We start from the raw sequence: 115,343 nt of genomic DNA, 5'->3' as shown, positions 1-115,343 counted from the left end.
CGGGCAAGAACGCGAACGTCATGGTGTGGCCACTGATGAACGTGTCGCGCAGCCACACGAAGAACCTCGAGAGCACGACGTGGGCGCTGGGCTCGTCGGTGGTCGACCTCGGGCTGTCCATCGGGCAGGTCGCGTCCGGCGGCGGGTTCGGCATCCCCGCGGCGATCAAGGGCGTGAAGTCCGTCGTGGACAACGTGCACTCGCTCGGGCACTTCATCGCCGACGAGGTGTTCGTCGTGCAGGCGCAGACGGCCGAGCGCGAGTCCGCCGTGCAGCACCTCGAGGGCGGTGCCGAGCACGAGCTGCGCCGCCACCCCAAGGCCGCTGTCGACGGCATCGTCCTGCGGGCCGCCGCGGGCGACCCGACCGCCGAGGCGTTCCTCGCCAACTACCGCGTGCACGGGCGCCCTGTCGGACGTGCGCTGCTCGACCGCATCAAGCCGCGTGCGGTGGTGGCGCACGACCCGCGCCGGCAGCGCTCGTCGCCGACCGACCTGTCGGGTGCGGAGAACGAGCAGCTGACGACGGACGACGGCGCGCTCGCGCTGATCCGCGAGGCGGTGCTCGAGTCCATGGGCGTGGGCGCCGACCCGCAGACCGTGTTCGAGCGCACGCGCGCAGCGTTCGAGGACGCGATCGGCGCCGTCGGCGGCACCGCGGGTGGTCTGATGGACCGCTGGCGGCGCACCGAGGGCCTGGCCGGGGACCGCAACACCGCCCGGGCCGGGGCCGAGGCCAACGGTGGCAAGGCACGCGACGACCGCGGGCTCTTCTGGCGCGTGCGCCAGACGCTCAAGGGCGAGGAGCACGTGTCTCGCAAGGAGCGGATGACGGCGGTGCTCGGTGCCCAGGGGACGGGCGGGGCGTCCGCGACGCTCGTCGTCGGGACGCACGAGCTGCCCGTCGACGCGACGCCGCCGCAGTTCGCGGCCTTCATCGACGCGATCACGACGCAGGACATCGAGGCCGAGCTCGCCGCCCGCCCGCAGCGCAACTCCCCGGAGATGGTCGACGTGCTCCTCGAGCTCCTGCAGCGCAAGCTCACCGAGGCCGCGGGGGCGACGGCGTGAGGCCGCTGCTCGCGGCTGTCGCCGACGCGCTCGCCCCCGCCCGGCCCCTGCAGGTGGACGCGGGCGCCGGGACGCTCGACCTCGCGTCGCAGCTGCCCGGCGGTGAGCCGGTGCTGGTGCTCGTGCGCGAGGACGCCGGGACGGTCACCTGCTACGGCCGCGTGCCGGTCGACGTGCCGCCGGAGCGGGCGGCCGACGTCACGCTGCTGGCGGCGTCCCTGACGACCGACCTGTTCACGACGTCCGTCGAGGCCGGGTCCCCGGCCGGGACGGTCCTGGTGCGCGGAGCCCTCGCGCTGGGCCCGCTCGTGCCCGTGCCGGACGGCCGGCCCGTGCTGCACCCCGACGTGCTCGGGGCGCTGCTGCTGGCGGTGGTCGAGGACGTCGAGTCGACGGTCGAGCGCGTGCTCGACGCGGTCGAGGACGTCGTCGCAGGCACCCGGACGCCGTCGGAGGCCGCGCACGACGTCCGCACCGCGGACCTCGACGCGCTGGTCCTGCAGGTCGAGGCGCTCGAGGGCGACTGACCGGTGCGACGTGTCAGGCGACGGTCGTGCGGACCGGGCCCGGCACGACGACCTGCACGACACCGCCGAACGCGCACATGCACACGGCGCCCTGCGCGAGGACGGGGCGCCCGCCCACGACCGTGCGGGGCGCCGTCGGCGTCCACGTGCCCGTGGTCGCGGGCACGCACGGCATGGGCGTCAGCACCCCCAGGGCGGCGGCCGTGGCGGCCGCGACCTGCGGGTTCGCCAAGGACGTGCACATCGCGAACGTCGCGACGTTCACCAGCGGGGCCGCGTCCGTGACGGTCGCGACGGGACGTCCCTCGACGAGGACGCGCGGCGTGGGCAGCGCGACGAGGGTGGCCGGCGCGGTGCCGAACGTGCAGGCGACCGTCGCGGACGTCGTCACGGGCAGCGGCACGCCTCAGCGCTCCGAGCCGGCGACGGACGCCGTCAGCGGCTGGCCCGTCGTCGTGGCGAGGCACGTCACGGTCGTGTCGCCCTCCGACCAGCCGCGCGTGGACGGCAGCAGGTACGTGAAGAAGAGGTCGGAGTCGCGGTAGTCGACGCCGACGTAGTCCGCGAACCGCTCGGCGCACGCGCCGTCGGCGAAGGCGGCCAGCGCGTCGGCGCCCGGGTAGGTCTCGGGGCCGTCCAGGGCGTCGGGGACCAGGGCGTACACCTCCATCTGGTGGGCGGTGCCGCACGCGACGGTGGTGACGTCGGTCAGCTCGGCCTGCACCTCGTCGGGTGTGACCACGCAGTCGCCCACGGACAGCTCCAGCACCTGGGTGCTGTCCGTCCCGTCGTCGCCGAACCAGGCGCAGCCGGTCAGCAGCGTCAGCACGCCCGCCGCACCCGCCACGACCGCAGCGCCGTGCGCACCCGCCCGCCTGTCCACGCCCACCTCCGTGCTCGTCGCCGCGCACGTCGGCGGCTCCTGCAGGCTAGGCGGCGCGAGGCCTGGTGCCTTCGGTAGTTGCTGCGCAAGTGCGTCCCGGCCGCGCGGGAGCGGGTCGCGCGCGCTCAGCCGTTGCGCAGGCTGCTGCGCCGCACCACCAGCTCGGCGTCGAGCACGACGTCCTGCGCGCCGCGGCCCTCGATCATCGCGATGAGCTGCGCGATGCTCTCCGTGCCGATCGCGTCGAACGGCTGGCGCATCGTCGTCAGCGGGGGCGTGAACACCGCGGAGCCCACGAGGTCGTCGAAGCCGACGACCGCCACGTCGTCGGGCACGCGGACCCCCTGCTCGGCGAACGCCCACAGGAGCCCGAGCGCCATGTGGTCGTTGCCGACGAAGACGCCGTCGGCCTCGCCGGAGGCAACGATGCGCCGCCCTGCCTCGTACCCCGACTCGGGCGACCAGTCGCCCGGGTAGACGAGCGAGGGGACGTGCCCCGCGGCGGTGAGGGCCTCGCGCCAGCCCTGGGCGCGCCCCTCGGCGTCGAGCCAGCCGGCGGGCCCGGGAACGTGCGCGATGCGGGTGCAGCCCTGGTCGAGCAGGTGGCGCGTGGCCGTGCGTGCCGCGGCGACGGAGTCGACGCCCACGTGGATGACGGGCGAGCGCCAGGCGCGCGGCGCGGACACCATGGCGACCGGCACGGTGGCGCCGACGACATCCGCGGCGTGGGCGAGCTGGGCGGTGTTGCCCATGACGACGATGCCCTCGACGTCGTCGCGCACGAGCTGGTGCAGCGCGTCGCGCACGGCCTCCTCGCCCTCGCCGTTGACGGTCGTCACGTGCGTGGCGAAGCCGCGGCCGCGCGCGGCGCGCTCGACCGCGCTGAGCATGTGGGCCTGCCCGGGGACGGCCGAGCCCGAGTCCACGACGCCGATGGTGCTGGACTTGCGGATGGACAGCGCGCGCGCCGCGGACGACGGCCGGTAGTCGAGGGCCGCGATGGCGGCCAGGACCCGCTCGCGGGTCTCGGGCCGGACGAGGTCGGGTGTGTTGACGACGCGCGAGACGGTCTGGTGCGACACGCCCGCCAGCTTGGCGACGTCCCGCATGCGCCACTGGCGTCCCTCGGGGCGGTGCTTGAGGTCGTTGCCCGGCGGCGCGTCGTCGTCGGCGGGTGTCGAGTCGCCCGGGTCAGGCGCGACGGGCACGGCGGGCCTCCTCGATCTCGGTCGCGTCCGGGTAGGACGCCTGCGCGCCCGCCCGCCGCACGGCGAGCGTGCCGACCAGGGTGGCCAGGTCGACAGCATCGTGCAGGTCGCGCCCGTCCGCCAGGGCCGCGCACAGCGCGCCGACGAACGCGTCCCCGGCGCCGGTGGTGTCGACGGCGTCCACGCGCGGCGGCGTGACGCCCCGGACCTCCTCCGAGCCCTGCGTGGCGTGGACGGCACCCTGCGCCCCGAGGGTCATGACCACGGAGCGCGGTCCGAGCGCGAGCAGCGCGCGTGCCGCTGCGGCGGGGTCGTCGACGGTGTCGAGCCCGAGCAGCACGGCCGCCTCGGAGGCGTTGACCACCAGGGGGTCGCAGGCCGCCAGCACGGCCGTGTCGAGCGTGGCCGCGGGTGCCGCGTTGACGACGACACGCAGCCCACGGGCGGCGGCCTGCCGCACGGCGGCCGCCACGGTCGCCGGGGGCAGCTCGAGCTGCAGCGCGACCACGGCCCCGTCGGGCGCCCGGTCGACGGCGTCGGCCGCGCGCTCGGGCTGCACCGTGCCGTTGGCCCCGGGGCTGACGACGATCGCGTTCTCCCCGTCGGGGGTGACGACGATGACGGCCGTGCCCGTCGCGCCCGGTGCCACGGCGACCTCCGTGAGGTCGACGCCGGCCCGCCGCAGGCCGGTGAGCGCGACCTCGGCGTGGGCGTCGTCGCCCACCGCGCCGACGAGTGCGACCTCGGCACCCACGACGGCGGCCGCGACGGCCTGGTTGGCGCCCTTCCCGCCGGGACCGACCGACAGAGGGCCACCCCGCACGGTCTCGCCCGGTCGCGGGCGCACCTCCACCTGCACGACGAGGTCCGCGTTGACGGACCCCACCACCACGACGCGTCCCATGGACCTCTCCGTCCCCTGTCGGTGCCCGGCGGCAGTGCCGAGCGCAGCGACGGCCGCCTCCGTCTGGTCACGAATGTTACCGGTAACGCAATCTTTCGCCAACCTCCTTGACACGGCGGCGAGCCCGTGTACACCATGCATCCAGCCGGTCGATGTGACCGGTAACAATTCGGACTCGCCGGCAATGAAGCGGAGCGATCGAACGATGACGTTCACCGTGGGGAGACGTGCAGGCGCACGCTCCACCGACCCCGGGCACCCCGTCGGGTCCCGGCCCGCGCAGCGCGGAGCGCGCCGTGCCGACCTCGACAGGAGCCCCACGTGCTGCTGAACATCCACCCCCTCCTGACGGGCGACCTCCTCAAGGCGCTCGACGACATGGGCCACTCGGACCTCGTCCTGCTGGCCGACGCGAACTTCCCCGCCCACCGCATCGGCCCTCCGGTCGTCGAGGTCCCGGGGATCGACGTCGTCACCATGACCGCCGCCGTGCGCACCGTGCTGCCGCTCGACGACGCCACGCCGCCGGCACTCATGGACAGCGGCCTGACGCCGCGCCCGGCCGTGCAGGACGAGCTGCTGGCCGCGGCGGGCACGACGCAGTCCCGCCTGGTCGACCGGTGGGAGTACTACGAGCTGGCCCGCCGCGCCGCCGTGATCATCTCGACGGGCGAGCAGCGGGTGTGGGCCAACGTCCTGCTCGCCAAGGGGCTCTGCCTGCCCGGGGCCTGACCCAGCCGCCGACACGGGCCGCGTGACGCGGCCGGGCCCCGCCGGGCCCACCACGACCCACACAGAGGAGACGCACGTGAGCACGACAGCCGAGACGACGTTCGACCAGCCCGTGGTGGCGACGGCGAGCGCGGTCGACCGCGTCCTGAACAAGGACGGCGGCATCCTGCGGTTCGCCCCGGCGTGGGTGCCGCGGGCGTTCTGCACCCCCGGCCGCCGCCTGCGGCTGCACCCGGACGACTACTACCCCTTCGACAAGGGGCGCGGCGGCATCGACGAGCGGTGGATCGCCAGCTCGATCCGCGCCGACAACGGCCCGCGCACCGGCCCGTACGAGGCGCTCAGCCTCGCGGTCGACGAGGACGGCCTCGTGCCGTTCGACGAGATCATCGCCGCGGGCGGTGCCGACGTGATCGGCTCCCGGCTCTGGGACCGGTACGGCGCGTGGACCGCCTACACCAAGTTCTACGACAACCTCCTGCCCCTGCCGTTCCACGTGCACGCGTCGGACGAGAAGGCGGCGCTGGTCGGCAAGGTCGGCAAGCCCGAGGCCTACTACTACCCGCCGCAGATGAACAACTACCTCGGCGAGCAGCCGATCTCCTACTTCGGGCTGCGCCCGGACGTCACGCGCGAGCAGCTCGCCGAGCACCTGCGGGCGCACGCCCGCGGTGGCGACAACCGCATCACCGACCTCGCCTACGGCTACCGCACGCGCCTCGGCGAGGGCTGGGACATCCCCGCCGGCGTGCTCCACGCGCCCGGCAGCGTCTGCACGTACGAGCCGCAGGCGGCCTCCGACGTGCTGTCGATGTTCGAGTCCTGGAGCAACAACGCCGAGGTCGGCTCCGACCTGCTGTGGAAGGACGTGCCGGCCGACCGGCACGGCGACCACGAGTTCCTCGTCGACCTGCTCGACTGGGAGCTCAACGCCGACCCGGACTTCCGCACCAACCGCGCCCTCGTCCCCTACGAGACCGAGCACTCCGCCGCGTCCGGCGGCCGCGACTTCGTCGAGAAGTGGATCGTCTACCGCTCGACGTACTTCAGCGCCAAGGAGCTCACGGTGCTGCCCGGCCGTGCGGTGACCCTCACCGAGCAGGACGCGTACGGCCTGATCGCCGTGCAGGGCCACGGCACGATCAACGGCCTCGAGCTCGCCGCGATCTCGCTGGTGCGGATCGACGAGCTCACGCGCGACGAGTACTTCGTCACCGCGCCCGCGGCGCGCGCCGGCGTGCGGATCGAGAACCGCAGCGACAGCGAGCCCCTGGTCGTGCTCAAGAACTACGGGCCCGGGAACGTCGAGCTGGGGATCTGACGCCATGACACCGACCGAACCGGCCGGTCCCGAACCGGCCGACGCACCCGCTGCGGGAGGCGTCGCCCTGCGCCTGCGCGGCATCGGCAAGTCCTTCCCGGGCACGCGTGCGCTCGACGACGTCGACCTCGACATCACCTACGGCCGTGTCACCGCCCTCATCGGCGAGAACGGCGCGGGCAAGTCGACGCTCATGAAGGTGCTCTCCGGCGTGTACGTCGCCGACGAGGGGACGATGGAGCTCGACGGCGCGCACTACGCGCCCCGGGGTCCGCGCGACGCCGCGGCGTCGGGCGTCGTGCTCGTGCACCAGGAGCTGTCGCTGCTGCCGAACCTGTCGCTCGCGGAGAACATCGTCGTCGGCCGGCTCCCGCAGCGGTTCGGGTTCGTCGACCGGCGGCGCATGAACGCGCAGGCGGCCGAGCTGCTCGAGCGCGTCGGGCTGGGTCACCTGCGACCCGAGACGCCGACGTCGGAGTGCTCGGTGGCGGTGCAGCAGCTCGTCGAGATCGCCAAGGCGCTCTCGCAGCAGCCGCGCGTCCTGGTGTTCGACGAGCCCACGGCGACCCTCGGCACCGACGAGGTGGAGCTGCTCTTCCGCCTCGTCGAGCGGCTGTGCGCCGAGGGCGTCGCCATCGTGTGGATCACCCACCGCCTGCCGGAGATCGCGCGGGTCGCGCACGACATCGTCGTGCTGCGCGACGGCCGGCGCGTCGGCGGGTGGGACACGGCGGACGTCCCCACGTCGGCCATGGTCGAGGCGATGGTCGGCCGGACGATCTCCGACATCTACCCCGAGCCCGCGACGCCGGGCGACGAGGTGGTGCTCGAGGTCGAGGACCTGTCCTCGCCGGGGCGCTTCGAGCACGTCGGCTTCCAGCTCCACCGTGGCGAGATCCTCGGGATCGCGGGTCTCGTCGGAGCCGGCCGCAGCGAGCTCGTCAACGCCATCGCGGGGGCCGAGCCCGCCGCGTCGGGCACCATCCGGCTCGACGGCACGCCGGTGCGCATCGCGTCGTCGGCCGACGCCGTCCGGCTCGGCGTCGTGCTCGTCCCGGAGGACCGGCGCGAACGCGGCCTGGCGATGCGCCTGACCATCGCGGACAACGTGGGCCTGCCGCGCCGCGGGTTCCTGCGCGGCATCGTCCGCAACCGGGAGCTCGCGGCCGACGTCGCGCGCGTGACCGGGCAGGTCGCCCTGCGCGGGCACCCGCACCAGCTCGCGCAGACGCTGTCCGGCGGCAACCAGCAGAAGGGCGTCATCGCCAAGTGGCTGCTGCTCGAGCCGCGGGTGATCGTCTTCGACGAGCCGACGCGCGGTATCGACGTGGGCGCCAAGCGCGCGATCTACGACCTGATCCACGACCTCGCTGCGCGTGGCGCCGCGGTCGTCGTGGTGAGCAGCGAGCTGCCCGAGGTGCTGGGCATCGCCAACCGGATCCTCGTGCTGGCCCGCGGGCGGCAGACCGGCATCCTCCCGCGCGCGGAGTTCTCGGAGCGCGCCGTCATGTCCCTCGCGGTGGCCTGACCACCGCCCAGCCCCACGACCCGAGGAAATCCCATGACCCACCCCACCCCCGCGGCGAGCGCCGCCCAGGGCGCTGCCGGTGCCGCGGCGCCGTCCGGGGCCGCACGGCAGGCGCCGACGCTGCGTCGTCGGCTCCCCGCCAGCACGGGCCCGTTCGTGGCCCTCGTGCTGCTGTGCGTCGTCCTGTCCATCATGTCCCCGTCGTTCCTGTCCTGGACGAACATCTTCAACATCGGCCAGCAGGTCGCGATCCTCGCGGTCATCGCCATCGGCGGCACCGCGGTCATCGTCCTGGGCGGGATCGACCTGTCCGTCGGCGCCGTGCTCGGTCTGAGCGGCGCCGTGCTCGGCTTCCTGTTCGTCAACACGGGCCTCGACATCTGGGCGGCGTGCCTCGTCGCCCTCGCCGTCGCGGCGGCCGCGGGTGCCATCAACGGCATCATGATCGAGTACGGCCGGCTGCCCGCGTTCATCGCGACCCTGGCCATGATGTCGGTGGCGCGCGGTCTGGCGCTGGTCGTGCTCGGCGGCAAGCCGCTGTCCGGCTACCCCGACTCCTTCCGCAACCTGTCCGTCCACTACGTCGGCGGCTGGGTCCCGATGTCGCTGATCATCGCGGTGCTCCTCTTCCTCATCGCGTGGGCGTACTTCCGCTGGCGGCCGTCGGGTCGCGCGCTGTTCGCGATGGGCGCCAACTACGAGGTCGCGCGGCTCTCGGGCCTGCCCGTGCGGCGCCTGACCATCGGCGTCTACACCGTGGCCGGCCTGCTCGCCGGCGTCGGCGGCATCCTCATGACCGCCCGGCTCGGGTCCGCCCAGCCGACCGCCGGCACGGGGTACGAGCTGGACGTCATCGCCGCTGTCGTCATCGGCGGGGCCAGCCTGGCCGGCGGCTACGGCTCCATCGCGGGCACGGCCGTCGGCGTGATGATCATCGGCGTCCTGCGCAACGGCCTGAACCTGCTCAACGTCTCGAGCTTCTGGCAGCAGGTGATCATCGGCGTCGTCATCGCGACCGCCGTGCTGGTCGAGAACCTGCGGCAGAGAAGAGCCGCCCGGGCGTGACCGCCCCCCACAGCCCGCTGCCGCGGCCCCCCGCGGCGCGTCCCCCAGCAGTGTCCGTCATCGAGTTCAGCGAGGAACAACCATGAAGAGACTGTCCGTCATCACCGCCGCCGTCGTCGCGGCATCGGCGCTCGCCCTGTCCGGCTGCAGCGAGGGCCCGGCCAGCACGGAGCCCACCGCAGCGACCGGAGGCGACGACACCATCACGATCGGGTTCTCGATCTCCACGCTCCAGAACCCGTTCTTCGTCTCGATGGAGGAGGGCATCGACGAGGCCGCGGCGGCCTCGGGCATCGAGGTCACGCTGGCCGACGCCAACGACGACCCGCTCAAGCAGGCCAACGACATCCTCAACTTCATCTCCTCCGGGGTGGACGTCGCCGTGCTCAACCCGACCGACGGCGACGCGATCGTCTCGTCGGTGGAGGCGCTCAACGAGGCCGGCATCCCCGTGATCACGGTGGACCGCCGCGCCGAGGGCGGCGACGTGCTCGCCCACATCGGCACGGACAACGTGACAGCCGGTGAGGCCACCGCGAAGGCGTTCTTCGAGGCCATCGGCGGCAAGGGCAAGATCGCGATCCTCGAGGGCGTGCCCGGCGCGTCGTCGTCGATCGACCGCGGCACGGGCTTCGAGAACGTCCTCGCGGACTACCCGGAGATCGAGGTCGTGGCCACCCAGACCGCCAACTACCAGCGGTCCGAGGGTCTGACGGTCGCGCAGAACATCCTGCAGGCCACCCCCGACCTGGCGGGCTTCCTGTCGATGAACGACGAGATGGCGCTGGGTGCCATCGAGGCGATCCGCTCCGCAGGCAAGGGTGGCGCCGTCAAGGTCATCGGCATCGACGGCGGTGCCGACGCGGTCAAGGCGGTCGAGGCCGGCGAGCTCGTCGCGACGATCGCCCAGCAGTCCGCGCTCATGGGCAGCATGGGCATCGAGCAGGCGATCAAGGTCGCCAAGGGCGAGAAGATCGAGAAGGACCAGCCGGTCGACGTCATCGTCATCGACGAGTCCAACGTCGACGAGTACCTCTGATGACGCCCGTCACCCCGGTGGCCCTGCAGAACGTGGACCTGTGGCGTGAGCAGGTCGCGGAGCAGTTCCGCGACCTGCGGCGCCGGCACCCCGAGCGGTTCGAGCGGCGGCTCGCGCTGTCGTGGTCCAACTGGGGCTTCGGCATCGAGAGCCTCGAGACGTCGGCGGCGCGCCTGGCGCGTGCGGGCCTGTCGTACATCGAGCTGCACGGCAACCACTACGGCCCCGACCTCGGGTACCAGGTGGAGCCGACGCTCGAGGTGCTGCGGGACCACGGGCTGAGCGTCTCGGGTGTCTGCGGGATGTTCTCCGACGACAACGACCTGTCGAGCAACCGGCCGATCCAGCAGCAGGAGGCGCTCGCGTACATCCGTCGGGAGATCGCCTTCACGCGGGCCGTCGGCGGGGGCTACCTGCTCGTCGTGCCGGCGTCCGTGGGCCGCGCCGAGGCGTACGACGCCTCGGAGTGGCACCGCAGCGTCGAGGCGCTGCGGCTGGTCGCGGACGAGTTCACGGCGGCGGGCATCAAGGCGGCGATCGAGCCGATCAGGGCCGCCGAGACGACGCTCGTCCACACCGTGGGCGAGGCCATCGAGTACATCGAGGCCGTCGGGTCGCCCGGCGTGCAGCACATCAACGGCGACGTCTACCACATGCAGGTGGGGGAGAAGAACATCCCTCTGGCCATCCTGGAGGCGGGCGACCGCCTGCTGAACCTGCACATGGCGGACAGCAACCGCGCGGCGCTGGGACAGGGGTCCATGGACCTCGACACCATCATCCAGGCGCTCTACCTGGTCGGGCACAACGCACCGGGACGGTTCGTCACGCCGGAGCCGCTCGGCCCCGGCGGTGCGCCCTACCCCGCGCGCTACGGCCGGCCGGCTCCCGAGCTGCTCGACGCGCTCGTGGACGACACCGTCACGTACTTCCGCGAGCGCGAGGAGGCGGTCCTCGCGGCGTAGCACGTGCACGGCCCGGGCCCGGGTGCTCCTCGGCGACGAGGAGCACCCGGGCCCTCGGCGTAGGTGCGCACGGACGTCGCTGCGCGCGGGCGACGTGCGCTCCGCCTGCGGCGAACACGGGACGTGGGGGAGGTACCCCGCCGTTAGCATCGAAACACGCCGCTCTGTCGGCTCCGCGCGGACCCCTGCCGCGTGGCGCAGCCGGGGCACGCCGCTCGTGAGGAGTGCACATGTTCGAGAGATTCACGGACCGAGCCCGTCGCGTGGTCGTCCTCGCCCAGGAAGAGGCGCGGATGCTCAACCACAACTACATCGGCACCGAGCACATCCTCCTGGGTCTGATCCACGAGGGCGAGGGTGTCGCGGCCAAGGCCCTGGAGTCGCTCGGCATCTCCCTGGAGGCGGTGCGCGCCCAGGTCCAGGAGATCATCGGCGAGGGCCAGCAGGCGCCGTCGGGCCACATCCCGTTCACGCCGCGTGCCAAGAAGGTCCTCGAGCTGTCGCTGCGCGAGGCGCTGCAGCTCGGCCACAACTACATCGGTACCGAGCACATCCTGCTGGGCCTGATCCGTGAGGGCGAGGGCGTCGCCGCCCAGGTCCTCAACAAGCTCGGCGCCGACCTCAACCGCGTGCGCCAGCAGGTCATCCAGCTCGTCTCGGGCTACCAGGGCAAGGAGCCCGTGGCGTCGGGCGGTCCCGCCGAGGGCCAGCCGTCGGGGTCGGCCGTGCTCGACCAGTTCGGCCGCAACCTCACGCAGGCGGCCCGCGACGGCAAGCTCGACCCGGTCATCGGGCGCGAGAAGGAGATCGAGCGGGTCATGCAGGTGCTGTCCCGCCGCACCAAGAACAACCCGGTCCTCATCGGGGAGCCCGGCGTCGGCAAGACGGCCGTCGTCGAGGGCCTCGCGCAGGACATCGTGCGCGGCGACGTGCCGGAGACGCTCAAGGACAAGCAGCTCTACACGCTCGACCTCGGCGCCCTGGTCGCCGGCTCGCGCTACCGCGGTGACTTCGAGGAGCGCCTGAAGAAGGTCCTCAAGGAGATCCGCACCCGCGGCGACATCATCCTGTTCATCGACGAGATCCACACGCTCGTCGGGGCGGGTGCCGCCGAGGGCGCGATCGACGCGGCGTCGATCCTCAAGCCCATGCTGGCCCGTGGCGAGCTGCAGACCATCGGTGCCACCACGCTCGACGAGTACCGCAAGTACGTCGAGAAGGACCCGGCCCTGGAGCGCCGCTTCCAGCCGATCCAGGTCGCCGAGCCGAACCTGCAGCACGCGATCGAGATCCTCAAGGGTCTGCGCGACCGGTACGAGGCGCACCACCGCGTGTCCATCACGGACGCGGCGCTGGTCGCGGCCGCGACGCTGGCCGACCGGTACGTCAACGACCGCTACCTGCCGGACAAGGCGATCGACCTGGTCGACGAGGCCGGCGCACGCCTGCGCATCCGTCGCATGACGGCTCCGCCGGAGCTGCGCGAGCTCGACGAGCAGATCGCCGAGACGCGTCGCGACAAGGAGTCCGCGATCGACGAGCAGGACTTCGAGAAGGCGGCGCGCCTGCGGGACGAGGAGAAGCAGCTCGGCCTCAAGCGCATCGAGAAGGAGAAGGCCTGGAAGAACGGCGACATGGACGCCGTCGCCGAGGTCGACGAGGAGCTCATCGCCGAGGTGCTGGCGAACGCCACGGGCATCCCGGTGTTCAAGCTCACCGAGGAGGAGTCCAGCCGGCTCCTGCACATGGAGGACAACCTGCACAAGCGGGTCGTCGGCCAGAACGCGGCCATCAAGGCGCTCTCGCAGGCCATCCGCCGCACGCGTGCGGGGCTCAAGGACCCGAAGCGCCCCGGTGGGTCGTTCATCTTCGCCGGCCCGACGGGCGTCGGGAAGACCGAGCTGGCCAAGGCGCTCGCGGAGTTCCTCTTCGGTGACGAGGACGCGCTGATCCAGCTCGACATGTCGGAGTTCTCGGAGAAGCACACGGTCTCGCGGCTGTTCGGCTCGCCTCCCGGGTACGTCGGGTACGACGAGGGCGGTCAGCTCACCGAGAAGGTGCGCCGCAAGCCGTTCTCCGTCGTGCTGTTCGACGAGGTCGAGAAGGCGCACGCGGACATCTTCAACTCGCTGCTGCAGATCCTCGAGGACGGTCGTCTGACCGACTCGCAGGGCCGCGTCATCGACTTCAAGAACACCGTGATCATCATGACCACGAACCTCGGCACGCGGGACATCGCCAAGGGCGTCATGACCGGGTTCCAGGCCGGTGGCGAGCTCGCGACGGACTACGAGCGCATGAAGGCGAAGGTCAACGACGAGCTCAAGCAGCACTTCCGGCCCGAGTTCCTCAACCGCGTCGACGACGTGGTGGTCTTCCCGCAGCTGTCGCAGACCGAGATCTTCCAGATCGTCGACCTGATGATCGCGAAGCTCGACGCGCGTCTGCGCGACAAGGACATGAGCATCGAGATCACGCCGGCGGCCAAGAAGCTGCTGTCGGAGAAGGGTTACGACCCGGTGCTCGGTGCCCGGCCGCTGCGTCGTGCGATCCAGCGGGACATCGAGGACGCGCTGTCCGAGAAGATCCTGTTCGGTGAGCTCAAGGCCGGTCAGACGGTCATCGTCGACGCGCAGGGCGAGGGTCTGCTCGGGGAGTTCGTGTTCCAGGGCGTCCCGCGCACGGCCGCGTCGCGTGAGCCGGTGGCCGTGGGTGCGCCCGTCGGGACCCCCGGGTCCGGCACGGACGTCCCGCCCGCCCCGACCGCGGCCGGCCGCGGCGACGGCGGCACGGGTCTCGCGCCCGCCTCCTGATCCGGTAGCACCCGGTAACAACCGACGAAGGCCCCGGTCCCGTGAGGGACCGGGGCCTTTGTCGTACTCGGGCGCTTGGGAAAGGTTTGACGTTACATCGGGTGAATGCGAGAGTCGGTCCCGGCCGCCGATGGCAACGGTGCGTCCGGCCGGCGTCCCGATGGGGTGACGCCGAGCGTCCTGCGTGGGCGCGAGCTGCCGGGCGGACCGCACGGCGGGGGGCACCCAGGCGCCGTCTGGGGATCAGCTGGCTCGACGAAGAGGACAGATCTGATGACGACGAAGAGAACGCTGGCGGCGTCGACCGCCGTGGTCATGGGAGCGCTGGCGCTGGCGGCCTGCGGGGGCTCGGGCGACACGGGCGAGGGCGGGGGCGACGGCTCGGTCGAGATGACGTTCTGGCACAACTCGACGACCGACGACGGCAAGGCGTTCCAGCAGGAGATGGCGGACGCCTTCGAGGCCGAGAACCCGGGTGTCAAGATCACGCTCCAGGTCGTGCAGAACGAGGACATGGACGGCAAGCTCCAGACCGCCCTGAACTCCGGTGACGCCCCGGACATCTTCATGGCGCGCGGCGGTGGCAAGCTCGCCGACATCGCCGAGGCCGGCCAGGTGATGGACCTGACCGACCTGATCGACGACGCGACGAGTGACGCCCTCGGCACGACGATCGAGGCCTTCACGGTCGACGGCAAGGTCTACGGGATGCCGACCGCGGTGCTGCCCGGGGGCATCTTCTACAGCAAGGACCTGTTCGCGCAGGCGGGGATCGCGAGCCCGCCGACGACCATGGCCGAGCTCGAGGACGCGGTCGCCAAGCTCCAGGCCGCCGGCGTCGCGCCGATCGCCCTGGGTGCCAAGGACGCGTGGCCCGCGGCCCACTGGTACTACTTCTTCGCGCTGCGCGCGTGCTCGCAGGAGACGGTCGAGGCGGCGGCCACCGACCGCAGCTTCGATGACCCGTGCTGGACGCAGGCCGGGGAGGAGTACGCGGAGTTCGCGGGGCTCGAGCCCTTCAACGAGGGCTTCCTGTCGACGACAGCGCAGCAGGGCGCCGGGTCGTCGGCCGGGCTCGTCGCCAACCACCAGGCGGCGATGGAGCTCATGGGTGCGTGGAACCCGGGCGTCATCGGCGGGCTGACCCCCGACGGCGAGCCGCTGGCGGACCTCGGCTGGTTCCCGTTCCCCCAGGTGGAGGACGGCCAGGGTGACCCGACGGCCATGATGGGCGGCATCGACGGTCTGAGCTGCCACGTCGACGCTCCGGCGGAGTGCCCCGAGTTCCTCAACTTCCTCCTGGAGAAGGACAACCAGGAGGGCTTCGCCGAGGCGTTCGTGTCGATCCCCGCGAGCAAGGAGGCGTTGGGCGCCGTGACGGACCCCGCACTGCGGGAGATCCTCGCGGCGTACGAGGACGCCGCGTACGTGTCCGTGTGGCTCGACACGCTGTTCGGTCAGAACGTCGGCAACGCGCTGAACACGGCCGTCGTCGAGATGCTCGCAGGTCAGGGCGATGCCGAGAGCATCGTGGCCACCGTCAACGCCGCCGCGGCCAAGGAGTAGCGGGGGCGCGGGGCCCGCTCGGGGGCGCCCTCGGGCGTCGGGCGGTCGCGGCGGAACGACGCCGCGGCCGTCCGCACTGCACAACCGGAGCGGGGCCCCCGCGAGGGGGGTTTGGGGACGTATTCCCGGACTTGTCCGACGAGTTTCGATAACGTTATCGACAGAAGTTTGACGTTACATTCGAGCGGCTGCGACAGTCGGAAACGGGCCACCTCGCACGACGGGGGGAGTGCTGACAAGCGTCCGAAGGAGTGACGCCGTCCGTCTTGTGACGGCGGGATGCAGCGCAGTAGTCCCCGGTGGCTCCGCGGGCGTCAGTGACGCCCGGGCCCCGTGAGGCTCAACGAAGAGGACACGACCGATGAGGGTAAAGAAGACCATCGCGGCTTCGACCGCGGTGCTGATGGGTGCGCTCGCACTCGCCGCGTGCGGCGGGTCGGACAGCGACAGCGGCAGCGGCAGCGACAGCGCTGACAGCGCTGTGGAGCTGACGTTCTGGCACAACTCGACCACGGGCGACGGCAAGACGTACTGGGAGAAGACCGCCGCCGCGTTCGAGGAAGCCAACCCGAACGTCACGATCAAGATCCAGTCCGTCCAGAACGAGGACATGGACGGCAAGCTCCAGACCGCCCTGAACTCGGGCGACGCGCCCGACATCTTCATGGCGCGCGGTGGCGGCAAGCTGGCCGACATCGTCGAGGCCGGCCAGGCGATGGACCTCACCGACCTGATCTCCGACGAGGTGCGCGAGGTCGCGGGCGGCACGCTCGACGCCTTCGCCGTGGACGGCAAGATCTACGGCATGCCCACCGCCGTGCTCCCCGGTGGCATCTGGTACAGCAAGGACCTGTTCGCGCAGGCCGGCATCACCGAGACGCCCACGACGATGGCCGAGCTCGAGGACGCCGTCGCCAAGCTCAAGGCCGCGGGCATCCAGCCCATCGCCCTGGGTGCGAAGGACGCGTGGCCCGCCGCGCACTGGTACTACTTCTTCGCGCTGCGCGCCTGCTCGCAGGAGTCCATCAACGACTCGGCCGCCCAGATGAACTTCGACGACCCGTGCTGGCTCGAGGCGGGCCAGGCGTACGCCGACTTCGCCAAGGTCGAGCCGTTCAACAACGGGTTCCTCACCACGACGGCGCAGCAGGGTGCCGGCTCCTCGGCCGGTCTGCTGGCCAACCACGAGGCCGCGATGGAGCTCATGGGTGCATGGAACCCGGGTGTCATCGCCGGGCTGACGCCCGACGGCAAGCCGCTGGCCGACCTCGGCTGGTTCCCGTTCCCGGCGATCGACGGTGGCGAGGGTGACCCGACGGCGATGATGGGTGGCGTGGACGGCTACGCCTGCCACGCCGACGCCCCCAAGGAGTGCGCCGACTTCCTGAACTTCTACATGGCTCAGGAGCACCAGGAGGGCTACGCCGAGGCGTTCGTGACGATCCCCGCGTCCAAGGACGCACAGGCCGCCGTCACCGACCCCGCCCTGCAGGACGTGCTCACGTCCTACAACGAGGCCGCCTACGTGAGCGTGTGGCTCGACACGGTGCTCGGCCAGAACGTCGGCAACGCGCTCAACGGCGCAGTGGTCGAGATGCTCGCCGGCAGCGGTGACGCAGACAGCATCGTCGCCACGGTCAAGGCCGCGGCAGCCAAGGAGTAACGAGTTCCATGAGCGACTCCCAGGGCGATTACTCGCTCGCCACGACGCCGTCGCCCGCGGGACGCTCGGCGGCCGGGGACGGTGCCCTCACGGCACCGTCCCCGGCCCGCCGCCGGGCCCGTCGGACCGACTGGCGCAAGCACGCCGAGATCGCGCTCCTCGCGGGTCCGGCGATCATCGTGTTCGTCGCCTTCGTGATCTTCCCTGTGGTCATGGCGGCGTACTACGGCTTCTACAAGTGGAAGGGCTACGGGGTTCCCACCGACTTCGTCGGCCTGGAGAACTACATCACCATCCTGCAGGACACGACGTTCCACGACGCGCTGATGCACAACGGCTTCATCGTCGTGATGTCGCTGGTCCTGCAGGGCCCTGCAGCCGTCATCCTGGCACTGCTGCTCAACCGCAAGATCCGCGGACGCTCGCTCATCCGCGTGCTGATCTTCGTGCCGTACGTCGTCTCCGAGGTCATCGTCGGCACCGGCTGGAGCCTGATGCTCCAGACCACGGGTGCGGTCAACGGCTTCCTGGAGAAGATCGGGCTCGAGGGCTGGGCGGTCGACTGGCTCTCCGACCCGGACGTCGCGATCTGGTCGCTGATGCTGATCATCACGTGGAAGTACGTCGGGTTCGCCGTCATCCTCTTCCTCGCGGGCCTGCAGTCGATCCCGGAGGAGCTGCACGAGGCCGCCGCGATCGACGGTGCGTCGTACTGGCAGACCCAGCGGCGCATCACGCTGCCGCTGCTCGGCCCCACGCTGCGGATCTGGGCGTTCCTGTCGATCATCGGGTCGCTGCAGCTCTTCGACCTCGTCTACATCATCTGGGGTCAGTACGTGTCCGCCACCGCAGGCACCTCGACGATGGCCACCTACATGGTCCTCAACGGGCGCAACGCCGGGAACTACGGCTTCGGTAATGCGGTCGCCGTCGTGCTCTTCATCATCTCGCTGGTCATCGCGCTGACCTACCAGCGCTTCGTGCTTCGCCGCGACACCGAGGGCGCGCTGACGGAAGGGAAGAAGTGATGTCCGCGATCGCCGTCCAGGCAACCCCGGCACCCGCTCCGGCGCCCGCGCGCAAGCGCCGCGTCAAGAAGCTCGAGCGGGTGAACCCGCTGGTCTACGTCGTCGCGTGGCTGCTCGTCGGGGTGTGCATCGGCCCCGTGGCCTTCATCATCCTCGGTGGCCTGCGCACCAACTCGCAGATCACCATGGACCCGTCCGGGTTCCCGACGACGTGGGAGTGGGGCAACTACTCCTCGGTGCTCAACAGCTCGCTGTTCTGGCAGCAGGCCGGGAACTCGGCGATCAGCGCCATCGCGACGACCATCGGCGTGGTGATCCTCGGGGTCATGGCGAGCTTCGTGCTCGCGCGGTACGACTTCAAGGCGCAGCCCGCGATGTACTCGCTGTTCGCGGCAGGTCTGATGTTCCCGATGACGGTGGCGATCACGCCGCTGTACATCCTCATCAAGAACCTGGGCCTCATGAACTCGCTCGCGGGGATCATCCTCCCGCAGATCGCGTTCGCGCTGCCGACCACGATCATCATCCTGGTGCCGTTCCTGCGGGCGATCCCGAAGGAGCTGGAGGAAGCCGCGGCGATCGACGGTGCGAGCCGTCTCGGGTTCTTCTTCCGCATGGTCGTGCCGCTGTCGATCCCGGGCGTCGTGACGGTCGGCATCCTCGCCTTCGTGGCAGCCTGGAACAGCTACATGCTGCCGCTGTTCATCCTCAACGACGAGGCGATGTACACCCTGCCTCTGGGTGTGCAGTCGTTCGCCTCGCAGTACTCGGTCGACACGGCCCGGGTGCTGGCGTTCACGTCGCTGTCGATGATCCCGGCGCTGATCTTCTTCTCGCTGTTCGAGCGGCGCATCGTCGGTGGCCTCACCGGCGCCGTCAAGGGCTGACCGAGCCCTTCGCGCGCCCTCTCGCGCGGCCGTCCGGGCACGTCCCGGGCGGCCGCGCGGTCCGTATCACCCTCGCCATCCTCCGAAGGAGCGCCACCTCGTGTCCGACACACCCGGCACCGCCACCCAGCACGTCGTGCCGGCGGCACCTGTCCTGCCCGCTGTCCCCGTCGTCTCCGAGCGCGTGCGCGACCTGCACGCCCGGATGACCCTCGAGGAGAAGCTGGCCCAGCTCGTCGGCTACTGGCTCGACCAGAACGGCACCGTGGCGCCGATGCAGTCGGAGATGGCCTCGGGCCAGAAGGACTCCGGCCAGCTCGCCGAGATCACCCGGCACGGCCTGGGCCACTACACGCGCGTCTACGGCACGCGTCCCGTGGAGCCCGCGGAGCGTGCGGCGTGGCTGTGGGCGGAGCAGCGTCGGCTCAAGCGCGAGACGCGCCTGGGCATCCCGGCGCTCGTCCACGAGGAGTGCCTGACGGGCCTGGCGGCCTGGCAGGCGGCGAGCTACCCGACGCCCCTGGCGTGGGGTGCGGCGTTCGACCCGGAGCTCGTGCACGAGGCGGCCCGCGCCATCGGCGACTCGATGCGCGAGCTCGGCATCCACCAGGGCCTCGCGCCCGTCCTCGACGTCGTCGGCGACCCCCGCTGGGGCCGCGTCGACGAGTGCATCGGGGAGGACCCGTACCTCGTCGGGACCGTCGGGACGGCGTACGTCCGCGGCCTGCAGGAGGCGGGGGTCCACGCGACCCTCAAGCACTTCGTCGGCTACTCCGCGTCGGCGGCCGGCCGCAACCACGCGCCCGTGCACGCCGGCCCGCGCGAGCTCGCCGAGATCTACCTGCCGCCGTTCGAGATGGCGGTGCGCGACGGCGGCGTCCGCTCGGTGATGAACTCCTACGCCGACGTCGACGGTGTGCCCGTCGCGGCGGACCCGCACTACCTCACCGAGATCCTGCGCGAGCAGTGGGGCTTCGACGGGGTCGTCGTCGCCGACTACTTCGCGGTCGCGTTCCTGCAGGTCATGCACGGCGTCGCCGCGGACCGCGGGGAGGCGGCCGCGCTCGCGCTGGCCGCTGGGCTCGACATCGAGCTGCCCACGGGCGACGCGTTCCTCGAGCCGCTGGCCGCGCGCGTGCGCGCCGGGCTGACCGACGAGGCGCTCGTGGACCGCGCGGTGCTGCGCGCGCTCGTGCAGAAGGAGGAGCTCGGCCTGCTCGAGCCCGACGCCTTCGAGGACGAGCCGCCCACCGAGATCGACCTCGACTCCCCGCGGCACCGTGACCTCGCGCTGCGGCTCGCGCGCGAGTCCGTCGTGCTCCTGTCGAACGACGGCGTCCTGCCGCTGGCCCAGCCGCGCCGCGTCGCCGTCGTCGGCCCCAACGCCGCGCGCCCCGAGGCGCTCATGGGCTGCTACTCGTTCGCCAACCACGTGCTCGCGCACCACCCCGACCTGCCGCTCGGCTTCGAGATCAGCAGCGTCCACGAGGCGCTCGCGGCGGCGCTGCCCGACGTCACGTACGCCGAGGGCTGCACGGTCGAGGGTGACGACACGAGCGGCTTCGCCGCCGCCGTGGCCGCCGCGACGGACGCCGACGTGGCGGTCGTCGTCGTCGGTGACCAGGCCGGGCTGTTCGGTCGTGGCACCGTCGGCGAGGGGAACGACGTGCAGTCCCTCGAGCTGCCGGGCGTGCAGCGCCAGCTCGTCGAGGCGCTCGTCGCCACGGGGACGCCCGTCGTCATGGTCATGCTCACCGGCCGGCCCTACGCGATCGGGTGGGCGCTGGACGGCGAGGGCCCGCGCCCTGCCGCGGTCCTCCAGGCGTTCTTCCCCGGCGAGCGCGGCGGGGACGCGATCGCGGAGCTGCTGACCGGTGCCGCGAACCCGTCGGGCCGGCTCCCCGTCTCGCTGCCGCGCGCCGCCGGTGCGCAGCCGTTCCGCTACCTGCACCCGATCCTCGGCGGACGCTCCGACGTCACGTCGACGGACCCGACGCCCGTGCGTCCCTTCGGGTTCGGCCTGTCGTACACGTCGTTCGCGTACGACGACCTCCAGGTCGACCCGACCGTGGACTCCGCGGGCGAGTTCACCGCCTCCGTCACCGTGACCAACACGGGCGACGTCGCCGGCGCGGACGTCGTCCAGCTCTACGGGCGCGACCTGGTCGGCTCGGTCGTGCGGCCCGTGTCCCAGCTGCTCGGGTACGCCCGCGTCGAGCTGGCCCCGGGCCAGTCGCGCCGCGTCACGTTCCGGGTGCCCACGACGCGCCTCGCGCTCGCCGACCGCCGGCTCGTGCGCGTCGTCGAGCCCGGTGACGTCCAGGTCTGGGTCGCGTCGCACGCCGCGGTCACGGACCCCGGCGACGTGGCGGACGCCACGGGCGGGGCGATCACCAGCGCCCGCGAGGTGACTCGGCGCATGGTGCCGGGGCAGAGTACGCCGCACGCCGTCCTGCAGGTCACGGGCGCCGTGCACGAGATCACCGCCGAGGACCGGCGGATCGTCGACGTGGAGGTCAACGACGCATGAGCACCGTGAAGAACCCCATCCTGCCGGGGTGCTACCCCGACCCCTCGATCTGCCGGGTGGGCGACGACTACTACCTCGTCACCTCGACGTTCGAGTACCTCCCGGGGTTGCCGGTGCTGCACAGCCGCGACCTGGTCACGTGGGAGACGATCGGCCACGTCGTCGACCGTCCCGGCCAGCTGGACTACGCCGGGATCGAGTCGTCGGGGGGCCTGTACGCGCCGACGATCCGCCACCACGACGGCCTGTTCTGGGTCATCTGCACGCTCGTGGGCCAGCCGCAGGGCAACCCGGGCGGCAACTTCCTCATGACGGCGACGGACCCCGCGGGCCCGTGGTCCGACCCGATGTGGCTCGACGCCGACGGCATCGACCCGTCGATCTTCTTCGACGACGACGGCCGCATCTGGGTCCATGGCACGCGTCTGGCGCTGGAGCCGGAGTGGTTCCACCAGACCGAGGTCTGGATCCGCGAGCTCGACCCCGAGACCAAGAAGCTCACGGGACCGGAGCACGTGGTGTGGTCGGGTGCCGTCAAGGGCGCCGTCTGGGCGGAGGCGCCGCACCTCTACAAGGTCGACGGCACGTACTACCTGATGGCAGCCGAGGCGGGCACCGAGTTCCACCACGCCGAGAGCATCGCGCAGGCCGACGTCGTCACGGGGCCGTACACCGGCACCCGCGGCAACCCGATCCTCACGCACCGGCACCTGGGGCGGCAGCACCCGGTCGTCGGGGCCGGTCACGCGGACCTCGTCGAGGCGGCGGACGGCTCCTGGTGGGCCGTGCTGCTCGCGATGCGCACGTACGGCGGCTACCACTACCCGCTGGGCCGTGAGACGTTCCTCGTCCCCGTGGTCTGGGAGGACGGCTGGCCGGTCTTCGCGCCGGGCGTCGGCAAGGTCCCGGACGAGGTCGAGGTGCCGTTCGCCACGGGCCCCGCGAGCGGGCTCGTGCAGGGTCTCGCGTCGGGCACGGTCCCCGCGGACGACCCGCGCTGGACCGCGGTGCGGGCGCTGCCCGCGCAGGTCGCGACCGCTGCCGGCGAGGGCTGGGACCTGCCGCTGCGTCCCGCGACGCTGGCGGACGTCGACGTCCCCGCGTTCCTGGGCCTGCGGCTGCAGCACCAGGACGCGGACCTCGTGGCGCGCGTCGCCGTGGACCTCGCCGACGGCGAGGAGGTCGGCGTGGCCGTGCGGCAGTCCGAGAAGGACCACGTGCGCCTGGCCGTCACGCCGGACGGTGACGCCCTGCGGGCGCGGGTCGTGCACCGGCAGCGCGGCGAGGACCGCGTGCTGGGCGAGGCCACGCTCGCGGCGGGTGCGCCGCTGACGCTGTCCGTGCGAGCGCGCGGCGTCGACCTCGAGCTCCTCGTCGCCACGGGCGACTCCGAGCCCGTCGTCGTCGGCACGGCCCTGGCCACCGACCTCGACACCGTGGCGACCGGCGGCTTCCTGGGCCTGTGGCTCGGGGTCTACGGCACGAGCAACGGCGCGGCGACGAGCACCGTCGCCCACGTCGAGCGCGTGGACTACGTCCCGACGGTCTGACGACCAGAACTGGATTGCACTCTCACCCCTGGGGGTGGGGCACGCTGGCCCCGACCCCCAGGGGGAGGGCACGCCCGGCCCCTCCCCCCGGACCTGGACGGCACCCCCTCCCTGGTGAGAGTGCAATCCAGTGCACCCCCCTCCCTGGTGAGAGGGCAATCCAGTTCACCCAGGCCCCCGTCGGCGGCAGGTCACGCGACTGGATTGCACTCTCACGCCCTGGGGTGGGGGCAGCCCTACCCCTCGCTCGTGAGAGTGCAATCCAGTTCTCGTGTCAGCGGCGGCGGGTGGACGCGTCCGTGATCGACGGCGGGTGCCAGCCGGCGTCGGCGGGGTTGAGGGTGACGCCCGGCGGGACGATGCGGTCGATCTCGTCGAGGACGTCAGCCGAGAGGCGGACGTCGAGCGCGGTGAGGGCCGCGTCCAGGTGGGCCTGGGTGCGGGGCCCGATGATCGCGCTGGACACCGCCGGGTGCTCCAGGACGAAGCCGAGCGCGAGCTGCAGCAGGGTCAGCCCGGCCGCCTCCGCCACCTTCGACAGCTGCTGCACGGCCTCCGCCTTGGTGCGGTTCTCCGGCAGTGACGGGTCGTGGCGGCCCGGCTGACGCTGATGGCGCGGCGAGTCGCCGCGCCCCCCGTCGAGCGGACGGCCCGACAGCCAGCCCCCGGCCAGCGGGCTCCACGGCAGCACTCCCAGCCCGTACTCGAGGGCCAGCGGCAGCACCTCGCGCTCGACGCCCCGCGCCAGGATCGAGTACGGCGGCTGCTCGGTCACGGGCCGCACGAGGCGGCGGTCGGCCGCGACCCACTGCGCCTGCACGATCTGCGACGGCAGGAACGTGGAGGTCCCGACGTACAGCACCTTGCCGGCGCGCACGAGGTCGTCGAGCGCACCGAGCGTCTCGTCGATCGCGGTGCCCGGCTGCGGGCGGTGCACCTGGTAGACGTCGATGCGGTCGGTCTGCAGGCGGCGCAGCGAGTCCTCGACGGCCCGCACGATCCACCGCCGCGAGTTACCCGCGTGGTTGACCTCGTCGGACAGCCGGCCGTGGACCTTCGTCGCCAGCACGACGTCGTCCCGACGCCCGGCGAGCGCCTTGCCGACGATCGTCTCGGACTCTCCGCGCGAGTAGACGTCGGCGGTGTCGACGACGTTGATCCCGGCGTCGAGCGCGCGGTGCAGGATCGCAGCGGAGTCCTCGTGGTCGGGGTTGCCCCACGCGCCGAAGTTCATGGTCCCCAGCGTCAGCGGGGACACCTGGACCCCGGTGCGGCCGAGCGTGCGGTACGTCGTCATGCCTGTGCTCCTTCGTGGGTGGTGCTCGTGGTGGTCGGGACGGGGGTGGTCGGGTCGGCAGTGGCGGGGTGGGCGACGACCCCGACGCCCAGCCGGGACCCGTCACGGTGCCGCGGGTGCTCCGGGCGGGCCAGGCCGTAGTGCTCGCGCAGTGTCGTGCCGGTGTACTCGCTGCGGAACAGGCCGCGGTCGACGAGAACGGGGACGACCTGGTCGACGAAGTCCTCCAGGCCCGACGGCAGCACCGCGGGCATGATGTTGAACCCGTCGGCCGCGCCCGCGTCCCACCACTCCTGGATGGCGTCGGCCACCTGCTCGGCGGTGCCGGAGAACGTGCGGTGCCCGCGCCCGCCGCCGAGGCGGCCGATGAGCTGGCGCACGGTGAGCCGCTCGCGCCGCGCGAGCTCGACGATCAGCGTGTACCGCGACTTGGCACCCTCGATCTCCTCCTCGCTCGGCAGGTCCGCGGGCAGCTCGCGGTCCAGCGGCAGGTCCTCCGGGTCGACGCGCAGCGTCTTGGCGAGCTGCACGCGGGCGAACTCGGGGCGGATCAGCCGGTCGAGCTCGTCCTCCTTCGCCCGCGCCTCCGCCTGCGTCGCACCGATGACAGGCACGATGCCCGGCAGCACGAGCAGCCCCGCGGGGTCGCGCCCCCACTCGACCGCGCGTCGCTTGAGGTCGTACGAGAACGCGAGCGCGTCGTCGAGGGTCTGCTGCGCCGTGAACACCGCCTCGGCGTAGCGGGCCGCCAGGTCCTTGCCGTCCTCCGACGAACCGGCCTGCACGAGCAGCGGGTACGCCTGCGGCGACCGGGGCGTGGTCAGGGCGCCGGCCACGCGGAAGTGCTCGCCGACGTGCTCGGGCGGGTGGATGCGGCCGGAGTCGCCCCACACCCCGTCGACCTTGTCGCCGATCTCGACGTCGTCCTCCCACGAGTCCCACAGCTTCAGCGCGACGTCGATGAACTCCGCGGCGCGCTGGTACCGGGCGTGGTGGGACGGCAGGTCCTCGTACCCGAAGTTGCGGGCGGCCTCGAGGTGCGCGGTGGTGACGATGTTCCAGCCCGCGCGGCCGCCGCTGATGTGGTCGACCGACGCGAACCGGCGCGCCAGGTTGTACGGGTCGTTGTAGGTGGTCGACGCGGTCGCGATGAGACCGATGCGGCTGGTCACCGCCGCGATCGCGGCCAGCACGACCGTCGGCTCCAACGTGCCCGACGGACGCCGGCCGACGTCGCGGAACAGCGCGGGGCCGTCGGCGAAGAAGATCGAGTCCAGGTGCCCGCGCTCGGCGGTCTGCGCGAGGCGCTGCAGGTACGCGATGTTCGTGCTCTGGTACGACGGGTCGGACTCCGGCAGCCGCCACGACGCCTCGTGGTGGCCGGTGCTCATGAGGAACGCGTTGAGGTGCAGCTGCCCCTCGCGGCGGGGTCGGGTGGTCATGGGGTGCTCCTGTCGGTGGCGGAGGTGGTCGGGCGGCCGGGGACGACCGGCGGGACGCCGAGGGCGTCGAGCAGCTCGCGGCGCAGGGCCACGTACCCGGGGTCGCCCGGGTCGCGGTGGGCGACGGGTGTGTCGAGGGCGATGCGCCCTTCGTCGAGCACGACGACGCGGTCGGCCAGCACGATCGCCTCGTCGACGTCGTGCGTGACGAGCAGGACCGCGGGCAGGTGCCGTGCGCACAGGTCGCGCAGCAGCGCGTGCATGCGCGTGCGGGTCAGCGCGTCGAGCGCGCCGAACGGCTCGTCGGCCAGGAGCAGCTGCGGCTCGCGCACGAGCGACCGTGCGAGGGACACGCGCTGCTGCTCGCCCCCGGACAGCTCCGTGGGCCAGGCGCGCTCGCGGCCCGCCAGCCCCACCTCGGCCAGCCGCTCGGCACCGAGCTCGCGGGCACCCGCGCCGCGCAGCCCGAGCGTCACGTTGTCGAGGACGCGCGCCCACGGCAGCAGCCGGGAGTCCTGGAAGACCACCGACACGCGCTCGGGCACGGCGATCGTGCCCGTGCCGTGCACGTCGTGGTCGAGCCCGGCGAGCGCGCGCAGCAGCGTGCTCTTGCCGGAGCCGCTGCGGCCCAGGATCGCGACGAACTCCCCGGCCGCGATCGTCAGGTCCAGGCCGCGCAGCACGCGGCCGTCGCCCTCGCCGAGCCCGTAGGCCCGCACCAGGTCGCGGACGACGACCGACCCGTCCTGCGTGGTCACGCGCTCGTCCGCGAGGACGCCGTGGGCGGGCGCCGGGACGTCGGAGCGGGCGGGGACGCGCGCGTCCTCGGTGGGGCCCGGGGCCGTCAGCCCGCCAGCGTGCGCCGCCATGTCAGGGCCCTCCTCTGCACGAGACGCACGAGCAGGTCGGAGCCGTAGCCGAGGATCCCGTACAGGACCAGGCCGACGACGATGACGTCGGTCTGCCCGTACGTGCGGGCCAGCTCCATCATGTAGCCGATGCCGGCGGTGCCGTTGATCTGCTCGACGACCACGAGCGCGAGCCAGCAGCCGGTGACGGCGAACCGCAGGCCCAGCAGGAAGCCCGGCAGCGCACCGGGCAGCACGACCTTGGTGAGGAAGTCCCACCGCGTCAGCCCGACGGTCTCGGCCAGCTCCACGTAGCGGGCGTCGATGGTCCGCAGCCCGTTGTGCGTGTGGATGTACACGGGGATGAGGACGCCCAGCAGGATCGTGACGACCTTCATCGTCTCGCCGATGCCGAGCCACAGGATCAGCAGCGGCAGCAGTGCCAGGCTCGGGATGGCCCGCTTGAGCTGCACGGGACCGTCGACGATCGCCTCGCCCCAGCGGCTCAGTCCGGCGACGACCGCGAGCACGGTCCCGGCGACGATCCCGAGCGCGAGCCCGGACATCGCGCGCCCGGCCGACACCGCGAGGTGCTGCTGGAGGCGACCGTCGGCGATCAGGTCGGCGCCCGTCGTGACGACCGTCCACGGCGCGGACAGGGTGCGCTGGTCGATGAACCCGACAGCTGAGCCGGCGGACCACACCGCCAGCAGCACGCCGAGCCCGATGAGGGCACCACCGCGCAGCGGACGGCCGGGGCCGAGCCGCCGGACGGTCCGTGACGTGCGTCGGCCGACCACGGGCACGGCAGGCCGGGTGGCGGGCGCCCGGGTCGTGCCCCGGGGCAGTGACAGGGTCGCCATCAGCCGGCCTCCTTCTCACGGTAGTCGGCCGCGGCCTGCGCGAGGACGGGCGCGAACCGCTCGTCCCACAGGTCCGCGGCGTCGAGCACGTCGTTGCCGGTGGCCTCGGCGAGCAGCTCGACGGTCTTCTGGTGCGCGGCGATGTGCTCGGTCCAGTCCTCGGGGATGTCCGGCGTGCCGGCGCGCTCGACGAGGTAGTCGGCGTCGGCCGGGCTCAGGCCCTGGTCGGCGACGTAGTAGCCGGCCTTCCACTCCTCGGGGTGGTCGTGGACCCACAGCTTGGCCTGCGCCCACAGCCGCACGTAGGCGCGCAGCGCAGCCGCCTTGGCGGGGTCCGTGGTCACGGATGTGGGGACGTACAGGTGGCTCGGGTCGTCGCGCAGGCCGTGGCGCACGGTGTGCGCGCCGTCGGAGCCGTACTTGTCGAGGTAGCGGGCGATCTGCACGCCCCCGATGGGGGCGATGTCGACCTCACCGGCGGCGAGCGCGGTGGTGTAGACGTCGCCGTTGCTGGGCAGTTCGACGAGCGTGACGTCGTCCTGCGTCAGCCCCGCCTCCTTCAGCGCGCGCAGCACGATGACGCCCTGCGCCTGGCCCGGCGAGTACGCGACGCGGTGGCCCTTGAAGTCCTCGAGCGTCTCGACGCCGTCGACTCCGGGGGCGACGCCGAACTCGTAGATCGGGTTCTTCTGCCAGTTCTCGCGGTACACGGCGGCGACGATCTTGACGTCGAGGCCGGTCCACTCGGCGTGGATGGGCGGGATGTCGGCGACGGCACCCACGTCGAGGGCACCGGCGCGGAACGCCTCCGTGGTCTGCGGCCCGCCCGACAGGTTGGCCCACTCGATGGTGAAGCCCAGGTCGGAGTCCAGGTCGTCGCCCGCGATCTCGACGGCCTTCTGCGTCGTCGGGTCACCGACCACCAGGGTCGTGCCCGCGGGGATCTCGGTCGGCAGCTCGGCGGTGACGGCGGCAGCCGTCGTGGGGTCGTCGGCCGACGCGCCGCCGGCGCACGCCGCGAGCAGCGCGGGCAGGAGGGTCGCGGTGGCGACCACGGCGCGGCGGTGACGTGCGGCGCGGCGGTGACGCGCGGCGCGGCCGGGCGTCTCGGGAGGTGCGTACGGCATGGCGAGGCCTTCCGGGCAGGGTGGGACGCCGTCGTCGAGGACGCGGCGGTGTCGGGCGGGGCGCGGGGGTGCGTCGGACCGCCCTGTGGGCCCAGGGGTGGCGGGCGACGGGCGGGGACGTGCGGGGGGAGGGGAGGCCGGGTGCCGTGGCGGCGGTCGGCCGGGGCGACGTGGTCGCAGCGCGACGCGTCAGGGCGGCGAGGCGCTGGTCAGCGACAGCTCGTGGCCGGACACGACCGACACGCACGGGCGAGCAGCGGGGACGCTGCGGCGTGCGGGGCGGTGGTCATGGGGACGACAATGGCATACCGGAATGGTCGGGAATAACCCGGTGATCGCATCCTGAGACGACACGCGTGGTTGGCTCGCTCTCGTACCCGCCTCCCGCCCCGCCCGGCGGGCAGGATGGCGGCATGCGGACGCGCGGGCGGGTGCGGTGTGTCGTCATGCTGGGAGTGGGGGCGGCGCTGACGGGGTGCGCCGGGTCGGCGCCGCCAGCGGGGGAGTCCTCGCCGGCCGAGGTCGCGCCCGCCGCCGACTGCGCCGTGCGCGAGACGCTTGAGGCCTTCGGGACCGGCGGTCGCGCGGACCTGCCCCCCGCACCGGCCGCCGGCACGGTCCCGGCCGGGTTCGAGCCGGTCGCCGCCGTGGAGTGCCGGATGCCGGAGATCACGGTCCTGCCGGCGCCGGAGCCACGCCAGCTCCTGGAGCCCGGCGAGCTGTCGGTCCCGGGTGCCGAGGACCCCGGGGACCTGCAGCCCGGAGAGACCCTGCCGGGCGGCGCCGTGGTGGCACCGGGGGACACGGCACCCGTCCCGCCGCTCGCGGACGTCGCACCGGCTCCCGCACCCGCTCCGACGCCCGGCACGTCCGTCGACGTCGTACGGCTCGAGGGCGACCTCGACCCGCTGCTGCAGCAGCTCGCGCGTCCGGACGTCCCGGCGAGCCCCGACCAGGCCTGCATGGCGATGTTCCAGGTCGTCCCCGTGCTCTACCTGCTCGACGCCCACGACCGCGCCGTGCGCGTGCGCTGGCCGAGGGACGCGTGCGGCTTCCTGCTCGGGGGTGCCCACGAGAGCCTCGCCGGGCTGCGCGAGACCTCACGGACGACGATCACCCTGCCCTGAGGTCGCGGCCGCCGACCGGTCCGACTTGCTCGGGCCACGAGGACGAGACACCGTAGGCGTCTGCGGTCCCCGGCCCCGCCTGCCGCGCACGACGCAGGCCCGGCGGACACGCGCGAGAGGGCTGGACGCGATGGCGGAGACGGACCTGGTCGAGCTGGTCGACGAGGACGGGCGCGGCACCGGTTCCACGACCGTGGGCGAGGCGCACGCCGCGCCGGGGCGTCTGCACCGCGCCTTCTCCGTGGTCCTGACCCGGTCCGACGGGCAGATGCTCCTGCAGCGGCGCGCCGACGCCAAGCTCAGGTTCCCCGGCCTGTGGACCAACTCCTGCTGCGGCCACCCGCTGCCGGGCTCCGACGTGCGCGACCGTGCGGCGCTGCGCGTGCGCGAGGAGCTGGGGGTGGAGCTCGTGGACGCGCGCGAGGTCGGCACGTTCGTGTACCGGGCGGCCGACGCGTCGTCGGGACACGTCGAGCGCGAGCACGACCACGTCATCGTCGGACGCTGCGCGGGTGACCTGCGCCCCGACCCGGACGAGGTGTCGCAGACGGAGTGGGTCACGTCGCAGCGCGCGCACGAGCTGGTCGCGGCCGGCCTGGTGACCCCCTGGTTCGCCGACGTCCTGCGCCTGGTCGACACCGCCACCGACGCCACCGTCTGACCCCGCTCGGCGTCAGGAGGCGGCCGGGGCGGCGGCGACCGTCCACCACGTGCAGGGAGCGGGGGTCCAAGAGGTCGTCGGGCCGTCGGGCGTGCCCGCGAGGAGAGCGCCCGTCTGCGTGTGCAGCAGCCGCACGCGCGAGCCCTGACGCCACGGCCCGCCGCCGTCGACGACCACGCGCCACGTGTCGGCGGGGTCGTGCACGGTGCGCAGGCAGGGCGTCCCGCCGAGGACGGTGAGCGCGCGACCGCACGAGACGAGGTGGATCGTCGTGCCGTCGACGAGCAGGGACGCGTCCGCGGTGGGGACCCACGTCGTCGTGCCGGACGTGCGCAGCGCGGGTGCGCCGTCCGCGACGACGAGCAGGCGGCCCGTCGCGACGTGCGCGAGCGCGAGCGGTTCGCCCGCCCGCACGCGCGCGGCCGGGTGCCGCGACGCACTGGGCAGGGACGGTGGCGTGCGCGGCGCGTACGCGTGGCGGAAGAACCCCCGCCACAACCGTCCGTTGTCCGCCCGCCACCCGTCGGGCGTCTCGACGAGCGTCACCTCGCGCCGCGGGGTGTTCGGGTCGAGCAGCGTGAGCACGACCTCGCCCGTCGCGTCGTCACGCGTGAAGCCCGTCGCGACGACCTGGTGGTTGTCGCCCGAGCGCAACGGGGTCCGCGCGACGACCATCCCCAGCACCACCGGCCGACCCTGCGCGAGCGCCCGCAGGATCGCGGGCAGCTCGCGGCGCGTCCGCGTGCGGACCCCCGCGACGGGGCCCACGTCACCGTCCGGCAGCACCGACCAGGTGACGAACCGCAGCGCCGAGCGCGACCGGAACGAGTCGAGCTGGCGGCGCCGCAGGTGCTCGGCCAGGACGTGCCCGTCCGGCGGCACCCGGCCGGGGGCGAACAGCTCCGCCCCCCACGCCGGGACGTCACGGCCCGCCGTCAGGTGGTCGAGCACCGAGTACGACATGCCGCCGCACCGCCCGGCCGTCTGCACCGGTGTGCCGTCCGGCAGCGTGAGAAGCACGTTGACGAACTTGTTGGCGAACGCGTACGCCGCGTGCGTCGGGTCGATCCTGTCGGTCACGTCGTCCTCCCGTCGCACACCCTCACACATCGCGGGGCGGCGCGGCTGCTGACGCACCCCGCGCCACCGCGACGCACGTCGGGGGACGTGGGGTGACTGGATTGCACTCTCGCGCCCAAGGGCGATGGGGAGGGGCGGGAGCAGGGTGACTGGATTGCACTCTCGCGCCCAAGGGGGGGTTCCCCCTGGGCGTGAGAGGGCGATCCAGTTGCGTCAGCGGACGTAGAGCCGCGGTTGCGGGGGAGCCGTGAACGGGTCGCCCAGGAAGAACGACGGGTGCGGCGGCTGGTTGTAGGCGGTGTTCTGCCAGGCGAGCGCGACCCGGTACATCGAGTCGTGCAGCAGCGTGTGCACCCGGTGCGACGTCACGGTCGGCGTCGCGTAGATGCGCAGCGCACCCTCGTCGGACCGCGCCCAGATCACCTCCTCGCGCCAGTCTCCGAGGATGTCGCCCGACAGCACGGGCGTCGACTTGGTGCCGTTGTTCGCACGGACGTCCGACCCCGTCAGCAGGCGGGTCTCCCCGCCGGTGCCGTACTTGTCGACCTTCGTGCCGTCGAGCAGCTCGCGCACCGGGTCGCCGTCCCACCAGGCCAGGAAGTTCGCCGACGACGGCTTGCGGCCCACGGACGCGCCGTTCGCGGCGTTGCGCAGGTCCGCCTCGGCCGACGACCACGCCTCCGCACCGGGGCTGCCGGCCCACACGTCGGCCGCGACGCCGCGCCCGTTGTCCGCGCCCGTGCCACTGCGCCACAGCGTCTGGCCGGTGCGCGCGTCGGCGACCCACATGTTGGGCTGCGCCTTGTCCTCGGTGACCTTGAAGTACTCCAGACCCGGTCGCGACGGGACGAGGTCGCCCACGTGCCCGGCGTCGCCGTGCCCCGTGCCGTTGACCCACAGGCCGCGCCCGTCGTCGTCGATGGTCGCGGCGCCGTACACGACCTCGTCGCGCCCGTCGCCGTCGACGTCCGCGATCGACAGCGAGTGGTTGCCCTGACCGGCGTACGCGGCGTTGCCGGCCGTCGAGCTGTTCGAGTCGAACGTCCACCGGCGTGTCAGCTGCCCGTCGCGGTAATCCCACGCGGCCACGACGGCACGCGTGTAGTAGCCGCGCGCCATGATGATCGACGGCCGCTGCCCGTCGACGTACGCGGTGCCGGCGAGGAACCGGTCGACGCGGTTGCCGTAGGAGTCGCCCCAGCTCGACACCATCCCGCGGGGCGGCACGTAGTCGGTGGTCGCGCCGACCGCTCCGGTGTCGCCGCGGAAGACCGTGAAGTACTCGGGGCCGGACAGCACGTAGCCCTCGCCGTTGCGGTGGTCGGCGTTCGCGTTGCCGATGACCTGCCCCGTGCCCGAGCGCGTGCCGTCGGCGGTCTTGACGGCGACCTCGGCCCTGCCGTCGCCGTCGTAGTCGTACACCTGGAACTGCGTGTAGTGCGCGCCGGCACGGATGTTGCGGCCCAGGTCGATGCGCCACAGGCGTTGGCCCTGCAGCGTCACGCCGTCGAGGTAGACGTTGCCGGTGACGCCGGCCTGGCTGTTGTCCTTGGCGTTCGACGGGTCCCACTTCAGGACGACGTCGAGGTCGCCGTCGCCGTCGAGGTCCCCGACGGACCCGTCGTTGATGACGTGGTCGGACGACGGCCGCTGCACGGGGACGTCGAGGTAGCCGTTGCCGAGGGTCAGCGACGGCCCGGACGCGGCCTGCTCGGCACCGTTCTCGACGGCCCGCACGGTGTACCGGGCGGTCGCGGACGCCCCGGCGTCGAGGTGGTTGGTCGAGCCGGTGACCGGCGACGACGTGATGCGTGTGCCGTCGCGGTAGACGTGGAACCCGGTGCCGCGGTCCTCGTAGCCGAGCAGGCGCCACTGCACGAGGTTCCCGTTGCCGGACCGCACGGAGATCAGGCCGCGGTCGAGGTCCTCGAGCTGGCGCGCCCCGGGGACGGGCGTCGTCGGGACGGGGTTGGGCGTGGACGTCGGCTGCTGCGTGGGCGTGGGCGTCGGCGTGGGCGTCGGCGACGCGGTGGGCGTGGGCGACGCGGTGGGCGTCGGCTGCTGCGTGGGGGAGGCGGTCGGCGTGGTCGTCGTCGGGGCGACCGACCCCGTGCACGTCGTGCCGTTGAGCGAGAACGACGTCGGGGCGGGGTTGGTCGTGCCGTCGGACGTGCCGTTGAACCCGAACGCGATCTGCCCACCGGACCCGACGGCCCCGTTCCACGCCGCGTTGCCGACGGACACCTGCGAGCCGGACTGCGTCGCGGTGCCGTTCCACGCCTGCTGCACGCTCTGCCCGGCGGTGAACGCCCAGGTCAGCGTCCAGCCGTTGAGCGCGTCACCGAGGTTGTCGACGCGGACGTCCGCCCCGAAGCCGCCGTGCCACTGGTTCGTGACCGTGTAGGTGACCTTGCACGCCACGGCGGCCGACGCGGCCGAAGCCGTGGCGAGGACACCGAGCGTGGTGGCGGTGGCGGCGACCGCCGCGAGTGCTGCCGTGCTGCGACGTCGCATGCGCCGGACCTCTTCCTGGGTCGTCCGTCGTGGACCGCGGGGACGCCGGGTGCGCACGTGGACGCACAGCGCTTCGAGGTCGAGGCGACCGTAGGCGTGAGCGCCCTGCGCCGCAGGTCTCCGAATCATTTAGCGCCGCCACACCGGGGCGGACGCGGCCCCGGGTCGGGTCAGGGGAGGCGCACGTGCCGCTCACCGAGCCCGCTGACCTCGCTCACCCCCAGCAGCGCCATCGTGCGCCGCACCTCGCGCTCGAGGATCTGCACCGCCCGGTCCACGCCGCGCTCGCCGCCCGCCATCAGGCCGTAGAGGTACGCGCGACCGACGAGCGTGCCGCGGGCCCCGAGCGCCAGCGCGGCCACGACGTCCGACCCGTGCGTGATGCCCGTGTCGACCCAGACCTCGGTGCGGTCGCCGACCGCGTCGAGCACGTCGGGCAGCAGACGCAGTGGCACGGGCGCCTTGTCGAGCTGCCGCCCGCCGTGGTTCGAGAGCACGACCGCGTCGGCGCCCGCGTCGGTCACGCGGCGCGCGTCCTCGACGGTCTGGACGCCCTTGATGATCAGCGGACCGTCCCACGACGCGCGCAGCCACTCGAGGTCGGCGATGGTCATGGTCGGGTCGAAGAGCTGGTCGAGCAGGTCGGCCACGGTCCCGCTCCAGGAGCTGAGGGACGCGAAGGTCAGCGGGTCCGTGGTCAGCAGGTTCGCCCACCAGGCCGGGTGCGTGGCCGCGTCGAGCACGGTCCGCGCGGTCAGGGACGGCGGGATCGAGAACCCGTTGCGGACGTCGCGCAGCCTTGCGCCGGCGACCGGCACGTCGACCGTCAGCATGAGCGCCTCGTACCCGCAGGCCCGCGCGCGCGCCATGAGGTCCTCGCCCGCGGCACGGTCCTTCCACACGTACAGCTGGAACCACCGGCGCGCGTCGGGCGCCGCGGCGGCGACGTCCTCGATCGACGTCGTGCCCATGGTCGACAGCGCGTACGGGACGCCGCGGCGCTGCGCGACGCGCGCGACGGCCCGCTCACCCTCGTGGTGCATGAGCCGCGTGAAGCCGGTCGGGGCGAACGCGAACGGCAGCGCCGACGGCCGGCCCAGGTACGACGTCGTCGTGTCGACGTGCGACACGTCCTGCAGGACCGACGGGCGCAGCTCGAGGTCGCGGAACAGCCGGCGCGCGCGGCGCAGCGTGAGCTCGCCCTCGGCGGCGCCGTCGGTGTAGTCGAAGACCGCGCGCGGGGTCCGGCGTCGGGCGACGCGGCGCAGGTCGGCGATCGTCAGCGCGTCCTCGAGGCGGCGCTGCACGGGGTCGAGCCGCACCGGCCGGGGGCGCACGAGGGGTGCGAGCTCGGACCATCTCGGCAGCCGGCGGTGGGTCACCCGGGCCTCCTCTCGGCGGTGCGCGACGGCGGTCGCGGAAAACACGCGTCCGTCGGACCTGTGCCCACGATAGGTCGGACGTGCGAGGCTGGGCGGGTGAGCACGCCGCCCCTGTCGCCCGCGAACGCCCGTCCGCGGCCACCCGCCATCACGGACGTGGCGACGGTGGCCGGTGTGTCGTACCAGACGGTCTCGCGGGTCATCAACGACCACCCCAACGTCGCGACCGACACGCGCGAGCGGGTCCTCGACGCGATGCAGCGCCTCGGCTACCGGCGCAACATCGCAGCGCGCGCGCTCAAGACGCGACGCACGGGCGTGTTCGGCGTGGTCTCCTCGGGTTCGCACCTGTTCGGGCCGACGCGCACGCTCGTGTCGATCGAGCAGGCGGCGCGGGCCAAGGGCCTCTTCGTGTCCCTCGCGACCGTCGACCTGCAGCACAAGGACGAGGTCACGGCCGCGATCGAGCACCTGCTCGACCAGGGCGTCGACGGGATCGTCGTCATCGCGTCGCACGACGAGGCCGCCGCCGCGGTGCTCGAGTCGACGACGCAGGTGCCGGTCGTGGTCGCGGGTCGCACCGGTGGCGAGCACGGCCTGGCGGTCGCGATCGACCAGGAGGCGGGCGCGAAGGTCGCGACGCAGCACCTGCTGGACCTGGGTCACCGCGACGTGCTGCACCTGGCCGGTCCGGCGCCGTGGGTCGACGCGCGCGCACGGGCCGTCGGCTTCCGCGAGACGATGGCGGCCGCCGGCCTGGCGCCGCGCACGCTGTGGGCGGACGACTGGAGCGCCGAGGTCGGCTACCTCGCGGGCCAGGAGCTCGTGGCGCGGGTGCGGCGCCGGCGCTCGACCCTGCCGACGGCGATCTTCGCGGCCAACGACCTGCTGGCGCTGGGCATGATGCACGCGCTCGCGGACGCGCGCCTGAAGGTGCCGCACGACGTGTCGGTCGTGGGCTACGACGACGGCGACGGCTCGGCGCACTTCGTCCCGCCACTGACCACGGTCGCGCAGGAGCTCGAGGAGCTCGGCTACCGCTGCGTCGAGCTGCTGCTGGACGCGCGCGACGGGGTGGCGACGTCGTCGTCGGTGTCGGTGTCGCCGCGGCTCCTGGTCCGCGAGAGCACGGCGCCGCCGCGCGACCCGGCGCGGGTGCTGCTCTGAGGGGGAAAGATCCGGTTGACGGGGAGAGGAGGAGGGTCCGCGGAAGGGTGACGGGCGTCGGTGCAGGTGGGGCCGTCCGTGGCATGTGATCGCTCACACCGATGGGTGAACACCGGGTTTCTGGCCCCTGGCCTGCGGTGACGCTCGTGATCGAACCGCAACCTCAACGCGTTGACGTGCCCCCTGAGAACGTTCACACTCATCCCGTCACGCATCCCTGGATAGGTCGACGAGGACGTCGGCCAGCTGCTCGAGGAGGAGTTGCATGAAGGGCATCAACCGCGCCCGGACCGGTCTCGCCGGTGCCGTCGCGACGTTCACGATCCTGGCCCTCGCGGCCTGCGGCGGCGGCTCGGACACCGCAGCCGACGGCGGCGACACCGGCGACGGGGGCAGCGACCTCATCCGCGTCGGGTTCTCGCAGCTCGGCGCCGAGTCCGGCTGGCGCACCGCCAACACCGAGTCGGTCAAGGAGAGCCTGTCGAAGGACAACGGGTTCGACCTGAAGTTCGTCGACGCGCAGCAGAAGCAGGAGAACCAGATCAAGGCGCTGCGCGACTTCATCGCGCAGGACGTCGACGTCATCGCGTTCTCCCCGGTCATCGAGACCGGCTGGGACGAGGTCCTGCAGGAGATCAAGGACTCCGGCATCCCCGTCGTGCTCGTCGACCGCACCGTCGACACCACGGTCGACGACCCGTTCGTCACCTGGATCGGTGCCGACTTCAAGGCCGAGGGCACCACCGCTGGCGAGTGGGTGGCCGAGAACGCGCCCGACGCCAAGATCTTCGAGCTGCAGGGCACGCTCGGCTCCGGTGCGCAGGTCGACCGCGAGGAGGGCTTCGGCGAGGTCGTCGGGGAGCAGATCATCGGCAAGGCGTCCGGCAACTTCACGCGCGCCGAGGGCAAGACGGCCGTCGAGGCCGCCCTGCAGGCGTACCCCGACATGACGATGATCTTCACCCACAACGACGACATGGGCCTGGGTGCCATCGAGGCCATCGAGGCCGCCGGCAAGGTGCCCGGCAAGGACATCCAGATCGTGTCCGTCGACGGCGTGCGCGACGGGCTGCAGGCGCTCGTCGACAAGAAGTTCAACTTCGTCGTCGAGTGCAACCCGGTCTTCGGCGACCAGCTGGCCGAGCTCATCACGAAGGTCTACGACGGCGAGGACGTGCCGAAGGAGACCATCGTGATCGACAAGGCGTTCGACCAGACGATCACGCAGGCCGACGTGGACGCCCGCGCGTACTGACGTGCGAGCGACGTCCCGGGCGCACCGGCCCACGAGCCGGTGCGCCCGGGGCGCCCGTCGAGCAGGAGAGGACACCGATGTCCGCAGCACCCCCCGCCCCCGTCGTGCAGATGACGGGCATCTCGATCGCCTTCCCGGGCGTCAAGGCCCTCGACGACGTCGGCTTCCGCCTGTTCCCGGGTGAGGTGCACGCCCTCATGGGTGAGAACGGCGCCGGCAAGTCCACGCTCATCAAGGCGCTGACCGGCGTGTACTCGATCGACTCGGGCCGTATCGAGGTCGACGGTCACGACCTGCGCTTCGACGGGCCCAGCCAGGCGCAGGCTGCCGGCATCTCGACCGTCTACCAGGAGGTCAACCTCTGCGCGAACCTCACGGTGGCCGAGAACGTCATGCTCGGCCACGAGGTGCGCCGCGGCCCTTTCATCGACTGGCGCGCCACACGACGCCGCGCCGCCGAGTACCTCGCGCGCCTCAACCTCGACGTCGACCCGCGCTCGATGCTGTCGTCGCACACGATCGCCGTGCAGCAGCTCTGCGCGATCGCGCGGGCGCTCGTCGTCGACGCGAAGGTGTTGATCCTCGACGAGCCGACGTCGAGCCTCGACAACGCCGAGGTCGCCGAGCTGTTCCGCGTCGTGCGCCAGCTCAAGGCGGACGGTGTCGCCGTCCTGTTCGTCTCGCACTTCCTCGACCAGATCTACGAGATCTCCGACCGCGTCACCGTGCTGCGCAACGGCCGGTTCGTCGGTGAGCACCGCATCGAGGACCTGCCGCGCCGCCAGCTCATCGCCGCGATGATCGGGCGGTCGGGCGACGCGCTCGCCGGCATCGAGGAGAAGGCGCGCTCGACGATCACGATCCACTCGGAGCGGGAGACGCCCTTCCTCACGGCCGTCGGCCTGGGCAAGAACGGCTCCGTCCAGCCGTTCGACGTCAACCTGTACGCCGGGGAGATCCTCGGCGTCGCGGGGCTGCTCGGCTCGGGGCGGACCGAGATGGCGCGGCTGCTGTCCGGCGCCGACCGGCCCGACAACGGCGAGGTCCACGTCCAGAGCAGGCTGACGCGGCTCACGTCGCCGCTCGCGGCGCTCGCCCACGGCATCGCGTACTCCACCGAGGACCGCAAGAAGGAGGGCATCGTCGCCGACCTCACGGTCCGCGAGAACATCGCCCTGGCCCTGCAGGCCCGCCGCGGCACCTGGCGTCCCCTGCCGCGCCGGCAGCTCGACGACGTCGTCGCGAAGTACATCACCGCGCTGCAGATCAGCCCGCCCAACCCGAACGCGTTGATTCGCAACCTGTCCGGCGGCAACCAGCAGAAGGTGCTGCTGGCCCGCTGGCTGGCCACCGCACCGCGGCTGCTCATCCTCGACGAGCCCACGCGTGGCATCGACGTCGGCGCCAAGGCCGAGATCCAGAAGCTCGTGACCGAGCTGGCCCAGGACGGCATGTCCGTCGTGTTCATCTCCTCCGAGCTCGAGGAGGTCCTGCGCCTGAGCCAGCGGCTCGTCGTCATGCGGGACCGGAAGAAGGTCGACGACCTCGTCAACACCGACGACGTGACCACGTCGACCATCCTCGAGACCATCGCCGCGACCGTCCCCCCGAGCGGAGCCCACGCATGACCCCGACCACCCCCGCGCCCGCCCCAGCGGCGTCCCGCGGTGCCGCCGTCTGGCGCGAGGTCACCCACCACGGCCTGTTCTGGCCGCTCCTCGCGCTGGTCCTGCTGATCCTCGCCTGCGGTGCGGCGAGCCCCGGCTTCCTCGACGTCACGGTCCGCGACGGCCACCTGTTCGGCCAGATCGTCGACTTGCTGCGCAACAGCGCGACGCCGCTGCTGCTCGCACTCGGCATGTGCCTCGTCATCGCGACCGGCGGCATCGACCTGTCCGTGGGTGCGGTCATGGCGATCGCGCTCGCGGTGTCGCTCACGTACCTCGACAACGCGGCCGACCCGCGGGCGGTCCCCACGGTGCTCACGGCGATCGTGCTCGGCCTGGCCGTCGGGGCGCTCGGCGGGGCGTTCAACGGTGCGATGGTCGCCGGGCTGGGCATCCAGCCGTTCATCGCGACGATGATCCTCATGGTCGCCGGGCGCGGCATCGCGATGCTCATCACGAAGGGGCAGATCACCACCGTCACGAGCCCGCCGTTCAAGACCATCGGCTCCGGGTTCTTCCTGGGCGTGCCGACGCCGGTCGTCATCGCGATCGCCGCGTTCGTCATCGTGGTCGTGGTCGTGCGCCGCACCGCGCTGGGCATGTTCCTCGAGTCGATCGGCATCAACCGCGAGGCCAGCCGGCTCGCGGGCGTCCGGGCGCGCCGCACGACGTGGACCGTCTACGTCATCGCCGGCGTGCTCGCGGCGCTCGCCGGGCTCGTGTACGGGGCCCCGACGATGGCGGCGGACGCCAACAACATCGGCCTGATGAAGGAGCTCGACGCGATCATGGTCGTCGTGCTCGGCGGCACGAAGCTCGACGGCGGCCGCTTCTACCTCGGGGGGCTGCTCGTCGGCGCCATGCTGCTGAGCACCCTCGAGCGTGCCGTCATCATCTTCCAGCTCCCGTCGCAGACGACGCCCCTGTTCAAGGCCCTCGTACTCATCGCGGTCTGCGTGGCGGCGTCGCCGACGCTGCGCGCGATGCTGCGCGGACGACGACGGGCCGACCGGGAGGACACCCCGGCCGCCCCGGTCGAGACGACGAACGCCGCGGAGGTGACGGCATGAGCACCGAGGAGATGGTCCGTACGCACGGAGCGCCCCCGACGGTCGTGACGCGGGCGCGGCGGGCGCTCAGCAGCCTGGACCGCCGGTTCCTGCCCGTCCTGGGCACGCTGCTCACGCTGGCGCTGATGCTGGGCATCGGTCAGCAGCGGTACTCGACCGACCGGGTCGACTTCGTCAGCATGAAGCTGCTGTCGAACCTGCTCGTCGACAACTCCTACCTGCTGGTGCTCGCCGTCGGGATGACGTTCGTCATCCTCACCGGCGGCATCGACCTGTCGGTGGGAGCGGTCGTCGCGCTCGTCGGGCTGTCGATCGCGGAGATGTTCACCGCGGGCCTGCCGCTGCCGGTGGTGCTCGTCGTCGCCGTGCTGATCGGCACGTCGTGCGGGCTGCTCATCGGCGTGATGGTGCAGGTGTTCGACATCCAACCCTTCATCGCGTCGCTCGCGGTCATGTTCCTCGCGCGCGGCCTGGCGAACGTCATCAGCGTCAACTCGCTGAAGATCGACGACGAGGGGTTCTCGGCGCTCGCGGCGTGGGGCCTGAAGTTCGGCGAGGGCCGTCAGCTGTGGCGCATCAACGCCAGCATGCTCATCGCGATGGCCGTGCTGCTCATCGCCTTCCTCGTCCTGCACTACACCCGGTTCGGCCGGTCCGTGTACGGGCTGGGCGCCGGTGACGGGGGAGCCGCGGTCAACCTCATGGGCCTGCGACCCGCGCGCACCCGCGTCTGGGTGTACGTCATCTCCGGCACGTGCGCCGGTATCGCCGGGGTGCTGTTCGCGCTGTACACGAAGTCCGGCTTCAACCTCACGGGCGTCGGCATGGAGCTCGACGCGATCGCGGCCGTGGTCATCGGCGGCACCCTGCTGTCCGGCGGCGTCGGGTTCGTGCTCGGCACCGGCGCCGGGGTGCTCGTGTACGGGCTGATCCAGGTGCTCATCGCCCGCGAGGGCCTGGAGTCCTGGTGGACCCGCGTGTTCATCGGCGTCGTCCTGCTGGCGTTCGTCATCCTGCAGCGCGTCCTCGCCGTCCGCCGCCACTGACCCCACCCCACCCACCCCACCCACCCCACCCACCCCTCCACCCCCCAGGCGTGAGAGTGCAATCCAGCACCCCCGCGTACCAGGCGTGAGAGTGCAATCCAGCACCCCTCGCAAGCGTGAGAGTGCAATCGAGCACGCACTCACGCCTGGGGTGGGTAGTTGGATTGCACTCTCACGCCCAGGGTGGGTGGCTGGATTGCACGCTCACGCCTGGGGTGGGTGGCTGGATTGCACTCTCACGCCTGGGGTGGGTGGGGGTGGGGGTGGGGTGGGTCAGGCGTAGGCGGCGATGGTGCGGGGGCCGACGGACCGGCGGGCGCGGGCTGCTGCGCCGGTGGTCGCCAGGACGCTCGCGACCGCCCACAGGGCGAGCGCGACGACCGCGCCGAGCAGGGAGGCAGAGGACTCCTCGACGATGGAGCCGAGAGCGTCGGCCACCGGCGCCAGTGGCAGCCAGCCCACCAGCGAGCCGACCCACGTCGGGACCGTCACGGCGAGCCCCGCGACGAGGTACACGAAGGCCGCCACCAGGGCGACGATGCGCCCGGCCGTGCCGAACCACGCGCCGACGGCCTGGTGGAACGCCGCCAGGGCGACTGCGGCGACGACGCCGACCGCCGCGAGCCCGAGCGTGCGACCCAGACCCTGGTCGGTCAGACCGCCTGCGAGGGCACCGACCGCCGCACCGGCGACCGCCGACACCGCCGCCGGGAGGGCCAGGCCCCCCGCAGCCTGTGCGAACGCCGAGCGTGTCGACCCGGCGACGCGTACCGGCAGCGGCCGGAACACGAGGAACAGCACCAGCGCACCGACCCACAGCGCCACGGCGACCAGCACCGAGACCTGACCCAGCGGCGCCGAGACCGACGACGCGGGCGCCGCGACCGGTGCGGTCACGACCTGTGCGAGGTCGGCGCGCTGGTCCTCCGGGGTCGTGGGGAGCTGGTCGACCGCCTGGCCCAGGCCGGTCCCGAGCTCGGCCGTGCCGTCCGCGAGCTGCACGGCACCGTCGTTGGTCTGCCGGAGCCCGTCGGCGAGCTGCGTGCTGCCGTCGGCGAGCTGGGACGCGCCGCCGTCGAGCTGCGCGACACCCGCCGCGAGCTGCGACGACCCACCGGCGAGCTGCGACGCGCCGCCGGCGAGGGTCGAGGCACCGCCGGCGACGTCCGATGTGCCGGCCGCGAGCTGGTCGAGGCCGTCCGCGAGCGCGGTCACGCCACCGGCGAGAGTCTGCGCGCCCGTGTCGACCTCGCCGGCGAGGTAGGCGAGCTGTCCCAGGCCGTCCACGAGTCCGGGGGTCGTGGCTGTGCCGTCGACCGCGGGCTGCAGACGGCCGTTGATCTCCTGCACCTGCGCCGCCAGGACACCCGCCAGGTCGACGATCTGGTGCTCCATCGTGTCCCGCTGCGCGCTCTGTTGATTTCGCTGGGCCAAGAGTTCCGGGCAGCCCGGGGCCGTGGCGTCGGCCTCGCAACCCTCCCTGGCGATGTCATCCTCGAGCTCCGCGATCGCCTTCTCGACCTTTGTCAGGTCGGCGCGGAGCGTCGTCAGGGGTGCAGCCACGCCGTCGGACAGCGACGACATGCCGTCCGCGAGCAGCACGAGGCCAGATGCGCGGTCGGCCGTCTCCCGCAGCCCGTCGGCGAGCGGGGAGGTCGCTGCAGGCAGGGCGGATGCACCGTTCGCCAGCTCACGCGCGCCGACCGCGGACTGCCCCGCACCGCCCGCGAGCTGCTGCGCACCGCTCGCCAGCGACCGTGCGCCCTGGGCGAGCTGGCCCGTCCCCGTCGCCAGGTCGTACGACCCGCCCCGCAGCTCACGCACACCGCCGGCGAGCTGCCCGGCGCCGTCGGCGAGCCCGTCGGCACCGGTCGCGAGCTGGCCCGTGCCGTCGGCGAGCTGCCCGGCGCCGTCGGCCAGCTGCGTGGCGCCGTCGGCGGCCTCGCCGAGCTGCTCGCTGAGCGTCGTGAACCCGACGAGCACGTTCTCGACATACGTCGTGGTGAGCTGCTGGCCGAGCACCCGCGTGGCCGTCGTCGTGACGGTCGAGGCGAGGACCTGGTCGACGGCGGTGGCGCCCCGGGGTGAGGTGATGTCGATCGTGGCCTGCTCGACCTTGCCCTCGCCGGCCGCGAACGACGTCGCGGCAGCGGAGAAGTTCTCCGGGATGGTCACGACGGCGGCGTACGTGCCGTCGGTGAGCCCGGCGGTCGCGTCGGCCTCGTCCGTGACGACCCAGTCGTAGTTCGCGTCGACCTCGGCGCCCTCGACGAGGGCCCCGGCGAGCTGCCGTCCGAGCGGCGTGTACTGCCCCTCGAGCGTGACGGGCTGGTCGAGGTTGACGACGGCGGCCTTGACGCGCGCGAGCCCGTCCGCGGGGGACCACGCGGCGGCGAGCAGCAGGACGACGAGCGCCAGCGGTGCCGCCAGTGCGACGACGACGGCGGGCCACCGCCGGGGGGACGGGCGGGTCACCACGGTGCGGGTCATCGGGGTTCCTTCCTGCGCGCTCACGCGAGGACGCCGGTCTGCGGCGCGAGGGTGGTCACGGGGGTGTCGGCGGGCAGCAGGTCGTCGGCCGGGGTGGTGCCGACGACGCCGAGCAGGAGCGTGGTGCCCGACTCGACGGCGCGGGCGACCGCCGCCGCGACGTGCGCCCGCTCGTGCGGGTCGGTGACGAGGTCGGTCCGGTCGACCGCGAGGACCACCGGACGCTCGGCCACCGCCGCGTCGAGCGCGTCGACGCCCTCGGTGCGCAGGTCGACGTACCCGACCCGGCGGCGCACGGCCGCAGCGCGCACGGGCAGCAGGTACCCGTCGACCTTGAGGTCGCCCCCGGCGGGTGCGAGGCGCCCGGCGATCGTGAGCAGCAGCGCGGCGACGCGGGCCGGCTCGTCGGCGTGCGCGACGAGCGCGTCGCCGCGGCGCACGGCGAGGTTGATGACGTCGGTGCCGTCGGCGGCAGCCAGGCGCAGGTCGCGTGCGGCCACGACGACGTCGGGGTCCTCGGGCCACCGCGCCATGCTCAGCTCGCGGTGCAGCGCCTCGCCCTCGACGTCGAACGACGGCAGGACGCGGTCCAGGCTGCGCGGCATCCACCAGGCACGGTCGCCGAGGATCTGCATCACGGCGGGCACGAGCGTCATGCGCACGATGAACGCGTCGACCGCGACGCCCACGGCCAGGCCGAGGGCGATGGGCTTGATGTTGATGTCGCCCTCGGGGACGAACGCGAAGAACACCGCGACCATGATGACCGCCGCGGCGGTGACGACCTTGGCGGACCCGACGAACCCGGTGGCGACGGACTGCCGCGCCTTGCCGGAGTGGACGTAGTCCTCCCGCATGCGGGACACGAGGAACACCTCGTAGTCCATGGCGAGCCCGAAGAGCACGCCCATGAGGACGATCGGCATGAACGAGATGATCGGGCCCTGCCGCGAGACGTGGAGCAGGTCGGCGGCGACGCCATGCTCGAACACGCTGGTCACGACGCCGAACGCGGCCGCCACCGAGAGCAGGTAGCCGAGCGTCGCCTTGAGCGGGACGGCGACCGAGCGGAACACCATCGTCAGCAGGACGAGCGAGAGGCCGACGACGAACACCGCGAAGGGCAGCAGGGCCGCGCCGAGCTTGGCCGACACGTCGATGCCCACGGCGGTGAAGCCCGTGACGGACAGGTCGAAGCCGTGCTCCTCGAGGATCTGCGGGCGCAGGTCGCGGATGGCCTGCACGAGCTCGGCGGTCTCGGGGTCCGTGGGCCCGGTCGTGGGGACGACCTGCACGATGCCGGTGTCGATCGAGGCGTTCGGCGTCGACAGCGGGACGTCCTCGACGCCGGGCAGCGCCCGCAGCTCGTCTGCGACGTCCTCCATGAGCTGCAGCGGGTCCTCGCTGGTCACGATGCTGCCGGTGACGACGAGCGGGCCGTTGGCGCCGGGGCCGAAGTGCTCGGTGATCCGGTCGTACGTGATGCGCTGCGAGGAGTCGGTGGGGGAGACACCCGCGTCGGGCAGCGCGAGGCGCAGGTCGAGCGCGGGGAACGCCAGTGCGAGCAGCGCGCCGACCGTGACGACGACGGTGACCCACGGGCGCGCCGTGGCGAGCCGGACCCAGCCGGCGAAGAAGCGGTTGTGGTGCGCGGGCAGGTCCCAGTCGTCGCCCGTCGCCTGCGCGGTAGGGGCGGGCGGGGCTGCCGCGGCGTCCGGGTCGGCGGCCGAGCGACGCGCGCGGCGCGACGGCCGCGGGCGCAGCTTCTCCCCGGCGACGCCGAGCATCGCGGGCACCAGCGTGATGGAGACCAGCACCGCGACGCCGACGGCCACGGCGCCGGCCACGCCCATGACCGTGAGGAACGGGATGCCGGCGACACCGAGACCGACGAGCGCGATCATCACGGTGAGGCCGGCGAAGATGACGGCCGAGCCGGCGGTCGCGTTGGCGCGTGCGGCGGCCTCGGCCGGTGGCAGACCGGTCGCCAGCATCTCGCGGTGGCGCGACACGATGAACAGCGCGTAGTCGATGCCGACGGCCAGCCCGAGCATGAGCGAGAGCAGCGGCGTGGTGCTGGTGACGGACGTGAAGGCGGCGGCGACGAGCACCAGGAGCGTCGAGAACCCCACGCCGAGCAGGGCGTTGAGCAACGGCATGCCGGCGGCGGCGAACGAGCCGAGGGTCAGCAGGAGCACGATGAAGGCCACCACGACGCCGAGCGCCTCGGTGACGGTCAGCCCGGGGAACTCCTGGGAGTAGAGCTGGCCGCCGATGGTCGCGTCGTAGCCGTCGGGCAGGGCCGCGTCGAGGTCGTCGGCGATGTCGCGCAGGCGGTCCTTGACGTCGGCGCCGATGGACACGCCCTCGCCCTCGAGCGAGATCGTCACCAGTGCGGCCTCGCCGTCGTCGCTGACGGCGGACGCGCCGGGGGTCTCGGTGTCGAACGGGGAGACGGCGGACGTGACCCCGTCGACCTGTGTGGACGCCTCGATCGCGTCGTCGACGGCGGCGACGACCTCGGGCTCGTCGACGTGGTTGCCGTCCTGGCCGACCACCAGCACCTGGGCGGTCGTGCCGGCCGCCTCGGGGAAGGTCGCCGCGAGGTGGTCGAGCGCGGCCTGCGACTCGGTCCCGGGGATCGTCACCGAGTTGTCGAGCTTGCCGCCGAGCAGGCCGGCGAGCGCACCGACCAGGACGAGCAGCCCCAGCCAGGCCCCGATGACGGCGCGCCGCCGCGCGAAGGCGGTGCGGCCGAGGCGGTAGAGCGCAGAGGACACAGGTGCTCCCGAGGGCGGTGTGGGGGAGGACGGCGACGTCCGGCGGTCGCGCCGGGCACGACTTCGATACAGGACTGTATGCGATACACAACTGTATCGACACCGCTAGGCTCATGCCCGACGACGACGGAGGGGCGGAGGCATGAGCGAGACGATCACGACCGTGGACGGCGACGTCGACGCGACCGTCTCGCGCCGCCGCCGGCACACGCGGGAGCGGCTGCTCGACGCCGCGTTCGACCTGTTCGCCGACGAGGGCGTCGACGCGACGTCGATCGAGGCGGTCTGCGAGCGTGCCGGCTTCACACGCGGCGCCTTCTACTCCAACTTCGACAGCAAGTACGCGCTCCTGCTCGACCTGGCGGCGCGCGAGCACCGCCGGCGCCTGCAGGAGCTGCGCAGCGCGCTCGCGGTCGCCCAGGCCGACTACGCGCAGGGCCCGACGGTCGACGTCGACGCGATGGCGCGGTTCCTCGAGATCCTGCTCGAGCGCATCTCCGACGACCGTCGCTGGCGCGTCATCAGCGCCGAGCTCACCCTGCTGGCGATGCGTCAGCCCGACATCGCGCGTCACCACCACGACCTCGACCGGCAGATGACCGACGAGGTCGCCGACGAGATCGAGCGCCTCATGCCGACGCTCGGTCGCCGGCTCGTTCTGCCCGCCCGGCAGGTGCTGCGCGTCCTCGCCGCGGGTTACCGCGCGGACCTGGACGCCGCGGACCTCTCGGGGGACCCGCAGCCCGCTGCTCGCGCCCGCGCGGAGGCCGCGACCTGGCTCCCGACGGTCGCGGACCGCCTGACCCTGCCGCTCTGACCGCGGGGCGCACCGGGGTCCCGGGTGCGGTCGGGCATGCTGGACGCATGACCAACCTGCCCGGCGGTGTCTCCGTCAGTCGTCTGCGCGTCTACGACTGGCTCGCGCCCGACGGCGTCGGGCGCGCGGGCAGCGGGACCCCGCACCTGCACATCGCGTCGAGCGAGGCGTACGTCGTGCTGTCGGGCACGGGGGCCGTCCACACGCTGAGTCCCGACGGCGTCGCCGAGCACCCGCTGCGGCCCGGGGTGCTCGTCACCATCCAGCCGGGCGTCATCCACCGCGTCGTGAACGACGGCGACCTCGAGGTGCTCGTCGTCATGTCGAACGCCGGCCTGCCGGAGGTGGGTGACGCGGTCATGACGTTCCCCCCGGCGGCGCTGACGGACATCGCGACGTACCGCGACGCCGCGGCGCTGCCTGTCGGTGGTGCGCACTCCGACGTGACCGACGAGCAGGTCGCGCACGCGGCCCGTGCCCGGCGCGACCTCGCGCTGCAGGGGTACGCCCAGCTGCTCCAGGCGGTCGAGCAGAAGGGCCCGCGCGCCGCGCTGCACCCGTTCTTCGCGGCGGCCGTGCGGCTCGTACGGCCGTCCGTGCCGCGGTGGCAGGACCTGTGGGGGCGCACGGCGTTCGCCGAGACCGACGCCACGGCGGCCGTCCTCGAGGGCCTCATGCGCGGTGCTGCGCCGCACCTGCAGACCGGGCGCGCCGAGCGGCTGGAGGCCGACCCGGCGCCCCGCGGGTACGGCATGTGCGGCCGGACGCAGACGTGGACCCTGGGCTGAGGTGACGCGGGCCGGCGCCCGCGACGACGCAGGCCCGCGCCGCGGTCAGCGGCCGGCGGCTGCTGCGAGCACCCGGTGCCGGTCCGCCGTGACGGCGGCGAGCAGGTCCCGCTCCGACTCGGCGTGCCGGTGCAGGTCCGTGCGGCCCGTCACGGCGAGCTGCCGTCGGAAGGCCAGGGTGGTCGCGTCGCGCTGGAACCGGCGCATCGCCTCGGCCGCGTCCTTGCCGCCGGCGCGCGCGGCCCAGCCGACGGCCGTGCTGCGGCGCGGCAGGGACGCCAGCATCTCGATCTCGTGCGGCGCGAACCACCCGGCCCGCGCGTACTCGGTGAGCCGGTGACGGATCACGGCGGACTCCTGCCGGCGCAGCCAGAACGCCAGCGCGACGACACCGCCGAACAGGGGCACCTGCACGACGGCGAACACCAGCAGGTACGCGGACCCGGCCACCAGGCTCGTCGCGTTCCACAGCCCGTGCGCGGTCATCGCGGCCAGCAGCCCGACCGGGAACAGCCACCACGCGGCGGACCGGTGCTGCGAGCGCGCCGCCAGGCCCAGTGCAGCACCCGTGCACGCCGTGAACAGCAGGTGCGCGAACGGCGTCGCCAGGCCGCGCAGCACGAACGTCTCGGGGAGCGCCGCGCCGGCCTGACCGAAGTACAGGACGTTCTCCGTGAACGCGAACCCCGCCGCGACGACGCCCGCGTACACGATCCCGTCGACCACACCGTCGAAGTAGCGTCGCCGCGCGAGGAACAGGACGAGCACGCCGGCGCCCTTGGCGAGCTCCTCGATCACGGGGGCCGACACCACGGTGGCCGCGACCACGCCCGCGTCCAGGTCGCCCGTCGCCTGCGCGACGGTGTAGAGCGTGAGGTCGTTGACGACGAGCGAGACGAGCACCGCGACGCCTGCACCCCACAGCAGCCCGAACAGCAGCGCGCCGCGCGGCTCGGGCTCCCACCGGTCGAGCCAGCGCACGCCCAGCAGCACGACCGTCAGGGGCACCAGCGCGAGCACGATGCCGACGACGCCCATGCCCATGCCCACCTGCACGAGCACCAGCGCGACCGCGCCGAGCGTGGCGGCGGCGAGGAGCGCCACGGCCAGCACGGTCAGGACGTCCCGCGCGGTCCGCGGGCGACGCGACGGCACCCACTGCGGCGGGACGCACTGCGCGGGCTCGGCGGGGCGGGTGGGCTGGTGGCTGCTCACGCGGTCACCCTAGGTGCGTGGCGGGACGCACGTCCTCCGGGTCCTGCGGTGCGGCGACCGTAGGGTGGCCGTGGTCCCCGCCGGCGGGGTGGGGCGAGGCGAGGGGAAGCATGGACGAGCACGAGGTCCGCCGCAGGATGCGGGCGCAGGAGCTGTACGACGACGAGGGTCCGGGACTCGAGGCGCTGGTCGAGGAGCGGCAGCGCGCCAAGGAGCTGACCTGGCGCTTCAACATGACCAACCCCACGGACGTGCCGGCACGTCAGGCGCTCCTGCGGGAGCTCTTCGGCCGCATGGGCGAGCGCGTGTGGATCGAGGCGCCGCTGCAGGTCTCGTACGGCTACAACGTGACGTTCGGCGACGACGTGTTCGTCAACGTCGGCTTCACGCTGGTCGACGACATCGAGGTCACGATCGGCTCGCGGGTGATGATCGCGCCCAACGTCACGATCAGCGTCACGGGCCACCCCGTGCACCCCGAGCTGCGCGCCGGCATGTCGCAGTTCTCCGCGCCGGTCGTCGTGGAGGACGACGTGTGGCTCGGTGCGCACGTCGTGCTGCTGCCCGGTGTGACGGTCGGTGCGGGCTCGATCGTCGGTGCGGGCAGCGTCGTGACGAAGGACGTGCCGCCCGGGGTGGTCGTCGGCGGCGTGCCCGCGCGCGTGCTGCGGCCCATCACCGACGCGGACCGCGAGTTCGCGTACCGCGCGCCCGGCACGTTGGCCTGAGCCGCCGAGCCAGCACCACGTCGCTCCGGTGACCGGGGGGGTGAACACCGGAGCGACGTGGTGCGGCACGCGGTCAGGGGCGCTCCGGGGGCGGGGCGCGTCGGGCTCGCGGGACACCGGTAGCGCTTCCATGTCGCTGTCGGCGGTTCCCGTCCGTCCGGGCCCGTCAGCAGCGGTCCGACACCCCCCGCTCCGTCGCGGTGCCGCGGGGTCGGACTGGACGCGCTTCCACGTGTGGCGTCGATGCTGCGGTGCCGCCGACGGGGTGTCAAGAAGAAGCCCCTGCTCATCCCTCTGACGAGTGAACGGACCGAGCGCGCCGACGGGCCGGGAGCGCGGCATGTCCGGACGAGGCGGGTGGTAGCCTCGCGCCGATCATCACGCCGGCGGGGGGATCCATGACAGGGCGCACCGGTCGGGCCCCGACGCTCGACGAGGTGGCGCGGCGCGCGGGCGTCTCGCGGTCCGCCGCCTCGCGCGCGATCAACAACGCGATCCACGTCAGCCCGGCCACGCGACTCGCCGTCGAGCGGGCTGTCCGCGAGCTGGGGTACGTGCCCAACGTGATGGCGCAGGCACTGGCGCGCCAGAAGGTCGGTGCGGTCGTCCTGGCCGCGTCCCACGACAACGCGGAGCTGTTCGGCGACCCCTTCTTCGGGCAGGTGATCGTGGGCGTGACGTCCGCGCTCGAGAGCACCGAGCTCGACCTCAAGCTGCTGCTGTGCCACCCCGAGCGCGGGCACGACCGGGTGCGGCGCATGCTGCGCCGTCCCCGCGCCGACGGCGTGATGGTCATGGCGCTGCGCGGCGACGACCCCCTGCAGCGCATGGTGGTGGAGTCCGGCCTGCCGGCGGTGTTCGGCGGCCGCCCGCTGCGCGGTCGGCCCGACTGGTTCGTCGACGTCGACAACCGGGACGGTGGCCGCATCGCGGCCGAGCACCTCGTCCGGCTCGGACGCCGCCGCATCGCGACCATCGCGGGGCCCGCCGACTCGCACGCGGCGGTCGCGCGGCTCGACGGCGTCGGCGACGCGCTGTCCGGCGCAGACCTCGACCACACGCTCGTCGAGCACGCCGACTTCACGCGCGACGGCGGGGCCCGGGCGATGGAGCGTCTGCTGGAGCGCGACCCCAGGATCGACGCCGTCGCGGCCGCGTCGGACAACATGGCGGCCGGTGCCCTCCAGACGCTGCAGCTGCACGGCCGTCGGGTACCGCAGGACGTCGCCGTCGTCGGCTTCGACGACCTGCCGATCGCCCGGCTCGTGCAACCCGCGCTGACGACCGTCCAGCAGCCGATCCGCTCGCTCGGCTACGAGATGGCGCGGCTCCTGCTGGCCGTCGTCGACGGCGAGGCCCCCAGCTCCCTGCTCCTGCCCACGCGCCTCGTGGTCCGCGAGTCCGCTCCCGCTGCGGGCTGACGCCCGCTCAGGCCGCGTCCGCGTACGACTCGACGACCGCCAGGTCCAGCGCGAACTCGACGGGCGCCGACCCGAACAGCAGGGTCCCCGCCTCGTCCGCCGAGTCCCGCACGGCCTGCGCGACGGCGTCGGCGTCCGCGGCGGGGCAGTGGACCACCACCTCGTCGTGGAGGAAGAACACGAGGTGCGCGCGCCCGTCGCCGATGTCCCGCAGACGGCGGCGCAGGGACGCGAGCCAGCACAGCGCCCACTCGGCGGCCGTGCCCTGCACGACGAAGTTGCGGGTGAACCGGCCGCGGTCGCGTGCCCGGCGGCGCGCGTCACGCACGTCGTCGGCGTCCGCGCCCTCGGCACCCGCGGCACCGAGGCGGTCGAGGAACCCGGCGCTCGCGGGCGGTGACGTGCGGCCCAACCACGTCGAGACGGGCTCGCCGCGCTCACCCGCCCGCGCGGCCGCCTCGACGAGCGCGATCGCCTGCGGGTACGCGCGCGTCAGCCGCGGCATGAGCATGCCCGCGGCACCCGTGGTCGCACCGTAGATCGCCCCGAGCAGCGCGTACTTGGCGTCCTGGCGCGTGGGGACCGTGCCCGCGTCCGCGATGCGCTGGTACAGGTCGGAGCCGCGCGCGGCCTCGGCCATCGCACGGTCACCGGACATCGCGGCCAGCACGCGCGGCTCGAGCTGGGCGGCGTCGGCAACGACGAGCCGCCAGCCCTCGTCGGCCCGGGCGGCGCCGCGCAGCGAGGCCGGCAGCTGCAGGGCCCCGCCGCCGTCCGTGGCCCAGCGGCCGGTGACCACGCCCCCGACGACGTACGTGGGCCGGAACCGACCGTCGTGCACCCACGCGTCCAGCCACGCCCAGCCGTTGGCGCTCAGCAGCCGTGACAGCCGCTTGTACTCGAGCAGCGGCTCGACGACCGGGTGGTCGAGGTCGCGGATCTCCCACTTGCTGGTGGAGGCCACGGAGAAGCCCTGCCGGCGCAGCGCTGCGAGCAGGTGCGGCTGGGAGTCGGGGTTGAGGCGTGGGTCGTCGAGCAGCTCGCGGACGCGGGCGACGAGGTCCTCCAGCCGCTGCGGGCGGCCACCTGCGACGGGGCGGGGCCCGATCAGGGCCGTCAGCAGCTCGTCGTGCCGCACCGGGTCCCACGGCAGCCCGTCGTGCTGCATCTCCGCGGCCAGCAGGGCCCCGGTGGACTCGGCGGCGAGCAGCAGCCGCAGCCGCCCGGGCTGCGCCGAGCCGACGACGGCGGCGAGCTGGTCGCGCAGCTCCGCGAGCAGGTCCGGGTCGTCGTTCGGCGCGGGGTCGCGCCCCGGCGGGACGGCCGGGTCGGCGGGGTCCGTGGCAGGCGGCTCGCCTGCCGTGCCCGGGCCCGCGGTCGCCGGCCCGTCGTCCGTCAGCTCGCGCAGCGCGTCCAGGAGGTCCGGCTCGCGCGGTGCCTGCTCGTGCGCAGGGGGAGCGTCGAACGGTCCGGGCGGCGCGCTCTGCAGCCGCGACCCGGCGGCCGCCGCGGCGTGCCGCAGGATCGCGTGGCACAGGCGCAGGTCGTGGCAGCGGTCGACGCGGACCCCGGCAGCGAGCAGCGCCGGGTACCAGCGGCGCGTGTCGTCCCACACCCAGCGTGGGTGCTCGTCCGCCTCGACCTGCGCGACCACACCTGCGAGCGCGTCCGCGGCGACGACGCGCGAGCCGGTGGCACCCGCGTCGGCGTCCAGCGAGATCAGCGTGACGGTACGGCCGCGCGGGTCACGGGTGAGCAGGACGTACGCGGGCACGCCCCATCCTCGCGCGCCCCACCCACACCGCCGTCACTCGTCGCGGCTGGACAGGACGCAGAACTCGTTGCCCTCGGGGTCGGCCAGCACCGTCCAGGAGACGTCTGGCCCCTGACCGACGTCCGCGCGCGTCGCCCCGAGCTCGAGCAGCCGGGCGATCTCCGCCTCGCGGTCGTCCGAGGTGTGGGGCGCGAAGTCGAGGTGGAGCGCGCTCTTCGCCCTCTTGTCGTGGTCGACCGCGACGAAGCACAGCCCGGGAGGCACCCGGTGGAACGGGAGCGACGCGGCCAGCTCGCGTCCCCACGGTGGCAGGACGCCGGCCTCGTCGTCCTCGAAGGGGACGTAGTCCCAGCCCAGCGCGTCCGCCCACCAGCGGGCGAGTGCGTGCGGGTCGCGGGACTCGATGACGGTGGTGTACCAGCGCAACGGCATCTCGGCTCCTCATGACGGGTGCCGGTCACGTTACGCCCGGCCTCCGACACGCGCCTCAGCGCAGGAGCGCCGTCCTGACGGCGTCTCCGGGCACCGCGAGCAGCGCGGTGCCGTTCTGGCCGTCGAGGGTCACCACGAGGTCGGCGGTGTCGGGGTCGACGAGGACCTCGACCGCGTCGTCGCCGTGGACGACGCCGGGCGCGCGCAGCGCGTCCGTGAGGATCTCGCACGGCCACATCCAGCGCGTCACCCCGGACTCCTGCAGGAAGTGCACGACGAGGTGCGCACCGTCGCGGTGCACCGTCGTCGCGACGGTCGCGGACGTACGCACCAGCACGCAGTCCGCCGAGGTCAGCACCGGTGTGGCACCCGTCTCGCCCATGTGGTCCTCCGCTTTGCTCGGTCCCCCGACGCCCGGGTCCTGCGACCCGGCCGACCGCGGGCCAGGCCGGGTCGGTCCGGACGCTATCGGCGCCCACTGACACAGGGGGGTGCAACGCGGGGTGAGATACGAGGGCGATCGGGTGACTGTCCGGGCCCCTGCCGCCCGAGTGGCCCAGCAACCGGCCCGCGCAAGCGCTTCGCCCCACGGTCGCCGACGCCGGCGCCGGCAGCCGGCGGTTACCGCAGGCCGGGTCACCTGCGTTAGCGTCGTGCGGCCGGTCGCAGCATCCGTAACGTCGTAGAGGACCCCGTGGTGGACACGCCCCCGTACCAGGACCCTTCGCTGCCCATCCGGGAGCGCGTCGCTGACCTGCTGAGCCGTATGACGCTGCCCGAGAAGGTCGGTCAGATGCTCCAGCTGGACGCCCAGCCGGGTGTCGAGGACCTCGTCCTGGACAAGCACGTGGGGTCGATCCTGCACGCCTCGCCGCAGCGCGTCCTCGAGGCGCTCGACGCGGTCGAGCGCACGCGGTTGCGCATCCCGCTCCTCGTCGCGGACGACGCGATCCACGGGTACTCGTTCTGGCGGGGCGCCACGATCTTCCCGACCCAGCTCGGTGTCGCGGCGTCGTGGGACCCCGCCGCAGCCGAGGCGATGGCGCGTGTGACGGCCGTCGAGGTGTCGGCGACCGGGCTGCACTGGACCTTCTCGCCGGTCGTCTGCATCACGCGCGACCTGCGCTGGGGGCGCGTGACAGAGACGTTCGGCGAGGACCCGTTCCTCATCGGCGAGCTCGCCTCGGCGATGGTCCGCGGCTACCAGGGCGACGGCCTCGACGACCCGACCGCGATCCTCGCGTGCGCCAAGCACTTCGCCGGGTACTCCGAGACGCAGGGCGGGCGCGACGCGTCCGAGGCCGACATCTCGCGCCGCAAGCTGCGCTCGTGGTTCCTGCCGCCGTTCGAGCGCGTCGCGCGCGAGGGCGCCCGGACGTTCATGATCGGCTACCAGTCCACCGACGGCGTGCCGATCGTCGTCAACCGCTGGCTGCTGCAGGACGTGCTGCGCGGCGAGTGGGGCTGGACCGGGACGCTCATCACCGACTGGGACAACGTCGGCCGGATGGTCTGGGAGCAGAAGATCGCGCCCGACCACGAGCACGCCGCGGCCAACGCCGTGAACGCGGGCAACGACATGGTCATGACGACGCCGGGGTTCTTCGAGGGCGCACAGAAGGCCGTCGCCAACGGCCTGGTCGACGAGTCGCAGCTCGACGCCGCGGTGGCGCGCATCCTGACGATCAAGTTCGAGCTGGGGCTCTTCGAGGACCCGCGCCGCCCCGACCCCGTGCGGCAGGCCGAGGTCATCGGCTCCGACGACCACCAGGACATCAACCTGCACGTCACGCGCCGCTCGCTGGTGCTGCTGCAGAACTCGGGCGTCCTGCCGCTCGGCGGGGGCCTGGAGTCCGGGCTGGACGGGCGGGCCACGGCACCCGACGGCTCGGTGCCCCCGCCGGTGCGCATCGCCCTCGTGGGGCCCAACGCCGACGACGTCGACGCGCAGCTCGGCGACTGGGCGGGGCGCTCCGGCCAGGTCGACTGGATGCGCGAGGAGGGCCACCCCCGCGAGATGACCGAGACGGTCCTCGACGGGCTGAGCGGCCTGCTGCCCGAGAGCTGGGAGCTCACGTACGCCAAGGGCGCCGAGATCGGCGCGCTGGGCCCGGACCCCGAGGGCGAGACCTACCCCGACGGTCAGCCGCGCATGGCGATCCTGCACCCGGCAGCCCCGGACGAGGCGCTCATCGCCGAGGCCGTCGCCGCCGCGCAGGCGTCCGACCACGTCGTCGCGGTCGTGGGCGACACCATCGGGCTCATGGGCGAGACGCGGTCGACCGCGACGCTCGAGCTCGTCGGCGGCCAGGTCGCGCTGCTCGACGCTCTGGCCGCGACGGGGACGCCGATGACCGTCGTCGTCATCGCGTCCAAGCCGCTGGTCCTGCCGGACTCGGCGCTGGGCGCCGACGCGATCGTGTGGGCCGCGAACCCGGGGATGCGCGGCGGGCGTGCGATCGCCGAGCTGCTGCTCGGCACGATCGAGCCCGCCGGGCGCCTGCCGCTGACGTTCGCGCGGCACGTCGGGCAGCAGCCGGTCTACTACAACGGCCTGCGGGGGCAGCACGGCAGCCGGTACGCGGACCTCACGCAGGACCCCGCCTTCGCGTTCGGCGAGGGCCTGACGTACTCGACGGTCGAGTACTCCGACCTCACGGTGGCGAACCCGGTCCTCGGGCGCGACGGCGTCGTGCGGGCTCAGGTCACCGTCACGAACACCGGTGCGCGGCCGTCGCACGAGGTCGTGCAGGTCTACGTCAGCGACCTCGTCACGTCCCTGACGTGGGCCGAGAAGGAGCTCAAGGCGTACCGGCACGTCGACGTCGAGCCGGGGGAGTCGGTCGTCGTCGACGTCGAGCTGCCCGTCGCCGACTGCACGATCGTCGACGCCGAGGGTCGTCGCGTGGTCGAGCCCGGCGAGTTCGAGCTGCTCGTCGGCCGCTCGTCGCGCGACCGCGACCTGCTGCGCGCGGGGTTCACGGTCACGGGCTGACCTCACCCCCGCGTGCTGCGGGCGTTGCCCACGGGTGTGTCGCTAAACGATTCGCCGCGCCTCCGGGCCTTCGGAGATCCGCGTGATCATGCGATTGTGAACGTACACAACGGCCACCGGGACCCCTCGCTCCCTCCGGTCGCGCGCAGGACGACGGTGTCCGGCGCTCCCACGTCATCCGCCGCGCGGTCGGCGGGTGCCAGCAGAGAGGGTGACGCATGCAGAACACATCGCGACGGCCCCGCAGGGTGCTCGTCGCCGCGACCTCGGTCGCCGCCTTGACGCTCACGGGTGTGCTCACGGCACTACCGGCCCAGGCGGCGGCGAGCACGCTCGGTGCAGCCGCCCAGCAGAGCGGGCGGTACTTCGGTGTGGCGATCGCGGCGGGCAAGATGAACGACGGCACCTACATGGGCATCGTCGACCGTGAGTTCAACTCGATCGTGGCCGAGAACGAGATGAAGATGGACGCCACGGAGCCGAACCAGAACCAGTTCAACTACACCAACGGCGACCGGATCGTCAGCTACGCGCTCGGCAAGGGCAAGCAGGTGCGCGGGCACACGCTCGCCTGGCACCAGCAGCAGCCGGGCTGGATGCAGAACATGTCCGGCGACACGCTGCGCAGGGCCCTGATCAACCACATCACGCAGGTCGCCACCCACTACAAGGGCAAGATCCACAGCTGGGACGTCGTCAACGAGGCGTTCGCCGACGACGGCCGCGGCAGCCGGCGCGACTCCAACCTGCAGCGCACCGGCGACGACTGGATCGAGGCCGCGTTCCGCGCCGCCCGCGCCGCCGACCCGGGCGCCAAGCTCTGTTACAACGACTACAACACCGACGGCGTCAATGCGAAGTCGACCGGCATCTACAACATGGTCCGGGACTTCAAGGCGCGCGGCGTGCCGATCGACTGCGTCGGGTTCCAGTCCCACCTGGGCACGAGCGTCCCCGGCGACTACCAGGCCAACCTCCAGCGCTTCGCCGACCTCGGTGTCGACGTGCAGATCACCGAGCTCGACATCGAGCAGGGCGGCAACCAGGCCAACGCGTACCGGCAGGTCACGCAGGCGTGCCTCGCCGTCGCGCGCTGCACCGGCATCACGGTGTGGGGCGTCCGCGACAACGACTCGTGGCGCACGGGCGCCAACCCGCTGCTCTTCGACAGCTCGGGCAACAAGAAGGCCGCGTACACCGCGGTCCTCGACGCCCTGAACGCGGCGCCGCCGACCCAGTCCCCGACGCAGTCGCCGACGCCGACGCCCACGCGGTCCGCGACCCCGACACCGACACCGACACCGACACCGTCGACGACGCCCACGCAGAACCCGGGCACCGGCGCGTGCACGGTGGTGTACAGGGTCACGGCGCAGTGGCCGGGCGGCTTCACCGGTGAGATCCGGATCACGAACCACGGTGCGGCGCTCAACGGCTGGACTCTCGCGTTCGCGTTCCCCGGCAACCAGAGCGTGCAGCAGTCCTGGAGCGGCGTCACGACCCAGACCGGCAACCAGGTGAGCATCCGGAACGCCGACTACAACGGGTCCGTCCCGTCCGGCGGCACGGTGCAGCTCGGTTTCAACGGCGTGTTCTCCGGCAGCGCCAACCCGGTGCCCACGGCGTTCACGCTGAACGGTGCCGCCTGCAACGGTGCCGTGACCCCGACCCAGGGGCCCACGGCGACGTCCACCCCGAGCGTGACCCCGACCCCGACGGTCACGCCCACGCCGACGGTCACGCCGACCCCGACGGTCACGCCCACGCCGACGGTCACGCCCACGCCCACGACGCAGCCCACCTGCAACCTGCCGTCCTCGTACCGCTGGTCGGACTCCGGGGTGCTCGCACAGCCGCGCTCCGGCTGGGTCTCGCTGAAGGACTTCACGGTCGCGCCGTACAACGGGCAGCAGCTCGTGTACGCCACGACGCACGACAACGGCGAGTCGTGGGGGTCGATGAACTTCGGCCTGTTCACCAACTACTCGCAGATGGGCTCGGCGAGCCAGAACGCCATGCCGTTCAGCGCGGTGGCGCCGTCGCTGTTCTACTTCGCACCCAAGAACGTGTGGGTGCTCGCCTACCAGTGGGGCGGCCCGGCGTTCTCCTACCGGACGTCGACCAACCCCACGGACGTCAACAGCTGGGGGCCGCACCAGAACCTGTTCACCGGCAGCATCTCCAACTCCGGCACAGGCCCGATCGACCAGGCGCTCATCGGCGACGACCGCAACATGTACCTGTTCTTCGCCGGTGACAACGGCAACATCTACCGGGCGTCGATGCCGATCGGGAACTTCCCGGGCAGCTTCGGGTCGAGCTACCAGACGATCATGACGGACACGACGAACAACCTGTTCGAGGCCGTCCAGGTCTACAAGCTCCAGGGCCAGCAGCGGTACCTCATGATCGTCGAGGCCATCGGCTCGCAGGGCCGCTACTTCCGGTCCTTCACGGCCACGAGCCTGGACGGGACGTGGACCCCCCAGGCCGCGACCGAGTCGAACCCGTTCGCCGGCAAGGCCAACAGCGGCGCGACGTGGACCAACGACATCAGCCACGGTGAGCTGCTGCGGGTCAGCGCGGACCAGACCATGACGGTCGACCCGTGCAACCTGCGGCTGCTCTACCAGGGCCGCAGCCCGAGCTCGGGCGGCGACTACGGTCGCCTGCCGTACCGCCCGGGCCTGCTGACGATGCAGCGCTAGTCAGCCACGACCGTCGGCGGACCGGAGTCCCGACCGACGCATGATCGCCCGACCGTCGCCCCCCGGCGGCGGTCGGGCGCGGCCCGGGATCTCGGACCCGGGTGGGTCGGGCGGCGCGAGGGGCCGCCCGGCCCTTCGCCGACCGCGCCGGCCACGTGGCCGGCGCGGTCTCCCGCCCGGCTCGAAGCGACGGCTCAGCGGCGCGGCTGCCCGCCGACCGCGTCGGGCAGGGCCTCGACGAGCGCCTTGGTGTCCGGGTGCTGCGGGTCGCGCAGCACCTCGCGCAGGGGCCCGGACTCGACGATCGTGCCCTCGGCCAGGACCAGCACGTGGTCCGTCAGCCGCTCCAGCAGCCGCACGTCGTGCGACGCGACGAGCAGGCCGATGCCGTCGGCGCGCACGAGCGCGCGGACCTCGTCGGCGACCTCCTCGCGCATGGTCTGGTCGACGGCCGTCAGCGGCTCGTCGAGCAGGAGCACGTCCGGCCGGGTGGCCAGCGCGCGGGCGATGGCGATGCGCTGCCGCTCCCCGCCGGACAGCGTCCCCACCCGGCGGGTGACGAACCGGATGGGCAGACCGACGACGGCCAGGGCGGCCTCGACGTCGTTGTTCGTGGTCCGGCCGGCCTTGCGGGCCTCCTTGAACGCGTCGAGGATCGTCTCCTCGACGGTGCGCTGGATGTCGACGCCGGCGATGCCGTTCTGGTGGACCGTGCGCAGACGCGCCTTGACGTCCTTGCGCTTGCGGCGGGGCGTCTTGGCGACGGGCACGCCGTCGAGGGTCACGTGCCCCTGCCCGGGCCGCATGCCCCCGCCGAGGATCTCCACCAGCGTGGACTTGCCGACACCCGAGCGGCCGAGCAGGCCGACGGCGTCGCCGGGGCGCAGCGTGAGGTCGACCCCCGCCAGCACGGGCGGTCCGCCGTACCCCGCCCAGACGTCGGTGGCCTGCAGGACTGCACGGGTGCTGCTCATGCGTGGTGCTCGTCTCGTCTCGTCGGGGTGTCGTCGACACCGGTTGCTTGTCCCAACGTACGGCCAGGCCGGTCGGATCCCACGATCGGTCGCCGGATCCGCGCTCCGCGCCGGTGCTAGCGTTCGGGCAACCGTCCGAGACGCCGCGGCTGGCGCCCGGGGTCGCCGGCGACGACGCCGCTGCGGCCCTGTCCTGGCCGCGCGCCGTCGCGCGCCCCAGGAGGACCGCCGTGCCCGCTGACGTCCGCATCCGCTACGGCGCCGACTACAACCCGGAGCAGTGGCCGCAGGACGTCTGGGACGAGGACGTGCGCCTCATGCGCGCCGCCCACGTCACGACCGCCACCGTCGGCGTGTTCTCGTGGTCGCGCCTCGAGCCGCGACCCGGGGAGTACGACTTCGCGTGGCTCGACGACGTGCTCGGGCGCCTGCACGCCGGGGGTGTCCGTGTGGTGCTCGCGACCGCGACGGCCTCCCCGCCCGCCTGGTTCGCCGCGCGGTACCCCGACTCCCTGCCCGTGACCGAGGACGGCGTGCGGCTGGCCTTCGGCTCACGGCAGCAGTACTCGCCGTCGTCCCCGGACTACCTGCGGCACGCGCTCGCCCTCGTCGAGCAGGTCGCCTCGCGCTACGCCGACCACCCGGCGCTGGAGATGTGGCACGTCAACAACGAGTACGGCTGCCAGGTGTCGCGCTCGTACGACGCGCACAGCGCAACGGCCTTCCGTGCGTGGCTCGCGCGCCGCTACGGCGACGTCGAGGAGCTCAACCGTGCCTGGGGCACGGAGTTCTGGTCGCAGCGGTACGGGTCCTTCGACGAGGTCGGCGTGCCGTCCGCCGCACCCGCGACCCGCAACCCGACGCAGGTGCTCGACTTCCGGCGCTTCAGCTCCGACGCGATGCTCGCGCTGCACCAGGCCGAGGTCGAGGTGATCCGCCGGTACAGCCCCGACGTGCCGGTCACCACCAACTTCATGGGCTTCTTCGAGGGTGCGGACTACTGGGCGTGGGCGCCGTTCGTCGACGTCGTCAGCGACGACGCGTACCCGGACCCCGTCGACCCCGCCGCGTACGTGCGGCTCGCGGCGCAGCGTGACCTCGTGCGCGGGCTCGGCGGCGGCCGGCCGTGGCTGCTGATGGAGCAGGCGACCGGCGCCGTGAACTGGCGTGCGCGCAACGCGCCGCGTCCGCGCGGGCAGCACCGGGCACAGTCCCTGCAGGCGGTCGCGCGCGGTGCCGACGGCGTCCTGCACTTCCAGTGGCGGCAGTCGGCGTCGGGGGCCGAGCGGTTCCACTCGGCGATGGTGCCGCACGCCGGCCCGGACTCGCGGGCGTTCCGGGACGTCGTCGCGCTGGGGGAGGAGCTGGCGGGTCTGACGGACCTGATCGGCTCGCGCGTGAGCGCGCACGTCGCGCTGGTCCTGGACTGGGACTCCTGGTGGGCGCTCGAGCAGGACGCGGTGCCGACGCGCGTCGAGTACGTCGAGCGGTTCCTCGACTGGTACGCGCCCTTCCTGCGGCGCGGGGTCACGGTCGACGTCGTGCCGGCCGGTGCCGACGTCGTCGGGTACGACCTCGTCGTCGCGCCCGTCCTGCACGTCGCGCGCGGGGCGCACCTGGAGGCGCTGGACGCGTACGTGCGCGGGGGTGGGCACCTGGTCGTGACGTACGCGTCGGCCGTGGTCGACGAGGACCTGCGGGTCCACCTCGGCGGGTACCTCGGGCCGCTGCAGGGGACCCTCGGCGTCCGGGTCGAGGAGCTGGCGCCGACCGCCGGCCCGGGCGGCAGCCCCGGCCCCGCACTGCGGCTCACCGGCGGGCTGGAGGGTGCGGCCTCCCTGTGGCAGGACGTGCTGGTGGTGGACGACGCGGAGGTCGTCGCGACGTTCGCCGACGGGTACGCGGCGGGCGGTGCGGCCGTGACCCGGCGCGAGCACGGGGACGGCGTCGCCTGGTACGTCGCGACGCAGCCCGCGGCCGACGTCCTCGACGCCCTGGTCGACCGGGTGCTGGGCGAGGCCGACGTGGCGGCGCTGTTCGCCGCACCCGTCCAGGGAGTCGAGGCCGTGCGGCGCGGCGACCGCCTCGTCGTCGTGAACCACACCGGCGCCCCCGTGAGCGTCGACGTCGCGGGGACGCGCACGGACCTGGCCGCCCACGACGCCCGGGTGCTGCCCGCCGACCCGGCCTGAGCACGCCCGCACCGTGCGGGCCCCGTCAGGGGTGGTGGTGCGGCGCCGGGGAGGCCGTTCCTCCCGGCTCGACGACGACCAGCTGACCCATGAGGCCCTCGTCCTCGTGCAGCAGCAGGTGGCAGTGGAACATGTACGGCGTGGTCGGGTCCGCGTGGTCCTCGAAGCGCATGACCAGCCGGTACGTGCGCCGCGGCTCGAGGTACACGGTGTCCTTCGCGCCCGCGAGCGCGGGCGGTGGTGCCTCGCCGTCGATGTCGAGGACCCGGAACTGCACGTCGTGGACGTGGAAGTTGTGCGGGAACAGGTCGAGGTTGCGGACCTCCCAGAGCTCCGTCGCGCCCTTCTCGACGGTCGCGTCGACGCGGTCCATGTCCATGCGTCGACCGTTGATCTGCCGTCCCTGGAGGTCGAACGTGCGGGTCACGGTCGCCTCCGGGAGCGGCTCGAGCGTCGTCAGCGTGGCGGCGACGGGCGGTGACGGTGCCAGGTCCTGCGCGGCGCGCAGCTCCAGGACGTCGAACGTGTCGTTCGCGCCCATCGCGTAGCCCGCGACGACGCGCCCCAGGTCCGGCGGGTACGACCGCAGGCGCACGCGCTCGCCCGGTGCCACCGTCACGACGACCTCGGCGCGCTCGCCGGGGGACAGCTGCACCCGCGTCGTCGGGACCGGCTCCGGCAGCAGCCCGCCGTCGCTGGCGACCTGCAGCACCTCGCGGTCGTCGGCGAACCCGAACGCGTACGTCCGTGCCGTCGACCCGTTGAGCAGGCGCAGCCGCACGCGCTGCGTCGTCGCCTCCAGGTAGGCGCCGCGCACGCCGTTGGCCGTGACGAGCGACCCCAGGACGCCCAGCTCGCCGCCACCGCTCAGGTCGAGGTCGCCGTCCGCGTCGAGCTTGCGGTCCTGCACGACCACGGGGACGTCGTCCACGCCGTACTCGTCGGGCAGGCCGACGTCCGCCGCAGCCGGGTCGTCCAGCAGGAAGAACCCGGCGAGCCCTCGGTAGATGTGCTCCTCGGTGCGGCCGTGCGGGTGCGGGTGGTACCAGAGCGTCGCGGCGGGCTGGTCGATCCGCCACGTCGGGCGCCAGGTCGCGCCGGGCTCGACGGGCTGGTGGGGACCGCCGTCCATCGCCGCGGGCAGGTGCATGCCGTGCCAGTGCACGCTCGTCGCCTCGGGCAGCGTGTTGCGGACCTCGACGGCGACCTGCTCGCCGCGGGACGCCCGCAGGGTCGGGCCCAGCAGGTCGCCGTCGAACCCCCAGGTCGGGGTGTCGACGCCCGGCACGAACCGGGTGGTGCCCTCCTGCGCGGTGAGCCGGAACGTGCGCGTCCCGTCGGCGCCGACGTGCGACGGCGCGAGCGGCGGTACGGGCAGCGGGGCGTCGAACGTCTCGGGCACGTCGACGGGCGACACGGACACGCCACCGCACGCGGACAGCCCGGCGACGACCAGGGCCGCCGCGGCGACCGCGGCCGCCGCGCGGGACACCCTCACGGCCGTCGCCCCCGCAGCTGCTGCACGCCGCTGCCGAGCAGGCCGGCGCCCGCGCCGAGCAGGGCGCCCCACGTGAGCTCCCAGCCGGCCGCGAACAGCACGACGAACGTCGGACGGGGCTCCTCGTGACCGAACGCCAGGGACAGCGCCACCAGGACGGCGCCGTACAGCAGGCCGGCGAGGGTGCCGGTGAGCACGGGCCGGGGGGCGTCGAGCAGCCCGAGCACGGCGACCCAGGTGAGCGCCGTGACGGGCAGGACGACCGCCGCGAGCGTGAGGTCCGACAGGCCGACGGCACCCAGGGCGGGCCACAGCGCGACCGTCGCGGCGAGCGCGACGACGAGTCTGCCGCGGACGCGCCGGGCAGGCGCGCGCGGAACGGATGTGCTGGTCAGGGGCATGTTCTCCATGTCCGACGACGCTAGGCACCGCGGCCTGCGGGCGAATCCGTCACGTGTCGCCGGCTGCGCACGTCGACGGTCGACGCAGGGGTAGGCACCAGGCGACGGCGGAAGTCGACCGCTCGGGGATGTCCCTGAGCGCGCCGCGTTCCTACGCTCGGGGTGTGAGACCCCCACCTGCAGGGACGCGCGCCACCGACCTCGGGCTCGCGGTCGGCACCGTCGCGGTCGTCGCGTTGACCATCGGCGCCGGCGTCGCGGCCGAGCGCGCGCCGTCACCCGTCCCCTACGCCTTCGCGCTGGGCTTCGGGGCCGTGCTCCTGGCGCGCCGGCGGTGGCCCGTGGCCGTCCTGGTCGTCACCGTGCTCGGGATCTTCGCGTACTACGCGCTGGGCTTCCCCGCGATCGGCCAGGCGCTGCCGGCCGCTGCCGCGCTGTACTCGGCGGCCGAGCTGGGGCGCACCCGCGTCGCCCTGGTGGTCGGGGCCGTGCTCGTCGGGGTCGCGGCGTACTTCCGCATCGCCGAGGGCCTGCCCGCCACGTACCTGCTGAGCTACGAGCTGCTGACGAACGTCGCGCTCGTCGCGGCGGCGGTCGCGCTGGGGGTCAGCGTGCGCGTGCGCCGGGAGGCGCGGGCCGACCAGGAGCGGCTGCGCGTCGCGGCGCTGGCGGAGCAGGCGGCGGACGCCGAGCGCCGGCTCGAGGCGCAGCGCGTGCGCATCGCGCGAGACCTGCACGACAGCATCGGGCACACCGTGGCCGTCATCGCGGTCCACGCGGGCGTCGCCGCGGAGGCCGTCGGGCGGGACGACGCCCTGGTGACCTCGTCGATCGCGCAGGTCCGCGACGCGACGCGCTCCACGCTGCGCGAGCTGCGCGCCACCGTGCGGCTGCTGCGCACCACGGGGGACGATCCCGCGCGCGGTGCGGTCGGGCTCGCGGGCGTGCCGGCCCTCGCGGCCTCCGCGCGCGCCGCGGGGCTCGACGTCGACGTGCGGCTCGACGTGCCCGACGGCACCCTCGACGGTGCGATCGGCGCCGCCGCGTACCGGATCGTGCAGGAGGCGCTGACGAACGTGCTGCGGCACGCGGACGCGAGGCGCGTCGACGTCGAGGCGTGCGTCACCGACGGGTGGCTCGACCTGCGGGTGCGTGACGACGGCACCGGCCCGGGCGGGCGCGGGCCGGGCGACGGCCAGGGGCTGCGCGGCATGGCCGAGCGGGCCGGGCTGCTCGGCGGGACGCTGACGTCCGGACCCGCGGACGGCGGCGGGTTCGTCGTGCACGCCCGCCTGCCTGCGAGGCTCGACGCATGATCACCGTCGTGCTGGTCGACGACCAGGAGCTGTTGCGCGCGGGCCTGCGCAGCCTCGTCGAGCGCGACGGCGACATCCGCGTCGTCGGGGACGCCGCCACCGGGCGCCAGGGCGTCGCGCGCGTGCGCGAGCTGCGGCCCGACGTCGTCCTCATGGACGTCCGCATGCCCGACCTCGACGGCATCGAGGCGACCCGCGCGATCGTCGCCGACCCCGCGCTCGCGGACGTCGCGGTGCTGGTGCTCACGACGTTCGACGAGGACGAGAACGTGTTCGCCGCGATCCGCGCTGGCGCCGCCGGGTTCCTGCTCAAGGACGTCGCCCCCGACGAGCTGCGGCAGGCGGTGCGCACGGTCGCCGCGGGCGAGGCGCTCCTGGACCCGGCGGTCACGCGGCGGGTCATGCGGGCCGCCGCCGCAACGCCGCCGCCGAGCGACGCGTCCCGCCTGTCCGGGCTCACCGAGCGGGAGCGCGAGGTGCTGCGCGAGGTCGGCCGGGGCCGGTCCAACCAGGAGATCGCCGCGAGCCTGTACCTGAGCCCCGCGACCGCGCGCACCTACGTCAGCCGCCTGCTCACCAAGCTCGACGCGCGCGACCGCTCGCAGCTCGTGGTCCTCGCGTACGAGACGGGCCTGGTGGGCGGGGGCCCGACACCCTGACGAGGCGTCAGCGGCGGCGTGCCACCAGGACCGCGTCGCGGACCGGGACGTCGACGCCGTCGTGCCGGTGCGTGCGCTCGACGACCCGAGGCTCGATCGTGCGCCACTGCGTCGGGTCGAGGTCTGCGGCGACCTGCTCGGCCGTGTAGCCCAGCCGCGCGAGGTGGGGCCGCGGCACGGGGCCGTCCACGTCCGACGGGTCGTGCCCGACGACGAGCAGCGTGCCGCCCGGGGCGACCGCGTCGGCGAGCCACGCCCAGCCGCGCCCGCCCTCGGCGTGCAGGTAGTGCGACGTCACCAGGTCGTAGCGTGCCGAGGGCGTCCACGTGCGCAGGTCCGCCTGCTGCCACGTGACGTCGAGGCCGCGTGCGGCGGCCTGCGCGGCGCCCCGGTCCAGTGCCGTCTGCGACGCGTCGACGGCCGTGACGCGCCACCCGCGCTCGGCGAGCCACAGCGCGTCGGCGCCCTCGCCGGCGCCCGCGTCCAGGGCCGTCCCGGGGGTCAGGTCGGCCGCGACCTGGGCGAGCGTCGGGTTCACGTGCCCGCTCCACACGCGGTCGAGGGTCCGGTACCGGTCCTCCCACCACGCGGGGTCGAGCTCCTCGGTGCTGCCGGGGTCGTCGGTCATGACGGGCTCCTCACGGGTCGGGACGTCGCGGTGGTGGGTGGCGTCAGGCACGGGCGGCGGCGAGGTCGGCCGTGACGAGCGCCAGGTTGACCTGCGCCCCCACGGCCGATCCGGCTGCGATGCTCGACGCCAGCGCGTGCTGCGGCCCGGTGACGTTGCCCGCGGCCCACACGCCCGGGACCGAGGTCGCGCCCGCACCGTCCACCCGCACCGCGCGGCCGAGGTCCTCGTCCGGCGAGCCGACGGGATCGGTCGCGAGGCCGAGGCCGTCGACGACCGCGTCGGCGAGGACCGCGCGCGGCGCGACGAAGACCGCGTCGCACGGGACCGCCGTGCCGTCCGCGAGGAGCAGACCGGTCAGTGCGTCGCCCTCCACGCGCACTCCGGTGACACGCCCTGCCGCGACCCGCACGCCGCGGGCCGCCAGGTCGGCGCGCTCGTCGGCGTCCGGGTCGAAGGAGTCGTCCAGGACGACCGTCACGTCGTCGCTCAGCTGACGGACCAGCAGCGCGCGGTGGACGGCCGAGGAGCCCGACGCGAGGACCGCGAGCCTGCGGTCCCGCACCTCCCAGCCGTGGCAGTACGGGCAGTGCAGGACGTCGCGCCCCCAGCGCTCGCGCAGGCCCGGGACGTCGGGCAGCTCGTCGCGCAGGCCGGAGGCCAGGACGAGCCGACGCGCGCGGTGCGCGGCCCCGTCGCCGGTGCGGACCTCGAATGCCGGTTCGTCGCCCGGCAGGCGGCGGGCCTCGACGACGCGGGTCGGCACGACCTGCACGCCGTACCGCTCGACCTCGGCGCGGCCGGCCGCGAGGATCTCGGTGGGCGGGGTGTCGTCGTGGGTGAGCAGGTTGTGCGCGCGGTCCGCGACGGCGTTGCGCGGCTCGCCGGCGTCGAGGACACGCACGCTGCGGCGGGACCGGCCGAGGCACAGCGCGGCGGACAGCCCGGCGGCACCGCCACCGAGCACGAGGACGTCGACGGGGGCGAGGGGCTCCGTGGTCATGCACCGAGCGTGCGGTGCGAGCGGCGGCTTGACAAGTGGAGTTGCCGGGACGGCAAATGAGGCATGGTCGAACTGGATGCGGTGCTCGGCGCGGTCGGTCCCCGGCTCCGGTCGCTGCGGGAGCACCGGGAGGCGACCCTCGCCGACGTCGCGGCCGTCACCGGCATCTCGGTCAGCACCCTGTCCCGCCTGGAGTCCGGGCTGCGGCGTCCCACGCTCGAGCTGCTGCTCCCGCTCGCGCGCTTCCACGAGGTGACTCTCGACGAGCTCGTCGAGGTCCCCGCGGGTGACGACCCGCGCGTCGTGCCGCACCCCACCGTGCGCCACGGCGTGACGTACGTGCCGCTGACCCGGCGCACCGAGGGACCGCGCGCGTACCGGCTGGTCTACCCGCCGCGGACGCCCGCCGAGGTCGGCGAGCCGCGCGTGCACGACGGCTACGAGTGGCTCTACGTGCTGAGCGGCACGCTGCGCCTCGTCCTGGGCGGCCGGTCGCTCGACCTCGTCGCGGGGGAGGCCGCCGAGTTCGACACCCGCGTCCCGCACTGGCTGGGCAACGTGTCCGACGGCCCGGTCGAGGTCCTGGCCCTCTACGGACCCCAGGGCGAGCGCATGCACGTGCGGGCGCGTCCGCGGCGTCGCGACGCCTGACCGCGAGCCGTCAGCCGAGCGTCGCCGCGACGACCAGCAGCACCGGCACGCACAGCACCGTCGTCACCAGACCCGCGTCGCGCGCGAGCGCCTCCCCGTGGCGGTACTGCATCGCGTAGACGAGCACGTTCTGCGCCGTCGGCAGGGCGGCCATCGCGACGACCGCGAGCAGCGCGGGCGCGGGCAGCCCCAGGGCCGTGCCGACGCCCCACGTCAGCACGGGGTGGACGACCGAGCGCAGCCCGACGGCCAGCGCGAGGTCGCGCCGCGGCGCCGAGGCGCCCGTGCCCCGCGGGACGGCGAGCGACATGCCGAAGGTGATGAGCGCGAGCGGCGCGGCCGCGGCCCCGACGAGGGTGAACGGCTGCAGGACGACGTCCGGCAGCGACCAGGGGAGCGCCGCCAGCACCAGCCCGGTGAGCGTCGCGACGATGATCGGGTTGCTCACCGTGCGTCGGGCGACCGCCGCGACCCGCAGCCCGACGGGGACCGGGCTGCCCTCCCGGCGCGCGGGGGTGGCGTGCGAGCCCGCGGGGTGCGCGTCCAGGACGGCGAACGCGACCGGCGCCAGCACCAGGAGCTGGAACAGCAGCGTCGGGACCACGGCGACGGGGTCGTCGAGCAGGTACACCGCCAGCGGCAGGCCGATGTTCCCGGCGTTGACGTACGACGAGGACAGCGTGCCCACGGTGACGTCCGCGGGGGAGCGGCGCCACACCAGGCGCAGCACGACGACCGCGAGCAGGGCCACGAGCGCGGTGCACGACCACGTCACGACGGCCGTGCGCGACACGAGCAGGTGCAGGTCGGCGCGCGCGACGGTCGCGAGCAGCAGCGCCGGCGCCGCGACGGCGAACACCACGCGCGCCAGCACCGGCGCGGCCCGCTCGCCCAGCACGCGCCACCGTCCCAGCACCCAGCCGAGGGCGACGACGGCGCCCATCGTGCCCAGCGCGGACAGGACGGCTGCCATCAGCGCGTCCGCCGACCGGCGGCGGACAGCGAGGCGCTCGGTGTCACGTCCTCGATCCTCGCACGCGACCAGGTCCCGGAACCGGAGCGCGACAGCGAGGTGCAACCGAAGGGTTGCGATTTCGCCGGAACCGGTGCACGCTGTTCTGCAACGGACGAGTTGCACGAAGGAGATCGCCATGACCCAGCACCAGACCACCGCCCTCGTCGACGACCCCACGTCGACCGTGACCCGTACGGTCCGCGTCGACGCCCCGCCCGCCCGCGTCTTCGAGGTCCTCACGCGCGAGGACCTCGTCGCGCAGTGGTTCGGCCAGCGGGCCTCGCTGCCGGACCTGCGCGTCGGCGCGACCGGCACCCTCGGGTGGGACGGTCAGGACGACGTGCCCGTGCGGATCGAGGCGTACGACCCGCCCCGCCGCTTCGCGTTCGCGTGGCCCGGCTGCGGTGGTGACCTGACGGACGCGACCGCCCTGACCGTGACCTTCACGCTCGAGCCCGACGGCGACGGGACGCTGCTCACGGTCGTCGAGACCGGGTTCGACAAGCTCGGCGACGAGCGGCTGCGCCAGCTCGCGGACCACCGCGACGGCTGGACGTCCGAGCTCGACGAGCTCGTGCGGCTGGTGCGCGACGGGGTCGCGGCGTGACGTCCGCGACCGGCACGACCGACGTGGTCGCGGTGTGCGCCGCCCTCGGTGACGAGACGCGGTGGCAGGTGCTCACCGAGGTCGGTCGCGGGGAGGCGTCGGCCTCGGCGCTGGCCGAGCGCCTGCCGGTGACGCGGCAGGCGATCGCCAAGCACCTCGCCGTGCTGGCCGAGGTGGGTCTCGTCGAGCCCGTGCGCGCCGGACGTGAGGTGCGCTACCGCGCCGTCGGTGCGCGCCTCGGGCTGCTCGCGCGGACGCTCGAGGCCGTCGGCGCGCGCTGGGAGGAGCGCCTGGCCGCGATCGCACGTCTCGCGGAGTCCCCGCCGCGCTGACGGCGCCACCCACCGCCGAGCGCGGACCGTCCGCGGTCCGCGCTCATCGGCGTGCCCGGGGACCCGGACCACAGTGCGGACGACCACCCGGGGCCGTGCGACGCGCGCGTAGCGTCACAGACGTCGTGACACGGGGTGCCGCACCAGCGGCTGAGATCACACCCGTCGAACCTGATCTAGGTCGCACTAGCGAAGGGATGTCGCGCATGTCTCCCATGCGTCCACCGCTGCACGCCCACCCGCACCGTCGCCGGGGGCGTCTCACCCCCTGACGTCGACGCGCCCGCCGCGCGTTGCTCCGCAGGCCCACCGGTCGCCCACGCGTCCGGCGATCTCGCACGCCCTCCTGGAGACCCCATGACACGCCACCGCCTCGCGCTCGCCGCCTCCCTGCTCGCCGCCGCGCTCCTGCCCGCCGCCTGTGCCGACGGAGCGGCCACCGACGCCGACCGTCCCGTCGTCCGGTTCGCGCTCGACTGGACGCCCAACACCAACCACACCGGCCTGGAGGTCGCGCTCGCCCAGGGCTGGTTCGACGACGCCGGCCTCGACGTCCAGGTGCTGCCGTACACCGACGTCCAGCCGGACGCGCTGATCGACGCCGGTGCCGCCGAGGCGGGCATCAGCTTCCACGGGGACTCGGTGCTCGCCCAGGCGGCCGGCGCCGACGTGGTCGCGGTGCTGGCCCCGCTGCAGCACTGGGCGTCGGCGATCGCGGTGCGTGCCGACGACGCGACGATCACCCGCCCGCGGGACCTCGACGGACGCGTCTACGCGGGGTTCGGCGGACCGGCGGAGGTGCCGCTGCTGCAGGCGGTGATCCGCGCCGACGGCGGGCGCGGTGACGTCACGGCCGTGACCCTGGGGACCAGCGCCTACGCCGCCCTGTACGCGGGGGAGGCCGACGTCGCGATCCCGTTCGTCGCGTGGGAGGGGCTCGCGGCGCAGCGCGTCGGCACACCCTTGCGGTACTTCCGGTACACCGACTACGGGTTCCCCGACGCGTACGCGGTGCTCGTCGACGCCCGCCGCTCCTGGGTGGCCGACGAGCCGGAGGTCGCCGCCGCGTTCGTCGACGCCCTGCGGCGCGGCTACCAGTACGCCGCCGACCACCCCGACGAGGCCGCGGAGCTGCTGGTCGCCGCACACCCCGACGCGTTCGCCGACCCCGGCATGGTCGTCGAGAGCCAGCGTCTGCTGGCGGCCGAGTACATGCGCGCCGCCGACGGCACCGTCGGCGGCATCGAGACCGCGCAGCTCGCCGGCTACGGCGACTTCCTGCTCGAGCAGGGCCTGCTGGCCGGACCCGACGGGGACGTCCTGACGACCCGGCCCGACTGGTCGACCTTCCACGTCGACCTCGGCGGCGAGCCGTGACGGACGTGCCAGGGCGTGCGCTCGCCGTGGGCGTCGGTGGCCTCGCGCTGCTGGGCGTCTGGCAGGTGGTCGTCGCGACGGGCGACGTCGCACCGCGGCTCCTGCCGTCCCCCGCCCGGGTCGCGCAGCAGGCGTGGACGCACCGGGACGCCCTCGCGACGCACGCGGGCGCGACGCTCACGGTGACGCTGGTCGGGTTCGCGGTGTCGGTGGCGGTCGCGTGGGCGCTGGCCGTCACGCTCGACCGGCTGCCGCGCCTGCGGACGGGTGTGGTGCCGCTGCTGGTGGCGTCGCAGACCGTGCCGGTGCTGGTCGTCGCGCCGCTGCTCGTCCTGTGGTTCGGGTTCGGGTTGGCGCCCAAGGTGCTGGTCGTGACGCTCGTGACGTTCTTCCCCGTCGCGCTGGGGCTCGTCGAGGGGTTCGCGGCGGCCGGGCCCGGGGCGTCGGCGCTGCTGGCGACGATGGGCGCGAGCCGGTGGCAGGAGTTCGTGCACGTGCGGCTGCCCGCCGCGATGCCGCGGTTCTTCACGGCGCTGCGGATCGGCGTCACGTACGCGGTGGTGGGGGCCGTCGTCGCGGAGTACGCGGGTGCCGTGCAGGGCCTCGGGACGTACATGACGATGCAGCGGGCCGCGTTCCGCACCGACCTGGTGCTCGCCGCCGTCGGGGCGTGCGCCGCGCTCACCCTCGCGCTGTACGCCCTGACCTGCGCGGTCGAGCGCGTCGTCGTGCCGTGGGGCCGTGCGCGGCGGGTGCGGCGTGGCTGACGCGCTGCTGCAGGTCCGCGACGTGCACCTCGCGCTGCCGGCCGCCGACGGGCCGCGGCCGGTGCTCGCCGGCGTCGACCTGGCCGTGCCCCGCGGGTCGTTCACGTGCGTCGTCGGGCCCTCGGGGTGCGGCAAGAGCACGCTGCTCGGGGTCGTCGCCGGCCTGCGTCGCCCCGACCGCGGACAGGTGCTGCTGGACGGCTGCGACGTCACGGGCGTCCCGGGACGGGCCGCGTGGATGGCGCAGGACGACCTGCTGCTCGAGTGGCGCACGGTCCTCGACAACGTCGCCCTCGGCCTCGAGGTGCAGGGCGTGCGCCGACGTGACGCACGCGAGCGGGTGCGGGACCTGCTCGTCGAGTTCGGCCTCGCCGACCACGCCGACGCGCGCCCCTCGGAGCTGTCCGGTGGCCTGCGGCAGCGCGCCGCGCTGGCCCGGACGGTCGCGCAGGGGCGTGACCTGCTGCTGCTGGACGAGCCGTTCGGTGCGCTCGACGCCCTGACGCGGCTGCACCTGCAGCGCTGGCTCGCGGCGACGTGGGCGCAGCACCGCTGGACCGTCGTCATGGTGACGCACGACGTGCGCGAGGCCGTGGCCCTCGCCGACCAGGTCGTGCGCCTGTCCGGGCAGCCGGCCCGCGTCGCGGCGCGTCACCCGGTGGACGACCCCCGCCCGCGGCACCCGACCCGTCCCGGTGCGGGGGCGCGCGCGGTCGAGCACAGCGTGCTCACCGGGTTGGGCGCGCTCGGGGTCGCGGACGCGGAACCGGACCGTGCGCGTCACGACCCGTGACGGCGGTGGGCCGCGCGGCCTGCCGTCGCGGATGGCGCGGTTCGGCCGGCGGACCGGGCCCGCCCGGCACTAGCCGACGAGGTACTCGTACGGTGCGACGCTCACGCCCTCGACGACGAGACGTTCGTCGTCGCCTGCCTGCGGATCCAGCAGCGCCGGGTCCAGCGAGCCCATGGAGAACAGGGCGAACCCCACGCGGAAGTCGACCCCGATGTCCGACGGCGTGTACTCGTAGCCGCGCGCCAGGAGGTCGGCGACCACCTCGTCGAGGAAGCGGTAGGTGAGCTGCACGCCGTCGAAGAACACCTCGTTGCCGTCGCCCTGACCGCCGTACGCCACCTGCACGATCTCCACCCGGTCGTCGTCCGAGTAGTCGACGACGAGCGCCGGGGTGGTCGCGTACACGTCGCGGTGGCCGTCGCCCTCATGCACGGGCGGCCCGAGCCGCACGGCGACGTCCTCACGGGCGTCACCGATGCTGACCCCGTCGACGCCCACCCCGGGCAGGATCTCCATGACCTGACGATCCCACACCAGCAGATCGACACAGGCGCACCGACGCGGTCCCGTCGCACACCGGCCGCCGAGCCCCGCATGGACCCCGTGAAACCGCCCTCGGGGTGGGTGATGACGCACTGGACGACGTCGTCACCCTGCTGCCAGCTCTCCTCGGTCGGGTGAAGGGGACGAAGTCGAGCGTCGACTCCTCGGACGACGTGCCGACGAAGTCCTCGAAGGCGTCGGCGTCAGCGAGCGGCGGGGATGGGGGCCAGGCCCTGCACGGCGTTCGCGACCGCGTCACGGAACGCGGTCGACGAGGCGATCGGACCGGGGAAGACCTCGTCCAGGGCGAACAGCCGCCCGACGGGGTCCGGGCCGCCGACCGCGTCGGCCAGCCGTGCGGCCATCGGGTCGTCGAGCTCCACCCGGCGGCCGTCCACGACCAGGTCGCCCGCGGCCGCGGCCTGCACGTACGCCACCCACCCCGCGACCGCGTACGCCGCGGCGTGCGGCACGACCCCCGCCGCGAGCCGGTCGGCGACCGTCCCCAGCAGCCGCTGCGGCAGCTTCTGCGACCCGTCCATCGCGACCTGCACGGTCGTGTGCCCGGTGCGGGGGTTGGCGAACCGGTGCAGCACCTCGTCGCGGTACGCGTCCAGGTCCAGGCCCTCCGGCGCGACGAGCGTGGGCAGCACGTCCTCGTCGACGAGCGCGCGGGCGAGCGCCTCCAGGTCGGGGTCGGCGACCGCCTCGGCGATGGTCGCGTGCCCGCGCAGCGCGCCGTGGTACGCCAGCGCGGAGTGCGTCGCGTTGAGGATCCGCAGCTTGGCGCGCTCGAACGGTGCGACGTCGTGCGTCAGCGTCGCTCCCGCGAGCTCCCACGCGGGACGCGGGCCGGCGAACGCGTCCTCGACGACCCACTGGAAGAACGGCTCGCCGACGACGAGGCCCGCGTCGCGCAGGCCCAGCATCGCGGCGGCCTCGGCGCGGTGCGCGCCGGTGGTCGCGGGCACGATCCGGTCGACCATGGTCGACGGGAAGCGCACGGACGACGCGACCCACGCGGCCACGTCGTCCGCGCCCGGCACGGCCGCCAGCGCCTGCCCGACCAGGCTCGCGAGCACCGCGCCGTTGTCGCTGAGGTTGTCGCAGGACACCACGGTCAGCGGCGCGCGGGACGTGCGGTACCGCCGGACGAGCCCGCGCACGAGCATGCCGATCGGCGTGAGCGTCGCGGCCTCGTCGTCGCGGACGAGCTCGCTCGCCGCCGACCCCAGGTCGGCAGCCACGTCGTGCGCGGCGGTGTCGAGCCGGCCGTCGGCCGCGCGCCGGTAGCCCTTCTCCGTCACCGTCAGCGTCACGACGTGCGTCGTGGGTGCCGCGATCGTGGCGAGCACCAACGGGGTGTCCCGGCCCGGGTAGGCGACGGCCCGCACGGCACCGACCACGCGCAGCGACGTGGTCCGCGCGCCGGTGGTCAGCACGCCGTACAGGCCGTCCTGCGGACCGAGCTGGTCGACCACCCGCGGGCTGCGCTGCGTCACGCCGAGCAGACCCCACCCCGTCTCGCCCGTCGCCGCCGCCGCGTCCTCGGTGCACACGGCCTGGTGCGCGCGGTGGAACGCGCCGATGCCGAGGTGCACCTGGCCCACGGTCAGCGTGTCGGGGTCCACGGGCGGGCCCTGCACCCCGTCGGGAAGGCCGTGCGCGACGCGGTCCGCCCACGTGGTGGCGGACAGGCGAGGCAGGGTCATCGGGGCTCCGGGGGGTGGGGAGGGGGTGCGGTGGTGCCGCGAACCACGAGCTCGACGGGCAGGAGGGTGGTCGGCGCGTCCGGGTCCCGGGGGCCCAGCAGCAGGTCGACGGCGGTGCGGCCGAGGCGCGCGAGAGGCATCGCCACCGTCGTGAGAGCGGGGGTGACGAGGGTCGCGACGGGGACGTCGTCGAACCCGACGACCGACACGTCGTCGGGGACGCGCAGGCCCCGCGCCCGCAGCCGGTCGACGATGCCGAGGGCCATGAGGTCGTTGTGCGCGAGCACGGCCGTCGCCCCGCTCGCGATCACCAGGTCGGCCGCGCCGACGCCCCCGGCGAACGCGGGCGGGTGGGCCCCCAGGTCGACCAGCTCGACGTCGAGGTCCAGCGCCTCGAGTCCGTCGCGGCGACGCGCGTCGGACCAGGAGCCGGCCGGCCCACCCGCGTACGCGACCCGGCGGTGCCCCAGCGTGTGCAGGTGCCGCACCGCCTGGCGGACGCCGCCGCGGTTGTCGACGGCCACGGACGGGAGCCCGGCGCCCTCCCGGTTGACCAGCAGCACCGGCCGGCCGACGGCGGCCACGGTCGCGAGGTCGTCGTCCGACATGCGCGGCGAGCACAGCAGCACGCCGTCGGCCTGTGCGCCCAGCTGGGCGACGAGCTCGGCCTCCAGCAGCGGGTCCTCCTCGGCGTCCGCGACCACGACCGCGTGGCCCGACGCGCGGGCGCGGGACTGCACCGCCTTGGCGACGGCGGCGAAGAAGGGGTTCTCCAGGTCCGGCACGACGAGGCAGAGGTACCCGCTGCGGCCGGTGATGAGCTCGCGCGCGGCCCGGTTGGGGCGGTAGCCGAGCTCCCGGGCGACGCGGCGCACCAGCTCGCGGCGCTCGGGTGCGACGAGGTGCGGGGCGGACAGCGCGCGCGAGGCGGTCGCGGCGGAGACGCCCGCAGCACGTGCGACGTCGCGCAGCGTGACGGCCATCGGGACTCCTGTCGGCGTCGGGGCGCGTCCGCCGCGGCGGCACCGGGGCAGACGATGAAACCGATTTCATCATGGCGCACCGCCGAGGTGCAACGTGCCCCGACTGTCCTTGCATCCGCTCTGCACGGGTGGCATGGTCTGCCTGCAAACGTATTCACCGTGGTGGGCGACCCCGTCGTCCGCACCGTGGCAGCGCCGCAGCGCCGCTGCGGCCCGGCGCTGGAGGATCCCATGCCCGACCCCGCAGCCGCTGCCCCCCGCTGGGCGCTGCACCCCGACCGTGCCCTGCCGGCCGATCCGGTGACCCGCCCGGTCGCCCGGCAGATCCTCGACGCGACCCGCAACCTGCCGATCGTGTCCATGCACGGTCACGTCGACGCCGGCGTGCTGGCACGGGACGAGCGGTTCGACGACCCCGCCTCGCTGCTCGTCGTGCCGGACCACTACCTCGTGCGCATGCTCGTCTCCCAGGGCGTCCCGCACGACGCACTCGGCCTGCCGCGCCGTGACGGCGGCGCGGTGCAGAGCGACCCGCGCGAGATCTGGCGGGCGTTCGCGTCGCACTGGCACCTCTTCCGCGGCACGCCCACGCGGTTCTGGATGGAGCACGTGCTCGTCGAGGTGCTCGGCGTGACCGAGCGGTTGTCCGCCGCCACCGCGGACGCCGCGTACGACACGATCGCCGAGCGCCTCGCCGAGCCGGGCTTCCGGCCGCTCGCGCTGCTGGACCGGTTCGGCATCGAGATCATCGCGACGACCGATCCCGCGTCAGCGGACCTGGCCGACCACGCCGACCTCGCGGCCCGCGGGTGGGGCGAGCGGATCGTCCCGACGTTCCGGCCGGACGCGGTGCTGCACGTCGACCGGCCCGGCTGGGTCGACGACGTCGCGCTGCTGGGCGACCGCGCGGGCGTGGCGATCGGCTCCTACCGCGACTTCCTGCGGGCGCTGGAGGCGCGCCGCTGGGCGTTCGTCGACGCGGGCGCGCGGGCGACCGACCACGGGCACGTGCTCGCGGACACGACGCCCATGGCCGAGACCGACGCGGCCGCCGTGTTCGCGTCCGCGCTGCGCGGCGACGTCGACCCGGCCGCGGCGCGCGCGTTCTCCGCCCACATGCTGTTCGAGATGGCGCGCATGTCCACGCAGGACGGTCTGGTCATGCAGCTGCACCCCGGGGCGCTGCGCGACCACGACCCGCACGTCATGGCGATGCTCGGGCACGACGTGGGGTACGACATCCCGGTCGCGACCGAGTACGTGCACGCGCTGCGTCCGCTGCTGTCCGCCTTCGGCCACCACCCGAACCTGCGCCTCGTGCTGTTCACGCTCGACGAGGACACGTTCAGCCGCGAGCTCGCGCCGCTTGCGGGCGTGTACCCGGCGGTGCGCCTGGGTGCGCCGTGGTGGTTCCTCGACAGCCCCGACGGCATGCGCCGGTTCCGCGAGGCCGTCACCGACACCGCGGGGTTCGCGAACACCACGGGCTTCGTCGACGACACCCGCGCGTTCCTCTCGATCCCGGCCCGGCACGACCTGTCGCGGCGCGTCGACGCGGGCTTCCTCGCGCGGCTCGTCGTCGAGCACCGCCTCGACCTCGACGAGGCCCTCGAGACCGCCGTCGACCTGGCCTACGGCCTGCCGCGCGCCGCGTACGCCCGCCAGACCACCACCCCCGACCACCCCCACCCCCCAGGTGCGTGAGAGTGCGATCCAGTCACCCCCAGTGGTGCGTGAGAGTGCAATCCAGTCACCCCCAGTGGTGCGTGAGAGTGCAATCCAGTCACCCCCAGTGGTGCGTGAGAGCGCAATCCAGTCACCCCCAGTGGTGCGTGAGAGTGCAATCCAGTCACCCGGGAGGTGCGTGAGAGTGCGATCCAGTCACCCCCGGGTGCGTGAGAGTGCGATCGAGCGACGCAGGGTGACTGGATTGCACTCTCACGCCTCACATGGGGGAGAGGTTCGGGGGTGACCCAGCGGTGGGGTGACTGGATTGCGCTCTCACGCCTCAAGGGGGTTGAGGTCCAGCGGTCGGGGGTGCGGGCACGTCGTCCCATGGTGTGAGGGCCTGGGTGTGCGAGCATCGGCCACCATGCCGATCCACCCGCTGATCACCGACCTGCTCACCACCGTCACCGACTGGGACTCGTGGGCTGCCGGTACCGCGACGCTCGGCGCCGGGTACCGACTGCCGGACGTCCACGTCGAGGACCTCGCGGTCGACGGACCCCATGGGCCCGTCGCCGTGCGGCTGTACCGGCCGACGACGCGGCCGACGTCGGGGGCGGGCCTCGTGTGGGCCCACGGCGGCGGGTTCGCGTACGGCGACCTCGACATGTGCGAGGCCCACGTCGTGTCGGCGGAGCTCGCGGCGCGGCACGGGATCGTCGTGGCGTCCGTGGGCTACCGGCTCGCGACGCCCGGCGCCGGCTACCCGATCCCGCTCGACGACGTCGACGCGGCGTGGACGTGGTTCGTCGAGGCTGCGCCCTCCCTGGGGGTCGAGCGCCTGGGCATCGGTGGCGCGTCCGCGGGTGCTGCGCTCACCGGGGGCGTCGCCGTGCGCGTCCGGGACCGCGGGACGCGCGCGCCCGACGCGCTGCTCCTGGCCTACCCGGGCATGCACTTCCCGTCGCCCGCGCTGCCCGACGAGCAGGTCGACGACCTGCGCCGCCTGCCCCGCGGCATCCGCTTCCTGCCCGCCCCGATGCTCGACATGACCCGGACGTACCTGGGCCGGCTGTCGGGGTTCCCGGCGGAGGCGATGGCGGGCAACGGCGACGTCGCGGGCCTGCCGCCCACGTCGGTGGTGCTCAGCGAGGTGGACGACCTGCGGCCGTCGGGGGAGATGTTCCTCCTGCAGCTGCAGGATGCTGGCGTCCCCACGCGCGCGATGGTCGCGACGGGCATGCTGCACGGTCACCTCGACATCCCACCGGTGCCGGCGCTGCCGGTCATCGGGGAGTCGCTCGACTTCCTCGCCGCCGCCCTCCTGCCGGGCTGAGAGCGCACCCGACCGTCCGCGGGGACTCCCGCAGGCAGCCCTCGGCGTGCGACGCTCGGGCATGGCTGGTCGCACGCGCTCGTGGCGGGTCGGTGGTCGGGCCGTCGCTCCGGTCGTCGGCCCGGTGCGCGGCGGCGCCCTACCCGGGGTGCCCGCAGTCCTCGCGCTCGGGGTGCTCGTGCTCGGGGCGTGCGTCGGTGGGGAGCCGACGGCCGTCACCTCGGCGTCGTCGCCAGGGCCGCTGCCGACGGCCGTCACGTTCGACGTGGAGGTCGCCCAGGCGCGCAGCGACCGCGTCGCGCGTGTCGTCGAGCTGCAGGTCCGCAACACCGGGCCGGTCGACGTCAGGATCACGCGGGCTCGGCTGACGAGCGTGTCCCTGACGGCGGAGTCCGAGGTCGACCGGGAGATCCGGGTGGGCAGCATGCGGCGCCTGCGGGTGCCGCTCGACGCCGCGGTGTGCGCCGCGGCCGGTGAGGACCCGGCCCCGCGTGTCGCGCTCGGCGTGAGCACAGCCGACGGCCGTACCGGCACCGTCGTGGTGACGCCGACCGACGAGACCGATGACCTGCGACGCATCGAGGGCGAGGACTGCGCGGCCGAGGCCGTCGCCGCCGGGCTGCGGGTGACGCTCTCGGACGACCTCGCCGTGCGTGACGTCGGCGGCACGTCGGTGGCGGACGTGACGCTGCTCGTCGAGCCCGTGCCGGGTGGGCCGCACGTGCGGATCGTCTCGGTGCACGCCACCACGCTGCTGCGGCCGCTGGGCACCACGGGGCGGTGGGACCTGGTTGTGGACTCGGCGGCGCCGCCGGCCGACGGGCGCGTGGTGCTGGCGACCGTGCCCGCGCGCTGCGACCTGCACGCGATCGCCGAGGACAAGCGCGGCACGGTGCTGGGTGTGCAGGCCGTGGTGGACGGCGTGGAGCAGCCCGTGTTCCACGTGGCCGCGTCCGACGCGCTGCGGGGCGCGCTGTACGACTACGTCGTCACCACGTGCGGGCCGCCGAGCGACGAGCGGACGGGGTGAGGTCCGGGCCCGTCAGCGCGTGGACGTCGCCTCCACGAGGTTGCGGCGCCGAGGCAGCGGTCCGTCGGTGCTGGTGGTGGCGAGGAGGTCCTCGACGCCGACCATGTGCATGGCCATCCGGAGTCGCGCACGGTCCGGGTCCCGTGCCGTGATCGCGGCGAGGATCGCGTCGTGCTCCTCGCAGGTGCGCTCCCCGGCGAGGCCGTGCATCTCGTCCCAGACCCGTCGGCGCGGGCCCTCGCCCGCGAGCGCGTTGAGCAGTGCGGCGAGCACGGGGTTGCCGGAGGCGTCGGCCACGGCGCGGTGGAAGGCGAGGTCCGCGGCGGCCAGCTGCGCGGGTTCGACCCGGGGTGCGACGAGCGCGCGGGACATGTCGTCGAGCGCGACGCGTGCCCGCGCGACGGGCCCGTCGGTCAGGTGCAGGGCTGCGAGCCCGGCCGCCTCCGTCTCGAGCGTCGCACGCACCGCGTGCAGGGGCGCGTGGTTGCCGGGCAGGTCGGCGAGGAACGCCACGGGGGCGAGCAGGGTCGCGGGGTCGAGGTCGGTGACGTAGGTGCCGTTGCCGTGCCGGGCCTCGAGGATGCCGAGGACGACGAGCGCACGCACGCCCTCCCGGAGGGACCCGCGTGACACGCCGAGCTCGGAGGCGAGCGCCTTCTCGGCTGGCAGCCGGTCGCCGGGGCGCAGCCCGCCGTCGAGGATCAGTCGCTGGACGTCCTCGACGACGTCCTGGGTGCGTGACACGTGCTCGTCTCCGTCGTCCTCCGCCGCTGCCGTCAGGGTGGGCGGGTGTCAGCGCTCGGGGACGAGCGGCGGGATGCCGTACGTCTCGACCGCGGTCCGCCCCATGACGCGGGCGACGGCCGCCTCGTCGAGGTCGACGAGGGTCGCGCGCAGGCCACCCCAGACCTCGTCCCACGAGCCGTGGGCGTCGAGCGCGGTGGGCCAGTCGCTGCCCGCCATGAGGCGGTCGGTGCCGAAGGTGGCGATCGCGTGGTCGACGGCCGGGCGCACGTCGTCGACGGTCCAGCCGGGGCCGGCGGCGCGGCCGAGGCCCGCGAGCTTGGCGACGACGTTGGGCGCCTGGGCGGCGACCTCGAGCGCCTGCGCCCACCGCTGCCAGGTCGCGGTGTCCCCGGCGCGCAGGGCGGCGAGCGGCGGCGACCCGAGGTGGTCGACGACGACCGTGAGCTTGGGGTGCCGGTCGGCGACGGTCGCGACGTGGTGGAGCAGCTCGGGGGTCGTGGCCGGCAGGTCGAGGACGAGGCGGCGCTCGGTCAGGAGCGTGAGCCCCTCGTCGACGCCGTCGCCCAGCAGCCACCCGGCGTCGGCCTCGCGGTCGACGTGGTGGCTGATGCCGACGATGGGCTCCACGCGCCACTGGTCGAGCTGGTTCGCGGCCTCGTCCGGCGTGTCGAGGGGAACCCAGGCGACCACGCCCAGCACGTGCGGCGAGCAGAGCGCCTGGAAGAGCAGGTGCTCGCTGTCCGCGCGGTTGTCGGCGGACTGGACGAGCACCACGCCGTCCACGTGGTGCTCGTCCAGTGCTCCGCCGAGGTCGCGGACTCGGTAGGCGCGGCGCAGGAGTGAAGGATCCTGTGACATCCACGGGTAGTGGACCGACTCCGGGTCCCATACCTGCAGGTGCGCATCCACGACGTCGTAGGGCATGTCTCCGACGGTAGCGGTGCTCCGATGTCTGAATCGTCCTGGCGGTCAATTCCTCACAGAACCCTCATGATGGGCCCTGTGACAGCCCGAGACATCCGATGTCTGATTCGTCCCGATGTTGAGCGTTCACATGAAAGTCATCGTCCCCGACGTGCACCTGTGACACTCCAGGTCACGGCCGTGTCATGGGGGCAATGACCGGCCTGCCGCCCTCACCGGCCCGTCGCGTACCCCTGCTGCCCGCGGGGGTTCGCTGCAGCGTACAACCACCCGTTCGGCGCAACGCCCGCAGCACTCAACCGGCCGAGCGACCACGCTCCGGCGTCCACCACGGCGTGACCACGGGCCTCCAGCGCGCCCGGCACGTCGGCTCCCAGCCGCGACTCCAGGACCACGCCGCGGGGCGTGTGCGCGCGCGGGTGGAACGACCCGTGGACGTGCGTCGAGTGCCACGTCGGCGCGTCGATCGCGGCCTGCAGGTCCGACCCGCCGACGACGTGCCGGAGCAGGAACGGCACCGGCCACTGGTCCTGCTGGTCGCCGCCGGGGGTGCCGAACGCGAACCCGTGGCCGGCCCCGAGCGCCAGTGCCGGGCTCAGGGTCGTCCGCGGGCGACGCCCCGGCACCAGGCTCGCGGGCAGCCCGTCCTCCAGCCAGCACATCTGGGCGCGCGTCGGCAGCGCGAACCCCAGGCCGGGGACGACGGGGCTCGACTGCAGCCAGCCACCCGACGGTGTCGCTGACACCTGGTTGCCCCAGCGGTCGACCACGTCGACGTGGCAGGTGTCGCCCCGGGTCAGCCCCGTGGGGGCGACCGTGGGCTCGCCCAGCCCCGCCCCGAGCGGCCCGCCGTCGCCGTCCGGCCCGCCCGCGTCGGCGAGTGCACGGGCCGCGACCAGGGCCCGGGCCAGGCGCGGCGGCCGACCGGCCGGCGCCCCGGGACGGAAGCCGTCGTCGGCGCCCGCGCCCACCAGGGCCGCCCGCTCGACCGCGTACGCCGTGGACAGCAGCGCGTCCAGCGGTACGTCCGCGCTGTCGCCGTACCAGGCGTCACGGTCGGCGAACGCGAGCTTCGCGACCTCGACGACGGCGTGCACGAGCTCGGCCTGCGGGCCGCCACGGTCGTCGGCCCCGCGCCCCTCGCGCTCGACGACGTCGCGGACCAGGTCCTCGACACCGAGCGCCTCGAGCAGCCGCAGCTGCTGCAGGAGCACCGGCCCCTGGCCCCACGGGCCGGTCTTGTGCACCTCGACCCCCGCGAAGGGGACGGCCACGGTCGGCTCCTCGGTCGCCCGCCACGCGGCGAGGTCGTCCGCGCGCAGGAACCCCGTGTGCGCGCGGCCCGTGGCGTCGAGCACGGGCGTCCCCGCGACGAACGCATCGACCGTCTCCGCGACGAAGCCCTCGTAGAACGCCCGGCGCGCCGCCTCGATCTGCGCCTCACGGTCGGGCCCCGCCGCGGACGCCTCGGCCAGGAGCCGCTCGAACGTGCGCGCGAGGTCCGGGTTGCGGAACCGCTCGCCCGGGCCCGGCGGCACGCCGCCGGGCAGGTACACCTGTGCGCTCGTCGGCCAGTGCGCGCGGAACATGTCCGAGACCGTCGCGACCGTGCGCGCGGCTGCCGCCACGAGCGGGTACCCGTCCCGCGCGTAGCCGATCGCGGGGCCGAGCACGTCGGCCAGCGGCAGCGTCCCGTACCGCGCGAGCAGGTCGAGCCACGCCCCGAACGCCCCGGGGACGACGGCCGCGAGGTGCCCGGTGCCCGGGACCTCCGTGACGCCCAGCTCGCGGTACGCCTCGGTCGTCGCCAGCGCCGGGACGACGCCCTGCCCGCACACGACGAACGTGTGCGCGTCCGCGGCGCGGTGCCCGATGACCGGTGCGTCCCCGCCGGGGCCGTTGAGGTGCGGCTCGACGACGGACAGCGTGAATCCCGCGGCGGCTGCCGCGTCGAACGCGTTGCCGCCGGCCTCGAGCGTGCGCATCCCGACCGCGCTGGCGAGCCAGTGCGTCGAGGCGACCATGCCGAGCGTCCCGGTCAGCACCGGTCGGGTCGTGAACATGTCCCGATGCTCGCAGCCGACGTCCTTGCGCGTCGCGCCGTTCACACCCCGCCGGGGAACCCGAGCGCGCGCCACGCCTCGTACGTCGCGACGGCCGCGGCGTTCGACAGGTTCATCGACCGCCGGCCCGGCAGCATCGGGATGCGCAGCTGGTCCTCGACGCGGGGGTGGGCCAGGACGTGCGGCGGCAGGCCCTGCGGCTCGGGGCCGAACAGCAGGACGTCGTCGTCGCGCCACGGCACGTCGGTGTACCGGCGGGTCGCCTGCGTCGTGAACGCCCACACGCGCGACGTCGGCAGCGCGGTCAGCAGCGCGTCCAGACCGGGGTGGACGACGACGTGCGCGAGGTCGTGGTAGTCCAGGCCGGCGCGCCGCAGGCGGGCCTCCGTGAGCTCGAACCCCAGCGGCTCCACGAGGTGCAGGGTCGCCCCCGTGCCCGCGCACATGCGGATGGCGTTGCCGGTGTTGCCGGGGATCCGGGGCTCGAAGAAGGCGACGTGCACCGGACGATCCTGCCACCGTGGTTGGGTGTGGTCGTGACCGACGACGACGTGGACGCACCGCCGCTGCTGCTGCGGCTGGACGAGCCGGCGCGCACCTGGACGGACGCGTTCCCGGTCGGCAACGGGCGCATCGGCGCGATGGTGCACGGCGGCACCGCGCACGAGCGGCTGCAGGTCAACGACGACACGTGCTGGTCGGGAGCGCCGCACGACGGTCCCGTCGAGCCTGTCGGACCGCTGGGTCCGGACGGCGCGCCGGGCGTCGTGCGCCGTGCGCGCCGGCTGCTCGCGGACGGCGACCCCCTGGCGGCCGAGGCCGAGCTGGCCCGCCTGCAGAGCGGCTGGGTGCAGGCGTACCAGCCGCTGGTCGACGTGCTGCTCGACCAGCCCGACGCCGCGGGCGGGGCGGGCTACCGCCGGACCCTCGACCTCGCCCGCGGGGTCGTGACGACGACCTGGGCGTCCACCGCCGACGTGCCGTGGCGGCAGGACGTGCTGGTGAGCCACCCCGACGGTGCGCTGCTGCTGGAGCGGGCGGCCGACGCCGCGGCGCCCGGCGGCGGCGAGGCGTGGGTGCGGCTCACCTCGCCGCACCCGTGGGCCGGTGCGCCGACGCCCGTCGCCGCACCGGACGCGCACCCGCGCGCGGCCGTCGTGCTCGCGACGCTCGACATGCCGTCGCACGTCCTGCCCGACTGGGTCGACGGCCCCGACCCCGTCCGGTACGGCGGGCGCGCCGTGCACGCGGCGGTGGCGCTCGCGGTGCTCGCCGACGGTGACCCCGACCGTGATCCCGACGACGGTGCCCGGGTGGACGTCGTCGACGGTGCCGTCCGCGCCCGCGGCGTCCGTCGCCTGCGGGTCGTCCTGACCACCGCCACCGACCACGACGTCGCGACCGGGACGCTGCACGGCGACCGTGCCCGGGTCGCGGCGGACGCGCTCGCCGGGCTGGGTCGGGCGGTCGCGGACGTCGACGGCATCGCCGCGCGGCACGTCGCGGACCACGCCGCACTCATGGGCCGGGTGACGCTCGACCTCGACGCCGTCGCACCGGACCTGCCGCTCGACACCCGCCTCGCGCGGCACGCGCACGGTACGGCGGACCCGCACCTCGCGGTGCTGGCCTTCCAGCACGGCCGCTACCTGACGGTCGCCGGCTCACGTCCGGGCACCCTGCCGCTGAACCTCCAGGGCATCTGGAACGCGAGCGTGCGGCCGCCGTGGAGCTCCAACTACACGATCAACATCAACACGGAGATGAACTACTGGCCCACGCTCGTCGGCGACCTGGCGGAGTGCCACGAGCCGCTGCTGGGCTGGCTCGACCGGCTCTCCGACGCGGGCCGGGGCACGGCGCGCACGCTGTACGGCGTGCGTGGCTGGGTGGCCCACCACAACAGCGACCCCTGGTGCTTCACGGGCCCGACGGGGCGCGGCCACGACTCCGCGAGCTGGTCGAGCTGGCCGCTGGGAGGCGCGTGGCTGGCCCGGCACGTCGTGGACCACCACGACTGGACGGGCGACGACGCGGCGCTGCGCCGGCACTGGCCGGTGGTGCGGGGCGCAGCGCTCGCGGTGCTCGACCTGCTCGTCGAGCTGCCCGACGGCACGCTCGGGACGTCGCCCGCCACCAGCCCGGAGAACCACTACCTGCTGCCCGACGGCCGTCCCGCGGCCGTGTCCGTCTCGACGACGTCCGACCTCGCGATCATCCGTGACCTGCTGGAGCACGTGCGCCGCCTCGCGCCGGCCGCGGGGGACCACGACGAGGACCTGCGTGCGGCCGTCGACGGTGCGCTCGAGCGGCTGCCGACCGAGCGCGTCGCGCCCGACGGGCGGCTCGCGGAGTGGCGCACCGACGTGCCCGACGCGGAGCCGGGGCACCGGCACCAGTCGCACCTCTACCGGGTGTTCCCGGGGACGTCGATCGACCCGGACTCCGCGCCGGCGCTCACGGCGGCCGCGCTGCGGACCCTGGACGCGCGCGGGCCGGACTCGACGGGTTGGTCGCTCGCGTGGCGGCTCGCGCTGCGGGCCCGGCTGCGGGACGTCGACGGGGTCGCGGACCTGGTCACGGCGTTCCTGCACCCCGTGGACGCGGAGCCGTCCGTAGGCGACGGGCCCCTGCGCGGCGGGGTCTACAGGTCGCTGCTGTGCGCGCACCCGCCGTTCCAGATCGACGGCAACCTGGGCTTCACGGCCGGGGTCGCCGAGGCACTCGTGCAGGCGCACCGGCGCGGCCCGGACGGCGTGCGCGAGGTCCACCTGCTGCCGGCGCTCCCTGCGGCGTGGCCCACGGGACGCGTGCGGGGCCTGCGGCTGCGCGGGGGGCTGCGGCTGACGGAGCTGGCGTGGCGGGACGGGCGCGTGGAGCGTGCGGTGCTCGAGGCGGACCGTCCGGTCGTCGTCGACGTGCGCGAGCGGGGGGCTGCCGAGCGTCGCCAGGTGACGCTGCGCCCGGGGCGTCGGGTCGTGGCTGCGGCGCCGGCCTGACCCGTGATGGTCGCGCCCGGGCGCGCGACCGGGTGAGCTAGAGCGTGCCCGCGGGCGCCGGTGCCGTCGACTCGCGGACGACGAGCTCGGTCGCGAGGTCGATCCGCAGGTTCGCGGGGTGCTGACCCGAGGCCAGGCTCAGGACCATCTCGGTGGCGGTGCCGGCCATCTCGCGCAGCGGCTGGCGCACGGTGGTCAGGGACGGGCCGAGCCACTGGGCCAGGGGGATGTCGTCGTACCCGACGACGGAGACGTCCTCCGGGATCGACAGGCCCAGCTCACGCACGGCGCGCATGACGCCGAGGCTCTGGTAGTCGGAGCCGGCGAAGATCGCGGTGGGGCGGTCGGTGCGGGACAGCAGCTCGAGCCCGTGCTTGTAGCCGCCGTCGACGTGGAAGTCGCCCCAGCGCACGAGCTCCGGGTCGGGGCGGATGCCCGCCTCCTCCAGAGCGCTGCGGTAGCCGTCGACGCGTGCCCGGGAGCACAGCACGTCGGACGGGCCGGCGATCACGGCGATCCGCCGGTGCCCGAGGGAGAGCAGGTGGCGGGTGGCGATCAGCCCGCCGTTCCAGTTGTTGGAACCGACCGTCGGGACCCCCGCGGGCGGCTCCCCCCAGGTGTCGACGACGACGAAGGGGATCGACCGCGACTCGAGCTGGTGACGCTGCGTCGTGTCGAGGCTCGACAGGACCAGGAGCACCCCGAGCGGACGCCTGGCCAGGATGTCGTCGATGAGCTCCTGCTGGGGCCGGTGGGACCCGCCGAGCTCCGAGAGCACCACGCCGACGCGGTGCGCGGCGGCGGCGTCCTCGACGCCCTTGATGACCTCCTGCGCCCAGGCGTTGTCGAAGTGGTGGAAGACCAGGTCGATGAGGTTCGGGTCGCCCGACCCGCGCCCGCGGCGCCGTCGGTAGCTGTGCTCCTCGAGGATCGCCTCGACGCGTGCGCGCGTCGAGGCGGCGACGTCCGCGCGGCCGTTCAGGACCTTCGACACGGTGGGCACGGAGACGCCGGCGAGCGTCGCGATCTCGGCGATCGTCACGGTCCGCCGGTTGTCGCTGGACGTGGCCACGAAGGTCTCCTCTGACCGGGGCCCCCAGCGCGGTCGGCGGGGCCGGCCGACGGCGCGCCCGGGACGGCTCGCAAGTTTCGGGACGACGGTAGCATCCCGGCCGCACGACGCCGCGTGACGCGTCGGTGGTCCGTCCGGATGGTCCCTCGTGCCCGCTCCGGTCTCGGTTCGGTCTCGCGGGTTGACGGCACCGCAAACGTTTGCCTAACGTGTCGGCCACACCCGATGGGGACCACCCGTCGACACGTTTCGGCCACGAGGGCGTGGAGATCGATGCAGGCGCAGCAGGACGTGAACCCGGCGCAGACCGGTTCGTCGCCGCACGGCCACGACCGTCACCACCCGAGCGCCCCCGCGGTGCTCCTCACCTCCGAAGGGTGGTGAACGCATTGTCCACGGACGGTGTGACCGTCGGCTCGGGCGCCTCGCAGGCCGCCCTCGCCCACGACCCCGCCCCCGCCGTCGCCGCACGCGGCGCGGCCGACGCGCCACAGGGGCCCGGCGGTCGCGCGGCACGCAAGCGTCGCGGCGGCCACATGACGTGGCGGCGCGCGCTGCGCCGCGACTGGCAGCTGTACTCGCTGCTGATCCTGCCGTTGCTGTTCTTCGCGATCTTCCGCTACGTCCCGATGTTCGGCAACGTCATCGCGTTCCGGCGGTTCCGCCCGGGCGGGTCGATCTTCGGCGAGGAGTGGGTCGGTCTGCACTACGTGCGGATGTTCATCAACGACCCCACGTTCTGGAACGTCTTCCAGAACACCCTGGTCCTCGGGGTCCTGAGCCTGGTGATCATCTTCCCGCTGCCGATCGTGCTCGCGCTCATGCTCAACGAGCTGCGCTCGCAGCGGTTCAAGCGGATCGTCCAGACGATCTCCTATCTGCCGCACTTCATGTCGATCGTCATCGTCGCGGGGCTGGTGTTCCAGCTCACCGCGATCCGCGGCACGGTCAACCAGATCATCACCGCCATCGGCGGCGAGGCGATCGGGTTCATGCAGCTGCCGGAGTTCTTCCGGACGATCTACATCTCCTCGGAGATCTGGCAGACCGTCGGCTGGGGCACGATCCTCTACCTCGCCGCGCTGTCGACGATCGACCCGCAGCTGTACGAGGCCGCGCGCATCGACGGTGCCAACCGCTGGCGCCAGACGTGGCACGTCACGCTGCCGGGCATCCGCCCGACGATGGTCGTGCTGCTCATCCTCAATATCGGGTCGTTCATGGCGGTCGGGTTCGAGAAGATCCTGCTCCTGTACAACCCCTTGCTGTACCCGACGGCGGACGTCATCGCGACGTACCTGTACCGCGTCGGCATCGGGTCGAGCCAGTTCTCCTACGCGACGGCCATCGGCCTGTTCGAGGCGATCATCGGCCTGACCCTCGTCCTGTCCGCCAACGCGATCTCGCGCCGAGTGGTCGGAGCCTCCCTGTGGTGACCGCCGAGAACGTCACGCACCTGGACGAGCAGCTGTCGAAGCCGACCGTCTACGCCACCCGCACCGTCAAGGACACCCGGGGCTACCGCGTCTTCTACGTCGTCAACGCGACCCTGCTGGTGATCATCGCGGGCGTCACGCTGTACCCGTTCGTCAACCTCCTGGCCCAGGCGTTCAGCTCCGAGTCGTACATCAACGCCGGCCAGGTCAACCTGTGGCCCAAGGGCTTCAACGTCACGACGTTCAACCTGGTGATGAGCGACTCGATGTTCTGGCGCAACTACCAGAACACCGTCTACTACACGGTCGTCGCGACGCTCGTCGCCATGGTCTTCACCACGACGTTCGCCTACGCGATCTCCAAGTACCACCTCAAGGGTCGCAAGGTCTTCATCGGCATCGCCGTCTTCACCATGTTCTTCAACGGCGGCCTCATCCCCAACTACGTGCTCGTGAACGAGCTGGGGCTGCGCAACTCGGTGTGGGCCATCGCGCTGCCCAACGCCATCAGCGTGTTCAACCTGCTCGTCATGAAGTCGTTCTTCGAGAACTTCTCGACCGAGATCGAGGAAGCCGCGGAGATCGACGGGCTGAGCACCTACGGCAAGCTCTGGCGGATCGTGCTGCCGCTGAGCAAGGCGGTCATCGCCACGATGATCCTGTTCTACGCGGTCTCCTTCTGGAACTCGTGGTTCGCAGCGTTCCTCTACATGGACCACCGCGAGCTGTACCCGGTGACCGTGTACCTCCGGAACCTCATCGCCGGCGCGACCAGCGTCGACGGCGCCGCGGGCTCCGCCGAGGCCACGCAGATCGCGGCCAACGTCAAGGCGGTGACGATGCTGCTCACCGTCCTGCCGATCGTCTGCCTCTACCCCTTCCTCCAGAGGTACTTCGTGTCGGGCGTGATGCTCGGCTCGGTCAAGCAGTGAGCACCACCCCAGCCCCCGCGGTCCTCCCGGACGGCGGTGCACTTCCACGGATGCAGGACGACGACGTTCCACCCCGAAGGAGAATCATGAGGACGACGAAGAAGCGGCCACTCGCGCTCGCCGCGACCGCCGCGACGCTCGCGCTGGCCCTGACGGCCTGCTCGGGCGGCTCGGACGAGGCAGCGGAGACGCCCGAGGCCAGCGAGCTCGGCCAGGTGGGCGCGATGGAGGACTTCAAGGTCGGGACGACCTTCAAGGCCACCGAGCCGGTCGAGTTCGGTCTGATGTACCGCGACCACCCGAACTACCCGATCAAGGACGACTGGGACATCCTGAAGAAGTTCGAGGAGAACCAGAACGTCACGTTCGACATCCAGACCGCCCCGCTGTCCGACTGGCAGCAGGCCCAGTCGATCGCGATCGGTGCGGGCAACGCCAAGGACGTCATCTCGGTGACGTACCCGGGTCAGGAGGTGCCCTTCGTCGCCGGCGGCGCGATCCTGCCCGTCAGCGACTACGTCGAGCACATGCCGAACTTCCAGGAGAAGGTCGAGAAGTGGGGCCTGGAGGCGGACATCGACCGCCTGCGCCAGGAGGACGGCAAGTACTACCTGCTGCCGGGCCTGCGCGAGTCGGTCCGCCCGTCGTACGCGTACGCCGTGCGCAAGGACGTGTGGGAGCAGCTCGGGCTGAGCCTCGAGCCGGAGACGTTCGAGGACTTCGCGGCGGACCTGGCGAAGGTCAAGGCCGCGTACCCGGACACGTACCCGCTCTCCGACCGCTGGTCGGCCAACGGCCCGCTCGAGGCCACGCTCAACGTCGCCGCCCCGAACTTCGGCACCGCCGCGGGCTGGGGCTACGGCGAGGGCACGTGGTGGGACGAGGACGCCGAGGAGTTCGTCTACACGGGCGCCATGGACGAGTACCGCGACCTGCTCGAGTACTACAACGGGCTCGTGGCCGACGGCCTCATGGACCCCGAGAGCCTCACGCAGGAGGATGACCAGGCGATCCAGAAGATGGCATCCGGCCAGACGTTCGCGCAGCTCACGAACGACCAGGAGATCCTCAAGGTCCGCACCGCCATGACCGAGGTCGGCACCGCGGGCGAGGTCGTCATGATCCGCGTGCCCGCCGGCCCGGCCGGTGACATCCAGGCCGGTACGCGCCTGGTCAGCGGCGTCATGCTCGCGGCGTCGGCTGCCGAGGAGGACGACTTCCTCGCGATGCTGCAGTTCCTCGACTGGCTGTTCTATTCCGACGAGGGCCTCGAGTTCGCCAAGTGGGGCGTCGAGGGCGAGACGTACACGAAGGACGGCGACAAGCGCGTCCTGGCGACGGACATCGACCAGAACGGCCTGAACCCGGGGGCGCCCAAGGCGCTCAACGTCGACTTCGGCTACCACAACGGCGTCTGGATGCTCGAGCACGGCTCGTCCGACGAGCTCGACCGCTCGATGCTCCGCCCGGAGGTCGTGGAGTTCGTCGAGTCGATGAGCGACAAGGAGCTCGCGGTCGTCGCACCGCCCGCGCCGCTCGACGAGCTCGAGCGCGAGCAGGTCTCGCTGTGGCAGACCGGTCTGCGTGACCACGTCCTGCAGAACACGGCCGCGTTCATCCTCGGCCAGCGCCCGCTCTCCGAGTGGGACGCGTACGTGACCGAGCTCGAGGGCAAGAACCTGCAGCAGTACCTCGACGTCGTGAACGGCGCGCAGAAGCGCTACGCCGAGAAGAACGGCTGATCGACCGGGCCCGGTCCCCTCGTCCGTCGCGGACGGGCGAGGGGACCGGGCCTCTCGCTGCCCGGTGCAGCCCTCGCACCACCACCTGACCGCCGTCGCGTCCGCGACGTGCGAAGGTGGTCCGCACGTCCGTCCCCGTGGACGTCCGTCACCCCCTGTCACCGTCGCCTGGAGGTCGCCCCCGTGCGCACCGTCGTCCCCACCCAGCCCACCGGCCCCCTGCCCGACGCCTGGCGCGCGTGCGTCGGCACGGGACGCATGAACCTCGCGCTGCGCGCCGACTACCGCGACTCCCTCACGCAGGTGCAGCGCGACATCGGGTTCAAGCACATCCGCGGGCACGGCGTGCTGTCGGACGACATGGGGGTGCTGCGCACCGACGAGATCGACGGTCGCACGCACACCCGGTACGCGTTCAGCTACGTGGACCAGGTCCATGACTTCTTCCTGTCGGTGGGCATCCGGCCGTTCCTCGAGCTGGGGTTCATGCCGTCGCACCTCGCGTCGGGCGACCAGACCGTGTTCTGGTGGAAGGGCAACGTCACCCCGCCGCGCGACCACGGCGAGTGGGTGGCGCTGGTGCAGGCCTTCGTGCGCCACCAGATCGACCGGTACGGCATCGACGAGGTGCGCCAGTGGCCGATCGAGGTGTGGAACGAGCCGAACCTCACGGTCTTCTGGAAGGACGCCGACCAGCCCGCGTACTTCCGGCTGTACGAGGAGACCGCCCGCGCGATCAAGGACGTCGACGCGAGCCTGCAGGTCGGCGGCCCTGCCATCTGCGGCGGTTCCGACGACGAGTGGTGGGCGCCGTTCACCGACTTCGTGACGAGCCGCGACGTGCCCATCGACTTCGTCAGCCGGCACGCGTACTCGTCCGGCCCGGTGCAGCGGATCCCGTTCGGCGTCTACCAGACGCAGATGCCGCCGCAGGACCTGCTGCACCAGTTCGACGCGCCGCGACGCTACCTGGCCGGCACGCCGCTGGCGGGCCTGCCCGTGCACATCACCGAGTTCAACACCTCGTACCGCCCGGACAACCCGATCCACGACACGGCGTACAACGCCGCCTTCCTCGCCCCGGTGCTCGCCGGCGGCGGCGACGTGGTCGACTCGTTCTCCTACTGGACCTTCTGCGACGTGTTCGAGGAGGCCGACGTCCCGACGTCGTTCTTCCACGGCGGGTTCGGCATGCTGACCCACCGGCAGGTCGCCAAGCCGACCTACCACCTCTACGCGTTCATGGCGCGCATGGGCCGCGACGTCCTGGCCCGCGGCGAGGACCACCTCGTGTGCTCCGACCCGGACGGGCGCGTCACCGTGCTCGCCTGGCAGCCGGTCGGCGGCACCGACGCCGCGGACGTGGCGGCCGAGCACCGCGTCGAGCTGTCCCTGCCGGTGCGGGGCGACGCCGCGTTCGTGCTGCGCGAGCGCGTCAACGAGCACGACGGCAACGCCTTTGCGGCGTGGCGCGAGATGGGACGCCCTATGTCGCCGACCCCGCGCGAGCTGGATGTGCTGCGGGCGTGCGCCCGTCCCGCCGTCGAGCACGACGTCGCGCGCGCGACCGCCGGCCGCGTCGAGCTCGACCTCACGCTCGCGCGCCACGAGGTGACCTTCGTCGAGCTGACGCCCGTCACGGCCACGCACCACGAGGGCCTCGACGACCGTCGCCTGCTGGGCGTGGACGACGACCGGCTCGTCGCGGCGCACGAGCGCGGGCGGGCCTGATGGGCTCCCGGCCTGGGGACCACGACGAGATCGGTGCCGGCCCGCTGTCGCGCGGTGCCGCGGTCGTCCTGTGGGTCCTCGTCGTCTGCGGCCTCGTCGTGCTCACCGGCGGCGTCCCGCTGCTGCTCGTGCCGTTCCTGCGGGACGACCCCTCGAACCTGTGGATCGCGGCCCTGCTGGCGCTGCCGATGGGCCCGGCGCTCGCGGCCGGCATCTTCTCGTGGCGGCGGTTCGTCGTCGAGCGGGACCTCAGCCCGGCCCGCCACTTCTGGCGGGGGTACCGGCTCAACGCGCTCGACGTGCTGCGCTGGTGGGCACCGACGGTAGCGGCGCTCGCCGTCATCGGCTTCTCGCTGTCGTACCTCGACTCCGCAGGCGTGCCGTCGGGATACGGCGTCGTGCTCGTCGTCGTCGCCGCGGGCCTGCTGATGTGGGCGGTGCTCGCGCTCTCGCTGACCTCGCACCTGAGCCTGCGCACGCGCGACCTGGCGCGGCTGTCCACCTACTACCTGGCCGCGAAGCCGCTGGTGACGCTCGGCATCCTGTCGTTGCTGGTGCTCGGGTTCGGCATCGTGCTCTTCCTGTCCGACTGGGTGCTCGTCATGGTGTCGGGGCTGCTCGCGTTCGCCGTCATGACGACCACGGAGCCCGTGGTGCGGGACGCGACCGAGCGCTTCACCGCCCCCTCGTCCGAGGCCGCCTGACCCGCCCGACCGCCCGACTCCACCCTTCCCCGCGCGACCCCGAGGTGCCTGCCATGCCGCTGCCCGCCGGCGACCACGTCCGCTACGGCGGCGACTACAACCCCGAGCAGTGGCCGGCCGAGGTGTGGGACGACGACCACCTCGCGTTCGACCAGGCGCACGTCACGACGCTGACCGTGGGCGTCTTCGCGTGGGCGCACACCGAGCCGTCGCCGGGGGTGTACGACTTCACGCGGCTCGACGCGATCGTCGAGCGGGTGCATGCCGAGGGTCGGGCCGTCGTGCTCGCGACGCCCAGCGGGGCGATGCCGCCGTGGCTCGCACGGGCCCACCCGGACGCCTGCCGGGTGGACCTCGAGGGCCGGCGGCACGTGTACGGGCAGCGGCACAACCACTGCCCGTCGTCGCCGGACTTCCGCCGTCTGTCGGTCGCCATGGCGTCCCGGCTGGCGGAGCGCTACGGCGACCACCCGGCGGTCGTCGCGTGGCACGTCGGCAACGAGTACGGCGGTGCGTGCTACTGCGACCTGTGCGCGGCCGGGTTCCGGGAGTGGCTGCGGGCGCGGTACGGGACGCTCGAGCGGCTGAACGAGGCGTGGAACACGCTGTTCTGGTCCCACGTCTTCGGGGACTGGGACGAGGTCGTGCCGCCGTCGCTGCTGTCGGAGCACTGGCGGGGGCCGAACCACACGGCGTTCCAGGGCATCACGCTCGACTACCGCCGGTACATGTCCGACCGCCTGCGTGAGGGCTACGTGGCGGAGAAGGCCGCGATCCGTGCGCACGTCCCTCACACCCCGGTGACCACCAACCTCATGGGGTTCTACCAGCCGCTCGACTACCACCGCTGGGCGGACGACCTGGACTTCGTGTCCTGGGACAACTACCCGCCGCTCCCGGACGACCCGCTGCGCACCGCCGCGCGCATGGCGGCCACGCACGCCGCCATGCGCGGTCTCAAGGGCGGCCAGCCGTTCTGGGTCATGGAGCAGACCCCGTCGATCACCGCGTCGCGCGACGTCAACCCGGTGAAGCGCCCGGGCGTGCTCGGCCTGTGGACGTGGCAGTCGGTCGCGCACGGTGCGGACGCGACCCTCTACTTCCAGATGCGTCAGTCGAAGGGCGCGTGCGAGAAGTACCACGGCGCGCTCATCGACCACTCGGGGCGCACGGACACCCGGGTGTTCCGCGAGGCGGCCGAGCTCGGGGCGGGGCTCGCGACGACGGGTGCTGCGCTGCTGGGGGCGCGGACACCCGCACGCGTCGCGCTGCTGCTCGACTGGGACTCGTGGTGGGCGGTCGAGATGACCGACGGCTACAACCGCCACGTCTCGTACCTGCAGACGCTGCTGCAGTACCACCGGGCGATCTGGTCGGTGAACACCGAGGTCGACGTGGTCCCCGTGACCGCGGACCTGTCCGGCTACGAGGTCGTCGTGGCACCCGTGCTGCACCTGCTCAAGGGTGACGTGGTCGAGCGGCTGACCGCCCACGTCGAGCGCGGCGGCACGCTGGTGACGACGTTCTACGGCGGGCGGGTCGACGAGGACGACAACGCGTACTGCGGCGTCCCGCCGCTCGACCCGCTGCTCGGCACGCGCGTCGAGGAGACGGACTCCGCGGTCCCCGGCGACGTGAACCCCGTGACGCTGGAGCTCGACGGCGAGGCGACCACGCACGACGCGACCCTCGTGTTCGAGCTGCTGGTGCCGGACGAGGGGACGCAGGTCGTCGGGACGTACGGCGCGCAGTTCTACGCCGGGCGGGCCGCCGTCACGCGGGCGCGCCGCGGCGACGGCGCGGCGTGGCACGTCGCGACGGGTCTGGACGACGCAGGCGTGGCGCGCGTGCTGCGGCACGTGCTCGCCGGGCACGGGCTGGTCGGGCCGCACGCCGACGACGTGGGCGTCGAGGTGACGCGGCGCGTGTCACCCGACGGCACCACGTACGCCTTCGTGCTGCACCACGGCTCGGAACCGGTCACGGTGACGGCGCAGGTCGCGGGGCAGGACCTGCTCACGGGGCGCACCGTCGAGGTGGGGGACGCGCTCACGCTCGCGCCGGCGGAGGTGCTGGTCCTGCGGGCGTGACGTCGGAACGGACATGTCGGGCGCAGTGGCTAGGCTCTGCGTGCGGGTGGGTGACACCGCTGGTGCCGTCGACCCGAGCCGCCACCGCACCCGATCGGGGAGACCATGAGCTTCTTCACCACGGACACGCCTGTCCCGACGCCGCCGACGCTCGCGCCGCTGGGGCGCGACCGCATCACGGCGGTGCTCGAGGCCCGTGAGATGCGGTACGGCATCGACGACGACGGCGACGTCGGCGGCTACTGGGACGGCCACCTCTTCTACTTCTTCCTGCTGGGTGAGCACGACGAGCACCTGCAGGTGCGCGGTCGGTGGAACCGGGAGGTCGGTGCCGACCAGCTCCCCGCGGTGCTGGCGGCCGTCAACGAGTGGAACGTGTCGCACCTGTGGCCGAAGGGCTGCGTGGCCGTGGAGGACGACGTGCTCGGCGTGTACGCCGAGCACACGGTCGACTACCAGCACGGCGTGAGCGACGCCCAGGTCGACCTGCACCTCGGGTGCGGCATCTCCAGCGCCCTGCAGCTCTTCGCGCACCTCGACGAGCTGTACCCGGCCGAGGCCGCCGCCGCGAGGGCTGAGCAGGAGAGGGCGCAGGGGCAGGGCTGAGGAGGACCGCGGGACCTGGTCCTGATCGCCACGACGGCGTGCCGGGTGATGCCGCCGGGCCGCCGTAGCCTGGGGCGACGCCCACCACGAGGAGCACCGCATGCCCGCGCTCGACCCGTACCGCGCCGCCGACGACCGGTACGCGACCATGACCTACCGCCGCACGGGCCGCTCGGGCCTCGACCTGCCGGCGCTGTCGCTGGGCCTGTGGCACAACTTCGGGGACGAGACGCCGTTCGGGACGCAGCGCGACATCCTGCGCCGGGCCGTCGACCTGGGCATCACGCACCTGGACCTGGCGAACAACTACGGCCCGCGGCCCGGGGCGGCCGAGGAGAACTTCGGCCGGCACCTCGCGGCGGACCTGCGTCCGTACCGCGACGAGCTCGTGATCTCCACCAAGGCGGGCTACGACATGTGGTCCGGCCCGTACCAGGACGGCGGGTCGCGCAAGTACCTGCTGTCCTCGCTCGACGCGTCGCTGCGGCGCATGGGCCTGGAATACGTCGACGTGTTCTACCACCACCGCCCGGACCCGTCGACGCCGATCGAGGAGACCATGGGCGCGCTCGCGCAGGCGGTGCGCAGCGGCAAGGCGCTGTACGTCGGCGTCTCCAACTACTCGCCGTCGCAGACGCGCGAGGCGCACGCGGTGCTGGCCGACATGGGTGTGCGCCTGCTCATCCACCAGCCCAGCTACTCGATGTTCAACCGGCACGTCGAGAACGTGGGGGAGGGGCAGGGCGAGTCGCTGCTCGACGCGGTGGGCGACCTGGGCGTGGGGACGATCGTGTTCTCGCCGCTCGCGCAGGGTCTGCTGACGGACCGGTACCTGGGCGGTGTGGCCCCGGCGGGGTCGCGGATCGCCGGTACCAGCCCGTCCCTGTCCGAGCGCGCGCTCTCGGAGACCTACCTGACGCGGGCGCGGGCCCTGAACGACATCGCCGCGAGCCGCGGCCAGAGCCTCGCGCAGCTGGCGCTGTCGTGGGTGCTGCGCGACGAGCGCATCACGTCCGCCCTGGTCGGGGCGAGCTCGGTGGCGCAGCTCGAGGACAACGTCGCGGCGCTGTCGGCCCCGCCCCTGACGGCCGACGAGCTGGCTGCCATCGACGAGTACGCGGTCGACGGCACGGGCCGCTGAGAGTGTGAAGCGTTGTTGCCGGAATCCGGCAACAACGCTTCACACTCTCGGGCGGGTGCGCCCTGGCGTCAGTAGATCGGGCGGCCCGTGGCGTCGGGGACGCCGGACTTGCGGAAGAAGTACGAGCGGAGCTGGTCGCGCCACTCGGTGGCGGAGCGGACCTGCTCCGTCAGTCGCTCGGCGACGCGGGCGTGGAGCCGGTCCGGGACGAGCCCGTCCAGGGCGGCCCACGCGTCGACCCACGACGTCACGACGTCGACGGCGTCGGCGCGCGAGTCGTAGATGTGCTGGATCACGGTGGTGCCGCTGTGCAGCACGTGCGAGTACGGCACGTGGTGGAAGAACAGCAGCAGCTCGTCCGGGCACGTCGCGAGGTCCTCGTACGTCTCGCGCCAGGGCGACGGGTACTGGCCGGTGTAGCGGGTGCCCGTCGCCACGGTCCGGTCGACGCCGATGCCGTCGCGGTCCGCGAAGTGGTACGTGCCCCACTTGGAGTACTCGTACCCGTCGACGTTGGGGCCGTAGTGCTGACGCCCGGGGTCGACCATGAAGCCGACGCCCAGCGGCGCGGTGTACGCCTCGTACGTCAGCCAGGAGTCGTCCATGAGCGTGTGCAGCGTCTCGCGCACGCGCGGGTCGGCGCCCGGGAACGTCAGGCCGATCCACTCGTCGAGCAGCGCGACGGAGTCCGCCTCCGGGTTCCACGCGAGCCGCCCGTACGCGTACAGGTTGGCCTGCGCGAGCGGGTGACCGGTCCAGAACTCGTCGTCCCCGACGTTGGAGACAGCGGTGATGCCGCCTGCGGGCAGGTCTCCCGACGGGGTGTCGCGGTGGCCCGGCAACCCGGACACGATCCGTGCGACGTCGCGGGTCGCGTCCTCGGCCAGCGGGAAGCCGAGCACCTGCGACCACAGCGGCCCCAGGTAGCACACGTGGTTCTGCTGGCCCGTGTACTCCTGCGTGACCTGCAGCTCGACGGCCAGCCGCGTGCGCGGCATCGCGGCGAGCACGGGCGAGACCGGCTCGCGCGTCTGGAAGTCGATGGGCCCGTACTTCACCTGCAGCACGACGTTCTCGTCGAACCGGCCGTCGAGCGGTGCGAAGTGGTCGTACGCGGCTCGCGCCCGGTCCGTGCGGCGGTCGCGCCAGTCCTGCTCGTGGTTGTAGACGAACGCGCGCCAGAACACCGTCCCGCCGTGCGGGCGCAGCGCGCGGGCCAGCAGGTTGGCGCCGTCGGCGTGGTCCCGCCCGTACGCGAACGGGCCGGGTTGCCCCTCGGAGTCCGCCTTGACGACGAAGCCGCCGAAGTCGGGGATCGTCGCGTAGACGCGGTCCGCGGCCGCCGCCCACCACGCCTGCACGTCCGGGTCGGCGGGGTCCGACGTGGGCAGACCGCCGAGGACGACGGGCGACGCGAACGACACCGACAGGTACGTCCGCACACCGTGCGGCCGGAACACGTCGGCGACCCGCGCGACGTCGTCCAGACCGTCGGTGAGCAGGCGCGCCTCGGTGCGGTGGACGTTGACGTTGTTGATCGCCACCGCGTTGACGCCGATCGACCCGAGCAGCCGGGCGTAGGCGGCGACCCGCGAGAGGTCCTCTCGCACGCGGCCGTCGGCGTAGAAGATCGAGCCGCCGGCATACCCGCGCTCGACCTGGCCCATCACGGGGTGGACGTCGATGTTGTCCCAGTGGTCGAGCATGCGGACCGGTGCGACCGGGAGGTCGGTGACGTCGATGTCGCAGTCCCCGAACGCCGTCTCGCCGAGCCTCACCACGTCGTGCAGGCCGTAGAGCAGGCCCGTCGCGGCGCCGGCGACGACCACGGTGGTGCCTGCGGCCCGGACTCGCACGAACATGTCCGGGCTGAAGTCCGCCACCCCGCCGGTGGCGACGAGCGCGCCGTCGGTGGCCGCGGCGACCAGCGGGTCGTTCGGGTGCGGCGGCTGCTCGGCGAGCGCCGGCGGCGGCACCTGCCGGGCCGCCCCGCTGCCGCGGGTGTGGGCACGCGACGCCACGAGCAGCACGAGGTCGTGCGACCGGACGGACGCAGCGTCGGGCAGCGCCTCGCCGGGCGTGAGGACCGTGAGCGACCCGCCGTGCGCGGCGGTCGCCCGGCGCACCTCGTCGACGACGGTCGCGCCGACCGGGCCGGCGTCCGGACCGACGGCCACGAGCACGCGCCGGGAGCCGAGCGGTGCGAACGCGGCGTCGGGCAGCCATGCCGGGTGGACCGGGGGGGAGTCGATGGCGCTCACCAGTCGTGCACCGTTCCGTCCTTGAGCCGGTTGAACGGCAGGTACGCCGCCTGGTAGGGGTACCGCGGGGCCGCGTCGTCGTCGTAGGTGACGCCCAGCCCCGGCTCGTGGCCCGGGTGCAGGTAGCCGTCCGCGAACGTGAACGACGTGCGGAACACCTCGTCGGTCGTCGCGGAGTGCTTCATGTACTCCTGGATGCCGAAGTTGTGGATCGCGAGGTCCAGGTGCAGCGCCGCCGCCATGCCGACGGGGGAGATGTCGGTGGGGCCGTGGATGCCGGACTTGATCTGGTACTGCGCCGCGAAGTCGAGGATGCGGCGCAGCGCCGTGATACCGCCCGTGTGCGTGACGGCCGAGCGCACGTAGTCGATGAGCTGCTCGCGGATGAGCGTCTGGTAGTCCCAGACGGTGTTGAAGACCTCGCCGATCGCGAGCGGCGTCACGGTGTGCTGCCGGACGAGCCGCAGCGCGTCCTGGTTCTCGGCCGGTGTGCAGTCCTCGAGCCAGAACAGGTCGTACGGCTCGAGGTCCTTGCCCAGGCGTGCGGCCTGGATGGGCGTCATGCGGTGGTGGCCGTCGTGCAGCAGCGGCAGCTCGGGGCCGAACTCGTTGCGCACGGCCTCGAACACCCGCGGGATGTGGCGCAGGTAGGCCCGGGTGTCCCAGTCCTCCTCGGCCGGCAGGGGCGCGCGCTGCGCGGGCTCGTAGTCGTAGCGTCCTGACGACGACGGCTGCGCGGCGACCCCGTAGACGGCGTCGACGCCGGGCACGGAGGTCTGCACGCGGATGGACCGGAAGCCCTCGTCGAGGTGCTGGCGGATCGAGTCGAAGAGCTCGGGCAGGTCGCGGCCCGACGCGTGGCCGTACGCCATGATCCCGTTGCGCGACGCGCCGCCGAGCAGCTGGTAGAGCGGCATGCCGGCGAGCTTGGCCTTGATGTCCCACAGGGCGACGTCGACGGCCGCGATGGCCGCCATCGTCACGGGCCCGCGCCGCCAGTACGCGCTGCGGTAGAGGAACTGCCAGGTGTCCTCAATGGTGTGCGCGTCCCTGCCGATCAGGAGGGGGACGACGTGGTCGGTGAGGTAGCTGGCCACGGAGAGCTCGCGTCCGTTGAGGGTGGCGTCCCCGAGCCCTTCCACACCGTCCTGCGTGATGATGCGTAACGTTACAAAGTTGCGACCGGGGCTGGAGACCAGCACCTCGGCAGATCGGATGGCGGTGCCCGACATCGTGACATGCTCCTTCCGCCCGTCGCGTCGTCGCGGAGGGGCACTGGTGAGACTAGGCATGAACACGCTAGGCTGGCAATCGTTTGCCAGCAAGGACCGGCTCCGCGCAACGCCGCGCGGGGTCCAGACCCGGACCGGGAGGGTGCATGGCCGTCAGGCGGCAGCCCACGTTGCGTGACGTCGCTGCGGCGGCAGGGGTCGCGGTGTCGACCGCCTCGCGCGCACTCACCAAGCCGGGTCGGGTCAACGCCGATACGGCGGACCGCGTCGTCGCGGTCGCCAAGGAGCTCGGGTACATCCCCAGCGCATCGGCACGCGCCCTGCTCTCAGGCCGCACCGCGACGGTCGCGCTCGTGCTCCCCGACGTCACCAACCCGTTCTTCTTCGGTCTGGTGCGTGGCACGGGCGCGCGGCTGCGGGAGTCCGGGTACGTCCAGGTGCTCGCGGACACCGAGGAGTCCGCCGAGGTCGAGCTCGACACGCTGCGCAAGCTGCGCGGGCAGGTCGACGGCGCGGTCCTCGCCGCATCACGTCTGTCCGACGAGCAGATCGCCGGCGCCGCCCAGGACCTCGCGCTCGTCGTCGTCAACCGCACGATCCCCGGGACGCCCGGCGTGCTGCTCGACACCGCAGGCGGCATGGTCCAGGCGCTCGAGCACCTCGTCGGGCTCGGCCACACGCGCATCGCCTACGCCGCCGGTCCGGCGACGTCCTGGTCGGACCGGCGCCGACGTGAGGCGCTCGAGCCGGCCGCGGCGCGGCTCGGTGTCGACCTCGTCGTCCTGGGGCCCTACGCACCGGTCCGTGCGTCCGGCGCCCAGGCCGCCGACGCGGCCGTCGAGTCGGGCGTCACCGCGGTGATCGCGTTCAACGACCTCCTGGCGTTCGGTGTCCTGGAGCGGCTCGACGTCCGTGGCGTCCCCGTACCCGGGCGCATGAGCGTCATCGGGTGCGACGACATCTTCGGCGCCGACCTCGTCCGGCCCGCACTGACGACGGTGGAGTCGCCCGTCGAGCGTGCGGGCCGCATGGCTGCCGACCTGCTGCTCGCGCGGCTCGAGGGAGGACGGTCGGACGACGAGGACGCCGGTGGCCTCGACGACGAACCGGTCGTCCCGGTGCGCGACGCGGCCGACCCCGTGATGCTGCCCACGCACCTGATCGTCCGGTCCTCGACGGGCGCGGCGGGCTGACCGCGCCGGTCGACCAGCACCGGTCGACCAGCACCGGGCGATCGACCGGGAGATCAGTCTGCGGCCGCGCCCAGCGTCGTCAGCACGCCCTCGGCGTAGCGGTCGAGCTTGGCCGCGCCGATGCCGCTGATCTCGCCCAGCTCGGCGCGCGACGTCGGCCGGCGGGTGACGATCTCCCGCAGCGTCGCGTCGTGGAAGACGACGTAGGCGGGCACGCCCTGCTCCTTGGCCGCGCCCGCGCGCCACGCGCGCAGCGCCTCGAACAGCCCGGCGTCGTCCCCGGTGAGGTCCGCCGCGGCGGCAGGCGTCCGACCCGACCCGCGGCGCTCGCGCGTCGCGCGGCCCGTGCGCTCGGGCTCGCGGCGCAGCCGCACCTCCCGCTCGCCGCGCAGCACGTCGCCCGACGCGGGCGTGAGCCGGATCGTGCCGTACCCGTCGGAGTCCACCGCGAGGATCTCGGCGGCCAGCAGCTGACGCACGACGCCGCGCCACTCGCCGTCCGACAGGTCCTGGCCGATGCCGAACGTCGACAGCGCGTCGTGGCCGAGCTGCTGCACGCGCGGCGTCGCCTTGCCGCGCAGGATGTCCACGAGGTGCCCGACGCCGTAGCGCTGCCCGCGCTGGTCGAGCCGCACGACCGTCGAGAGCAGCTTCTGCGCGGGGACGGTCCCGTCCCACGACTGCGGCGGCTCGAGGCACGTGTCGCAGTTGCCGCACGGCCCGTCGGACTCCTGCCCGAAGTACGCGAGCAGCTGGGTGCGGCGGCAGTCGACCGTCTCGCACAGCGCGAGCATCGCGTCGAGGTGCTGGGTGAGCCGCCGCTTGTGGGCGGCGTCGCCCTCGGATGTGTCGATCATGCGGCGCTGCTGGACGACGTCCGCCAGGCCGTACGCGAGCCATGCCGTGGAGGGCAGCCCGTCGCGGCCCGCGCGCCCGGTCTCCTGGTAGTACCCCTCGACGGACTTCGGCAGGTCGAGGTGCGCGACGAACCGCACGTCGGGCTTGTCGATGCCCATGCCGAACGCGATGGTCGCGACCATCACGACCCCGTCCTCACGCAGGAACCGGGACTGGTTCGCCGCCCGGACCTGCCGGTCCAGCCCCGCGTGGTACGGCAGCGCGTCGATGCCCTCCTTGCGCAGCGTCTCGGCCGTCTGCTCGACCGACGCGCGCGACAGGCAGTAGACGATGCCCGCGTCGCCCTCGTGCTCGGTGCGCAGCAGGTGCAGCAGCTGCGCGCGCGGGTTGTCCTTCGGCACGATCCGGTAGCGGATGTTGGGCCGGTCGAAGCTCGCGACGAACTGGGCCGCGTCGGTGAGCTGCAGGCGCTCGCAGATCTCGCGGTGCGTGGCGTGCGTCGCGGTCGCGGTCAGCGCGATGCGCGGCACGTCCGGCCAGCGCTCGTGCAGCAGCGACAGCGCGAGGTAGTCGGGCCGGAAGTCGTGCCCCCACTGGGACACGCAGTGCGCCTCGTCGATCGCGAACAGGGCGACGTGGCCGCGGTCCAGCAGGTCGAGCGTCTCGGGCACCCGCAGCCGCTCGGGCGCCAGGTACAGCAGGTCGAGCTCGCCTGCGAGGAACGCGTCCTCGACCGCGCGCCGCTGGTGCCGCTCCTGCGTGGAGTTGAGGAAGCCGGCCCGCACGCCCAGCGCCGACAGCGCGTCCACCTGGTCCTGCATGAGCGCGATCAGCGGTGACACCACGACGCCCGTACCCGGGCGGACCAGCGCGGGCACCTGGTAGCACAGCGACTTGCCGCCGCCGGTGGGCATGAGGACGACCGCGTCGCCACCGGCGACCACGGTGTCGACGACCGCCGCCTGGTCGCCGCGGAAGGCGTCGTAGCCCCACACGCGGTGCAGCACGTCGGCGGCGGTGCCGTGCGACGGCGCGGGCGCCCCCGCGGCGGTGCTGCGGGGCGCGTCGGGGCGCCGCGCAGTGGTCCGGCCGGTCGGCGGCGGTGCGCCCGCCCACGGGTCCTCGGCCCACGACTCCGGCGGCGGCGCGTCGTCGGAGGGCGGGGGAGCCTCGTCCCACCAGGGCTCCACAGGATCGGCGTCCCAGGTCGGGGCGTCGGGCGCCGGTCCGTCAGCGACCGGTGCGGGGTCGACGGCACCCGTCGTCCGTCGTCGACGGGCCTGGGGAACGGCGGGGTCCGGCTGCACCCGACCACCCTACGAGCCGGCGGGGGCCACCGGGACCGACGCACGGGGGCTGTGGACGAGGGCCCCCGCGTCAGCCCTCGTCGGGCTCGGAGCTCCCCAGCGGCTCGGTGAACCGCGCCTGCAGGGCGGCCCCGGCGCCGTCGCTCAGCAGCGCGCCCGCCGCGGCCTGGCCCTTGGCGCGCACCGAGCGCACCACGACCTTCTCGTCGCCCTTCAGCAGGCCCTCGACGGCCTGCCGCGCGACGTCCGCCGGGTCGTCCTTGCCGCCGTGCGCGACGCGCGTGTCCTCCATGTGGGCCTGCTCGAAGAAGTCGGTGTCCGTCGGCCCCGGCAGCAGCGCCGTCACCGTGACGCCGGTGTCCCGCAGCTCGTACCGCAGGGCCTGTGCGAACGACAGGTCGAACGCCTTGGACGCCGCGTACGTCGCGTAGTACGGCCCGGGCATCAGCGCGGCCACCGAGGACGTCACCAGCACGCGGCCGGACCCCCGCGCGACCATCGCGGGCAGCAGCGCGCTGGCGAGGCGTACCGGCGCGACGACGTCGAGCGCGATCGTCCTCAGGTGCTCCTCCAGGGGGACGTCGAGGAAGGCGCCGCCCACGGCCGTGCCGGCGTTGAGGACCAGCAGGTCGAGCGGGCGACCCGTCCCCTTCACCTCGGCGACCAGCGCGTCGACGTCCGCGGCCTGCGTGAGGTCGGCCCGCACCGCGCGCACGGCGCGGCCGTGCTGCGTCAGCCCGTCCGCCGCGAGAGCGAGACCGTCGTCCTCGGCCGTGACGACCAGGTCGTGCCCGAGCTCGGCCAGCCGGACGGCGACCTCCAGCCCGATGCCGCTCGACGCGCCCGTGACCAGTGCGAGCGGGGCGGGGACCAGTGCGTTCTCCATGCTCACCTCCGTGTCGACGTGGGACCTCACGCTACGGGCGGGCCGGGGAGCCCGCACGAGGGCAAGGGGCCGCGACACGCGGGACCGCGCGACGCGGTGGCGCAGCTTTCCGTAGGGTGACGCCATGGGTACCGCACTGGTCACCGGCGCGAGCGCCGGCCTCGGTCTGGAGTTCGCCTGGCAGCTCGCCACGGCACGGCACGACGTCGTCCTGGTGGCGCGCGACGAGGGACGGTTGACCCGCCTCGCGGCGCAGCTCGAGGCCGCGGCGGGGATCCGCGCCGAGGTACTGGCAGCCGACCTCACCGACCGCGCCGACGTCGAGCGTGTGGCCGCGCGGCTCCGGGACGACGAGCGTCCGGTGGGTCTGCTGGTCAACAACGCCGGCATGGGGCTGAACCAGCCCTTCGTCGACGGCGACGTCGCCGCGGAGGAGCGGGCGCTCGACCTCATGGTCCGCGCGCCCATGGTGCTCTCGCACGCCGCCGCCGGTGCGATGAAGCGGCGCGGCCGCGGCGCGATCCTCAACGTCGGTTCGGTCGCCGGGCTCACCGCGTCGGGCACGTACTCCGCGCACAAGGCGTGGGTGCGGGTCTTCACGGAGGCGCTCGCGGTCGAGCTCAAGGGGACGGGCGTCACGGCGACGGTCGTCGCCCCGGGCTTCACGCACACGGAGTTCCACGAGCGGGGGCGCATCGACACGGCCCACTACCCGTCGGTCGCGTGGCTCGACGCCGAGGACGTGGTGGCCGGCGCGCTCGCGGACGTGCGCCGCGGCGTCGTCCTGTCGACCCCGAGCCTGCGGTACAAGGCAGTCTCGACGATCCTGAAGCTGGTCCCGCGGTCCGCCGTGCGGACGTTCAGCGGGTACCGCCGGGCGCTGGCCGACGACGCCCCCGACGTGCCGACGGTGGACGCCTGACCCGTCCGGGCGACGAGGGACGTCCGATTCGTCCGCCTGGGGGTCGTGCCGGGTAGCGTGCAGCACTCGTCGACCGTCCCTGGAGGACACGCATGCGCCTGACCCCCCGTCCCGTCCTGCGCCGTGGTCCTGTGCTGCGCCGCGCCCTGGTGGCCCTCGCGGCGGTCGGCGTGGTGGCGCTGACGTCGGCCTGCACCGGCGCCACGGACGAGCCGGCTGCCTCCACGACGGCGAGCGGGCCGGCCGCCGAGGGCGGCGAGGGCGAGCAGGCCGCGCCCGTGGACGACGTCGCGACGCAGGTGATCGCCGAGCAGACGGTCGACACGCCGGCCGGTTCCGAGGTTGCCGGCGGCGAGGTGACGCTGATCCTGCGTGACGTGCGGGTCGACGCCGAGGTGCTCACGGTGCGCTGGGCGCTGCGGTGGGAAGCGCCCGACCGCGGCGACGACGAGGAGATGAGCCTCTTCGACCTCGGGATCGACCCCGTGCCCCTCGTGACGGACACGACGCACCTGCAGGCGTTCATGCCCCTGTGCATCAAGGGCGACTGGAACGGTGACGACGCGGACCGCGACCTCTGCGACGCCACGATGCTCGCCTCCCCCCTCGTGCCCCTGAACACCGCGGTGCGCAACCACTCGACGCTCGAGGGCTGGGCAGCGCTCCCGGCGCCGGAGAACGAGGGCGGGTCGCTCGACGTGCTGATCGCCGACGGTCTGCCGGTCTTCACCGGTGTGACCGCACGGCAGGGTTCGTGAGGCCTGCGGCCGCGCGGCGCGGGCGTGCGGCGCTCGCCCTGGCCGCGACGGTCCAGCTCGTCGTCGCCCCCGCGGGCGGTGCGGGCGCCGCGGCGTCGACCTCCGGTGAGCCCCCCTGGGCCGAGCTCGCCCGGACGCCTGTCACGCCGGACATGATCGAGCGCGCGACGCTGCGGCTCACGGGCGGGCCGCTCCACCTGGTCGGCGGCCCGCTCGCCCTCGTCCGGGAGAAGTCGGTGCGGGAGCTCGCGCGCGAGTCGCAGGGCGTGACGACGCTGACGTCGGACCTGCTGTTCGGGTTCGACAGCGCCGAGCTCGCCCCCGGTGCGAGCGCCGCGATCGGGGATCTCGGCGCGGCCCTGCCGCAGGGTGCGGCGGTCGCGGTCGACGGGCACACCGACGGGCTGGGGGGCGACGGGGTCAACGGGCCGCTCTCGCAGGCGCGCGCGCAGGCCGTCGCCGACGCTCTCGCCGCGGCCCGGCCGGACCTGGTGCTGACCGTCACCGGTCACGGCAGCTCGCAGCCGGTGGCCGAGGAGACGTCCGACGGGCGCGACGACCCCTCCGGTCGTGCGCTCAACCGCCGCGTCGAGGTGCGCGTCACCGGCTGACCATCGGGTGACGGCCACGTCCGGGTGACTGCGGACGCCGCACGAAGCCGCCGAGGCGGCCCGATACCCTACGGCCGTGACCGACGCCCCCGCCGCAGCGCCCCGTGACCAGCTCGTCGCCCTCGTCCGTGACCTCGCCGTGGTGCACGGCAGGGTCACGCTGTCCTCCGGCAAGGAGGCCGACTACTACGTCGACCTGCGCCGCGTGACGCTCCACCACCGCGCCGCGCCCCTCATCGGGCACCTCATGTTGGACCTGCTCGAGGAGGCCGGGCTGGGCACGGCGGAGATCGACGCCGTCGGCGGCCTGACGCTCGGCGCCGACCCGGTCGCCACGGCGCTGCTGCACGCCGCCGCGTCGCGCGGGCAGGACCTCGACGCGTTCGTGGTGCGCAAGGCGGGCAAGGCGCACGGTCTGCAGCGCCGCATCGAGGGCCCCGACGTCGCCGGGCGACGCGTCGTCGTGGTCGAGGACACGTCGACCACCGGGGGCTCGGCCATCACCGCCGTCGAGGCCGTCCGCGATGCCGGCGGGGAGGTCGTCGCTGTCGCGACGATCGTCGACCGCGGCACCGGCGCGCGCGAGGCCATCGAGGCGCTCGGCGTGACCTACCACCACCTGCTGGACCTGACCGACCTGGGCCTGTCGTGATGTCGACGCCGCCGCCCGGCCCCGCGCGTCCAGGCGCCGAGCCGGGCGGACCGATCCCGCGGAAGCGGCTCCAGGTACCCCGGGCGGTCGTCTACGGCCTCCTGGTCGTCTGGACGGTGGCCATCGGGCACTTCGTGCTGACCCAGATGAGCCTGGACGTCTCGGACCTCGTCGGGGTGGCGTTCTTCGGCGTCATCGGCGTCATCGGCGTCGCGATCGGGAACGCGTGGCAGAAGCGGCGCCACGACAAGCTCGCGACCTGGGCACGCGCCAACGGGTGGGACTACGCGCGGTACGACGCCGCGCTCGAGCGCATCCAGACCGGCGCACCGTTCAGCACCGGGGACTCCCACGCGGCGACGGAGGTGATGCGCCGCGACTGGCAGGGCTGGCCCGCGGTGTCGTTCACGTACCGGTGGACCACCGGCTCGGGCAAGGACCAGAGCACGCACTTCGCGCACGTCGTGGCGCTGCGGCTCCCGGCGGACCTGCCGCGGCTCGACGTGACCCCGGAGGGCGTCGGTGCACGGCTGAGGAAGCTCGCGGGGGGCAAGGACCTGCAGCTCGAGCTCGAGGCGTTCAACCGCGAGTACCGCGTCGTGGCGGCCGACGAGCGCACCGCGCACGCCGTGCTGCACCCCCGGCTCATGGAGCGGCTGCTGCAGCCCCACCTGGTCGGTCGGCCGTGGCGCATCGAGAACACGTGGCTCGTGACGTGGGAGGACGGGCGCACCGACGTCGACCAGATCGCTGCGCGCCTCATGACGCTGACCGCCGTCGCGGACGCCGTGCCGCGGCACGTGTGGCAGGACCACGGCCACGACCCGCTCGCTACGATCAGGCCACACCCCGTCCCCAAGGAGTCCTCGTGACCGGTGGCACCATCGCCCTCGTCGTCCTGATCGCCGTCGTCGTCATCGTCCTGCTGTGGGGTGTCGCCCAGTACAACGGCTTCGTCCGGCTGCGCAACCTCGTGCAGGAGTCGTGGCGCCAGATCGACGTCGAGCTGCACCGCCGGCACGACCTGATCCCGAACCTCGTCGAGACCGTCAAGGGGTACGCGGCCCACGAGCGCAACGTGTTCGACGAGGTCACGCGCGCCCGGGCCGCCGCGGCGGGGCCCGTCGACAGCCCGGCCCAGCAGGCCGTGCAGGAGAACGCCCTGAACTCCGCGCTGGGACGCCTGCTCGCGGTCGCCGAGAACTACCCCGTGCTGCGGGCCAGCGAGAACTTCCAGCAGCTGCAGGCCGAGCTGGCCAACACCGAGGACCGCATCGCCGCGGGCCGGCGGTTCTACAACGCCAACGTCCGCACGCTCAACACCAAGGTCGAGACGTTCCCGGCCAACGTGATCGCGAGCATGTTCGGGTTCACGCGGGCCGAGTACTTCGAGGTCGACGACACGCAGGTCCGTCAGGCGCCGTCCGTCGGCTTCTGAGCGGCCGCGCCGCCCGGTCCCACGCCCGGTCCTCCCACGGGAGGGCCGGGCGTCGCCGTGCCGGGCTCAGTGCGAGAACGTCGCGATGTGCTGCGTCGAGGGTGCGGTGTGACGTCCCGGCGCGAGGAGCGACGGGAGCCGGTGCAGCAAGGGGTCCACGAGGCCGCGACGCGGGTCCAGCACGTGGGCCTGCTCCAGGCGCGAGAGGAGCAGCCCGACCTGGGGCGTCGAGAGGCCCAGCAGCTGCGCCAGCGGCTCGGGCTCCACGAACCGGTCGGTGGTCGCGCACACGGCCGACAGCAGGACGTCGAGCGGGCACCCGTCCTCGCCACGGCACACGTCGACGTGCAGGCCGGCGGCCAGGCTCGCGACGAGCTCGTCGCCGACGTCACCGAGGTCGCGGTGCTCGGCGATCGCGCGCGGCAGCCCGCCGTGCCGCAGGTACTCGGCCCGCAGGTCCTGCGTGCGGCCCGCGGGCTGCGCGAGCAGCAGCTCGGACATGCTCGCGGGCTGCAGGTGCCGCACGGCCAGGGCTCCGGCCGGCACGTCCGCCGTGAGCGCGGCGAGGTCGGCGGGGTCGAGGACCGACGTGGTGGCCAGCACCTGGTCGCCACGACGGCAGGCGTCGGCGAGCATCCGCGGCCAGCCGGCGACCGCGCCGACCTCGTCGACGACCAGCACGCGGTGCCCGTCGCAGGCCGGTGCACCGGTACGGGTGGGGGTGCGCAGCGCGGTCGCCAGGTCCGTCGGGCGGAGGGTCGAGATCGCGCCCGCGTCGTCCACGAGCTGGACCGGGAACAGCACGATGCGACGGGGGTCCGTCGCGGGGTCGGCCACGAGGTGCGCGACGACGTCCTTGACGGCGGTCGTCTTGCCGACGCCGCGCATGCCCACGAGGAGCGTCACGGTGCCAGGGCGCGGCCTGTCGGCGACGGCGGCGAGCCTCGAACGGGCCGCGGCGGTCGCCGGAGCCCACTCGTGACGGGCGCGCGACGCGAGGTCGGCGTCGTCGAGCACCCACGTGGCGCGACGACGGCGCGACCACCAGGGGTTGGCCGCCCGCAGCACCTGGGCGAGCTCGCTGTTGCGCATGCCTTCAGGGTGGTCGCTCCCAGGGCGGCCAGGCCGGGACGAACGGCCCCGTCGGGCCGCTGGACGGGGGCAAATACGCCCTGGTCAGACCATCTCGATGAGGTCCTGCACCGATCCGAGGACGGCCGTGGGCCGGAACGGGAAGCGCTCGACGTCGGCCGCGCGGGTCGAGCCGGTGAGCACGAGGTAGGTGCGCAGGCCCGCCTCGATGCCGGCGACCACGTCGGTGTCCATGCGGTCGCCGACCATGACAGTCGTCTCGGAGTGGGCGTCGATCCGGTTGAGCGCCGAGCGGATCATCATCGGGTTGGGCTTGCCGACGAAGTACGGCTTGCGACCCGTCGCGGCGGAGATCATCGCGGCCACGGCGCCCGTCGCGGGCAGGTCACCCTCGGCGCTGGGGCCGGTGACGTCCGGGTTGGTCGCGATGAAGCGTGCACCGGCCTGGATCAGCCGGATCGCCTGGGTGATCGCCTCGAACGAGTACGTCCGGGTCTCACCGAGCACGACGAAGTCCGGGCGCGCGGCCGTGAGCGTGTACCCGGCCTCGTACAGGGCGGTCGTCAGGCCAGCCTCGCCGATGACGTGGGCGGACCCGCCGGGCATCTGGTCGGTGAGGAACTGCGCGGTCGCCAGCGCCGAGGTCCAGATCGCCTCCTCGGGCACGTCGATGCCCGTCGCGGCGAGGCGCGCGCGCAGGTCGCGCGGCGTGAAGATCGAGTTGTTCGTGAGGATGAGGAACGGGCGACCTGCCGCCTTGAGCGCGTCGACGAAGTCCGCCGCACCCGGCAGGGCCGTGCCCTCGTGGACCAGGACGCCGTCCATGTCGGAGAGCCACGACCGGATCTCGCGGGTCATCGCTGCGTGTGCTCCCCGACCTCGTCGTCGACGGCCGGCGTGCCGGCCTGCCCGGGCACCGGCGGCGTCGCCGCGTTCCCGAAGACCTCGCGCTCGACCGACGCGCGCTCGACCGGCTCGTCGTACTCGGTGTCGCGGCCCTCGACGGTCTCGCCGGCCTGCTCCTTGCGGCGCGCGCGCCACAGCTCGAACGCCACCGGCAGGACCGAGACCCCGACGATGAGGATCAGCAGCGCCTCGATGTTGTTCTTGATGAACGAGAAGTTGCCCAGCCAGTACCCCAGGAGCGTCACGCCGACGCCCCACAGCAGCGCGCCCACGACGTTGTAGGACACGAAGTGCCGGTAGCGCATCTTGCCGACCCCGGCCGCGACCGGGGCGTAGGTGCGCACGAAGGGCACGAAGCGCGCCACGATGATCGTCCGGCCGCCGTACTTGTCGAAGTACTTGTACGTCTGGTCGATGTACTTCTGCTTGAAGAACCGCGAGTCGGGGCGGCTGAAGACCTTGGGCCCGAGCTTGCGCCCGATCGCGTAGGCCACCTGGTCGCCGGCGAACGCCGCCAGGAAGAGCATGCCGCACAGCATCCAGATGTTGAGCTGCAGGGAGTCCTGCGCCACCAGCGCCCCCGCGGTGAACAGCAGCGAGTCGCCGGGCAGGAACGGGAAGAGCAGCCCCGTCTCGATGAACACGACGGCGACGATGCCGATGAGGGCCGCCGTGCCGAACGAGCGGATGAGGTGCTCCGGGTCCATGAAGTCCGGCCCGAGAGCGGGAAGGGGTCCGCCCGCCAGGAGCGGGAGCGACCCGTCCGTCAGGGCGGCCGAGAGCACCGTCGTCGTCAGCATGAGGACCAGGGTACGGCGCACGAGCGCCCCCGGGGACAGTCGGTCGTCCCCGGGGGCGGCCCTCAGCGCAGGTGCCCGCCGCCGTTGAGGTCGAGCACGGCACCCGTCATGAAGCCCGGTTCGCCTGCGAGGTACACCACGGCCGCCGCGACGTCCTGCGGGGTCCCGGCGCGCCCGACGAGCGTGCCGGCGACGGCCGCACGCTGCCCGGCATCGGGCGTGAACCGCTCGTGGAACGGGGTGTCGCCGATGAACCCGGGCGCGACGGAGTTGACCGTGATCCCGCGGGGGCCGAGCTCCTTGGCGAGCGCGCGCGTGAGCCCGTCGACGCCGGCCTTGGCCGCCGCGTAGGCGCTCGCGCCCGCACCGCCGCCGTCCTGGCCGGCGGCCGAGGACACCTGCACGACGCGCCCGCCGTCCGGCATGACGTCGAGCACGGCCTGCGTGACCAGGTAGGTGCTGGTGAGGTTGACGTCCATCACCGCGCGCCAGTGCTCGGGGGTGACCTCGGCGAACGGCACGCGCCCGACGATGCCGCCCGCGTTGTTGACGAGCACGTCGAGGTGGCCGCCGAGCGCCGCGGCGGCGTCGGCGACGACCTCGCGCACCGCGGCGGGGTCGGTCGCGTCGAGCTCGTACGCGACGGCCGTGCGGCCCAGCGCGCGCAGCTCGGCGACGAGGTCGGTGGCGTCGTGCGTGCGGTAGGTCACCGCGACGTCGGCGCCGGCGTGCCCGAGCGCGAGCGCGACCTGCCGGCCGATGCCGGTGCCGCCGCCCGTGAC

The 115,343-nt window shown here is 73.5% G+C and carries 96 protein-coding genes and 1 riboswitch (2 of these 97 running past the window's edge); of the genes, 56 read left to right on the top strand and 40 right to left on the bottom strand.

The annotated features are described in order from the left end of the window. Both NP048_RS15765 and NP048_RS15760 read left to right on the top strand, forming a co-directional pair. Positions 1-1,070, top strand: partial view of an eCIS core domain-containing protein gene (locus tag NP048_RS15765; protein WP_227576571.1) — the end only. The gene continues 1,987 nt to the left of window position 1, outside the view; 1,070 of the gene's 3,057 nt are visible here — the last part of the coding sequence; its start codon lies beyond the left edge, outside the window; its stop codon occupies positions 1,068-1,070. Further along, complete coding sequence (locus NP048_RS15760) at positions 1,067-1,597, top strand: hypothetical protein (protein ID WP_227576570.1); 531 nt, start codon at positions 1,067-1,069, stop codon at positions 1,595-1,597. The genes NP048_RS15765 and NP048_RS15760 overlap by 4 nt, the downstream gene beginning before the upstream one ends. 13 nt (positions 1,598-1,610) lie before the next feature. Here NP048_RS15760 and NP048_RS15755 read toward each other — a convergent pair whose 3' ends face one another. From NP048_RS15755 to NP048_RS15740, 4 genes are all read right to left on the bottom strand, one after another. Next, entirely contained in the window at positions 1,611-2,000 is a 390-nt protein-coding gene (locus tag NP048_RS15755; protein WP_227576569.1) for a DUF4280 domain-containing protein, read from the bottom strand. Between the two features lie 3 nt (positions 2,001-2,003). Beyond that, a complete protein-coding gene (locus NP048_RS15750; protein ID WP_227576568.1) occupies positions 2,004-2,480 on the bottom strand; it encodes a septum formation family protein in 477 nt (158 codons plus the stop codon). A gap of 125 nt (positions 2,481-2,605) precedes the next feature. Beyond that, complete coding sequence (locus NP048_RS15745; protein WP_227576567.1) at positions 2,606-3,688, bottom strand: LacI family DNA-binding transcriptional regulator; 1,083 nt, start codon at positions 3,686-3,688, stop codon at positions 2,606-2,608. Beyond that, on the bottom strand, positions 3,672-4,592 hold the full coding sequence (locus NP048_RS15740) for a ribokinase (RefSeq protein WP_227576566.1): 921 nt from the start codon (positions 4,590-4,592) through the stop codon (positions 3,672-3,674). Before NP048_RS15740 ends, NP048_RS15745 begins: the two co-directional genes overlap by 17 nt. Before the next feature lie 321 nt (positions 4,593-4,913). Between NP048_RS15740 and NP048_RS15735 the strand changes: the two genes are divergently transcribed. The 13 genes from NP048_RS15735 (at position 4,914) to NP048_RS15675 (ending at position 23,279) form a co-directional block, all read left to right on the top strand. After that, a complete protein-coding gene (locus NP048_RS15735; protein WP_227576565.1) occupies positions 4,914-5,324 on the top strand; it encodes an RbsD/FucU family protein in 411 nt (136 codons plus the stop codon). Between the two features lie 76 nt (positions 5,325-5,400). After that, on the top strand, positions 5,401-6,645 hold the full coding sequence (locus NP048_RS15730) for a hypothetical protein (protein WP_227576564.1): 1,245 nt from the start codon (positions 5,401-5,403) through the stop codon (positions 6,643-6,645). A 4-nt stretch (positions 6,646-6,649) separates the two neighbouring features. After that, complete coding sequence (locus NP048_RS15725; RefSeq protein ID WP_227576563.1) at positions 6,650-8,173, top strand: sugar ABC transporter ATP-binding protein; 1,524 nt, start codon at positions 6,650-6,652, stop codon at positions 8,171-8,173. Between the two features lie 33 nt (positions 8,174-8,206). Beyond that, on the top strand, positions 8,207-9,238 hold the full coding sequence (locus NP048_RS15720) for an ABC transporter permease (protein WP_227576562.1): 1,032 nt from the start codon (positions 8,207-8,209) through the stop codon (positions 9,236-9,238). 82 nt (positions 9,239-9,320) lie between these two features. After that, positions 9,321-10,277: a substrate-binding domain-containing protein gene (locus tag NP048_RS15715; protein ID WP_227576561.1), complete on the top strand. Its 957-nt coding sequence runs from the start codon at positions 9,321-9,323 to the stop codon at positions 10,275-10,277. After that, entirely contained in the window at positions 10,277-11,242 is a 966-nt protein-coding gene (locus NP048_RS15710; protein ID WP_227576560.1) for a sugar phosphate isomerase/epimerase family protein, read from the top strand. The genes NP048_RS15715 and NP048_RS15710 overlap by 1 nt, the downstream gene beginning before the upstream one ends. 230 nt (positions 11,243-11,472) lie before the next feature. Beyond that, complete coding sequence (locus NP048_RS15705; protein WP_227576559.1) at positions 11,473-14,055, top strand: ATP-dependent Clp protease ATP-binding subunit; 2,583 nt, start codon at positions 11,473-11,475, stop codon at positions 14,053-14,055. A gap of 273 nt (positions 14,056-14,328) precedes the next feature. Beyond that, entirely contained in the window at positions 14,329-15,621 is a 1,293-nt protein-coding gene (locus NP048_RS15700) for an extracellular solute-binding protein (protein ID WP_227576558.1), read from the top strand. Positions 15,622-15,982: 361 nt separating this feature from the next. After that, on the top strand, positions 15,983-17,284 hold the full coding sequence (locus NP048_RS15695; RefSeq protein WP_227576557.1) for an ABC transporter substrate-binding protein: 1,302 nt from the start codon (positions 15,983-15,985) through the stop codon (positions 17,282-17,284). 8 nt (positions 17,285-17,292) lie between these two features. After that, positions 17,293-18,312, top strand: a complete 1,020-nt coding sequence (locus NP048_RS15690) for a carbohydrate ABC transporter permease (protein WP_227576556.1) — start codon at positions 17,293-17,295, stop codon at positions 18,310-18,312. Next, positions 18,312-19,199 carry a carbohydrate ABC transporter permease gene (locus tag NP048_RS15685; protein ID WP_227576555.1) on the top strand — a complete coding sequence of 296 codons (888 nt, stop codon included), beginning with the start codon at positions 18,312-18,314 and terminating at the stop codon, positions 19,197-19,199. Before NP048_RS15690 ends, NP048_RS15685 begins: the two co-directional genes overlap by 1 nt. 100 nt (positions 19,200-19,299) lie before the next feature. Next, positions 19,300-21,729, top strand: coding sequence for a beta-xylosidase/alpha-l-arabinosidase (locus NP048_RS15680; protein ID WP_372456808.1), 2,430 nt, complete (start codon positions 19,300-19,302; stop codon positions 21,727-21,729). After that, entirely contained in the window at positions 21,726-23,279 is a 1,554-nt protein-coding gene (locus NP048_RS15675) for a glycoside hydrolase family 43 protein (RefSeq protein WP_227576554.1), read from the top strand. Before NP048_RS15680 ends, NP048_RS15675 begins: the two co-directional genes overlap by 4 nt. Positions 23,280-23,553: 274 nt before the next feature. Here the strand turns inward: NP048_RS15675 and NP048_RS15670 are convergent, their stop codons facing one another. From NP048_RS15670 to NP048_RS15650, 5 genes are read right to left on the bottom strand one after another with little or no spacing between them, the layout of a single operon-like run. After that, the gene (locus NP048_RS15670; protein ID WP_227576553.1) at positions 23,554-24,576 is read right to left on the bottom strand and encodes an aldo/keto reductase; all 1,023 of its coding nucleotides are present in this window, start codon (positions 24,574-24,576) and stop codon (positions 23,554-23,556) included. Then, the gene (locus NP048_RS15665) at positions 24,573-26,018 is read right to left on the bottom strand and encodes an LLM class flavin-dependent oxidoreductase (protein WP_227576552.1); all 1,446 of its coding nucleotides are present in this window, start codon (positions 26,016-26,018) and stop codon (positions 24,573-24,575) included. The genes NP048_RS15670 and NP048_RS15665 overlap by 4 nt, the downstream gene beginning before the upstream one ends. Next, positions 26,015-26,887 (bottom strand): ABC transporter ATP-binding protein, encoded by an 873-nt coding sequence (locus NP048_RS15660; protein ID WP_227576551.1) that lies wholly within the window; start codon positions 26,885-26,887, stop codon positions 26,015-26,017. Before NP048_RS15660 ends, NP048_RS15665 begins: the two co-directional genes overlap by 4 nt. Further along, a complete protein-coding gene (locus NP048_RS15655) occupies positions 26,863-27,729 on the bottom strand; it encodes an ABC transporter permease (protein WP_227576550.1) in 867 nt (288 codons plus the stop codon). Before NP048_RS15655 ends, NP048_RS15660 begins: the two co-directional genes overlap by 25 nt. Next, on the bottom strand, positions 27,729-28,856 hold the full coding sequence (locus tag NP048_RS15650; protein WP_227576549.1) for an ABC transporter substrate-binding protein: 1,128 nt from the start codon (positions 28,854-28,856) through the stop codon (positions 27,729-27,731). Before NP048_RS15650 ends, NP048_RS15655 begins: the two co-directional genes overlap by 1 nt. Positions 28,857-29,302: 446 nt before the next feature. Between NP048_RS15650 and NP048_RS15645 the strand changes: the two genes are divergently transcribed. Both NP048_RS15645 and idi read left to right on the top strand, forming a co-directional pair. After that, complete coding sequence (locus NP048_RS15645) at positions 29,303-29,983, top strand: hypothetical protein (protein ID WP_227581503.1); 681 nt, start codon at positions 29,303-29,305, stop codon at positions 29,981-29,983. A gap of 130 nt (positions 29,984-30,113) precedes the next feature. Further along, positions 30,114-30,644, top strand: a complete 531-nt coding sequence (idi, locus tag NP048_RS15640) for an isopentenyl-diphosphate Delta-isomerase (protein ID WP_227576547.1) — start codon at positions 30,114-30,116, stop codon at positions 30,642-30,644. Between the two features lie 12 nt (positions 30,645-30,656). Here the strand turns inward: idi and NP048_RS15635 are convergent, their stop codons facing one another. The 3 genes from NP048_RS15635 to NP048_RS15625 form a co-directional block, all read right to left on the bottom strand. Further along, positions 30,657-31,724, bottom strand: a complete 1,068-nt coding sequence (locus NP048_RS15635; RefSeq protein WP_227576546.1) for a hypothetical protein — start codon at positions 31,722-31,724, stop codon at positions 30,657-30,659. Between the two features lie 213 nt (positions 31,725-31,937). Next, a complete protein-coding gene (locus NP048_RS15630; RefSeq protein ID WP_227576545.1) occupies positions 31,938-34,238 on the bottom strand; it encodes a rhamnogalacturonan lyase family protein in 2,301 nt (766 codons plus the stop codon). A 170-nt stretch (positions 34,239-34,408) separates the two neighbouring features. Beyond that, positions 34,409-35,620, bottom strand: a complete 1,212-nt coding sequence (locus NP048_RS15625) for an alpha-hydroxy acid oxidase (RefSeq protein ID WP_227576544.1) — start codon at positions 35,618-35,620, stop codon at positions 34,409-34,411. 96 nt (positions 35,621-35,716) lie between these two features. Here NP048_RS15625 and NP048_RS15620 point away from each other — a divergent pair, with 96 nt between their 5' ends. The 5 genes from NP048_RS15620 to NP048_RS15600 all read left to right on the top strand — a co-directional run bounded on the left by NP048_RS15620 (position 35,717) and on the right by NP048_RS15600 (position 41,825). Continuing rightward, positions 35,717-36,787 (top strand): LacI family DNA-binding transcriptional regulator, encoded by a 1,071-nt coding sequence (locus tag NP048_RS15620; protein WP_227576543.1) that lies wholly within the window; start codon positions 35,717-35,719, stop codon positions 36,785-36,787. Positions 36,788-37,052: 265 nt separating this feature from the next. Then, positions 37,053-38,042, top strand: coding sequence for an ABC transporter substrate-binding protein (locus tag NP048_RS15615; protein WP_227576542.1), 990 nt, complete (start codon positions 37,053-37,055; stop codon positions 38,040-38,042). A gap of 77 nt (positions 38,043-38,119) precedes the next feature. Further along, the gene (locus tag NP048_RS15610; RefSeq protein WP_227576541.1) at positions 38,120-39,670 is read left to right on the top strand and encodes a sugar ABC transporter ATP-binding protein; all 1,551 of its coding nucleotides are present in this window, start codon (positions 38,120-38,122) and stop codon (positions 39,668-39,670) included. Then, entirely contained in the window at positions 39,667-40,779 is a 1,113-nt protein-coding gene (locus NP048_RS15605) for an ABC transporter permease (protein ID WP_227576540.1), read from the top strand. The genes NP048_RS15610 and NP048_RS15605 overlap by 4 nt, the downstream gene beginning before the upstream one ends. Then, a complete protein-coding gene (locus tag NP048_RS15600) occupies positions 40,776-41,825 on the top strand; it encodes an ABC transporter permease subunit (protein ID WP_227576539.1) in 1,050 nt (349 codons plus the stop codon). The genes NP048_RS15605 and NP048_RS15600 overlap by 4 nt, the downstream gene beginning before the upstream one ends. 273 nt (positions 41,826-42,098) lie before the next feature. Here the strand turns inward: NP048_RS15600 and NP048_RS15595 are convergent, their stop codons facing one another. Then, on the bottom strand, positions 42,099-44,315 hold the full coding sequence (locus NP048_RS15595) for a YhgE/Pip family protein (RefSeq protein ID WP_227576538.1): 2,217 nt from the start codon (positions 44,313-44,315) through the stop codon (positions 42,099-42,101). 20 nt (positions 44,316-44,335) lie between these two features. Then, on the bottom strand, positions 44,336-47,095 hold the full coding sequence (locus tag NP048_RS15590; RefSeq protein ID WP_227576537.1) for an MMPL family transporter: 2,760 nt from the start codon (positions 47,093-47,095) through the stop codon (positions 44,336-44,338). A gap of 142 nt (positions 47,096-47,237) precedes the next feature. Here NP048_RS15590 and NP048_RS15585 point away from each other — a divergent pair, with 142 nt between their 5' ends. After that, positions 47,238-47,912 carry a TetR/AcrR family transcriptional regulator gene (locus NP048_RS15585; RefSeq protein WP_227576536.1) on the top strand — a complete coding sequence of 225 codons (675 nt, stop codon included), beginning with the start codon at positions 47,238-47,240 and terminating at the stop codon, positions 47,910-47,912. A gap of 47 nt (positions 47,913-47,959) precedes the next feature. Then, positions 47,960-48,700 carry a cupin domain-containing protein gene (locus NP048_RS15580; protein ID WP_227576535.1) on the top strand — a complete coding sequence of 247 codons (741 nt, stop codon included), beginning with the start codon at positions 47,960-47,962 and terminating at the stop codon, positions 48,698-48,700. Between the two features lie 45 nt (positions 48,701-48,745). Here NP048_RS15580 and NP048_RS15575 read toward each other — a convergent pair whose 3' ends face one another. Further along, positions 48,746-49,915, bottom strand: a complete 1,170-nt coding sequence (locus tag NP048_RS15575; protein WP_227576534.1) for a PrsW family intramembrane metalloprotease — start codon at positions 49,913-49,915, stop codon at positions 48,746-48,748. Positions 49,916-50,025: 110 nt separating this feature from the next. On the opposite strand from NP048_RS15575, the gene NP048_RS15570 reads away from it, so the two are divergent. Both NP048_RS15570 and NP048_RS15565 read left to right on the top strand, forming a co-directional pair. Then, entirely contained in the window at positions 50,026-50,643 is a 618-nt protein-coding gene (locus NP048_RS15570) for a sugar O-acetyltransferase (RefSeq protein WP_227576533.1), read from the top strand. A 398-nt stretch (positions 50,644-51,041) separates the two neighbouring features. After that, entirely contained in the window at positions 51,042-52,064 is a 1,023-nt protein-coding gene (locus NP048_RS15565; protein ID WP_227576532.1) for a LacI family DNA-binding transcriptional regulator, read from the top strand. Positions 52,065-52,071: 7 nt separating this feature from the next. Here NP048_RS15565 and NP048_RS15560 read toward each other — a convergent pair whose 3' ends face one another. Genes NP048_RS15560 through NP048_RS15550 form a run of 3 tightly spaced genes read right to left on the bottom strand, consistent with a single transcriptional unit; the run spans position 52,072 to position 54,652 of the window. Continuing rightward, positions 52,072-53,838: a bifunctional 3'-5' exonuclease/DNA polymerase gene (locus NP048_RS15560; protein ID WP_227576531.1), complete on the bottom strand. Its 1,767-nt coding sequence runs from the start codon at positions 53,836-53,838 to the stop codon at positions 52,072-52,074. Positions 53,839-53,871: 33 nt separating this feature from the next. Next, positions 53,872-54,270: a VOC family protein gene (locus NP048_RS15555; RefSeq protein ID WP_227576530.1), complete on the bottom strand. Its 399-nt coding sequence runs from the start codon at positions 54,268-54,270 to the stop codon at positions 53,872-53,874. A gap of 55 nt (positions 54,271-54,325) precedes the next feature. Next, the gene (locus tag NP048_RS15550; RefSeq protein WP_227576529.1) at positions 54,326-54,652 is read right to left on the bottom strand and encodes a hypothetical protein; all 327 of its coding nucleotides are present in this window, start codon (positions 54,650-54,652) and stop codon (positions 54,326-54,328) included. Between the two features lie 312 nt (positions 54,653-54,964). On the opposite strand from NP048_RS15550, the gene NP048_RS15545 reads away from it, so the two are divergent. After that, positions 54,965-57,265 carry an exo-beta-d-1,3/1,6-glucosidase gene (locus NP048_RS15545; protein ID WP_372456807.1) on the top strand — a complete coding sequence of 767 codons (2,301 nt, stop codon included), beginning with the start codon at positions 54,965-54,967 and terminating at the stop codon, positions 57,263-57,265. 218 nt (positions 57,266-57,483) lie between these two features. Then, positions 57,484-59,973, top strand: a complete 2,490-nt coding sequence (locus tag NP048_RS15540; RefSeq protein ID WP_227576527.1) for a non-reducing end alpha-L-arabinofuranosidase family hydrolase — start codon at positions 57,484-57,486, stop codon at positions 59,971-59,973. Positions 59,974-60,167: 194 nt separating this feature from the next. On the opposite strand, the gene NP048_RS15535 is transcribed toward NP048_RS15540, so the two are convergent. After that, complete coding sequence (locus NP048_RS15535; protein WP_227576526.1) at positions 60,168-60,947, bottom strand: ABC transporter ATP-binding protein; 780 nt, start codon at positions 60,945-60,947, stop codon at positions 60,168-60,170. Between the two features lie 230 nt (positions 60,948-61,177). On the opposite strand from NP048_RS15535, the gene NP048_RS15530 reads away from it, so the two are divergent. After that, positions 61,178-63,139, top strand: coding sequence for a beta-galactosidase (locus tag NP048_RS15530; RefSeq protein WP_227576525.1), 1,962 nt, complete (start codon positions 61,178-61,180; stop codon positions 63,137-63,139). 25 nt (positions 63,140-63,164) lie between these two features. Here NP048_RS15530 and NP048_RS15525 read toward each other — a convergent pair whose 3' ends face one another. Both NP048_RS15525 and NP048_RS15520 read right to left on the bottom strand, forming a co-directional pair. Further along, the gene (locus tag NP048_RS15525) at positions 63,165-64,637 is read right to left on the bottom strand and encodes a multicopper oxidase family protein (protein WP_227576524.1); all 1,473 of its coding nucleotides are present in this window, start codon (positions 64,635-64,637) and stop codon (positions 63,165-63,167) included. Continuing rightward, complete coding sequence (locus tag NP048_RS15520) at positions 64,634-65,047, bottom strand: hypothetical protein (protein WP_227576523.1); 414 nt, start codon at positions 65,045-65,047, stop codon at positions 64,634-64,636. Before NP048_RS15520 ends, NP048_RS15525 begins: the two co-directional genes overlap by 4 nt. A 155-nt stretch (positions 65,048-65,202) precedes the next feature. Between NP048_RS15520 and NP048_RS15515 the strand changes: the two genes are divergently transcribed. Together NP048_RS15515 and NP048_RS15510 are read left to right on the top strand one after the other, a co-directional pair. Beyond that, complete coding sequence (locus NP048_RS15515) at positions 65,203-66,354, top strand: sensor histidine kinase (protein WP_227576522.1); 1,152 nt, start codon at positions 65,203-65,205, stop codon at positions 66,352-66,354. Beyond that, the gene (locus tag NP048_RS15510) at positions 66,351-67,013 is read left to right on the top strand and encodes a response regulator (protein ID WP_227576521.1); all 663 of its coding nucleotides are present in this window, start codon (positions 66,351-66,353) and stop codon (positions 67,011-67,013) included. Before NP048_RS15515 ends, NP048_RS15510 begins: the two co-directional genes overlap by 4 nt. Before the next feature lie 7 nt (positions 67,014-67,020). Here the strand turns inward: NP048_RS15510 and NP048_RS15505 are convergent, their stop codons facing one another. After that, positions 67,021-67,641 carry a class I SAM-dependent methyltransferase gene (locus NP048_RS15505; protein WP_227576520.1) on the bottom strand — a complete coding sequence of 207 codons (621 nt, stop codon included), beginning with the start codon at positions 67,639-67,641 and terminating at the stop codon, positions 67,021-67,023. A 43-nt stretch (positions 67,642-67,684) separates the two neighbouring features. Beyond that, positions 67,685-68,644 (bottom strand): NAD(P)/FAD-dependent oxidoreductase, encoded by a 960-nt coding sequence (locus NP048_RS15500; RefSeq protein WP_227576519.1) that lies wholly within the window; start codon positions 68,642-68,644, stop codon positions 67,685-67,687. A 63-nt stretch (positions 68,645-68,707) separates the two neighbouring features. On the opposite strand from NP048_RS15500, the gene NP048_RS15495 reads away from it, so the two are divergent. Then, positions 68,708-69,295, top strand: a complete 588-nt coding sequence (locus NP048_RS15495; protein WP_227576518.1) for a helix-turn-helix domain-containing protein — start codon at positions 68,708-68,710, stop codon at positions 69,293-69,295. Between the two features lie 10 nt (positions 69,296-69,305). Here NP048_RS15495 and NP048_RS15490 read toward each other — a convergent pair whose 3' ends face one another. Next, the gene (locus tag NP048_RS15490) at positions 69,306-70,268 is read right to left on the bottom strand and encodes an AEC family transporter (RefSeq protein ID WP_227576517.1); all 963 of its coding nucleotides are present in this window, start codon (positions 70,266-70,268) and stop codon (positions 69,306-69,308) included. A 178-nt stretch (positions 70,269-70,446) separates the two neighbouring features. Here NP048_RS15490 and NP048_RS15485 point away from each other — a divergent pair, with 178 nt between their 5' ends. From NP048_RS15485 to NP048_RS15465, 5 genes are all read left to right on the top strand, one after another. Continuing rightward, the gene (locus tag NP048_RS15485) at positions 70,447-70,917 is read left to right on the top strand and encodes an SRPBCC domain-containing protein (RefSeq protein ID WP_227576516.1); all 471 of its coding nucleotides are present in this window, start codon (positions 70,447-70,449) and stop codon (positions 70,915-70,917) included. Beyond that, a complete protein-coding gene (locus tag NP048_RS15480) occupies positions 70,914-71,249 on the top strand; it encodes an ArsR/SmtB family transcription factor (protein WP_227576515.1) in 336 nt (111 codons plus the stop codon). Before NP048_RS15485 ends, NP048_RS15480 begins: the two co-directional genes overlap by 4 nt. Positions 71,250-71,370: 121 nt before the next feature. Then, a riboswitch (TPP riboswitch) is annotated at positions 71,371-71,464 on the top strand. Between the two features lie 142 nt (positions 71,465-71,606). Then, positions 71,607-72,626, top strand: a complete 1,020-nt coding sequence (locus tag NP048_RS15475) for an ABC transporter substrate-binding protein (RefSeq protein WP_227576514.1) — start codon at positions 71,607-71,609, stop codon at positions 72,624-72,626. After that, on the top strand, positions 72,623-73,393 hold the full coding sequence (locus NP048_RS15470) for an ABC transporter permease (protein ID WP_227576513.1): 771 nt from the start codon (positions 72,623-72,625) through the stop codon (positions 73,391-73,393). The genes NP048_RS15475 and NP048_RS15470 overlap by 4 nt, the downstream gene beginning before the upstream one ends. Continuing rightward, on the top strand, positions 73,386-74,186 hold the full coding sequence (locus tag NP048_RS15465; protein ID WP_227576512.1) for an ABC transporter ATP-binding protein: 801 nt from the start codon (positions 73,386-73,388) through the stop codon (positions 74,184-74,186). Before NP048_RS15470 ends, NP048_RS15465 begins: the two co-directional genes overlap by 8 nt. Before the next feature lie 69 nt (positions 74,187-74,255). Here the strand turns inward: NP048_RS15465 and NP048_RS15460 are convergent, their stop codons facing one another. The 3 genes from NP048_RS15460 to NP048_RS15450 form a co-directional block, all read right to left on the bottom strand. Beyond that, a complete protein-coding gene (locus NP048_RS15460) occupies positions 74,256-74,702 on the bottom strand; it encodes a hypothetical protein (protein ID WP_227576511.1) in 447 nt (148 codons plus the stop codon). A 230-nt stretch (positions 74,703-74,932) separates the two neighbouring features. Then, positions 74,933-76,441 carry a mannitol dehydrogenase family protein gene (locus tag NP048_RS15455; protein ID WP_227576510.1) on the bottom strand — a complete coding sequence of 503 codons (1,509 nt, stop codon included), beginning with the start codon at positions 76,439-76,441 and terminating at the stop codon, positions 74,933-74,935. Continuing rightward, positions 76,438-77,424: a LacI family DNA-binding transcriptional regulator gene (locus NP048_RS15450; RefSeq protein ID WP_227576509.1), complete on the bottom strand. Its 987-nt coding sequence runs from the start codon at positions 77,422-77,424 to the stop codon at positions 76,438-76,440. Before NP048_RS15450 ends, NP048_RS15455 begins: the two co-directional genes overlap by 4 nt. Positions 77,425-77,655: 231 nt before the next feature. Between NP048_RS15450 and uxaC the strand changes: the two genes are divergently transcribed. The 3 genes from uxaC (at position 77,656) to NP048_RS15435 (ending at position 81,458) form a co-directional block, all read left to right on the top strand. Beyond that, positions 77,656-79,128, top strand: coding sequence for a glucuronate isomerase (gene uxaC, locus NP048_RS15445; protein WP_227576508.1), 1,473 nt, complete (start codon positions 77,656-77,658; stop codon positions 79,126-79,128). A gap of 388 nt (positions 79,129-79,516) precedes the next feature. Next, positions 79,517-80,428: an alpha/beta hydrolase gene (locus NP048_RS15440; RefSeq protein WP_227576507.1), complete on the top strand. Its 912-nt coding sequence runs from the start codon at positions 79,517-79,519 to the stop codon at positions 80,426-80,428. Between the two features lie 61 nt (positions 80,429-80,489). Beyond that, the gene (locus NP048_RS15435) at positions 80,490-81,458 is read left to right on the top strand and encodes a hypothetical protein (RefSeq protein ID WP_227576506.1); all 969 of its coding nucleotides are present in this window, start codon (positions 80,490-80,492) and stop codon (positions 81,456-81,458) included. Between the two features lie 12 nt (positions 81,459-81,470). On the opposite strand, the gene NP048_RS15430 is transcribed toward NP048_RS15435, so the two are convergent. From NP048_RS15430 to NP048_RS15415, 4 genes are all read right to left on the bottom strand, one after another. Further along, complete coding sequence (locus tag NP048_RS15430; protein ID WP_227576505.1) at positions 81,471-82,202, bottom strand: FadR/GntR family transcriptional regulator; 732 nt, start codon at positions 82,200-82,202, stop codon at positions 81,471-81,473. 48 nt (positions 82,203-82,250) lie between these two features. Continuing rightward, complete coding sequence (locus tag NP048_RS15425; protein ID WP_227576504.1) at positions 82,251-83,129, bottom strand: amidohydrolase family protein; 879 nt, start codon at positions 83,127-83,129, stop codon at positions 82,251-82,253. 212 nt (positions 83,130-83,341) lie between these two features. Further along, positions 83,342-85,192, bottom strand: a complete 1,851-nt coding sequence (locus NP048_RS15420; protein ID WP_227576503.1) for a gamma-glutamyltransferase family protein — start codon at positions 85,190-85,192, stop codon at positions 83,342-83,344. 41 nt (positions 85,193-85,233) lie between these two features. Continuing rightward, the gene (locus NP048_RS15415; RefSeq protein ID WP_227576502.1) at positions 85,234-85,695 is read right to left on the bottom strand and encodes a tRNA (cytidine(34)-2'-O)-methyltransferase; all 462 of its coding nucleotides are present in this window, start codon (positions 85,693-85,695) and stop codon (positions 85,234-85,236) included. Here NP048_RS15415 and NP048_RS15410 point away from each other — a divergent pair. Continuing rightward, complete coding sequence (locus NP048_RS15410; RefSeq protein ID WP_227576501.1) at positions 85,690-88,191, top strand: glycosyl hydrolase family 95 catalytic domain-containing protein; 2,502 nt, start codon at positions 85,690-85,692, stop codon at positions 88,189-88,191. The genes NP048_RS15415 and NP048_RS15410 overlap by 6 nt on opposite strands. Positions 88,192-88,228: 37 nt before the next feature. Here NP048_RS15410 and NP048_RS15405 read toward each other — a convergent pair whose 3' ends face one another. Continuing rightward, complete coding sequence (locus tag NP048_RS15405; protein WP_227576500.1) at positions 88,229-89,263, bottom strand: LacI family DNA-binding transcriptional regulator; 1,035 nt, start codon at positions 89,261-89,263, stop codon at positions 88,229-88,231. Positions 89,264-89,652: 389 nt separating this feature from the next. On the opposite strand from NP048_RS15405, the gene NP048_RS15400 reads away from it, so the two are divergent. From NP048_RS15400 to NP048_RS15365, 8 genes are all read left to right on the top strand, one after another. Further along, positions 89,653-90,699: an ABC transporter permease gene (locus tag NP048_RS15400; protein ID WP_431355883.1), complete on the top strand. Its 1,047-nt coding sequence runs from the start codon at positions 89,653-89,655 to the stop codon at positions 90,697-90,699. After that, positions 90,693-91,631: a carbohydrate ABC transporter permease gene (locus tag NP048_RS15395; protein ID WP_227576499.1), complete on the top strand. Its 939-nt coding sequence runs from the start codon at positions 90,693-90,695 to the stop codon at positions 91,629-91,631. The genes NP048_RS15400 and NP048_RS15395 overlap by 7 nt, the downstream gene beginning before the upstream one ends. Positions 91,632-91,717: 86 nt before the next feature. After that, positions 91,718-93,373, top strand: a complete 1,656-nt coding sequence (locus tag NP048_RS15390; protein WP_227576498.1) for an ABC transporter substrate-binding protein — start codon at positions 91,718-91,720, stop codon at positions 93,371-93,373. 183 nt (positions 93,374-93,556) lie between these two features. Beyond that, positions 93,557-95,104 carry a GH39 family glycosyl hydrolase gene (locus NP048_RS15385; RefSeq protein ID WP_227576497.1) on the top strand — a complete coding sequence of 516 codons (1,548 nt, stop codon included), beginning with the start codon at positions 93,557-93,559 and terminating at the stop codon, positions 95,102-95,104. Continuing rightward, entirely contained in the window at positions 95,104-95,808 is a 705-nt protein-coding gene (locus tag NP048_RS15380; protein WP_227576496.1) for a glycosyl transferase, read from the top strand. Before NP048_RS15385 ends, NP048_RS15380 begins: the two co-directional genes overlap by 1 nt. A gap of 53 nt (positions 95,809-95,861) precedes the next feature. Continuing rightward, positions 95,862-97,898, top strand: coding sequence for a beta-galactosidase (locus NP048_RS15375; RefSeq protein ID WP_227576495.1), 2,037 nt, complete (start codon positions 95,862-95,864; stop codon positions 97,896-97,898). A 105-nt stretch (positions 97,899-98,003) separates the two neighbouring features. Then, a complete protein-coding gene (locus NP048_RS15370) occupies positions 98,004-98,504 on the top strand; it encodes a type III secretion system chaperone family protein (RefSeq protein WP_227576494.1) in 501 nt (166 codons plus the stop codon). 100 nt (positions 98,505-98,604) lie between these two features. Further along, entirely contained in the window at positions 98,605-99,645 is a 1,041-nt protein-coding gene (locus NP048_RS15365) for an aldo/keto reductase (RefSeq protein ID WP_227576493.1), read from the top strand. A 68-nt stretch (positions 99,646-99,713) separates the two neighbouring features. Here NP048_RS15365 and NP048_RS15360 read toward each other — a convergent pair whose 3' ends face one another. Together NP048_RS15360 and manD are read right to left on the bottom strand one after the other, a co-directional pair. After that, entirely contained in the window at positions 99,714-101,906 is a 2,193-nt protein-coding gene (locus NP048_RS15360; protein ID WP_227576492.1) for an alpha-glucuronidase, read from the bottom strand. Beyond that, the gene (gene manD, locus NP048_RS15355; protein ID WP_227576491.1) at positions 101,903-103,138 is read right to left on the bottom strand and encodes a D-mannonate dehydratase ManD; all 1,236 of its coding nucleotides are present in this window, start codon (positions 103,136-103,138) and stop codon (positions 101,903-101,905) included. The genes NP048_RS15360 and manD overlap by 4 nt, the downstream gene beginning before the upstream one ends. A gap of 146 nt (positions 103,139-103,284) precedes the next feature. On the opposite strand from manD, the gene NP048_RS15350 reads away from it, so the two are divergent. Continuing rightward, positions 103,285-104,331 (top strand): LacI family DNA-binding transcriptional regulator, encoded by a 1,047-nt coding sequence (locus tag NP048_RS15350; protein WP_227576490.1) that lies wholly within the window; start codon positions 103,285-103,287, stop codon positions 104,329-104,331. 53 nt (positions 104,332-104,384) lie between these two features. Here NP048_RS15350 and recQ read toward each other — a convergent pair whose 3' ends face one another. Next, positions 104,385-106,496, bottom strand: a complete 2,112-nt coding sequence (gene recQ / locus NP048_RS15345) for a DNA helicase RecQ (protein WP_227576489.1) — start codon at positions 106,494-106,496, stop codon at positions 104,385-104,387. A 70-nt stretch (positions 106,497-106,566) separates the two neighbouring features. Continuing rightward, positions 106,567-107,382 carry an SDR family NAD(P)-dependent oxidoreductase gene (locus NP048_RS15340; RefSeq protein WP_227576488.1) on the bottom strand — a complete coding sequence of 272 codons (816 nt, stop codon included), beginning with the start codon at positions 107,380-107,382 and terminating at the stop codon, positions 106,567-106,569. 124 nt (positions 107,383-107,506) lie between these two features. Here NP048_RS15340 and NP048_RS15335 point away from each other — a divergent pair, with 124 nt between their 5' ends. From NP048_RS15335 to NP048_RS15310, 6 genes are all read left to right on the top strand, one after another. Beyond that, the gene (locus tag NP048_RS15335; RefSeq protein WP_227576487.1) at positions 107,507-108,304 is read left to right on the top strand and encodes an SDR family NAD(P)-dependent oxidoreductase; all 798 of its coding nucleotides are present in this window, start codon (positions 107,507-107,509) and stop codon (positions 108,302-108,304) included. Positions 108,305-108,396: 92 nt separating this feature from the next. After that, positions 108,397-109,062, top strand: coding sequence for a hypothetical protein (locus NP048_RS15330; RefSeq protein WP_227576486.1), 666 nt, complete (start codon positions 108,397-108,399; stop codon positions 109,060-109,062). Beyond that, positions 109,059-109,673: an OmpA family protein gene (locus tag NP048_RS15325; protein ID WP_227576485.1), complete on the top strand. Its 615-nt coding sequence runs from the start codon at positions 109,059-109,061 to the stop codon at positions 109,671-109,673. The genes NP048_RS15330 and NP048_RS15325 overlap by 4 nt, the downstream gene beginning before the upstream one ends. 76 nt (positions 109,674-109,749) lie before the next feature. After that, positions 109,750-110,325 carry an orotate phosphoribosyltransferase gene (gene pyrE, locus NP048_RS15320; RefSeq protein WP_227576484.1) on the top strand — a complete coding sequence of 192 codons (576 nt, stop codon included), beginning with the start codon at positions 109,750-109,752 and terminating at the stop codon, positions 110,323-110,325. Then, on the top strand, positions 110,325-111,197 hold the full coding sequence (locus NP048_RS15315; protein WP_227576483.1) for a DUF3137 domain-containing protein: 873 nt from the start codon (positions 110,325-110,327) through the stop codon (positions 111,195-111,197). Before pyrE ends, NP048_RS15315 begins: the two co-directional genes overlap by 1 nt. Further along, positions 111,194-111,763, top strand: coding sequence for a LemA family protein (locus NP048_RS15310; RefSeq protein ID WP_227576482.1), 570 nt, complete (start codon positions 111,194-111,196; stop codon positions 111,761-111,763). Before NP048_RS15315 ends, NP048_RS15310 begins: the two co-directional genes overlap by 4 nt. A gap of 66 nt (positions 111,764-111,829) precedes the next feature. On the opposite strand, the gene NP048_RS15305 is transcribed toward NP048_RS15310, so the two are convergent. The 4 genes from NP048_RS15305 to NP048_RS15290 form a co-directional block, all read right to left on the bottom strand. Beyond that, a complete protein-coding gene (locus tag NP048_RS15305) occupies positions 111,830-112,855 on the bottom strand; it encodes an AAA family ATPase (protein ID WP_227576481.1) in 1,026 nt (341 codons plus the stop codon). Between the two features lie 84 nt (positions 112,856-112,939). Further along, positions 112,940-113,713: an HAD-IIA family hydrolase gene (locus NP048_RS15300; RefSeq protein ID WP_227576480.1), complete on the bottom strand. Its 774-nt coding sequence runs from the start codon at positions 113,711-113,713 to the stop codon at positions 112,940-112,942. Continuing rightward, a complete protein-coding gene (locus tag NP048_RS15295; RefSeq protein WP_227576479.1) occupies positions 113,710-114,561 on the bottom strand; it encodes a VTT domain-containing protein in 852 nt (283 codons plus the stop codon). Before NP048_RS15295 ends, NP048_RS15300 begins: the two co-directional genes overlap by 4 nt. A 62-nt stretch (positions 114,562-114,623) precedes the next feature. Next, on the bottom strand, positions 114,624-115,343 hold the 3' portion of the coding sequence (locus tag NP048_RS15290) for an SDR family NAD(P)-dependent oxidoreductase (RefSeq protein WP_227576478.1). The gene runs 33 nt beyond the window's last position; the window shows 720 of its 753 coding nt (coding positions 34-753); its start codon lies off the right edge, out of view; its stop codon occupies positions 114,624-114,626.

It is taken from the genome of Cellulomonas xiejunii (genome assembly GCF_024508315.1).
Taxonomy (GTDB): Bacteria; Actinomycetota; Actinomycetes; order Actinomycetales; family Cellulomonadaceae; genus Cellulomonas; species Cellulomonas xiejunii.
The sequence above is the reverse complement of the archived record's forward strand: the minus strand, read 5'-3'. Positions and strand labels throughout refer to the sequence as shown.

What these genes read in the sequence shown, in the direction of transcription:
- NP048_RS15740 (WP_227576566.1), bottom strand. Translation starts at nt 4,592, where the DNA reads ATGGGACGCGTCGTGGTGGTGGGGTCCGTCAACGCGGACCTCGTCGTG.
- NP048_RS15725 (WP_227576563.1), top strand. Translation starts at nt 6,650, where the DNA reads ATGACACCGACCGAACCGGCCGGTCCCGAACCGGCCGACGCACCCGCT.
- NP048_RS15720 (WP_227576562.1), top strand. Translation starts at nt 8,207, where the DNA reads ATGACCCACCCCACCCCCGCGGCGAGCGCCGCCCAGGGCGCTGCCGGT.
- NP048_RS15715 (WP_227576561.1), top strand. Translation starts at nt 9,321, where the DNA reads ATGAAGAGACTGTCCGTCATCACCGCCGCCGTCGTCGCGGCATCGGCG.
- NP048_RS15710 (WP_227576560.1), top strand. Translation starts at nt 10,277, where the DNA reads ATGACGCCCGTCACCCCGGTGGCCCTGCAGAACGTGGACCTGTGGCGT.
- NP048_RS15705 (WP_227576559.1), top strand. Translation starts at nt 11,473, where the DNA reads ATGTTCGAGAGATTCACGGACCGAGCCCGTCGCGTGGTCGTCCTCGCC.
- NP048_RS15700 (WP_227576558.1), top strand. Translation starts at nt 14,329, where the DNA reads ATGACGACGAAGAGAACGCTGGCGGCGTCGACCGCCGTGGTCATGGGA.
- NP048_RS15695 (WP_227576557.1), top strand. Translation starts at nt 15,983, where the DNA reads ATGAGGGTAAAGAAGACCATCGCGGCTTCGACCGCGGTGCTGATGGGT.
- NP048_RS15690 (WP_227576556.1), top strand. Translation starts at nt 17,293, where the DNA reads ATGAGCGACTCCCAGGGCGATTACTCGCTCGCCACGACGCCGTCGCCC.
- NP048_RS15685 (WP_227576555.1), top strand. Translation starts at nt 18,312, where the DNA reads ATGTCCGCGATCGCCGTCCAGGCAACCCCGGCACCCGCTCCGGCGCCC.
- NP048_RS15675 (WP_227576554.1), top strand. Translation starts at nt 21,726, where the DNA reads ATGAGCACCGTGAAGAACCCCATCCTGCCGGGGTGCTACCCCGACCCC.
- NP048_RS15670 (WP_227576553.1), bottom strand. Translation starts at nt 24,576, where the DNA reads ATGACGACGTACCGCACGCTCGGCCGCACCGGGGTCCAGGTGTCCCCG.
- NP048_RS15665 (WP_227576552.1), bottom strand. Translation starts at nt 26,018, where the DNA reads ATGACCACCCGACCCCGCCGCGAGGGGCAGCTGCACCTCAACGCGTTC.
- NP048_RS15660 (WP_227576551.1), bottom strand. Translation starts at nt 26,887, where the DNA reads ATGGCGGCGCACGCTGGCGGGCTGACGGCCCCGGGCCCCACCGAGGAC.
- NP048_RS15655 (WP_227576550.1), bottom strand. Translation starts at nt 27,729, where the DNA reads ATGGCGACCCTGTCACTGCCCCGGGGCACGACCCGGGCGCCCGCCACC.
- NP048_RS15650 (WP_227576549.1), bottom strand. Translation starts at nt 28,856, where the DNA reads ATGCCGTACGCACCTCCCGAGACGCCCGGCCGCGCCGCGCGTCACCGC.
- NP048_RS15645 (WP_227581503.1), top strand. Translation starts at nt 29,303, where the DNA reads ATGCTGGGAGTGGGGGCGGCGCTGACGGGGTGCGCCGGGTCGGCGCCG.
- idi (WP_227576547.1), top strand. Translation starts at nt 30,114, where the DNA reads ATGGCGGAGACGGACCTGGTCGAGCTGGTCGACGAGGACGGGCGCGGC.
- NP048_RS15630 (WP_227576545.1), bottom strand. Translation starts at nt 34,238, where the DNA reads ATGCGACGTCGCAGCACGGCAGCACTCGCGGCGGTCGCCGCCACCGCC.
- NP048_RS15615 (WP_227576542.1), top strand. Translation starts at nt 37,053, where the DNA reads ATGAAGGGCATCAACCGCGCCCGGACCGGTCTCGCCGGTGCCGTCGCG.
- NP048_RS15610 (WP_227576541.1), top strand. Translation starts at nt 38,120, where the DNA reads ATGTCCGCAGCACCCCCCGCCCCCGTCGTGCAGATGACGGGCATCTCG.
- NP048_RS15605 (WP_227576540.1), top strand. Translation starts at nt 39,667, where the DNA reads ATGACCCCGACCACCCCCGCGCCCGCCCCAGCGGCGTCCCGCGGTGCC.
- NP048_RS15600 (WP_227576539.1), top strand. Translation starts at nt 40,776, where the DNA reads ATGAGCACCGAGGAGATGGTCCGTACGCACGGAGCGCCCCCGACGGTC.
- NP048_RS15595 (WP_227576538.1), bottom strand. Translation starts at nt 44,315, where the DNA reads ATGACCCGCACCGTGGTGACCCGCCCGTCCCCCCGGCGGTGGCCCGCC.
- NP048_RS15585 (WP_227576536.1), top strand. Translation starts at nt 47,238, where the DNA reads ATGAGCGAGACGATCACGACCGTGGACGGCGACGTCGACGCGACCGTC.
- NP048_RS15580 (WP_227576535.1), top strand. Translation starts at nt 47,960, where the DNA reads ATGACCAACCTGCCCGGCGGTGTCTCCGTCAGTCGTCTGCGCGTCTAC.
- NP048_RS15570 (WP_227576533.1), top strand. Translation starts at nt 50,026, where the DNA reads ATGGACGAGCACGAGGTCCGCCGCAGGATGCGGGCGCAGGAGCTGTAC.
- NP048_RS15565 (WP_227576532.1), top strand. Translation starts at nt 51,042, where the DNA reads ATGACAGGGCGCACCGGTCGGGCCCCGACGCTCGACGAGGTGGCGCGG.
- NP048_RS15555 (WP_227576530.1), bottom strand. Translation starts at nt 54,270, where the DNA reads ATGCCGTTGCGCTGGTACACCACCGTCATCGAGTCCCGCGACCCGCAC.
- NP048_RS15550 (WP_227576529.1), bottom strand. Translation starts at nt 54,652, where the DNA reads ATGGGCGAGACGGGTGCCACACCGGTGCTGACCTCGGCGGACTGCGTG.
- NP048_RS15540 (WP_227576527.1), top strand. Translation starts at nt 57,484, where the DNA reads ATGCAGAACACATCGCGACGGCCCCGCAGGGTGCTCGTCGCCGCGACC.
- NP048_RS15535 (WP_227576526.1), bottom strand. Translation starts at nt 60,947, where the DNA reads ATGAGCAGCACCCGTGCAGTCCTGCAGGCCACCGACGTCTGGGCGGGG.
- NP048_RS15520 (WP_227576523.1), bottom strand. Translation starts at nt 65,047, where the DNA reads ATGGAGAACATGCCCCTGACCAGCACATCCGTTCCGCGCGCGCCTGCC.
- NP048_RS15510 (WP_227576521.1), top strand. Translation starts at nt 66,351, where the DNA reads ATGATCACCGTCGTGCTGGTCGACGACCAGGAGCTGTTGCGCGCGGGC.
- NP048_RS15505 (WP_227576520.1), bottom strand. Translation starts at nt 67,641, where the DNA reads ATGACCGACGACCCCGGCAGCACCGAGGAGCTCGACCCCGCGTGGTGG.
- NP048_RS15500 (WP_227576519.1), bottom strand. Translation starts at nt 68,644, where the DNA reads ATGACCACGGAGCCCCTCGCCCCCGTCGACGTCCTCGTGCTCGGTGGC.
- NP048_RS15495 (WP_227576518.1), top strand. Translation starts at nt 68,708, where the DNA reads ATGGTCGAACTGGATGCGGTGCTCGGCGCGGTCGGTCCCCGGCTCCGG.
- NP048_RS15490 (WP_227576517.1), bottom strand. Translation starts at nt 70,268, where the DNA reads ATGGCAGCCGTCCTGTCCGCGCTGGGCACGATGGGCGCCGTCGTCGCC.
- NP048_RS15485 (WP_227576516.1), top strand. Translation starts at nt 70,447, where the DNA reads ATGACCCAGCACCAGACCACCGCCCTCGTCGACGACCCCACGTCGACC.
- NP048_RS15475 (WP_227576514.1), top strand. Translation starts at nt 71,607, where the DNA reads ATGACACGCCACCGCCTCGCGCTCGCCGCCTCCCTGCTCGCCGCCGCG.
- NP048_RS15460 (WP_227576511.1), bottom strand. Translation starts at nt 74,702, where the DNA reads ATGGAGATCCTGCCCGGGGTGGGCGTCGACGGGGTCAGCATCGGTGAC.
- NP048_RS15455 (WP_227576510.1), bottom strand. Translation starts at nt 76,441, where the DNA reads ATGACCCTGCCTCGCCTGTCCGCCACCACGTGGGCGGACCGCGTCGCG.
- NP048_RS15450 (WP_227576509.1), bottom strand. Translation starts at nt 77,424, where the DNA reads ATGGCCGTCACGCTGCGCGACGTCGCACGTGCTGCGGGCGTCTCCGCC.
- uxaC (WP_227576508.1), top strand. Translation starts at nt 77,656, where the DNA reads ATGCCCGACCCCGCAGCCGCTGCCCCCCGCTGGGCGCTGCACCCCGAC.
- NP048_RS15440 (WP_227576507.1), top strand. Translation starts at nt 79,517, where the DNA reads ATGCCGATCCACCCGCTGATCACCGACCTGCTCACCACCGTCACCGAC.
- NP048_RS15435 (WP_227576506.1), top strand. Translation starts at nt 80,490, where the DNA reads ATGGCTGGTCGCACGCGCTCGTGGCGGGTCGGTGGTCGGGCCGTCGCT.
- NP048_RS15425 (WP_227576504.1), bottom strand. Translation starts at nt 83,129, where the DNA reads ATGCCCTACGACGTCGTGGATGCGCACCTGCAGGTATGGGACCCGGAG.
- NP048_RS15420 (WP_227576503.1), bottom strand. Translation starts at nt 85,192, where the DNA reads ATGTTCACGACCCGACCGGTGCTGACCGGGACGCTCGGCATGGTCGCC.
- NP048_RS15390 (WP_227576498.1), top strand. Translation starts at nt 91,718, where the DNA reads ATGAGGACGACGAAGAAGCGGCCACTCGCGCTCGCCGCGACCGCCGCG.
- NP048_RS15380 (WP_227576496.1), top strand. Translation starts at nt 95,104, where the DNA reads ATGGGCTCCCGGCCTGGGGACCACGACGAGATCGGTGCCGGCCCGCTG.
- NP048_RS15375 (WP_227576495.1), top strand. Translation starts at nt 95,862, where the DNA reads ATGCCGCTGCCCGCCGGCGACCACGTCCGCTACGGCGGCGACTACAAC.
- NP048_RS15370 (WP_227576494.1), top strand. Translation starts at nt 98,004, where the DNA reads ATGAGCTTCTTCACCACGGACACGCCTGTCCCGACGCCGCCGACGCTC.
- NP048_RS15365 (WP_227576493.1), top strand. Translation starts at nt 98,605, where the DNA reads ATGCCCGCGCTCGACCCGTACCGCGCCGCCGACGACCGGTACGCGACC.
- manD (WP_227576491.1), bottom strand. Translation starts at nt 103,138, where the DNA reads ATGTCGGGCACCGCCATCCGATCTGCCGAGGTGCTGGTCTCCAGCCCC.
- NP048_RS15350 (WP_227576490.1), top strand. Translation starts at nt 103,285, where the DNA reads ATGGCCGTCAGGCGGCAGCCCACGTTGCGTGACGTCGCTGCGGCGGCA.
- NP048_RS15340 (WP_227576488.1), bottom strand. Translation starts at nt 107,382, where the DNA reads ATGGAGAACGCACTGGTCCCCGCCCCGCTCGCACTGGTCACGGGCGCG.
- NP048_RS15335 (WP_227576487.1), top strand. Translation starts at nt 107,507, where the DNA reads ATGGGTACCGCACTGGTCACCGGCGCGAGCGCCGGCCTCGGTCTGGAG.
- NP048_RS15330 (WP_227576486.1), top strand. Translation starts at nt 108,397, where the DNA reads ATGCGCCTGACCCCCCGTCCCGTCCTGCGCCGTGGTCCTGTGCTGCGC.
- NP048_RS15315 (WP_227576483.1), top strand. Translation starts at nt 110,325, where the DNA reads ATGTCGACGCCGCCGCCCGGCCCCGCGCGTCCAGGCGCCGAGCCGGGC.
- NP048_RS15305 (WP_227576481.1), bottom strand. Translation starts at nt 112,855, where the DNA reads ATGCGCAACAGCGAGCTCGCCCAGGTGCTGCGGGCGGCCAACCCCTGG.
- NP048_RS15300 (WP_227576480.1), bottom strand. Translation starts at nt 113,713, where the DNA reads ATGACCCGCGAGATCCGGTCGTGGCTCTCCGACATGGACGGCGTCCTG.
- NP048_RS15295 (WP_227576479.1), bottom strand. Translation starts at nt 114,561, where the DNA reads ATGCTGACGACGACGGTGCTCTCGGCCGCCCTGACGGACGGGTCGCTC.